Origin of the sequence: Vibrio aquaticus (assembly GCF_003970385.1) — a bacterium.
Taxonomy (GTDB): domain Bacteria; phylum Pseudomonadota; class Gammaproteobacteria; order Enterobacterales; family Vibrionaceae; genus Vibrio; species Vibrio aquaticus.
Genome location: NZ_RXZH01000001.1, coordinates 691,877 through 805,930, shown reverse-complemented (window position 1 = coordinate 805,930; position 114,054 = coordinate 691,877). Strand labels below are relative to the sequence as shown.

110 protein-coding genes and 1 pseudogene (2 of these 111 only partly in view) are annotated in these 114,054 nt (G+C 45.9%); 66 read left to right on the top strand and 45 right to left on the bottom strand.

From position 1 onward, the window contains the following. From EJ063_RS03450 to EJ063_RS03435, 4 genes are all read left to right on the top strand, one after another. Positions 1-291, top strand: the 3' portion of a protein-coding gene (locus tag EJ063_RS03450; protein ID WP_126572604.1) for a hypothetical protein. It extends 447 nt beyond the left edge of the window; the window shows 291 of its 738 coding nt (coding positions 448-738); its start codon lies off the left edge, out of view; it ends in the stop codon at positions 289-291. Between the two features lie 144 nt (positions 292-435). Next, positions 436-807 (top strand): GntR family transcriptional regulator, encoded by a 372-nt coding sequence (locus EJ063_RS03445; protein ID WP_126572603.1) that lies wholly within the window; start codon positions 436-438, stop codon positions 805-807. Beyond that, complete coding sequence (locus tag EJ063_RS03440) at positions 804-1,673, top strand: ABC transporter ATP-binding protein (protein ID WP_126572602.1); 870 nt, start codon at positions 804-806, stop codon at positions 1,671-1,673. The genes EJ063_RS03445 and EJ063_RS03440 overlap by 4 nt, the downstream gene beginning before the upstream one ends. Continuing rightward, on the top strand, positions 1,673-2,500 hold the full coding sequence (locus EJ063_RS03435) for a hypothetical protein (protein WP_126572601.1): 828 nt from the start codon (positions 1,673-1,675) through the stop codon (positions 2,498-2,500). Before EJ063_RS03440 ends, EJ063_RS03435 begins: the two co-directional genes overlap by 1 nt. A gap of 78 nt (positions 2,501-2,578) precedes the next feature. Here EJ063_RS03435 and EJ063_RS03430 read toward each other — a convergent pair whose 3' ends face one another. The 9 genes from EJ063_RS03430 to EJ063_RS03390 all read right to left on the bottom strand — a co-directional run bounded on the left by EJ063_RS03430 (position 2,579) and on the right by EJ063_RS03390 (position 10,545). Continuing rightward, a complete protein-coding gene (locus EJ063_RS03430) occupies positions 2,579-3,757 on the bottom strand; it encodes a MerR family transcriptional regulator (RefSeq protein ID WP_126572600.1) in 1,179 nt (392 codons plus the stop codon). 118 nt (positions 3,758-3,875) lie between these two features. Then, positions 3,876-4,466 (bottom strand): hypothetical protein, encoded by a 591-nt coding sequence (locus EJ063_RS03425; RefSeq protein ID WP_126572599.1) that lies wholly within the window; start codon positions 4,464-4,466, stop codon positions 3,876-3,878. 185 nt (positions 4,467-4,651) lie between these two features. After that, positions 4,652-5,050 carry a DUF6232 family protein gene (locus EJ063_RS03420; protein ID WP_126572598.1) on the bottom strand — a complete coding sequence of 133 codons (399 nt, stop codon included), beginning with the start codon at positions 5,048-5,050 and terminating at the stop codon, positions 4,652-4,654. A 218-nt stretch (positions 5,051-5,268) separates the two neighbouring features. Then, entirely contained in the window at positions 5,269-5,928 is a 660-nt protein-coding gene (locus EJ063_RS03415) for an HAD family hydrolase (RefSeq protein WP_126572597.1), read from the bottom strand. A 1-nt stretch (position 5,929) separates the two neighbouring features. Further along, a complete protein-coding gene (locus tag EJ063_RS03410) occupies positions 5,930-6,949 on the bottom strand; it encodes an ABC transporter ATP-binding protein (RefSeq protein WP_126572596.1) in 1,020 nt (339 codons plus the stop codon). Beyond that, entirely contained in the window at positions 6,946-7,734 is a 789-nt protein-coding gene (locus tag EJ063_RS03405; RefSeq protein ID WP_126572595.1) for an ABC transporter permease, read from the bottom strand. The genes EJ063_RS03410 and EJ063_RS03405 overlap by 4 nt, the downstream gene beginning before the upstream one ends. Positions 7,735-7,738: 4 nt before the next feature. Then, a complete protein-coding gene (locus EJ063_RS03400; protein ID WP_126572594.1) occupies positions 7,739-8,635 on the bottom strand; it encodes an ABC transporter permease in 897 nt (298 codons plus the stop codon). Next, positions 8,632-9,459 (bottom strand): alkaline phosphatase family protein, encoded by an 828-nt coding sequence (locus EJ063_RS03395; protein WP_126572593.1) that lies wholly within the window; start codon positions 9,457-9,459, stop codon positions 8,632-8,634. The genes EJ063_RS03400 and EJ063_RS03395 overlap by 4 nt, the downstream gene beginning before the upstream one ends. Before the next feature lie 12 nt (positions 9,460-9,471). Continuing rightward, complete coding sequence (locus EJ063_RS03390) at positions 9,472-10,545, bottom strand: ABC transporter substrate-binding protein (RefSeq protein WP_126572592.1); 1,074 nt, start codon at positions 10,543-10,545, stop codon at positions 9,472-9,474. A 220-nt stretch (positions 10,546-10,765) separates the two neighbouring features. Between EJ063_RS03390 and EJ063_RS03385 the strand changes: the two genes are divergently transcribed. Beyond that, complete coding sequence (locus tag EJ063_RS03385; RefSeq protein WP_126572591.1) at positions 10,766-11,485, top strand: UTRA domain-containing protein; 720 nt, start codon at positions 10,766-10,768, stop codon at positions 11,483-11,485. Between the two features lie 54 nt (positions 11,486-11,539). Here EJ063_RS03385 and EJ063_RS03380 read toward each other — a convergent pair whose 3' ends face one another. Both EJ063_RS03380 and EJ063_RS03375 read right to left on the bottom strand, forming a co-directional pair. Further along, positions 11,540-12,403, bottom strand: a complete 864-nt coding sequence (locus EJ063_RS03380) for a MurR/RpiR family transcriptional regulator (RefSeq protein ID WP_126572590.1) — start codon at positions 12,401-12,403, stop codon at positions 11,540-11,542. 81 nt (positions 12,404-12,484) lie between these two features. After that, entirely contained in the window at positions 12,485-13,756 is a 1,272-nt protein-coding gene (locus tag EJ063_RS03375; RefSeq protein ID WP_126572589.1) for an amino acid deaminase, read from the bottom strand. A gap of 179 nt (positions 13,757-13,935) precedes the next feature. On the opposite strand from EJ063_RS03375, the gene EJ063_RS03370 reads away from it, so the two are divergent. The 8 genes from EJ063_RS03370 to EJ063_RS03335 all read left to right on the top strand — a co-directional run bounded on the left by EJ063_RS03370 (position 13,936) and on the right by EJ063_RS03335 (position 23,244). Then, positions 13,936-15,369 carry an N-acyl-D-amino-acid deacylase family protein gene (locus EJ063_RS03370; RefSeq protein WP_126572588.1) on the top strand — a complete coding sequence of 478 codons (1,434 nt, stop codon included), beginning with the start codon at positions 13,936-13,938 and terminating at the stop codon, positions 15,367-15,369. Positions 15,370-15,440: 71 nt separating this feature from the next. Next, positions 15,441-15,833, top strand: coding sequence for a RidA family protein (locus tag EJ063_RS03365; RefSeq protein ID WP_126572587.1), 393 nt, complete (start codon positions 15,441-15,443; stop codon positions 15,831-15,833). 213 nt (positions 15,834-16,046) lie between these two features. After that, a complete protein-coding gene (locus tag EJ063_RS03360) occupies positions 16,047-17,567 on the top strand; it encodes a sodium:solute symporter family protein (protein ID WP_126572586.1) in 1,521 nt (506 codons plus the stop codon). Between the two features lie 64 nt (positions 17,568-17,631). Further along, the gene (locus tag EJ063_RS03355) at positions 17,632-18,573 is read left to right on the top strand and encodes a sugar kinase (RefSeq protein WP_126572585.1); all 942 of its coding nucleotides are present in this window, start codon (positions 17,632-17,634) and stop codon (positions 18,571-18,573) included. Positions 18,574-18,597: 24 nt separating this feature from the next. Beyond that, the gene (locus EJ063_RS03350; protein ID WP_126572584.1) at positions 18,598-19,227 is read left to right on the top strand and encodes a bifunctional 4-hydroxy-2-oxoglutarate aldolase/2-dehydro-3-deoxy-phosphogluconate aldolase; all 630 of its coding nucleotides are present in this window, start codon (positions 18,598-18,600) and stop codon (positions 19,225-19,227) included. A 35-nt stretch (positions 19,228-19,262) separates the two neighbouring features. Further along, positions 19,263-21,716: a beta-N-acetylhexosaminidase gene (locus tag EJ063_RS03345; RefSeq protein ID WP_126572583.1), complete on the top strand. Its 2,454-nt coding sequence runs from the start codon at positions 19,263-19,265 to the stop codon at positions 21,714-21,716. 125 nt (positions 21,717-21,841) lie between these two features. Continuing rightward, on the top strand, positions 21,842-22,870 hold the full coding sequence (locus EJ063_RS03340) for a lactonase family protein (RefSeq protein WP_126573105.1): 1,029 nt from the start codon (positions 21,842-21,844) through the stop codon (positions 22,868-22,870). An 11-nt stretch (positions 22,871-22,881) separates the two neighbouring features. Next, complete coding sequence (locus EJ063_RS03335) at positions 22,882-23,244, top strand: RidA family protein (RefSeq protein WP_126572582.1); 363 nt, start codon at positions 22,882-22,884, stop codon at positions 23,242-23,244. Here the strand turns inward: EJ063_RS03335 and EJ063_RS03330 are convergent. After that, positions 23,238-24,116: a LysR family transcriptional regulator gene (locus EJ063_RS03330; protein WP_126573104.1), complete on the bottom strand. Its 879-nt coding sequence runs from the start codon at positions 24,114-24,116 to the stop codon at positions 23,238-23,240. The two genes, EJ063_RS03335 and EJ063_RS03330, sit on opposite strands and share 7 nt — an antisense overlap. A gap of 149 nt (positions 24,117-24,265) precedes the next feature. On the opposite strand from EJ063_RS03330, the gene EJ063_RS03325 reads away from it, so the two are divergent. Further along, entirely contained in the window at positions 24,266-25,255 is a 990-nt protein-coding gene (locus EJ063_RS03325) for a haloalkane dehalogenase (protein WP_126572581.1), read from the top strand. Then, positions 25,252-25,857 (top strand): short chain dehydrogenase, encoded by a 606-nt coding sequence (locus EJ063_RS03320; protein WP_126572580.1) that lies wholly within the window; start codon positions 25,252-25,254, stop codon positions 25,855-25,857. The genes EJ063_RS03325 and EJ063_RS03320 overlap by 4 nt, the downstream gene beginning before the upstream one ends. A gap of 68 nt (positions 25,858-25,925) precedes the next feature. Here EJ063_RS03320 and EJ063_RS03315 read toward each other — a convergent pair whose 3' ends face one another. From EJ063_RS03315 to EJ063_RS03305, 4 genes are all read right to left on the bottom strand, one after another. After that, positions 25,926-27,458 carry a phospholipase D family protein gene (locus EJ063_RS03315; RefSeq protein ID WP_126572579.1) on the bottom strand — a complete coding sequence of 511 codons (1,533 nt, stop codon included), beginning with the start codon at positions 27,456-27,458 and terminating at the stop codon, positions 25,926-25,928. Between the two features lie 160 nt (positions 27,459-27,618). Further along, positions 27,619-27,771, bottom strand: coding sequence for a hypothetical protein (locus tag EJ063_RS20975; RefSeq protein ID WP_167469861.1), 153 nt, complete (start codon positions 27,769-27,771; stop codon positions 27,619-27,621). Positions 27,772-27,930: 159 nt separating this feature from the next. Then, a complete protein-coding gene (locus tag EJ063_RS03310; RefSeq protein WP_126572578.1) occupies positions 27,931-28,149 on the bottom strand; it encodes a hypothetical protein in 219 nt (72 codons plus the stop codon). A gap of 23 nt (positions 28,150-28,172) precedes the next feature. Then, complete coding sequence (locus tag EJ063_RS03305) at positions 28,173-29,564, bottom strand: MATE family efflux transporter (RefSeq protein WP_126572577.1); 1,392 nt, start codon at positions 29,562-29,564, stop codon at positions 28,173-28,175. Between the two features lie 102 nt (positions 29,565-29,666). Here EJ063_RS03305 and EJ063_RS03300 point away from each other — a divergent pair, with 102 nt between their 5' ends. Then, positions 29,667-30,563 (top strand): LysR family transcriptional regulator, encoded by an 897-nt coding sequence (locus EJ063_RS03300; RefSeq protein ID WP_126572576.1) that lies wholly within the window; start codon positions 29,667-29,669, stop codon positions 30,561-30,563. A gap of 35 nt (positions 30,564-30,598) precedes the next feature. Here the strand turns inward: EJ063_RS03300 and EJ063_RS03295 are convergent, their stop codons facing one another. Continuing rightward, positions 30,599-31,258, bottom strand: a complete 660-nt coding sequence (locus EJ063_RS03295) for a DUF1826 domain-containing protein (RefSeq protein WP_126572575.1) — start codon at positions 31,256-31,258, stop codon at positions 30,599-30,601. Between the two features lie 214 nt (positions 31,259-31,472). Next, entirely contained in the window at positions 31,473-32,072 is a 600-nt protein-coding gene (locus EJ063_RS03290) for a class I SAM-dependent methyltransferase (RefSeq protein WP_126572574.1), read from the bottom strand. Positions 32,073-32,291: 219 nt separating this feature from the next. On the opposite strand from EJ063_RS03290, the gene EJ063_RS03285 reads away from it, so the two are divergent. After that, positions 32,292-33,008, top strand: a complete 717-nt coding sequence (locus EJ063_RS03285; protein ID WP_126572573.1) for a GntR family transcriptional regulator — start codon at positions 32,292-32,294, stop codon at positions 33,006-33,008. Positions 33,009-33,044: 36 nt separating this feature from the next. Here EJ063_RS03285 and EJ063_RS03280 read toward each other — a convergent pair whose 3' ends face one another. Continuing rightward, a complete protein-coding gene (locus EJ063_RS03280) occupies positions 33,045-34,244 on the bottom strand; it encodes an enolase C-terminal domain-like protein (protein ID WP_126572572.1) in 1,200 nt (399 codons plus the stop codon). 285 nt (positions 34,245-34,529) lie between these two features. Between EJ063_RS03280 and EJ063_RS03275 the strand changes: the two genes are divergently transcribed. The 5 genes from EJ063_RS03275 to EJ063_RS03255 all read left to right on the top strand — a co-directional run bounded on the left by EJ063_RS03275 (position 34,530) and on the right by EJ063_RS03255 (position 39,672). After that, positions 34,530-35,936, top strand: a complete 1,407-nt coding sequence (locus EJ063_RS03275; RefSeq protein WP_244225148.1) for a PTS transporter subunit EIIC — start codon at positions 34,530-34,532, stop codon at positions 35,934-35,936. 69 nt (positions 35,937-36,005) lie between these two features. Beyond that, a complete protein-coding gene (locus tag EJ063_RS03270; protein WP_126572571.1) occupies positions 36,006-36,962 on the top strand; it encodes a sugar kinase in 957 nt (318 codons plus the stop codon). Between the two features lie 10 nt (positions 36,963-36,972). Next, a complete protein-coding gene (locus tag EJ063_RS03265) occupies positions 36,973-37,602 on the top strand; it encodes a bifunctional 4-hydroxy-2-oxoglutarate aldolase/2-dehydro-3-deoxy-phosphogluconate aldolase (protein WP_126572570.1) in 630 nt (209 codons plus the stop codon). 158 nt (positions 37,603-37,760) lie between these two features. Continuing rightward, entirely contained in the window at positions 37,761-39,314 is a 1,554-nt protein-coding gene (locus EJ063_RS03260; RefSeq protein ID WP_126572569.1) for a glutamate synthase-related protein, read from the top strand. Between the two features lie 172 nt (positions 39,315-39,486). Then, complete coding sequence (locus EJ063_RS03255) at positions 39,487-39,672, top strand: hypothetical protein (protein ID WP_126572568.1); 186 nt, start codon at positions 39,487-39,489, stop codon at positions 39,670-39,672. A gap of 162 nt (positions 39,673-39,834) precedes the next feature. Here EJ063_RS03255 and EJ063_RS03250 read toward each other — a convergent pair whose 3' ends face one another. Next, the gene (locus EJ063_RS03250; protein ID WP_126572567.1) at positions 39,835-42,534 is read right to left on the bottom strand and encodes a hypothetical protein; all 2,700 of its coding nucleotides are present in this window, start codon (positions 42,532-42,534) and stop codon (positions 39,835-39,837) included. A gap of 236 nt (positions 42,535-42,770) precedes the next feature. On the opposite strand from EJ063_RS03250, the gene EJ063_RS03245 reads away from it, so the two are divergent. The 3 genes from EJ063_RS03245 to EJ063_RS03235 all read left to right on the top strand — a co-directional run bounded on the left by EJ063_RS03245 (position 42,771) and on the right by EJ063_RS03235 (position 46,229). Further along, positions 42,771-43,961 carry an MFS transporter gene (locus EJ063_RS03245; protein WP_126572566.1) on the top strand — a complete coding sequence of 397 codons (1,191 nt, stop codon included), beginning with the start codon at positions 42,771-42,773 and terminating at the stop codon, positions 43,959-43,961. Continuing rightward, positions 43,936-44,892 (top strand): HTH-type transcriptional regulator YidZ, encoded by a 957-nt coding sequence (yidZ, locus tag EJ063_RS03240; RefSeq protein WP_126572565.1) that lies wholly within the window; start codon positions 43,936-43,938, stop codon positions 44,890-44,892. The genes EJ063_RS03245 and yidZ overlap by 26 nt, the downstream gene beginning before the upstream one ends. Before the next feature lie 116 nt (positions 44,893-45,008). After that, on the top strand, positions 45,009-46,229 hold the full coding sequence (locus tag EJ063_RS03235; protein ID WP_126572564.1) for a peptidoglycan DD-metalloendopeptidase family protein: 1,221 nt from the start codon (positions 45,009-45,011) through the stop codon (positions 46,227-46,229). Positions 46,230-46,296: 67 nt separating this feature from the next. Here EJ063_RS03235 and EJ063_RS03230 read toward each other — a convergent pair whose 3' ends face one another. Next, positions 46,297-47,028: a substrate-binding periplasmic protein gene (locus EJ063_RS03230; protein ID WP_126572563.1), complete on the bottom strand. Its 732-nt coding sequence runs from the start codon at positions 47,026-47,028 to the stop codon at positions 46,297-46,299. A 123-nt stretch (positions 47,029-47,151) separates the two neighbouring features. Beyond that, the gene (locus EJ063_RS03225) at positions 47,152-47,781 is read right to left on the bottom strand and encodes an HD domain-containing protein (RefSeq protein WP_208640351.1); all 630 of its coding nucleotides are present in this window, start codon (positions 47,779-47,781) and stop codon (positions 47,152-47,154) included. A 187-nt stretch (positions 47,782-47,968) separates the two neighbouring features. Between EJ063_RS03225 and EJ063_RS03220 the strand changes: the two genes are divergently transcribed. From EJ063_RS03220 to trmY, 3 genes are all read left to right on the top strand, one after another. Further along, positions 47,969-48,190: a DUF6500 family protein gene (locus EJ063_RS03220; protein ID WP_126572561.1), complete on the top strand. Its 222-nt coding sequence runs from the start codon at positions 47,969-47,971 to the stop codon at positions 48,188-48,190. Between the two features lie 88 nt (positions 48,191-48,278). Further along, entirely contained in the window at positions 48,279-49,013 is a 735-nt protein-coding gene (locus EJ063_RS03215; RefSeq protein ID WP_126572560.1) for an RNA methyltransferase, read from the top strand. Positions 49,014-49,103: 90 nt separating this feature from the next. After that, the gene (gene trmY, locus EJ063_RS03210) at positions 49,104-49,706 is read left to right on the top strand and encodes a tRNA (pseudouridine(54)-N(1))-methyltransferase TrmY (RefSeq protein WP_126572559.1); all 603 of its coding nucleotides are present in this window, start codon (positions 49,104-49,106) and stop codon (positions 49,704-49,706) included. A 427-nt stretch (positions 49,707-50,133) separates the two neighbouring features. Here trmY and EJ063_RS20970 read toward each other — a convergent pair whose 3' ends face one another. Together EJ063_RS20970 and EJ063_RS03205 are read right to left on the bottom strand one after the other, a co-directional pair. Continuing rightward, on the bottom strand, positions 50,134-50,289 hold the full coding sequence (locus EJ063_RS20970) for a hypothetical protein (protein WP_167469860.1): 156 nt from the start codon (positions 50,287-50,289) through the stop codon (positions 50,134-50,136). Positions 50,290-50,496: 207 nt separating this feature from the next. Next, positions 50,497-50,706 (bottom strand): cold-shock protein, encoded by a 210-nt coding sequence (locus tag EJ063_RS03205; protein WP_126572558.1) that lies wholly within the window; start codon positions 50,704-50,706, stop codon positions 50,497-50,499. Positions 50,707-51,129: 423 nt separating this feature from the next. Here EJ063_RS03205 and EJ063_RS03200 point away from each other — a divergent pair. Then, positions 51,130-51,225: pseudogene (locus EJ063_RS03200) on the top strand (RNA methyltransferase); the annotation flags it as partial. 116 nt (positions 51,226-51,341) lie between these two features. Here EJ063_RS03200 and EJ063_RS03195 read toward each other — a convergent pair. Beyond that, the gene (locus EJ063_RS03195; RefSeq protein ID WP_126572557.1) at positions 51,342-52,262 is read right to left on the bottom strand and encodes an NADP-dependent oxidoreductase; all 921 of its coding nucleotides are present in this window, start codon (positions 52,260-52,262) and stop codon (positions 51,342-51,344) included. 114 nt (positions 52,263-52,376) lie between these two features. Between EJ063_RS03195 and EJ063_RS03190 the strand changes: the two genes are divergently transcribed. Then, positions 52,377-53,270: a LysR family transcriptional regulator gene (locus EJ063_RS03190; protein ID WP_126572556.1), complete on the top strand. Its 894-nt coding sequence runs from the start codon at positions 52,377-52,379 to the stop codon at positions 53,268-53,270. Between the two features lie 236 nt (positions 53,271-53,506). Here the strand turns inward: EJ063_RS03190 and EJ063_RS03185 are convergent, their stop codons facing one another. Next, positions 53,507-54,370: a LysR family transcriptional regulator gene (locus EJ063_RS03185; RefSeq protein ID WP_126572555.1), complete on the bottom strand. Its 864-nt coding sequence runs from the start codon at positions 54,368-54,370 to the stop codon at positions 53,507-53,509. A gap of 165 nt (positions 54,371-54,535) precedes the next feature. On the opposite strand from EJ063_RS03185, the gene EJ063_RS03180 reads away from it, so the two are divergent. Further along, positions 54,536-54,907 (top strand): Cif family virulence factor, encoded by a 372-nt coding sequence (locus EJ063_RS03180; protein ID WP_126572554.1) that lies wholly within the window; start codon positions 54,536-54,538, stop codon positions 54,905-54,907. An 85-nt stretch (positions 54,908-54,992) separates the two neighbouring features. Here the strand turns inward: EJ063_RS03180 and fdxA are convergent, their stop codons facing one another. Next, complete coding sequence (gene fdxA / locus EJ063_RS03175; RefSeq protein WP_126572553.1) at positions 54,993-55,316, bottom strand: ferredoxin FdxA; 324 nt, start codon at positions 55,314-55,316, stop codon at positions 54,993-54,995. A gap of 222 nt (positions 55,317-55,538) precedes the next feature. Here fdxA and EJ063_RS03170 point away from each other — a divergent pair, with 222 nt between their 5' ends. From EJ063_RS03170 to choV, 8 genes are all read left to right on the top strand, one after another. Continuing rightward, positions 55,539-57,155 carry an NAD(P)/FAD-dependent oxidoreductase gene (locus EJ063_RS03170; RefSeq protein ID WP_126572552.1) on the top strand — a complete coding sequence of 539 codons (1,617 nt, stop codon included), beginning with the start codon at positions 55,539-55,541 and terminating at the stop codon, positions 57,153-57,155. A gap of 148 nt (positions 57,156-57,303) precedes the next feature. Continuing rightward, positions 57,304-58,098: an MBL fold metallo-hydrolase gene (locus tag EJ063_RS03165; protein ID WP_126572551.1), complete on the top strand. Its 795-nt coding sequence runs from the start codon at positions 57,304-57,306 to the stop codon at positions 58,096-58,098. A 477-nt stretch (positions 58,099-58,575) separates the two neighbouring features. Further along, positions 58,576-59,172: a transcriptional regulator BetI gene (gene betI, locus EJ063_RS03160; protein WP_126572550.1), complete on the top strand. Its 597-nt coding sequence runs from the start codon at positions 58,576-58,578 to the stop codon at positions 59,170-59,172. A gap of 20 nt (positions 59,173-59,192) precedes the next feature. Further along, positions 59,193-60,653, top strand: coding sequence for a betaine-aldehyde dehydrogenase (gene betB / locus EJ063_RS03155; protein WP_126572549.1), 1,461 nt, complete (start codon positions 59,193-59,195; stop codon positions 60,651-60,653). 20 nt (positions 60,654-60,673) lie between these two features. Continuing rightward, positions 60,674-62,365 (top strand): choline dehydrogenase, encoded by a 1,692-nt coding sequence (betA, locus tag EJ063_RS03150; protein ID WP_126572548.1) that lies wholly within the window; start codon positions 60,674-60,676, stop codon positions 62,363-62,365. A gap of 37 nt (positions 62,366-62,402) precedes the next feature. Then, positions 62,403-63,341 carry a choline ABC transporter substrate-binding protein gene (locus EJ063_RS03145; protein WP_126572547.1) on the top strand — a complete coding sequence of 313 codons (939 nt, stop codon included), beginning with the start codon at positions 62,403-62,405 and terminating at the stop codon, positions 63,339-63,341. 76 nt (positions 63,342-63,417) lie between these two features. Beyond that, positions 63,418-64,260, top strand: a complete 843-nt coding sequence (gene choW, locus EJ063_RS03140; protein WP_126572546.1) for a choline ABC transporter permease subunit — start codon at positions 63,418-63,420, stop codon at positions 64,258-64,260. Between the two features lie 2 nt (positions 64,261-64,262). Then, positions 64,263-65,450: a choline ABC transporter ATP-binding protein gene (choV, locus tag EJ063_RS03135; protein WP_126572545.1), complete on the top strand. Its 1,188-nt coding sequence runs from the start codon at positions 64,263-64,265 to the stop codon at positions 65,448-65,450. A 95-nt stretch (positions 65,451-65,545) separates the two neighbouring features. Here choV and EJ063_RS03130 read toward each other — a convergent pair whose 3' ends face one another. The 4 genes from EJ063_RS03130 to EJ063_RS03115 are packed head-to-tail and all read right to left on the bottom strand — an operon-like array spanning position 65,546 to position 69,269. Continuing rightward, positions 65,546-66,853 carry a TRAP transporter large permease gene (locus EJ063_RS03130; protein WP_126572544.1) on the bottom strand — a complete coding sequence of 436 codons (1,308 nt, stop codon included), beginning with the start codon at positions 66,851-66,853 and terminating at the stop codon, positions 65,546-65,548. After that, positions 66,850-67,383 (bottom strand): TRAP transporter small permease subunit, encoded by a 534-nt coding sequence (locus tag EJ063_RS03125; protein ID WP_126572543.1) that lies wholly within the window; start codon positions 67,381-67,383, stop codon positions 66,850-66,852. The genes EJ063_RS03130 and EJ063_RS03125 overlap by 4 nt, the downstream gene beginning before the upstream one ends. A gap of 2 nt (positions 67,384-67,385) precedes the next feature. Then, entirely contained in the window at positions 67,386-68,447 is a 1,062-nt protein-coding gene (locus EJ063_RS03120; RefSeq protein ID WP_126572542.1) for a C4-dicarboxylate TRAP transporter substrate-binding protein, read from the bottom strand. A 45-nt stretch (positions 68,448-68,492) separates the two neighbouring features. After that, entirely contained in the window at positions 68,493-69,269 is a 777-nt protein-coding gene (locus EJ063_RS03115) for a cyclase family protein (protein WP_126572541.1), read from the bottom strand. 290 nt (positions 69,270-69,559) lie between these two features. Here EJ063_RS03115 and EJ063_RS03110 point away from each other — a divergent pair, with 290 nt between their 5' ends. Both EJ063_RS03110 and EJ063_RS03105 read left to right on the top strand, forming a co-directional pair. Next, positions 69,560-71,233 carry an LruC domain-containing protein gene (locus EJ063_RS03110; protein ID WP_126572540.1) on the top strand — a complete coding sequence of 558 codons (1,674 nt, stop codon included), beginning with the start codon at positions 69,560-69,562 and terminating at the stop codon, positions 71,231-71,233. Between the two features lie 13 nt (positions 71,234-71,246). Beyond that, positions 71,247-71,723 (top strand): hypothetical protein, encoded by a 477-nt coding sequence (locus tag EJ063_RS03105; RefSeq protein ID WP_126572539.1) that lies wholly within the window; start codon positions 71,247-71,249, stop codon positions 71,721-71,723. Between the two features lie 56 nt (positions 71,724-71,779). On the opposite strand, the gene EJ063_RS03100 is transcribed toward EJ063_RS03105, so the two are convergent. Further along, positions 71,780-73,516, bottom strand: coding sequence for an ABC-F family ATP-binding cassette domain-containing protein (locus EJ063_RS03100; RefSeq protein WP_126572538.1), 1,737 nt, complete (start codon positions 73,514-73,516; stop codon positions 71,780-71,782). A gap of 423 nt (positions 73,517-73,939) precedes the next feature. Here EJ063_RS03100 and EJ063_RS03095 point away from each other — a divergent pair, with 423 nt between their 5' ends. Then, positions 73,940-74,515 (top strand): type II secretion system protein, encoded by a 576-nt coding sequence (locus EJ063_RS03095; protein ID WP_126572537.1) that lies wholly within the window; start codon positions 73,940-73,942, stop codon positions 74,513-74,515. Between the two features lie 87 nt (positions 74,516-74,602). On the opposite strand, the gene EJ063_RS03090 is transcribed toward EJ063_RS03095, so the two are convergent. The 3 genes from EJ063_RS03090 to EJ063_RS03080 form a co-directional block, all read right to left on the bottom strand. Continuing rightward, positions 74,603-75,079 carry a GNAT family N-acetyltransferase gene (locus EJ063_RS03090; RefSeq protein WP_208640350.1) on the bottom strand — a complete coding sequence of 159 codons (477 nt, stop codon included), beginning with the start codon at positions 75,077-75,079 and terminating at the stop codon, positions 74,603-74,605. Positions 75,080-75,127: 48 nt separating this feature from the next. Further along, positions 75,128-75,472 carry a rhodanese-like domain-containing protein gene (locus tag EJ063_RS03085; RefSeq protein WP_126572535.1) on the bottom strand — a complete coding sequence of 115 codons (345 nt, stop codon included), beginning with the start codon at positions 75,470-75,472 and terminating at the stop codon, positions 75,128-75,130. Between the two features lie 67 nt (positions 75,473-75,539). Continuing rightward, positions 75,540-76,427, bottom strand: coding sequence for a LysR family transcriptional regulator (locus EJ063_RS03080; RefSeq protein WP_126572534.1), 888 nt, complete (start codon positions 76,425-76,427; stop codon positions 75,540-75,542). A gap of 155 nt (positions 76,428-76,582) precedes the next feature. Here EJ063_RS03080 and EJ063_RS03075 point away from each other — a divergent pair, with 155 nt between their 5' ends. From EJ063_RS03075 to EJ063_RS03050, 6 genes are all read left to right on the top strand, one after another. Beyond that, on the top strand, positions 76,583-76,981 hold the full coding sequence (locus EJ063_RS03075; RefSeq protein WP_126572533.1) for a RidA family protein: 399 nt from the start codon (positions 76,583-76,585) through the stop codon (positions 76,979-76,981). Positions 76,982-77,047: 66 nt separating this feature from the next. After that, entirely contained in the window at positions 77,048-78,508 is a 1,461-nt protein-coding gene (locus EJ063_RS03070; protein ID WP_126572532.1) for an aldehyde dehydrogenase family protein, read from the top strand. A gap of 80 nt (positions 78,509-78,588) precedes the next feature. Next, positions 78,589-79,578 carry a membrane dipeptidase gene (locus EJ063_RS03065; protein ID WP_126572531.1) on the top strand — a complete coding sequence of 330 codons (990 nt, stop codon included), beginning with the start codon at positions 78,589-78,591 and terminating at the stop codon, positions 79,576-79,578. 139 nt (positions 79,579-79,717) lie between these two features. After that, the gene (locus EJ063_RS03060) at positions 79,718-81,325 is read left to right on the top strand and encodes a BCCT family transporter (RefSeq protein ID WP_126572530.1); all 1,608 of its coding nucleotides are present in this window, start codon (positions 79,718-79,720) and stop codon (positions 81,323-81,325) included. Positions 81,326-81,419: 94 nt separating this feature from the next. Beyond that, positions 81,420-83,156: a hypothetical protein gene (locus tag EJ063_RS03055; protein ID WP_126572529.1), complete on the top strand. Its 1,737-nt coding sequence runs from the start codon at positions 81,420-81,422 to the stop codon at positions 83,154-83,156. Beyond that, complete coding sequence (locus EJ063_RS03050) at positions 83,153-83,884, top strand: DUF3726 domain-containing protein (protein WP_126572528.1); 732 nt, start codon at positions 83,153-83,155, stop codon at positions 83,882-83,884. The genes EJ063_RS03055 and EJ063_RS03050 overlap by 4 nt, the downstream gene beginning before the upstream one ends. A 49-nt stretch (positions 83,885-83,933) precedes the next feature. Here the strand turns inward: EJ063_RS03050 and EJ063_RS03045 are convergent, their stop codons facing one another. Continuing rightward, complete coding sequence (locus tag EJ063_RS03045; RefSeq protein ID WP_126572527.1) at positions 83,934-84,545, bottom strand: LysE family translocator; 612 nt, start codon at positions 84,543-84,545, stop codon at positions 83,934-83,936. 102 nt (positions 84,546-84,647) lie between these two features. Between EJ063_RS03045 and EJ063_RS03040 the strand changes: the two genes are divergently transcribed. Together EJ063_RS03040 and EJ063_RS03035 are read left to right on the top strand one after the other, a co-directional pair. Then, positions 84,648-85,514 (top strand): LysR family transcriptional regulator, encoded by an 867-nt coding sequence (locus EJ063_RS03040; RefSeq protein ID WP_126572526.1) that lies wholly within the window; start codon positions 84,648-84,650, stop codon positions 85,512-85,514. A 55-nt stretch (positions 85,515-85,569) separates the two neighbouring features. Next, positions 85,570-86,052 carry a PaaI family thioesterase gene (locus EJ063_RS03035; RefSeq protein WP_126572525.1) on the top strand — a complete coding sequence of 161 codons (483 nt, stop codon included), beginning with the start codon at positions 85,570-85,572 and terminating at the stop codon, positions 86,050-86,052. A 50-nt stretch (positions 86,053-86,102) separates the two neighbouring features. Here the strand turns inward: EJ063_RS03035 and trpS are convergent, their stop codons facing one another. Beyond that, on the bottom strand, positions 86,103-87,125 hold the full coding sequence (gene trpS / locus EJ063_RS03030) for a tryptophan--tRNA ligase (RefSeq protein ID WP_126572524.1): 1,023 nt from the start codon (positions 87,123-87,125) through the stop codon (positions 86,103-86,105). 259 nt (positions 87,126-87,384) lie between these two features. Further along, a complete protein-coding gene (locus EJ063_RS03025; RefSeq protein WP_126572523.1) occupies positions 87,385-88,278 on the bottom strand; it encodes an EamA family transporter in 894 nt (297 codons plus the stop codon). Between the two features lie 96 nt (positions 88,279-88,374). Here EJ063_RS03025 and EJ063_RS03020 point away from each other — a divergent pair, with 96 nt between their 5' ends. Then, positions 88,375-89,760, top strand: a complete 1,386-nt coding sequence (locus EJ063_RS03020) for an aminotransferase-like domain-containing protein (RefSeq protein WP_167469859.1) — start codon at positions 88,375-88,377, stop codon at positions 89,758-89,760. 68 nt (positions 89,761-89,828) lie between these two features. Here EJ063_RS03020 and EJ063_RS03015 read toward each other — a convergent pair whose 3' ends face one another. From EJ063_RS03015 to uraH, 4 genes are all read right to left on the bottom strand, one after another. Further along, on the bottom strand, positions 89,829-90,206 hold the full coding sequence (locus tag EJ063_RS03015) for a hypothetical protein (RefSeq protein ID WP_126572522.1): 378 nt from the start codon (positions 90,204-90,206) through the stop codon (positions 89,829-89,831). A gap of 170 nt (positions 90,207-90,376) precedes the next feature. Continuing rightward, positions 90,377-91,420, bottom strand: coding sequence for a GGDEF domain-containing protein (locus EJ063_RS03010; protein ID WP_126572521.1), 1,044 nt, complete (start codon positions 91,418-91,420; stop codon positions 90,377-90,379). A 256-nt stretch (positions 91,421-91,676) separates the two neighbouring features. Then, complete coding sequence (locus EJ063_RS03005; protein WP_126572520.1) at positions 91,677-93,020, bottom strand: NCS2 family permease; 1,344 nt, start codon at positions 93,018-93,020, stop codon at positions 91,677-91,679. A gap of 138 nt (positions 93,021-93,158) precedes the next feature. Next, a complete protein-coding gene (gene uraH, locus EJ063_RS03000; RefSeq protein WP_126572519.1) occupies positions 93,159-93,512 on the bottom strand; it encodes a hydroxyisourate hydrolase in 354 nt (117 codons plus the stop codon). 346 nt (positions 93,513-93,858) lie between these two features. On the opposite strand from uraH, the gene puuE reads away from it, so the two are divergent. From puuE to EJ063_RS02970, 6 genes are all read left to right on the top strand, one after another. After that, on the top strand, positions 93,859-94,782 hold the full coding sequence (puuE, locus tag EJ063_RS02995) for an allantoinase PuuE (RefSeq protein ID WP_126572518.1): 924 nt from the start codon (positions 93,859-93,861) through the stop codon (positions 94,780-94,782). Position 94,783: 1 nt separating this feature from the next. Further along, positions 94,784-95,299, top strand: a complete 516-nt coding sequence (uraD, locus tag EJ063_RS02990) for a 2-oxo-4-hydroxy-4-carboxy-5-ureidoimidazoline decarboxylase (RefSeq protein WP_126572517.1) — start codon at positions 94,784-94,786, stop codon at positions 95,297-95,299. Positions 95,300-95,530: 231 nt separating this feature from the next. Further along, a complete protein-coding gene (gene alc / locus EJ063_RS02985) occupies positions 95,531-96,517 on the top strand; it encodes an allantoicase (protein ID WP_126572516.1) in 987 nt (328 codons plus the stop codon). 14 nt (positions 96,518-96,531) lie between these two features. Continuing rightward, positions 96,532-97,083, top strand: a complete 552-nt coding sequence (locus EJ063_RS02980) for an ureidoglycolate lyase (RefSeq protein WP_126572515.1) — start codon at positions 96,532-96,534, stop codon at positions 97,081-97,083. Between the two features lie 23 nt (positions 97,084-97,106). Beyond that, positions 97,107-98,387, top strand: coding sequence for a urate hydroxylase PuuD (locus tag EJ063_RS02975; protein WP_126572514.1), 1,281 nt, complete (start codon positions 97,107-97,109; stop codon positions 98,385-98,387). A gap of 141 nt (positions 98,388-98,528) precedes the next feature. After that, entirely contained in the window at positions 98,529-100,448 is a 1,920-nt protein-coding gene (locus EJ063_RS02970) for a methyl-accepting chemotaxis protein (protein WP_126572513.1), read from the top strand. Positions 100,449-100,568: 120 nt separating this feature from the next. On the opposite strand, the gene EJ063_RS02965 is transcribed toward EJ063_RS02970, so the two are convergent. From EJ063_RS02965 to EJ063_RS02955, 3 genes are all read right to left on the bottom strand, one after another. Then, entirely contained in the window at positions 100,569-101,282 is a 714-nt protein-coding gene (locus tag EJ063_RS02965) for an SDR family NAD(P)-dependent oxidoreductase (RefSeq protein WP_126572512.1), read from the bottom strand. A 75-nt stretch (positions 101,283-101,357) separates the two neighbouring features. Continuing rightward, positions 101,358-102,077, bottom strand: a complete 720-nt coding sequence (locus tag EJ063_RS02960; protein ID WP_126572511.1) for an SDR family oxidoreductase — start codon at positions 102,075-102,077, stop codon at positions 101,358-101,360. A gap of 173 nt (positions 102,078-102,250) precedes the next feature. Beyond that, on the bottom strand, positions 102,251-102,724 hold the full coding sequence (locus tag EJ063_RS02955; protein WP_126572510.1) for a GNAT family N-acetyltransferase: 474 nt from the start codon (positions 102,722-102,724) through the stop codon (positions 102,251-102,253). A gap of 535 nt (positions 102,725-103,259) precedes the next feature. On the opposite strand from EJ063_RS02955, the gene EJ063_RS02950 reads away from it, so the two are divergent. The 9 genes from EJ063_RS02950 to EJ063_RS02910 all read left to right on the top strand — a co-directional run. After that, a complete protein-coding gene (locus tag EJ063_RS02950) occupies positions 103,260-104,552 on the top strand; it encodes a carbohydrate porin (protein ID WP_126572509.1) in 1,293 nt (430 codons plus the stop codon). 376 nt (positions 104,553-104,928) lie between these two features. Continuing rightward, positions 104,929-105,924: a LacI family DNA-binding transcriptional regulator gene (locus EJ063_RS02945; protein ID WP_126572508.1), complete on the top strand. Its 996-nt coding sequence runs from the start codon at positions 104,929-104,931 to the stop codon at positions 105,922-105,924. Positions 105,925-105,953: 29 nt separating this feature from the next. Continuing rightward, the gene (locus EJ063_RS02940) at positions 105,954-107,198 is read left to right on the top strand and encodes an extracellular solute-binding protein (RefSeq protein ID WP_126572507.1); all 1,245 of its coding nucleotides are present in this window, start codon (positions 105,954-105,956) and stop codon (positions 107,196-107,198) included. A 62-nt stretch (positions 107,199-107,260) separates the two neighbouring features. Beyond that, positions 107,261-108,250, top strand: coding sequence for a carbohydrate ABC transporter permease (locus EJ063_RS02935; RefSeq protein WP_126572506.1), 990 nt, complete (start codon positions 107,261-107,263; stop codon positions 108,248-108,250). Between the two features lies 1 nt (position 108,251). Next, positions 108,252-109,133, top strand: coding sequence for a carbohydrate ABC transporter permease (locus EJ063_RS02930; RefSeq protein ID WP_126572505.1), 882 nt, complete (start codon positions 108,252-108,254; stop codon positions 109,131-109,133). A 14-nt stretch (positions 109,134-109,147) separates the two neighbouring features. After that, positions 109,148-110,497 carry a GH1 family beta-glucosidase gene (locus tag EJ063_RS02925; protein ID WP_126572504.1) on the top strand — a complete coding sequence of 450 codons (1,350 nt, stop codon included), beginning with the start codon at positions 109,148-109,150 and terminating at the stop codon, positions 110,495-110,497. Beyond that, positions 110,497-111,591 (top strand): ABC transporter ATP-binding protein, encoded by a 1,095-nt coding sequence (locus EJ063_RS02920; protein ID WP_126572503.1) that lies wholly within the window; start codon positions 110,497-110,499, stop codon positions 111,589-111,591. The genes EJ063_RS02925 and EJ063_RS02920 overlap by 1 nt, the downstream gene beginning before the upstream one ends. Positions 111,592-111,733: 142 nt before the next feature. Continuing rightward, entirely contained in the window at positions 111,734-112,750 is a 1,017-nt protein-coding gene (locus EJ063_RS02915) for a LacI family DNA-binding transcriptional regulator (RefSeq protein WP_126572502.1), read from the top strand. A gap of 261 nt (positions 112,751-113,011) precedes the next feature. Continuing rightward, positions 113,012-114,054 carry the 5' portion of a methyl-accepting chemotaxis protein gene (locus tag EJ063_RS02910; protein ID WP_126572501.1) on the top strand. The gene runs 493 nt beyond the window's last position, so 1,043 of the gene's 1,536 nt are visible here — the first part of the coding sequence; the start codon lies at positions 113,012-113,014; its stop codon lies beyond the right edge, outside the window.

Sequence of the window (114,054 nt, the reverse complement as noted above, 5' to 3'; positions counted from 1 at the left end):
TTAGGTCTAACCATTGATGAGTCAGATAGCGGCTATGCCGTACCCGCTTCTTTTGCCTTAGTTGGTATGTATGGCAAAGTGGACATTACCGACTCAATTTGGCTGAATTACAATCCAATGTATACAAGCCAGCTTGGTGGAGACGAGCAATATGAAGACGGCTATGGTTTGGCTCATGAAGCTGCCGTTGGGTATCAAATTACACCACGCCACAATATTCGAGGTTTTTGGAACTGGGGTGATTCTTTTAACGGTACCGATTTTCGAGTTGAAATGAACATTCAGTTTTAGTTCTTAACCAAGCTCCCACATCTAGGGAGCTTTTTTGTTTCCCCCAACCCTGCACCCCGCCATCGAGATAATGGTTGCAATCTGCTCTAATTGCTTTAGTGTTATACCTATGTATAACACTAAAGCTTAATGATTGGGCCTGCCATGACAGAATGGAACGAAACCCAGCCTATCTTTCGTCAACTCGCTGACCGAATAACCGAGCAGATCTTGCAAGGTACTTGGAATGAAGGTGAAGCGCTTCCATCGGTGCGAAACGTTGCCGCAGATCTGAAAATCAATCATCTCACCGTGATGAAAGGGTATCAGCTGTTGGTTGATGAAGGCTTAGTCGAGAAAAAACGTGGCCAAGGTATGTTTGTTGCGATTGGCGCCGTGATGCAATTGAAAAGCCACCAAAGGCAAGATTTTATCGAGCAGCAAATCCCGTCCATTGCCAACAAATTAAAGCAGTTAGATATTCCCCTAGATGAATTTATTACGCAGCTAAAACAGCATGCTGAGGATAAACAATGAGTGTATTAGTCAGAGCGACTCAAGTGTCTAAGCAATACGCTGGCCAAGGGAAAGGTCAGGGTGAGGCGCTAAAAAGAATCAACTTCGAACTCAAAGCCGGTCAGGTACTTGGTTTACTTGGCCACAATGGTGCGGGTAAATCGACCTTAATTAAAAGCTTGCTTGGCGCACATAACTACCAAGGCCAAATCGAAGTCGTGGGTTATGAACCTGTTAGAGATCGTGCGCAAGTGATGGCTCAGCTTTCCTACATCTCTGATGTGAACGTGTTACCTGATTGGATGAAGGTCGAACAGTTGCTGCGTTACACCGAGGGTGTTCACCCAAGCTTTGATATCGGCAAAGCGCGCAGTGTATTAGAGCAAACCGACATCAAGCTAAACAGCAAAATTAAGGCACTATCGAAAGGGATGAAAGTTCAGCTTCATCTCGCCATTGTCATTTCTACTGACAGCAAAGTGTTGATTCTTGATGAGCCAACCTTGGGGCTAGATTTGGTTTACCGAGACACGTTTTATCGTCATCTGTTGGAGTGGTTCCATGACGGTGAGCGAGCGTTAATCATTGCCAGTCATGAAGTCTCTGAAATCGAACATTTGCTGACAGACGTGCTGATCCTTAAGAAAGGTGAAGCGGTTCTGCAGTCTTCGATGAGTGACATTGAAGAGAAGTATGTTGTAGTTGAAACAGAGAACCAACAAACCGAGGCGATGCGTGCTCTTAATCCACTCTCAAGCGAGCAAGCACTAGGTACAACACGTTGGTTAATTGAGGCAGAACAGGCGAAAGATCTGGATAACCTTGACCGAATTTACAATGTAAAACTTGCCGACTTATTCTTAGCGTTACAGAAAGGAGCAGCATAATGAAAGCGCAAATGTCTATGTTGGAAAAAGAGTGGTTAGAACACACAATGGTCACTCGTGTACCGCTGGTCCTGCTGATCTGTGGCTTGGTAATGCTGTTTAGCATTGTAATGAACAGCACCATTCAAACCAATATTACCTATGAACTGACTTACAGTGACGGGTTTGAATCTCGCTTTGAGCTTGGCAAACAGGTCAGCAACGTGGTCTTTTTGTTTGCGGGTCTGATATCGATGTTACTAACGGGTCTGTATTTCCCGAAAACACTGCGTAAAGAGCGCCAAGAAGGAAGCTTGATGTTTTGGCGCAGTATGCCTGTGTCAGACATGACGATTCACGGTGTAAAACTGGCGTTTGGCTTGTTGGCTATCCCAGTGATTTGTTCGATGCTGGTGGTGAGTGCCGATCTGCTGATGTGGGTAATGAATGCCTCATTAGGTGGAAACTTCCCGCTATTTGAAACCGGAGAATCATTCTTTTACATCTTCACGCATTGGTTTGAATTTATTGGTCGCATGTGGCTGGTGGGTTTGGCATTAGCGCCACTGGCGATGGTGTCGCTCGCGATTTCTCAGAAGGTGAACTCACCTTTATTGGTGATGACGGTGGCGCTATTTGTTGCTCAGTTGTTGTCTAGCACTGTGCTTGGCACGTCTTTAGTGGGTGACTTCATCAATGATGTATTTCGCATTCCATTTGAAGTATTGACCATGGAAAACCCATTGGTTGGATTTGCGAATGCCGGGGCGATGAATGTACTGGTTTACGCTCTGATAGGCGCTGCGGGATTATTAGTGAGCTTAAGACTGGCGAAATTTGCTGATTAAGCACAAGAGTCTATAGCCAAGTTAGCTTTACAATAAAATATGATTAAAAAAGCCACCTAACCATTAGGTGGCTTTTGTTTATTTGCGAGCTCGCTTTGCCAATACAAAGAGGTGATAACCAAATTCACTTTCTCGCTCGGTGCAGATGTTGACCTCTCGCTGAATGTCATTTAATGCAACAGAAGAGGGCATGTCTGGCTCAAGTTCAGCCACACGTTGCTTGAGTGGTTGATAATAGTTAGACCAAGCTTGTTCACTTAATGGGAAGTGGTCAATCACCTCATAGCCGGCTTTCTTGATTTGTGTAAGTCGAGTCTGGATGGTTTGAATATCTGGGTACTCTTGCTGCCAGAACTCAACCGAATCATCGCTTGGCTGATCGGTTCGCCAAACCATGTCACTGAACACCAAATGCCCTTGCGATGTGATAAACGGCTTCCACTCTTTCAGCGCTTTCTCGACTCCTAGAATATAGGCACTGCCTTCAGACCAAATGAGATCAAAGCTCTCTTTATCAAAGGGAAGCTGAGACATGTTAGCGCACACGGTTTCAAGACTCTCTGATAAACCTTGTTGCTCAAACCGCTCTGTTAAACGATCCAGTGCCGATTGTTCGTTATCGATGGCGGTGACAGAGGCCTGGCTTTGAGTCACCAACACTTGGGTCGCTAAGCCTTTGCCACAACCAATTTCGAGTATGGTTGACGGCTTTTGGGGAACTAATGAGAGTGCGTGTTGAGTGTCTTCTTCACTTCCCGGGCCCCAACGTTCGAGGGTTTCAAACACCTTCATAAAGTCAGCCATGTAGACATCATGTTCGTTCATATCTTTTGATAACCATTTCAAGCGCAACGCTTCTTTCTCACTGAAACCTTGCTTCATTAACCAGTCTAAATGGGCATCGGGCGCCTGCTTATTAAGATCTTCATGCCAGCCTTTTAGGTCACCTTCACCCAAAATAGCGGCAAGCAAATTTCTAGAGCGTTGCTTCTGTTCGATCTCTTCATCTAATGCTTCAAGACGATTACGTAGCAGCTGTCGATCCACTTTGGCCTCAAGGCACACTTTACACTCTTTCAGCGTCAAGCCACCTGCCAGCAACTGTTTGATCAGTCGCACTCGTTGCACGTCTTTATCGCTATAGACACGATAGCCATTGTCGAGACGGCGACCTGAGATGAGCGCTTGTTTTTCGTAATAGAGAAGCGCTGTTCGTGACAGTCCGACTTTGGCGGCAAGCTCAGAAATTCGATACACAGTAATCAGTCCAATACCTGTTGAGGGTTAGAGACTTTAAACTATAAAGCGATAGTTAGGTCAATACAAAAAAGCGCATATTGTCAGGCCAATATGCGCTTTCGGGATTTTGTATCGCTTAGTGTGAGTGATTGTGCCCGTGGTGATGACCACAACTGCAGGTTGGAGCAGTTACGACACTGTCTAATGAGTAGGTCTGCATCGACTCTTGCAGTGTGTCAGGACTAATCGTGTTAATAAGCTGCATGTTTTCCATGTTGACCGCTTCGACACCACCGAGTTGACGCTGCTGCGTGGTGATGTCGATGAACTGGCAGCTAAGCTCTGGTGACAAAGTAAACTCACGAATGGACGCCAGCAAGTTGGTTGCGGTGTCGATGACCAACATAGAGAGCTTCAGTGTGTTGTCGTCACTTATCTCAAAGTAATCATCAGGAATCGCAGCAGAGTTAAACTGCATTTCAAAAGCTAAATCGTCAAAGCTTGCCACGATTAAACAGCCACCATTATCAGAGGTGATAAGGCCAAACTGAGCATCGCCTTGCGACAATAGAGCTTGTTCTGCATCGCTGATGTTGGCTAAACCGACATAAAGTAGGTTAGGTAAGTCATTGCGAAACAGCTCAAGCATTGCACCATCACCGGCTTGAAACGGATGGTCAGTCAATGTTTGTCCAACTTGGAAATGTGGAGTCTTGTGTTCAGCCATGTTGATTACCTTCTTGTATTCACTGTAAGTGTTAGCTCGACTTGTGAGACTAAGTATAATCTTTGCTTGGAAATAAACTATCCATCACTTATTAAAATAACTATTACGCATTTGTAATAATAAGTGCTTTGTCGCTAGAAACAAAAATGGCCTCACAGTGATGTGGGGCCATGGATTAGTTTTGCTTACAGATATCGCTTGATCACTTCGGCTTGCTGACGAAACAGCTCACCGTCTTTTTGAGCATAAGATTTAGCAACGTTGACCCATTGGACACCCGTTTCATCAATATGTCTGAATTCAACTTGCAGAGCATATCGAGAGCAGCGAAACAGAGAGAAAGCCAAACCCACAATGGTTAAACTGACGGCCAATACTTGCAACCAAGTCGGTGCTGTACGAATGTCAGGGATTGCTAGCCAAACCGCACCTGAAAAGAGAAATACCCAGAAAGCGATTTGGCCCAAATTATCCAACAGTGTGAGGGATTTTACTCTAACGTCGTTAATCTTACTCAGTGGGTAGCTGTCCTTTTTAAAGTGAAGCTGCCCATTCTCAATGCGAATATCGGACTCTTTATACATGTTTGCCTCTTGTACCAGTTAAAACGGTTAAACAGATCGAGCACAAGTGGCGTGTGCAAAAGCGGCTTAATATTCAGTTAGATAGCTTATAAAGCCTTGTTAATTATATAAACATACATTTTGTGAATGTGACCAGCGATCGATATCACAGTTCGTTACTCTTTTGATAAGAGAACGTTTGCGTATCACCGCTGGTACAGAAAGTGTTCAACTCTTAGCTAGTCCCAATCCAAAATGGTCCAGTTTGGTTGATCAGAGACTGCTTTTAAACGTGGGCACGGATTGACTAAATAGGCGTAATCGGCATGCTGACAAAGCGGTAAATCATTAATGGAATCGGTGTAGAAGTGGATCTCTGAGTACTGCTGAGATTGGGCGTCTAACCATTGTTGGAGTCGGGTCACTTTCCCCTCTCGGTAGCTTGCCACGCCAGAGACTTGCGGAGTATAGCGGCCGTCTTTTTCCACCAGGTCGATGCCTAGAGCAGTCGGAATACCGATATGACGACCCACTGCTTCGACTAAGAAGGTCACGCTTGCTGAGATGATCACCATGTCGATGTTATCGCGCTTGAGCTGCTCAATCAGCGGCTTTGACTGACGAAACTGCTTATCTAACACATGCTTGATGACGCACTCTTCGGCCAGCGCTTTTACTTGTGAAATAGGCAAGTCTTTCACTGGTGCAATGGCAAAAGACAAATAGTCTTCCATATCCATCGAACCTTGTGCGTACAGCGCCATCAAACGCTTATCTTCTTCCAGAAAGTTCGGGTCGGTTGCGATGTCTTTTTCTACCAGGAACTGGTTCCAAATCATGGCGCAATCAGCGTTGATGAGCGTCTCATCCATATCAAATACGTATAGCGGCTTTAGCATGTTAGGCACTCACTGGTTGAATTTCGTTAAGGTTAAAGAGTAGCTCTAATTGGCTGCCATTGGCGAGTAATCGCTCTGAAGAACGGTTGAGCAAATCAACGGTTAACTCGCATTCCTCTACATCCACTTGATAGCGAATCACATTGCCAAGCAGTTGGTGGCTTTTGATTGTGGCCGATTGCGGCGCTGAGATGTGCTGACCATATTGTCGGCCTGCTTCTTTGACGTAGATAGACTCAGGGCGAATGGCCACTCGCCACTCGGTATCCATATTAAATAGTTGCTTCGCTTTCGTCGCATCAACCAGATTGTAGTGCCCCATAAAACTTGCCACAAACTCGTTAGCCGGATGAGTGTAAATCTCTTCTGGCGTGCCAGCTTGAACGATTTCCCCTTTGTTCATCAAGAAGATACGATCTGACATGATCATCGCTTCTTCTTGGTCATGGGTAACGAAGATGGTGGTCAGGTTCATCTCTTTTTGGATGTCTCGGATCTGCTGACGAAGGTGCTTACGAATCTTGGCATCGAGTGCCGACAATGGCTCATCAAGCAGCAGGATTTGTGGCTTCACGACCAATGCTCTTGCCAAGGCAACACGTTGACGCTGACCGCCTGAAAGTTGGTGTGGGTAATGTTTTTCTTTGCCTTTTAGGTCAACCAGTTCAATGACTTTTGCTACTTCGCGCTGAATTTCATCTTTGTCTAGCTTCTTCATTTTAAGGCCAAACGCGACATTGCCTTCTACCGTCATATTGGGAAACAGCGCATAGGACTGAAACACCATACCAATACCACGCTCTTGAGGAGTGTGGTGAGCGATTTCTTGGCCGTTGACCCAGATTTCGCCGCCATCAACAGGGTTTAGACCCGCTAGGCTGCGCAGTAAGGTTGATTTACCACAGCCACTTGGCCCAAGAAGCGTAATAAATTCGCCTTGTTCAATGTTGAACTGTATGTCTTCAAAAACGGTGTTGTCACCAAAACGCTTAGTTAGGTTCGTTGCGGTTACGTAGCTCATGATTTTGCTCCTTGGCTAAAACGACTTGCCAGCCAAGTCAGTAGGAAAATGAATAAGAAGTAGGTCATCACCAATGCAGAGGTAAAGTGGCCACTGGTTTGACGCATGTTGTATAGATAGATTTGCAGTGTTTCGTAACGTGTGCCGACTAAGATGTTTGCGAACACGAACTCGCCAAGTAGGAATGAGAAAGAAAGGAACAGTGACGCCATAAGGCCTTTCTTCAAATTCGGTAAAATGATTAATAAGAATGCTTGTGTAGTGCTTGCCCCAAGTAGGTGGGCTGCATCCATCAAATCTTTGAGGTTGATGGCTTCAAAGCTGTTTGAAATTGCTCGGTACATAAATGGCAGGGCAATGGTGAAGTAGGTGCCTATCAATATCCACGGCGTACCAATCAACGCGAACTCACTATCTGCGTAGAGCTGAAGTAAACCGACGGAAGAGACGACTGGCGGCACAGCGAACGGCAATAAGATCAGAATGTTCATCAGCTTGTCGAGTTTCGGGAAGTAGTAAAACACAACAAAAATAGCAGGAAGTATCAGTACAACGCTTAAGACCAGCGCGGCAATACAGATAAACAATGAGCGACCAAACGCCTGTAAGAAACGAGGATCGGTCAACAGCTTTAAGTACCAATCTAGCGTTAGGCCGTCTGGCAGAATGGTAGCGCCCCAACGTGACGAAATCGAATAGATAAACGTGGCTAAGATAGGGATGCACATGATGCCGACAATGGAATAGACCACGGTTTGATGGAATCGAGTATTGATGCTTTGCATGATGTTACTTCCTACCTGCATAGCTTTTTGAAATCAGCCATTGGTTGATGATGGTAATAAAGGCCAGCATTGCCATAAGAATGACTGAAATCGCTGCCGCAAGGTTTGGCTCAAGGAATAGGTCACCAGATACCAGACTCGCAATACGAACGGTAATGACGTTGTAGTTACCGGCGGTAAGCGCATACACACTGGCATAAGCGCCAATCGCATTGGCAATTAGAATGATGAAGGTGCCAAGCAGCGCCGGAGAAAGCACTGGCAGCGCCACTTTTACCCAATACTGGGACGTTGTTGCTCCCAACAGAGATGCTGCTGCTTGCCAGTCATCGCTTAGCGCATCAAACGCTGGGTAGAGCAATAGGACAGCCAGTGGGATCTGGAAGTAGATATAAATCGCCAGTAAGCCCCATTTGCCATACAAGTCGAAGTCGCCAAGTAGTCCGTATTGCTTAAGCAGTAACGTAATTGCCCCGTTTGTGCCGAGAATGATGATGAATGCGAAGGCGAGAGGAACGCCGGAAAAGTTACTGCTCATGTTGGTAAAGGCAATGACGCCATCACGGATTTTTGAGTTGACTCGGCGCAGAGAGGAAACCAACAAAGTAGCGATAGTAAGGCCAAAAACGCTTGACCAAAAAGAGAGCCATAAGCTGTTGCCAAAGGCTTGCATCATGAAAGCAGAGTCGAGCACTTCGACATAGTTCTCGAAAGAAAACTCACCGTCATACACAAAGCTATTGGTGAATACCCAAACCATGGGTGCAAGCTGAAAAAGGTAGAAAAACAGCGTAAAAGGCACCAACCACAAAGCGGGCTTGATGCGTTTTAGCCATGACAGGGTTTTAGGCTGTGCCGAGCTCGACTTAACCGAGTTTGGTGATAGAACAGAACTGCTCATAAGGCTAACAATTCCTGAGTGTATGGTTTGTTATGGTCTAGGTTCAGTAGTTGGCACACAGTGCCGCAAATCTCGGTTTGCTTGACGTGACAATCGTCTAAATGCGTGAATTTGTCGCCGATGACAAACAGTGGCACAGCACGCTCTTCAGGCAGAATCCCACCATGAGACAAGTCGTTGTTCATGCCATGATCACTGGTGACAATGATTTGGTAGCCATCGTTTAGCCACTGCTCAATGTAGTTCGACAAAATGATGTCAGCGTGACGAGCGCAGTTGCGATATTGATAAGAATCCAAGCCATGTTTATGGCCCATATCATCAATGTTCATTGGATGGATGAGCAGAAAATCAGGCTGATGGGTTTGACGTAAATGTTCGGCATCTAGAAACAGCGCTTCATCTGGGTAGTGATCCCAGTGATAGAAACACCCGTGCTGAATATTTAATGTTTTGTCGTTAGTGAAGCGATCTCGTACAGCGTCAAAAGGCGCTCGATTGTAAAGCTCACTGACCCAATGGTAAGCCGCTGCAGCCGTTGTTTTACCTTGACTCTTCGCTAAGCTGAAAATGGATTCATGATGAGATAAACGAGCGATGTCATTATTGACGATGCCGCTGTCTACCGGACGAACACCCGTTAAGATGCACTCATACAAAGGGCGAGACAGTGACGGTAATTCACACTGCACCGAGTGCAGGGTAGCGCGTTTTTTGGGGCTGACATGACGTTGTTCTAATAGACCATTTAGGTAGCCCATACATTGATGAGCTACCTGATGATTCAGTCCATCTAGAACAACAAGGATAACCTTATTGCTCATATTGACCTGCTGTTATTGTTGATGAATAAGAACGCTTTCTTGCCATTGGCGTGGCAATTTACGAGCAGACTTTTCCCAAGCTGAGAAGTCTGTTACTGGGTGTACATTGCTGTACTGGTCGTTGGCAATCAGCTTGTCTTGTACTGATTTTGGTAGGGCTACGTTGGTGCGAATTGGGCGTGCATAACCTTCAGCAAGGTTGATTTGGCCTTGGTCGCTAAAGATGTATTCACGAGCTAGCTTCGCTGCATTCGGGTTTTGTGCGTATTTGTTGATGATGGTGGTGTAACCTGAGATCACCGAACCATCTTGTGGGATGTTGACGCTAAAACGTTCACGGTCAATCTTGTCGCGGTAGTTCAGGGCATTGAAGTCCCACATGATCGCGACTTCCACTTCGCCTTTTTCAAGGTTGGCGATGCTTGGGTCGGTAAACGATAAACGGCCCTGTTTTGCTAGCTCACCAAAGAACTTGATGGCCGGTTTAAGATTTGACTCATCGCCGCCATTGGCAAACGCTGCAGCCAGTACCGCATTGTTGGCTTGAGCAGCCACACCCACGTCACCAACTGTCACCTTGTAGTTGCCTTCAAGCAGGTCAGCCCAAGTCTTTGGCGCATCTTTCACAAGCGAGTTGTTTGAGATGAAAGAGATAGTGCCTGTATAAGCTAATGCCCAATGACCATCTTTATCTTTGGCCCAGTTTGGAATGTCACTCCAAGTGGTTGGCTTGTATGGCTGAGTCACGCCCTTTTTAACCGCAACTCGTGCAAAGGCAAAACCGACATCGCCAATATCTGCTGTCGCGTTCTTCTTCTCTGCTTCGAACTTAGCAATCTCTTGCGCCGAGCTCATGTCGGTGTCTTGATGCTTCAAACCGTAGTTTGATTTCAGATCTTTCCATGTATCTTTCCAGTTTGCCCAACTGTCTGGCATACCCACGCTGTATACCGCACCTTCTTTTTGTGCAGCATTTACGAGAGATTCAAGATCCGCTTGTTTCGCTACCGATGGCATTGATAGTGTTGCAGCAATCATTGCTGCTCCCATTGGTAACGCGGTTGAGCGACTTAGCAAAGTTTTCATTTATCCATCCTTCTGGACTAGGTCAGTAAGTTCGATTGGTATGCTAGGGAAGGAATGTGACGGTTTGGCTTTATAAATTTGACACTTTTGGTGAAGTTTTATGGCATTTCTGTGTCATTTGCTGACTTTGTATTCATTAACGATGTGTCATATTTCTGTTATCTACACGCCGTAGGTTGTGGGGCAAAGAATTAATGGACTAGATCACAGCGGCGACGTAATGACCACTCTTCATGCAGCAACACAGTTAGGGACAATCAAATCAACACTCAGAGGGCAAATTGACTCTGGCATTTTTACTCAGGGGCAGAAACTCCCGTCTGAACGTGAACTCAGTGAGCTGTTTGCCACCACCCGAATTACCATGAAAGATGCGCTGATTTCGCTTGAGACCGAAGGGCTGATCTATCGAGAAAAGCGTCGAGGTTGGTATGTGTCCCCCGATCGGGTTATTTACAATCCGCTATCACGATCGCACTTTCATCAGATGGTTCATGAGCAAGATCGTCTCGCTCACACTCAGTTGGTTAATGCACGCAGAGAGATGGCCTCAGGTGAGTACGCGACAGAGTTACAGGCAGAGAGTATTACTCCGATTTATGTCATTGAGCGTTTACGATACATTGATGGCCGAGCTGTGTTGTTTGTCGAAAATGTACTGAAAGTGTCGCTATTTGACGGTATTTTGTCCGAAGATCTCACACAGTCACTTACCGAGATTTATTATCAGAGATATGGTTATCAAACTCAGCGTTCGCGCTTTGAAGTGCTACCCACCTCAGCACCTGAGCATGTTGCTAAAGCACTAAATGTAGGTGTAGGGCAGCCTGTTCTGAAGATATGCAGAATTAACTACAAGCAAGATGGCGAACTGATGGATTGTGAGTTTGAATACTGGCGACCGGATGCGGTGACCATTCGTATTGATAGTGAGGTTTGAGGAGGAAAATCACAGCGCTTGCGGTCAACAAAGCGCTGTGAAGGGAACTAAATTCTAGTCGCCCAGTGGTTGTCGATCTAAACCGCCCCGGTAAGAGTCGAGTGCCAGTTTTAAGCGGCGCAGCTTATCGCGAGAGCGGCGCTTATGGTTGACGGCCAATGCCATTGAAAGTACATCGACTAACGCCAGCATCGCATAGCGAGAAGCAGACGGCTTATAGATAAAGTCCGTTTCTTGGTGCTCAATCGGCAGGGTTAAATCGGCAATCTTGGAAAGCGGTGTAGATTTAGGGGTAATGGCGATAACTTTCACACCATACTCTTTGGCAAGCTCAGCGGTTTCGACAATCGCAGGGGTATAGCCCGTTGCAGAAAGCATCACGATTACGTCATTGCTGTCAGCCGTCGAGGCGATCATACGTGTCATTAGCCCATCGTTATAAGCAACCACCGCGTAACCTAGACGGAACAAGCGATGTTGGATCTCTTGTGACGCAATGGTCGAGCCGCCGCCCATACCAATTGAAATGATCTGTCTTGCGCCATGCAGCCATTCAACGGCGGTATCCACATCTTGCTCGTTAATTAGGTTGCGGTTGATGTCTAACGACTGTTTGATTGACTCATAAATACCTTGATAGCCACTCTGATCAGGCGGCTCAAGGATAAAGCGTTGGCCAACGGTCAGGGTTTGAGCGAGTTTAATCTTCATATCACGCACGTTCTTACAGCCTACCGCTTTGGCAAAGCGTGTGATGGTCGCTTCACTCACTTCGGCACTTTCTGCTAGTTCGGTAATGCTTGCGTTGGCTGCGCTTTCTATGTCGTCCATGATCAGTTTGGCGACTTTCTTTTCCGCCTCACGTAGCGCACTGAATCGTTCGGTTATTTGCGAGATAATATCGACTTCTAAACTCAAGGTGTTGTCCTATTTTTCTTAGTTGGAGGCCAGTCGTTCGGCCTCCAAAATTTGCTAGCTAGTATACTTAAAAACGCGCTTCTAGAAACGGGTCTCTACCCAATGAGTGACCTGATATTCATCATCACATATTGCGATTGAGCGCCATTTATCAATCGTTAAGCATGGGTGAGAGGTCGAAAAGGCGATCGTATCACCGACATTTAGCTCAGAGCTTGGGTCGATTTCAATAAAGGCGTGTTGATCCATTACCGCTGTGGTAGTGGCACTGCCTACTTCAATCTGTTGGCCGTTACGGTACGCACGTTCAGGGATAGGTAGGCCAGCGTCAAAAGCGACGTCGCGTTTACCTAAACCTGCCACCAATCGGTTCGGCTCTGGTCTAGAAATGATGTGCGCCCAGACTTCGAGTGATGATTGCAGGTCACCGCCCAGAGCGCAGGCTGCGCCTTGGTTTTTCTCAGCGCGAGCCATCACCTTGTTTTGCGCTTCTAGATAGATGCCAGTGTCGTGAATCGCGTAGCAACCCGGGCGAATGATCGCTTCTACATCGTCTAAGTTGGCTAAGCATTCTGATACCACGTCATACCATGCTGAGCCTGCCCCCGTTACGATTGGCTGATCATTAATGAGCTGCTCTTGCTTTAATGTGCGAGCTAAAGACAAGCTGCGAGTCAGGAAGTCTCGTACTAATTGCTCGGCATTGTCACCGTGAATCACCCCTTCATACACTTCAATGCCGCGCAGAGAAAGTTGCGAATGTTGTTGGATCAACTGAGCCAGTTCAATCACTTGAGACTCGGTACGACAACCACAGCGGCCGCCTTCAACACCAAACTCAATCAGCAGGTTAAGACGAACTTGGCGCTCGGCAAAGAAGCTTCCTAGGGCTTGGATGTTAAGTGCAGAATCGACACACACATATAGCTCGACTCCTTGCTGCTCGATAAGTTTAGCCATGATCGCCATGTTTGCTTTACCTACCACCTGATTGGCAATAATGATATGTCTCGCCCCTGCTAAAGCGGCAATTTCTGCCTGAGCTGGCGTCGCAACGGTGATCCCCCAAGCACCATGCTCTAGCTGCTGACGGAAAAAGTCCGGTGTCATAGTGGTTTTCCCGTGAGGGCAGAGCTTAACGTTATGCTGCTCGGCAAAGCGCTGCATCCAATCAAGGTTGTTCTTTAATCGAGTTTGCTGAATGACCGCCGCAGGTAGGCTCACTTCTTCATTGATTAAGCTGAACTTTTCTTGGCTAGAGGTTGAGTAAGGTTGGCTTTTTTCACCACAGCTCGGTGGTGTGATTGGTTCGATTTGGTAGTTAATATCACACTTTTGTTCAAAGTCTTTCATCGCAAGCTCACTTCTAACATGGTTTAAGTTATTGATTTGTAATGTTTGTTGCTATCTAGATTAATTTATATGTTAGAAACTATCAAACATTGCGTGGTATTTTGTGTGTTTTATCACTGAATTTAGTGAGGGAATTATTACTATATAAACCATACAAACGACGGACGAAGAAGGTAACCATGTTGTTCGATACCATTATCAAAAGTGTAGAAGTCTTTGACGGTACCGGCGCCAAGCCATTTGTGGCTGACATTGCGATTCGTCATGATCGAATTGAGCAGATTGGTCAGTTAGAGCAAGCACAAGCGAATCAAGTGATTGATGGCCAAGGTCTTGCGATTGCACCGGGCTTTATTGATGTTCACACCCATGACGATACCAATGTCATTCGTTACCCAGAATGCCTGCCAAAGATCAGCCAAGGTGTAACGACAGTGATCGTTGGCAACTGTGGCATTAGTGCTAGCCCTGCTGTTTTAGCGGGCGATCCGCCAGATCCAATGAATTTGCTTGGTAAACAGGAAGATTTCAAATACCCAACGTTTGCCAGTTACGCAAAAGCGGTAGAAAAGGCTCAACCAGCCGTCAACGTTGCGGCATTGGTAGGACACACGGCACTGCGTAATAACGTGATGGACGATTTACAACGCACTGCGACGGATGAAGAAATTGCTCAAATGCGCGCAACGCTCGATCAAGCAATGGAAGAGGGCGCGCTGGGTTTGAGCTCTGGTCTAGCTTATGCGAGTGCTAAGCAAGCCACAGCCAATGAAGTGATGCGCCTTGCCCAAATACTGGGTGATCATGGTGGCATCTACACCACTCACATGCGCACAGAATTTGAAGAGATACTCTCTGCAATGGAAGAGGCGTTTGAGACGGGGAAATTTGCCAAGGTCCCTGTTGTGATTTCTCACCTCAAATGTGCCGGTGCAGGTAACTGGGGTAGAACCGTTGAAGTGTTGGACTTAATGGACAAAGTCTCTGAGCACCAAGATGTGTCGTGTGATTGTTATCCATACTCTGCGAGCTCATCCACTCTCGACCTTAAGCAAGTGACAGATGAAATCGATATCTTCATCACTTGGTCTGAGTCTCTTCCGCAGCACGCAGGCAAGATGCTTAAGCAGATCGCACAAGAAATGGATCTGCCTTTAATGGAGGCGGCGAAAGCATTGCAACCAGCAGGCGCGGTCTATCACTGCATGGATGAAAACGATGTGAAGCGTGTACTTAAGTACAAGTTGACCATGGTGGGTTCAGATGGGTTGCCGAACGATCCGCACCCGCATCCACGCTTATGGGGCACATTCCCTAAAGTGCTTGGTCATTACAGCCGTCAAGAGAAGCTTTTCTCACTCGCAGAAGCGATTCACAAAATGACGGGCATGTCAGCTAAGCGCTACAACTTGCAAGGCCGAGGTGTAATTCGTGTCGGAGCTTTTGCAGATTTAGTCTTATTTAACCCAAATACCATTAAAGATACCGCGACATTCGAGAACCCTGTTTCTGTAGCACAAGGTATTGAATATGTATTTGTTAATGGTGAGTTGTCTTATTTTGAAGGCAATGTAACTAATCAAAGAAATGGCACATTTATTTATAGAAAATAGATGGTCAAATAAATAAACAAGTATTAATGCAATTATTAGTTAAATTAATTTAGATGTTACTGGAGAATATTATGTCTATTAAACGTTACGGTGTTGAAGGTGGTACAGGTACTGGTGGTCAACATCTTCCGTTTGCTCGTGCAACAGAAGCGGGTGGCTTCCTTTACGTATCGGGTCAGACACCAATGACAGATGGTGAAGTGGTTGAAGGCGGCATTGTTGACCAATCACGCCTAGCGATTCAAAACTGTGTCGACATCATGACAGAAGCAGGCTACACGCTAGCAGACGTAATGCACGTGAAGGTTGTACTAACAGATTCCCGCTACTTCCAATCGTTCAATAAAGTATTTAAAGAGTTCTTCGGCGAGCACCCACCGGCGCGTATTTGTATGGTGTGTGACTTAGTGGTTGATGTGAAGGTAGAAGTGGACGTGACTTGTTACCGAGAAGATCGCCGATAAACCTCACAAATATATAGTATAAAGTGCTGGGGTAATTACAATCCCTGTTAATATCACCTCAGCGCTCTTACCCTACAAAATAAATTAAAAGCAACAGCGCATATAAATAGTGATCTTAATTCAATTTATTAAGAGGGCTACTTGTATCTAGGAATAACAAATTAATCGCTCGTTGCAAATAATTAAATATGGATTTTAATTAAGAGGTGTTCGATGAATAGTACACTGTTCCTCACTGGTTTTGGCGCTTATGTCTTGTTCTTAATCTGGCTTGGCTGGTTCGTTTCTCGTAACCAAAAGTCAGGTGAAGACTTCCTGCTGGGCGGTCGCGGTCTTCCACTGTTTCTTGTTTTAGGTACGACAGTTGCAACCATGGTTGGCACGGGCTCAAGTATGGGTGCGGTTGGCTTTGGTTACGCAAATGGCTGGGCCGGTGCGCTTTACGGCATTGGCGGCGCAATTGGTATCTTACTGCTTGCTCTCTGGTTTGCCCCAGTTCGTAAACTCAACTTCATGACAATGAGTGAAGAGCTCGCTTACTACGTGGGTGCAAACCGCATCGTTAAGAACGTGGTTGGTTTGCTTATCTTCATCGCATCAATCGGTTGGTTGGGTGCGCACATTCTCGGTGGTGGTATGTACCTCGCTTGGATTGCAGACATTGAACTGAGCACGGCAAAAGTGATCATTGCAGCGGCGTTTACCATCTATGTTGTTATCGGCGGTTACACGGCGGTAGTGTGGACAGATACGATTCAAGCCATCATCCTCTTTGCAGGCTTCATCCTAATGGCGGTACTGTCAGTGCAGCACATTGGTGGCCTAGATAACCTTTATGAAGCGATGGACCCTGCAGCGACAAGCTTCCTTGCGATTGAAAAATTGGGTCTGCTTCCGGCTATCTCTTTAGCGGTTGTGATTGGTGTTGGTGTTCTTGCGACGCCATCATTCCGCCAACGTATCTACTCTGGTAAAGATGTTTCAACGATTCGCCGCTCATTTGTTGCATCGGGCATTCTGTACCTGTTCTTCTCAATCATTCCTGCAATCATTGGTATGGCTGCACATGCGATTGACCCAACGCTAGATAATCCGAACTTCTCATTCCCGTACATTGCTGCAACGGTTCTACCAGTCGGTGTTGGTCTGATTGTTCTTATTGCTGGTCTGTCTGCAACGATGTCGAGCGCAAGTTCAGATGCGATTGCCGGTGTATCGATTCTTCTTCGCGATGTTTACGTAATGTTCACTGGTCGCGTGCCAAATAAAGAGTCGATGCTGAACTACTCTCGTCTAGCGTTGATTGTGGTTATCGGTTTTGCTCTTCTGTTCGCTCTGACGTCAAACGACATTATCGGCTACATCACTAAGATGATCTCTACCGTGATGTCAGGCATGTTTGTCTGCGGCATGCTGGGTCGCTTCTGGAAGCGTTACAACTGGCAAGGTGCGCTAGCAACCCTAGCGGGTGCATCGATTGCTTCATTCACAGTAATGCTAAGCGCTGACCTAACGGCGTTCTGGGGCAACCCGGTAATTCCTTCATGCTTGTTTGCGCTAACGCTAGGTGTGGTCGTGAGCCTACTGACTCCTGCAAACCAAGTAACGCCTGAAATGGCACGAGCAATCCTTGATGATGAGCGTGCGCTGATGGAAATGGAACTGTCTGACGAAGGTCAACTAGACGAAGACGCTTCACTACAAAACCGTAAAACGGCACAAAGCGCTTCTTAATCTCACCTCACACTAAACCCGGTGGCTCAGCAATGGGCCACCTTACTCAAATAGGTTAGCCCACATGACACACCCACTTCATATCGCATTCTTCGGCGAGTGCATGATCGAACTAAGCGGCCTTCCTCTTAAAAAGGGCTTTGGTGGCGACACGCTAAACACCGCACTTTACCTTTCTCGTCTTACTCAGAACACCCCCGTTTCGGTGAGTTACGCAACTGGCCTAGGTGAAGATGCACTATCACAGCAGCTGATTGAAGCTTGGCAGCAAGAGGGCATTAACACCACGTTGGTTGAGCAGTTCAGCGATAAGCTACCTGGGCTTTATATGGTCGAAACTGACTCTCAAGGTGAACGCAGCTTTATGTACTGGCGAGACAGTGCAGCGGTGAAAAGCTACTTCTTAAGTGCAGAGCTCAGCAAACTCGAACAAGCGATGAAGCAAGGCAGTGTTGATGCGGTTTATTTAAGTGGTATTAGCTTAGCGATTCTTTCAGACGAGTGTAAATCGCGGCTTATTCAGGCATTAAGCGACTTTTCTCACGCTGGTGGTCAGGTCATCTTTGATAACAATTTCCGCCCACAACTTTGGACAGCCGAGCAAGCTCAGCATTGGTACAGCAAGCTTTTACCATTAGTCGATATCGCGCTAATCACCGAAGACGACGACCAATTGGTTTGGGGCGTGGACGAAAGCGTTGAACAGCGAAGCGCTCGTTTAGGTTGCAAAGAGACGGTTATCAAACGTGGCTGTGAGCCATGCAAAGTCATCTGGCAGCAAGATGGCAACACGCACCATGCGTATGTCAGTGCCGAGCGAGTAACAAATGTCGTCGATACGTGTGCAGCCGGTGACTCATTCGCAGCAGGGTATTTAGCGGCAAGACTCAATGGCCAAAGTGCCCAATATTCAGCAGCGTTGGGCCATCAGTTGGCGTCAACCGTGATTCAATTTTCAGGTGCGATCATTCCGACAGCGGAAATGGTCCACCTCACTCTTTCTTAAAAATTTGATTGGTAATTAATAAAAATGAACAACGAAATGATCAACAAACTAAAACAATTCAAAGTTATCCCTGTTATTCAGATCAACAAGGTAGAACACGCGATTCCACTAGCAAAAGTGTTAGTAGAAAACGGCCTGCCGGTAGCAGAAGTGACGTTCCGCACGGCAGCAGCAGCCGATGCAATTAAAGCGATGAGCGATGCGTATCCAGAGATGTGTGTAGGCGCGGGTACGGTATTAAATGCAGAGCAAGTTGACCAAGCCAAAGCGGCAGGTTCTGAGTTTGTGGTTGCCCCTGGCCTTAACCCAAACACAGTACGTTACTGCCAAGAAGTGGGTATGCCGATTGTTCCGGGTGTAAACAACCCAAGCCAAGTTGAGCAAGCGTTAGAGCTTGGCCTTAACTTCCTAAAATTCTTCCCTGCAGAAGCATCTGGCGGCGTGGCAATGGTGAAATCCCTGCTCGCACCGTATGTGGATGTGAGCTTGATGCCAACCGGTGGCATTGGCAAGGGCAACGTTAATGATTACTTAGCGATTGACCGAGTTGTTTGCTGTGGTGGTACATGGATGGTTGCTCCTAGCCTAATCGAGAACGAGCAGTGGGATGAGATCGCAAAGTTAGTCCGCGAAGCGGTTGAGCATGTGGCGTAGATCCGAACAATAAAAAAAAATTAAGGACAAATAGAATGAAAAAAGCGACGTTAGCCCTACTGATTTCTGGCTTAGTGACGGCACCTGCAACGATGGCAATGGCACCAAACACAGACTTAAACCTTATGCCTTACCCACAAGAAGTGGAATTGGGCTCGGGCTCTGTAAGCATCGACAAAGAGTTTAGTATTTTCATCAAAGGTTACGATTCTGAGCGCGTTCAGTTTAACGCTAAGCGCACCATGGAACGTTTATACCGTCAGACTGGCCTGCCAATGCTCCACTGGCAGGCTGAGTCTGAAAAAGAGGCGACCTTAGTGATCGATATTCGCAAAGGACCGAAAGATGATGTGCAAAATATTGATAGCGATGAGTCTTACCAGCTAGAAGTGGAAGATGGTCAAATTCGCATCTCATCTGATCGCCCGTATGGTGCTTTCCACGGCCTTGAAACCTTCCTACAGCTTGTGACAACCAATGCGTCAGGCTACTCAGTGCCTGTTGTTTCGATTGACGATGAACCTCGCTTTAAATGGCGCGGTGTTTCTTACGATACTTCTCGTCACTTCATTGAGCTCGACGTGATTCTGCGCCAATTGGATGCCATGGCATCGGCGAAAATGAACGTATTCCACTGGCACATTTGGGATGACCAAGGTATCCGCATTCAGCTGGATAACTACACTAAGCTCTGGTCTGAAACCGCTGATGGTGACTACTACACCAAAGATGAAATCCGCTACGTCGTAAATTACGCACGCAACCTTGGTATTCGTGTTATCCCTGAAATCTCACTGCCGGGTCATGCATCAGCCGTTGCACACGCTTACCCTGAACTGATGTCTGGAATGGGCGAGCAGTCTTACCCGCAGCAGCGTGGTTGGGGTGTGTTTGAGCCGCTCATGGACCCGACTAACCCAGAGCTTTACACCATGCTTGCGAGCGTGTTTGATGAAGTGGTTGAGCTGTTCCCAGATGAGTATTTCCACATTGGTGGTGATGAGCCAAATTACAAGCAGTGGAAAGAAAACCCTAAGATCCAACAGTTCATCGCCGACAATAACTTGGATGGCGAACGCGGCCTGCAATCTTACCTCAATACTAAAGTAGAGAAGATGCTGGAAGAGCGTGGCAAGAAGATGTCAGGTTGGGATGAGATCTGGCACAAAGACTTACCAAAATCGATCGTAATCCAAAGCTGGCGTGGGCATGACAGCATCGGCCGTGCCGCTAAAGAAGGTTACCAAGGCGTACTGTCTACCGGTTACTACCTAGACCAGCCGCAGCCAACTAGCTACCACTACCGCAACGATCCAATGCCAAAAGGCATCACGGTGGATGACACGCTGCACAGCGGTGAAAAATTTGAAACTTACGACTGGATGAAACCACGTAACAAGGGCGGCCCGCGTAAAGGTAATATCACCATAATCGAAGCAAAAGATGGCTCTTTCCGTGCATTTACCGACTACAACGGCAAATCTCGTGAAGAAGTACATATCCTAGAATACGTACCTGGGGTTAAATTCCGCGGCCACTTCGATAACTTTATGTCGTACACTGAATTTAACTATGAATTTGCAGGCGGCAAGCTAAAAGAAGGCAGCTATCAGATTGTGGGCAATGTGCGTTGGCCTGCTACCGGCGAATTGGTCGCAAGTAGCGCAACCAAAGGCAGTGTCATTCCAGCACCAAATGGTGGCTACCCAGCGGAGCTTAAAGGTGATGAGAAAGATCTGATCTTAGGGGGAGAAATTACGATTTGGGGTGAGAACCTAGATTCAATGACTGTCGAGCAGCGTCTATGGCCACGCAGCTATGCCATTGCTGAGCGTTTATGGTCCAGCCAAGAGCTTACCGATGAGCGCAGTATGTACCAACGTATGAGTGTGATGGACACATGGTCAGAGATTTCTTTAGGTCTTCGTCACCACGCGGATGCGACGATTATGCTGAAACGTCTGGCAAATGGTGCAGATGTGACGCCGCTACAAACGTTAGCGAAGTACATTGAACCTGCTCAGTACTACGCGCGCCACTGGGAGAAATGGATCTCAACGCCAAACAAAGGCGACCTTTACAACCAGTATGAACGTCTAAACCGCTTTGCTGATGCTTTGCCTGTCGAAAGCTTGGCTGTGTATGAGATGAACGATCTTGTTGAAGCATTCGCAAACGGCGACAAAGACGCATTAGATAAGCTTGCGATGCATTACCAAGTCGTGTCGTTGGCGGCTCAGCAAGCGAAACCAATCTTTGCTAACAACGTGGCGTCGGTTGATACCGTGAAAGTGGCTGAAGCGACGATCAAAGTTGCGGAACTGGCAAACACCTTGGTTGAGATTGCGAAGCAAGGTAAGACGATTCGTAAAGCGGATGCAGCGGAATATCAACGTGTGATCGATGAGAATGCCATCATCCTCGATGAAACCATTGTCGCCATTGTTAAGCCAACTGAGATGCTACTTAATACGCTTACCCATAAGTGAGCGATTAAGTGACTCAGTGCTAGAGTTATAGCAAAAATCATTGCCGCCAGCGTATGCTGGCGGCATTGTGTTTGATGGAAGCTATCGAGAAGTACGAATAGCCAAGATTGTTTATAGGGATAATGATGCAAGCAAGTGAACACTTACTTTTCTATGTCGGTACATACACCGATTCACCAAGTCAAAGCCAAGGCATTGGACAAGTGAGTCTCAATCGAAACACCGGTGAATTAACTCGACGAGAAGACGTCTACCCGCTGCGCAATCCTTCTTATTTGACCCAAACCGCGAGCATGCTTTACAGCTTTTCTGAAGTGGAACAACAACAGGGAGCGCAGCTGGTTTGTCTGCAAGGCCAATCGGCTTTTTCATTGCCAATAGAAGGTGATTACCCATGTCATCTGAATGTGTCTGCTGACGAAAAGCACCTTGCGGTGGCCAATTATGGCTCAGGTAATGTAAGTATTTACTCTCTTGATAGCCAAGGTATCGCAACCAATTTAGTGGCTGATCTGTTTGAAGATGGGCAAGGCCCAAATAAAGACCGCCAGCTTTCGCCGCACGCTCATCAAGCGGTGTTCCTAAAGCAGCAACCCATGTTGGCTTGCGTGGATTTAGGCAGTGACGCCGTCCGTTTCTACGCCATGGATCAAGGTGAATTTACTCTTTCTCAAACCGTATCATTGACGCCTGGATCTGGCCCACGCCATTTAGTGTTCAACCACGCGGAAGATACTGCTTATGTGGTGTGTGAGCTCAGTGAAACCTTAGTGGTACTAACGCAGACAGAAAATGGCTGGCAGCTCGATCAGCAATTGCCACTTTTGCCAAATAGCGAAGTCGGTGAAGCGGCTGCGGCGATTAAGCTCTCTGCGGATGAGCGCTTTGTTTACGTCTCTTGTCGTCATCAAAATCAGATCAGCTGCTTTGATGTGTCTGGTGAAAAAGCCAACTGGTTATTCAGTTCAGAATGTGGCGGTGCATTCCCTCGTGACTTTACCCTTTCATCATGTGGAGAGTGGTTGGTGGTTGCCAATCAGCACTCCAATAACCTAGCCAGTTATCAACGAAACCCAAATGACGGCACGCTAACGCCAACAGGCTTTGAGTGCCAAATCGATAGCCCTGTTTGTTTAGTCGAACAACATAAATAACGAGAATTAAGATGACCATTCATCGAATTAACCCAAGTAAACGTTGGTCTGATGTGACCATTTTTAATGGCATTGCCAACTTTGTCGAAGTCGCAGAAGCAGACACGTCAGCAGACATTAAAGGCCAAGTTCAGCAGATCTTTGACCAAGCCGAGCAGATGCTGGCTTCTGTCGACAGTGATAAAACACGCATTCTGTCAGTCACGATTTTTCTCACTGACTTTGCTAATTTCGATGCGTTAAATGAAGTGTGGGACGAGTGGTTTGAAGAAGGCACTGCGCCAAGCAGAGCTTGTGTTAAAGTCGAACTGGCAGATCCTAACCTGTTAGTTGAAATGGCGTTTGTTGCTGCTGCAGGTGATAAATATCAGTAACGTCTTTTGTTGGTGGACTCATCGAGTTCGTTAAAGAAAGTCCAAATAAGCTCTGCCACTGGCCCCATTGGTTGGTCCTTGCGTCTTGCCACGTAGATCGGAACACCTAGTGTTTCTAGATTCTCTAGTGCGATAAGGTTAGGCGCATTTTCTACCTCATGTCTGGCGAGACGTCCCCAGCCTAATCCACTCTCTATTAGATTTCTCTTGCTCTGATGATCAGATACATACCAATGTAAGGCGTGTTTGACGATGCCTGAATCTGGGCTTGATTTGTATGAAGATTTGACCACAATTTGTGGGTATGGGGCTAGCTCTTCGTGTGTCAAATCACGTTGGTTGGAGAGCGGAAATGAGCGAGAGACATACACCGGAAGTTCAAGCTTATCAATACAACGGTAGTGGATCTGACGGGTGTCTTTTTCCAAGCCCGCATAAATACCAATATCGACCACATCATCTTTCAGCATACGTTCGCCAGACGCGGTTTCAATGTCTAAATGCACAATCGTTTCTGGAAAGGATTCTTTAATTTTGTGCAGCAGAGCCGTGAGCTTGTTGGTGGGGAAAATAGCACTGACAGAAAGGCGGATCTCTTTCTCTACCTCACTATTTAACTGGCGAGCAAACACATCAAACTGACTTGCGGCTTCTAGCAAGTGCTCAATTTGACCGATCAATATTTTCCCATCACGGGTCAATTCAGGGCGGTAAGTATCACGGCTGAAAATCTCAATATCGTAATACTGCTCGACCTGTTTGACGGAATAGGAGACAGCGCTGCGAGCTTTAAACAGCTTCTCACTCGCCTTGCGAAAACTCCCTTCTTGGTGAATCACGTTGATAACGTGCAAATGTTCCAAAGCAATCATGATCAAATAATATGACCATTATGGAGCAAAAGCTATGCTTTTTTCGGTCATGTTATCGTTTTAAAGTAGTCTTATCGAAGCAATCGCAAAGCCAAAACCATTGTGGCAGCAGAAATGGTCAACAATTGTGACCATCAAGGAGACGCACTATGACATCGACTATTTTAACTACCCCAATCTCAGCGTTTGAAAACTTAGTGGATTACCCATTTGAACCCAACTACCTCGAAGTCGATGGTATGAAAATGCACTATGTGGATGAGGGAAAACACCATACACAAACTATCTTTTTGCTCCATGGGCAGCCATCTTGGAGCTACCTGTACCGTCATATGATTCCTCTTCTCGTTAACGCTGGATACCGTGTGATTGCTCCAGACTTAATTGGTTTTGGAAAATCCGATAAACCCCTCTCTTCAGATAGCCATAGCTATGCCAATCATGTTGACTGGATGACTCAATTTGTTCGAAAACTTGGCATCAAACACGCTGCGGCGTTCATGCAAGATTGGGGTGGAATGATTGGTTTGCGTGTCTTAGCTCAAGAGCCAGAGTGGCTGGATCGATTGGTTGTTGCGAATACCGCATTGGCAGAAATGAAAGGGTTAGAAAAATTCTTAGTGCCTAAAGTGCTGAAGGTGATGGCCGCCGCCGCTGGTAAAACGGATCTGGTCAAATTTAAGAATAAGATTAACTACGGCAATTGGGCGGGCTACTTTCGTCACAATCCGCAGCCTGAAATTGGTGAACTCATTCAGAGCTTATCAATTCGCTACCTAAGCCAACAAGAAATGCTGGCGTACGATGCTCCTTTCCCAAGTGAAGAATATTTTGCTGGGCCTAGGAAAATGCCGGAAATAGTGGCCGATGATCTGGATGCCGTGAACCAAGATTGGCAAAGCCTGAAACAGTGGTCGAAACCTGTACTGACCTTATTCAGCGATCAAGACCCGTTTTTAGCTGGTCAGGGCTACGATGAAAAGTTTCAGCAGAATTTCAGTGGAGCGAAAGGACAACCTCATATCACAGTGGCTAACGCTTCCCACTTTTTACAAGAAGACCAATCCACTCAGCTCGCACAGAAAATGCTGATGTGGTTAGAAGAGACGAAATACAAGCAATCAGGAGTAGCAGCATGAAGATTTTAGCCATTGGCGCCAACGGGATTATTGGTCAAGCGGTGACCCGTTTATTTGCACAGCAACATGACGTTATTGAAGTGGGTCATTCAACCGGTGAACTGACCGTGGATATTGAAGATAGCGCTTCTATCCAATCACTGTTTGAACGAGTCGGATCGGTAGATGCGATCATTTGTATGGCGGGAAACGGTGAAATGGGCTCGATTGCCGAGATGCCTAATGAAGGGTATCAGACGGTATTAAGTAATAAGTTAATGGGCCAAGTTAACCTTGTGAGGTTTGGCTTGGAATACCTCAATGACGGAGGTTCAATTACGTTAACCTCTGGCCAAGCTGCGAATCATCCGATGCCGGGTACCGCTGCCATTGCGATGGGCGTGGCTGGTGTGAATGCATTTGTTTCTGTTGCCGCATTAGAGTTAGACAAAGGTAAGCGAATTAATGCGGTGAGCCCCGCGATTGTCAAAGAGACTTTGGAACAATGGGGTGTCGATAGTAGCCATGGAATCGCTGCCAATGATGTTGCGCGGTTTTATCAGCAAAGTATCGATGAAGGAAAAACAGGTCACATTTATGATGCTTTGCCGAGTTTAAATTAAACCCGATAAAAATCAGGCAGAGCACACTAGCTGAGCTCTGCCTGAGTTAGTATTGGCCGTTTAGCTGCCTAGAGGTATTTCTCGATCGGCAGTAACTGCAAAAATGAAGATTGGAAGCGGCGCCATTTGCCTGTATTAGGCTCTTTATCAAAGCTTTGTTCACCTGAATGCCAGTAAACATCGCCATCTTTCAGTTCTAAATACCAGCTGTTGTTCTCACTCATGGCATCGGTAATGTCATCTGCCAACGTTTGGGCGACTTTCGGGCTTTCAATGATGAGTAATGACTCGCTGTTTAGGTAGGTCGAACGCAGGTTAAAGTTGAAAGAGCCAATGGCAGCGATATCATCATCAAACACTGCCGATTTAGAATGCAATCCATAGCCTGTTTCTGGCGCGCACTTTGACGCATCTTTTGTCGATTCTTCACACACATCCGCCTCAGGCATCAGTTCAAACAGTTGAATACCGTGTTCGAGCATATCCTCTCGTCTTCCGGCATAAGCTGAGTGATTGGTGACTAGATCATTCGATGCCATCGAGTTGGTTAACGCTTTGATGTTAACGCCGCTCTCACTCAGCGTTTGCCACTGGTCGAGTTGGCGATCATCAAATACCAAATAGGCCGATTCGAGTAGCACCTGTTTATTGGTTTGACTCGCTAGATTGCCCAGGAACTTGGCGGTGGTTTTAGGCTCATCAAGATTCTTTTCATCTACCGGAGTCGGCCTGTCATAAACGTAGTGAGCCTCAACACTATCCATCTTCTTGATGGTTTGAGTCAGCAGTTGCTCAGCCTCTGTTTTTTGAGCGGGCAAAGCAGGGTAGGCAAGATAGGTCGGCTCAGCGGCTTGCTTTAGTTCGGTTAAGTCGATCTCTTTATCATCACCGAGTAGGTCGACTGGATATGACCAGCGGCTATCCCAATATTGGTCAAACCCCGTTTGTATTTCAGGGACGACCTCTCCCATGGTCAGCACATCTCGGTCACGGAAATTAATCTCGTCAGAGAGGTCGAAATACTCGTCACCGATATTGCGTCCTCCGACAATAGAGAAGGTGCCATCAACCGTGAATGACTTATTGTGCATGCGGCGATTTAAGCGTGAGAAGTCTCCAAGAAATTCAAACCACTTAGTCACGCCACGGCGAGTCAGGATTGGGTTAAAGACTCGGATTTCAACATTGGGGTGCGAGTTAAGCGCAATAAGCAGGGATTCTCGCTCATTGAGGTTAATGTCATCGAGCATGACTCGCACACGCACTCCTCGATCTGCGGCCGCCAATAAACGGCTAGCTAGGTAAGTGCCCGAGCGATCGGAATTCCAAATGTAATATTGAATATCAATGCGTTGCTGAGCGCTTTCAACTAGGGCTAATCGTTGTGCTAGGGCATCCCAGCCTGAGTTTTGGATATAGACCGCACTGTTTAGTCCGTCAGTTTGGCGGCTCCAATAATCGCTACTTAACGTGGTTAGGGCAGTATTGGCTGGCTGAAGCTCTGGCGAGTGGGAATGAATCATCTCTTCAGGAAGCGAACCACACCCCGTCAGAATTGAAATAAGAAGTAGGCTAGAGCTGAGCCGTGAAAACTTAGGCATGCATGGTCATCCTTGAAAGACTGATAGTAGATACTCAATCAGAGCATTCAATAAGTATATCAAAGTCATGACGTTATGGGCTTAGAACAAACAATATGATGCGCTTAAACGCAAAAAAGGTAGCGACAAAGGCTACCTTTTTCATGACTGGGGTCGGCTATTAAGCTTTCTTCAGGTCTCGTGATGGGTAAGTTAGAGACATACCGTCAACAGAAACGCGAACGTAGAAACCGCCACTGCTTAGACCTACAACAACCATCTGACCTAGATCAATGCCTTTAGTTGCTACAACTACATCATCAATTGCAAACATAGTAACACCTTGAAGTTAAATAAGTAGAGTTTGGAAATCTCTCGCCGCGGATTAAAACAGCAATGGTGCAATTGGACTAATCGAGTATTTTGTCGTGATGATTAATTTCTTTGTTTGCCACAAGGCAAGGTTTTACGGCGTTCTAACATGCCGATTACCTTAGCTTTTTTTGTTTTTCTCTTTGTCGGGGTCGTAGCCCAAAGTGCGAATGTGCTGACCATGAATCGTATTCTGCATTGCTCGCCACAGTGCGGCTAAAAAACGCTTATGGGCGGCGTGGTGCCGGATATATTTAACGTGAATGACAAGGTAGATAGCGCAAAAAAGGATCAATGCGACTGTCACGCCATAGGCTTCATACAAGCTCAGAATATTCATAAAAAGACCCTAAAGTGAGTAAGTTAAGATGCGAGAAATTTTATCCAGCGTTTGGACTTAAATCGATATATACAGGCGCCCCATTTAAACAAGGTTTCTAAGAAAAAACTCGCAAACACCCAAGAAGGTGACAAGCCAAAAAACATTGCGCCAAGCGCCGCTAACGGAATACCAAATAGCCATTGTGTCGAGATATCTTGATACAGGCAGAACTTCACATCCCCACCCGCTCTCAACACGCCCACTACCATAGTTGTTGGTAGAGAGCGCAGCACGATACCGAAACACAAGATGAGATAAAACTGATTGGCGAGTTGTCGAGTGTCGCCGTCTAACGCGCCAAATAAGCTGAGCACTGGCTCCCTTAACAGGAATAGAATCAATGCCACCAACAGCGTGACGATAATCGCCAGAACAACAAAGCCCATCGCTTGTTGATACGCTTTATCTGCGTCTTTAGAGCCTAAGTGATTCCCGACAATGACAGCAGAAGCATTGGCAATACCGGTTAGAAAGCTCAGAGAAAAGGCCTCGATCGGAGAAATCACTGAGAGGACGACCAAACCTTGGTCGCCAGTTTGTCCCATTATCGCGGTATAGGTAAAGAGACCGGCAGCCCACAATAAGAAGTTAGTCGTTGTTGGGATTGCCAAAGTCAAAAAATCGCGTATGTGTTTTAGGTTAAAGGCTTGCTGAATAGCACGATAAGTCGGGGCGAGTGCGTGTTGTTTAATTCTGAGATAAGCGATGGTAATCAATACTTCTAATAGGCAACTAATGGTTGTCGCAATGGCCGCGCCTTTTAAGCCAAGTGCCGGTAGTCCAAAGTGACCAAAGATCAGCAGCCAGTTAAGTACCAGATTAAGCACAATGCCAAGGCCACTGAGCCAGGTGCTCACGCTCGCTTGACGGGTTGAACGAAGCCCAGCGGCAATTGCGCCGCTAAATGAAGCAAACAACAAGCTTGCGGCGGTGTAGCTGAGATACTCATGGCCAAGAGTTTGAAGAGGCAACGAAGAGGTCGATAGCGCTATGACCTTGTCACCAGCAAATAAGAACAGCAGCGCTGGAAAAAGGGCAAAAAGGGTTGATATAAACCAACTTAACACCACGGTTCGACGTATCGCATGGTGTTTATTGGCACCAAAGTATTGAGCGATAAGCACTGAGCCTGCCGCCGAAATACCCGACAACAAAATCATGGCGACGAACAAGGCTCGGCTGGCCACACCGGCGGCCGCAATATCGTGCTCAGATAGCTGGCCGATCATCAGCATATCGGTCAGGCCTTTAGAGGCAAAGAGAATCGTTTGTAGTGTGACCGGAATAGCGATAGCTGCGATGGCAGACAGTTGTTCTCTATCAAACGGAAAAAATGAACGAGAGGGTTTGGAAGAAATTGAGCCAGTACGCATATTCATCACTTGTTCGAGCAAATATGTTGCGATTATGAACTCCGAATATAAACATAACAAACCACTTATGATGGGGTTTTACGTTCATGTTGGGAGGATGACATGCATACATTGGATCAGTTATCCGCGTTTGTTGCGGTGTTTGAATGCGGCTCTTATAGTGCTGCGGGTCGGCTCCTCAATAAAGATCGCACTACTATTCGAGAGTTGGTTAAGGCTTATGAAGATATCTTAGGTTATGCCTTGTTTACTATTGAAGGGCGGCAGGCGATTGCGACTGAGGAGGCCAAGAGATTGTATTCACCGGCTCGTCATGTGATTAGGCAGAGTTCACTGCTAGAGCAGCTCAGTTCGGCCCAGCTGGGTCACCCGCTGGCTGAGCTCTCTATTGCTTATGATGGGGATTTTCCAACCCCGTTTATCCAAGACCTCGATAAGCGTATCAATCAGCAATACCCGCATATTCGAATCCATTGGTTGCAAAGGGATAGGGAACAAGCGCTTGATGCCGTGGAAGATGGCACGTTCAATTTTGCTATTTGTCCGGCGCGAATGAACATCCAACCTAAGCAAAAATTGCTCTACAAAAACCTCGGCTATCTGACTTACGATATCTATGTTGGAGCTCAATCTCCTTTGCTAGAGAAAGCGGATTTTTCACTATTGGATGCTCAAGCAGAAACCCAACTGATCTGTGAGCACACCAATAATGCCGGTACTTTTGTTCACGCATACTCAGCCAATACTAAAATTGTCGGCAGTAATACGTTACTTTTAGAATTGTTGCCTCATTTGGGGTGGGCGATCATGCCAAAGCATGTGGCAGAGCCTTATGTGCAAGCCGGTAAAATCACTAAGCTAAAAACGTCGGCTCTTGCGAATAACATCTTGTTGCCATTCAGTATCTATTACCCATACTCAGACAACATTAGTGAGTTCTCACAGCGAATCTTAGGTTTGAGTGAAGAGTTAGCCCAAACCTACTTTGTGCACTCATAAGCGTCACTTATCCACACAAAGGGAAGACTGGCGACTTAGCCAAAATCTAAAGTAAGCAGTAGCCTTGGCTCGTTGTTTGTCGGGTTTGGCGAACGGTGCACTAAGCCTGTTTCTTCGTTACCTTCCCATCTTGTTCCTTTCAGTAACGCGACATCTCCACTTGTGAGCTGTTCAATATCTGACGCATTCTGAAATAGCCCAGATTGTTCGTCTGGTAATCCGTTGCTTCCTCGGCCCAGTTTTGAACGGTCAATCGTGTCGTTAGCCAGCCACTGTGTTGCGATGCCTTGATAGGTTGTGACCAATCTACACGGCACATGATCGACATGGAATCGAGGACACATAGCGCCACTTAAGGTCGCGAGCCGTAACCCAACATGGTCAAGCTCAAACAAGCAGCAAAACATGTCTACCAGTTCAGCCATATTTTCAACCAAGGCTTTTGGCGCTTTGCCGTCCAGAGCAAAATCGAGTGACTCGTAAGCGTTTTCAGGCGACAAGTTCAGAGATTTGCTTAGGCTAGGGTGCTCGTTAAGAAACTGGGTGATTTCATCTTGAGTAGCAGCATCAAACTGGCGTTGCCACACCGCAATGTTGATCTCATCTCGGTAGATATCGGTTAGAACGGTCGGGTCATCACTGATACTAAAACAGTCTTGGTCTGTGATTGCTAATGATTCTGCAAGGGCGGTCATGTGTAACCTCCGGTGTTACGCATATTTTGGGCGGTTTGGATTGTGTGAGATGTTATAACATAACAATTAGAGATTCAAACAACTCTAACTATGAGTAGTGATGGCACATATGGAGGAAGAGCGATCAGGCAGGCCTATGGGTAAAGTGAGGTGTGAGAAGGAGTAAAAAGCCTAGTCGTACAGAGCATCTAGGCTTAAAGTAAAAGGCGCTCAATTACGCTTTTTCAATAATCAAATAAGTATGTACTTCAGGATGTTGGTCAAACTCTAGGTGTTTGATCTTACAGCCAAGCTCGATGAAAAGCGTTAAAAAACCGTTGGTGCCCAAAGAGGAGTAATAGACTTCTGGCCCCATAAAGCTGTTTTTATGATCGCCCTCAGAATCCGTGCCGCCAAACGAGAAAATGAACACACCGCCTTGATTGAGGCTGTTGACGATTTTAGTGATCACGTTGCGCTGCTCAGAAAGTGGAATGTGCCAAATGCTGTCCCAAGCGGTAATGAAATCGTATTTATCCGTTAATGAATACTGGCAAATATCGGCGTGTATAAAGTCCACATCTGGACGTTTCTGTTTCGCTAGCTTGAGCATTTCGCTCGAGATATCTAAACCGGTGACGTCGAATCCTTGCTCATTGAGTATGTCGATAAAACGACAGGTGCAGCCACAGCCAATGTCGAGTGCTTTCCCTTTATTCGTTACAAAGGTAAGTGCTCTTTGATGCGCTTCGATGCCGTTGTTCATATTAAAATCGTCACCTTGCCAAATATGCGTAATTTGGTCGTACGCTTTACCGATCTCGCTTGGCTTCATTGTGTGTTCCCTAATCAATGAGAGTCGTTGTTCTAGCCGTGAAGTTATAGCCACTATATCAGTTTTTAGTGATGGTTTTGCGCTTACAACTTGGTGGGGGAAGATGTGCTCATATCTTGAGTCGAGCACTCGAACTAATCCAACATTTTAGAACTGGCTAATGGAGAAAGTGGCGCAGATACGTTAAATTATAATGAATCGCCAAACACTAAGCGCTCCATGAAAAAGTACCAAGAACTTGTTCAAGATATAATCAGTAAAATTTGCCAAAATATTATTGATGTTAAATTACCTTCAGAAAGAGAATTAGCTGAAAAGTACGATATTTCCCGCTTCTCGGTGAGAAAGGCAATGTCTAAACTTGAAGCAATTGGTATGGTTAAATCTAAAGCAGGCTCGGGATATTATGTAAATACGTCGAGTGTCGACTCGCCATTAATATATAACTCAGTAACTGAGAATAAATTTGGTGAGATTTCTTATAAGAAAATAAAACTGAATAAGCGATTGCCTACAACACATGAAATGCAAGTATTCTCTATTGAAGAAGATGACTATATTTGGAATGTGAAACGCTTAAGGTTAATTCAAGGCAAAGTTACCCAGATTGAAGAGGCGAGGCTACCGGTTAAATTATTCCCAGTGGTGAACGATACCATTATCGAGAGCTCACTTCAGAAACATGCGCTTTCTTTAGGGTTGGAAATCGACAGCTATCTTACAACCTACCAAGCGATCAGTGTTTCAAAGGATGACGCAGACTTGTTGGGATGCAAGCGTTCGAGTTCAGCAATGAACATCACCAACCGTGGCTTTCTCACTTCTGGTGAAGTGTTTGTCGTCAGTGACATCATTGATATCAACTACCAGTGCACTTACCACACCAAGTTTGATCCTGAGAGTTTAAATTACCGAGATCAAAACGACCGCGATTAGCGGTCGTTTTTCTATTAAGAGGGAGTTGGCCTAGCGTTATGGCGTATGAATAGTGCCATCAGGCAGTCGGCTCTGAGTCCACTCATGTGGGCGGTAGGTGACAGGGAAATCTTGTGCCGCTTCTTGGTTCATTTCAACCCCGATTCCCGGCAGCTCTGACGCATATAAATAACCATTGATAGGCTCGGCAGCATTAGGGAATACCGCTTGAGTATTGGCATTGTATTCAACATGTTCTTGAATCGCAGCGTTATGTAAATGGACGTTTAAGTGAGTGTTCACTGCTGCGCCAATCGGCGTCATATCTGGTGGGCAATGCCATGCAATACGAACCCCAAAGCTTTGGCATAGGTGCCCAAGTTTCAATGCCGGAGTAATGCCACCAATCTGAGAGACGTGGCATCGAATGAAGTCGATACGGCGATTAATGATCAACTGTTTCCACTCTTCAGGGTTATTAAATAGCTCCCCCAACGCGAGTGACACACTGGTTTGACTGCGAAGATTATCCAACCACTCAGTTTGGTTTGGCGGCAAAATATCTTCAATAAAATATGGCGTGTATTGTTCTACTCGTTTGGCAAATTGAATCGCTTGATTTGGGAACAGGCGTTCGTGGACATCGTGAAGAATGTGGAATTGATTGCCATACTTTTCGCGCAAGCATTTGAACATCTCAACCGTGTTTTCCATATATTGGTCTTGGTCGTAGTATGACCCTTCGGTTGGGTTATTTGCTGTGTGGATATTCTCTGGTACACCGCCATAAAAACCTAACTGACAGCGAATATGTTTGTAGCCCTGTGCTAGGTATTTTTCTACCTGCTCATACAGCCCTTCCATTGTATCACTTGTTGCATGGGTATAGACCTGAATAGCATCACGAGCTTTACCACCAAATAATTGATGCAGCGGCATATTGGCTAATTTCGCTTTAATATCCCACAGCGCCATATCAACACCTGAAATAGCATTATTGATCACTGGTCCATTACGCCAATAAGCGTTAACCATCATCATTTGCCATAGGTCTTCAATATTATTAGCGTCTTTACCCATTAATAACGGTTTGAGATATTCATCAACCATGGTTTTTACCGCCAATGGTCGTTGCTGGAAAGTCGCACAGCCAAAACCCTTCATCCCTGATTCCGTTTCTACAATAACTGTGATCAGGTTATGTCGGTCAGGTTTGGTAATCACACACTCAATATTTGAAATGATATTTTTATTCACTTTAAAACTAGCTCGGTCAACAGGATTTATTTTATATAAGCGTGAAAAAATGCAGATTTCAAGCGGTAAATTATACTGAAAATTAACTGGTTCGTTCCTGTTTCGAATTAGGATAAAAAAACGAACCAGTTGCTAAAAAACGGGCAAAATTAATTTTTTAGCTGTTTTAATGTGAGTTTTATCACTGTTTTGTCGATTGGATAAAAACGCTCAATCGCTAAGATTACCGCAGTAAATGAGCAGACAAGCACATAGGAATGTATGATGCAATTGACAGAAACTAACATGGCTATCGGCGATAGTGCGCCAGGGAAAGCAGACAGCTTTAGCATGAAATTACAAGAATTGGTTGCTGCCCTTGGCGGTAACGAAAACATCGCAAACATCACTCACTGTATGACTCGACTGCGTTTTAAATTGGTCGATGAGTCAAAAGCGAATAAAGAAAAACTCGAAGCCATTCAAGGCGTGAAAGGTGTGGTTCTCGCACAAGGTCAAACTCAGGTGATCATCGGTGTTGAAGTCGAGAAATGGTACTTAGCGTTATCCGGTGCAAGTGCAGCGCCAGAAGACGCAGAGATTGAACAAGAGAAAGGTAAACTGTTCCAAAACGCAATGCGTGTCGTCGCGGGTATCTTTGGTCCGGTAGTTCCTGCCATTGCCGGTGCCGGTATGTTGATGGGCCTATTATCTGGGCTTATTGCGACTAACGTGATTTCGGAATCTTCCGATACCGTGTTCTTCTACCGCTCTATCTCTGTGGCTGTGTTCTTCTTTTTGCCTATGCTGGTTTCGTTCTCAGCAGCCAAAGTGTTCAAAGTGAATGAGTACATTGCATTGGCGGTGGCGGCGGCAATGATGTCTCCAAAGCTAGTAGAAAAAGCCGCCTTACTGTCTGATGCAGGCAGCAACCCCGAGCTTAACGTGTTTGGAGTAGTGCCGATTGAGCTAATGAACTACGGTGGTGCGATTGTGCCAGCTATTCTTGCGGTTTGGGTGCTATCTAAGATCACCCCGATGGTGGATAAGTTGGTTCTAAGTTCTGCCAAACCTGTCTTTACACCACTGTTAGCCTTTACCGTTACATCCACCGTTGTGCTTTCATTGGTTGCGCCTGCTGGCATGTGGGTGAGTAATGGTGCTGGCTGGGTGGTTAGCTCACTACTTGAAATCTCACCAACGTTGACTGGTTTTGTGTTCGGCTTAACTCGCCCAATTACGATTGTGTTTGGTATTCACCACAGCATGACGCCAATCAGCCTGAACAACTTTGCGCTATACGGAAAAGATCTGCTAATGCCAATCATGTGTCTGGGTAACCTAGCAATTGCAGGTGCGACGATGGCGATTTGGTACAAGCAGCGTAATAGTGTGTCTAAAGAGCAGTCGTCAATGACAGTAGGTTCAGGCGTGACAGCGATTCTAGGCATTACTGAGCCAGCACTGTTCGGTACGCTGACTAAGTACACCAAAGCGTTGTTCATGGCGAGCTTGGCAACCGGTATTATGGGCGCTATCTCAGTCACTATCGATACGCACCTAACAAGTTACATTCTATCGTCAGTATTCAGTCTGCCAGCGTACTTAGCGAGTGGTACACAGAACTTTGTTCAAGCGGTAATGGGCGTGATTGGCGTGTTTACTCTGTCATTTATCCTGACCATGATGTTTGTTCGCTTAGACAACAAATAATCCTTCAATAAAACATCAGGTCTGCTCAGCTTAGGTTGGCAGGCCTGACTTGCTTAAAGAAACAGTGCGATGAAGACAATTGCCATCATTGGGGAATGCATGATTGAACTGAACGGAAAACCGTTTGGGGAGATGCAGCAGACGTTCGGTGGAGACACCTTAAACGCCGCGATTTACTTATGCCGAAGTCAGCGAGACTCAGCCTCTAAGCTGTTGGTGAAGTATGTCACGGTCATGGGCAGTGAGCCTCTTAGCCAAGAGATGACTGCTCGTTGGAAGCAAGAGGGCGTTGATACCAGCTTGGTTCTGACCGATACCAAGCGTTCGCCCGGGCTGTATTTGATTCAGCTCGACGAGCAAGGGGAAAGAACCTTTTTGTATTGGCGAGATCAATCTGCGGCTAAGTATCTCGTTCAGCACCCTGAATTTGCAAAGGTGAAATCAGCTTTAAAAAGCGCAGACATGGTGTTTGTCAGCGGCATCAGCTTGGCGATTTTACCTAAGCAAGACAGAGCGCAGATGCTGGAGTTACTGGCGCAGTTAAGAGAGTCGGGTGTCGAAATCGCTTTCGATAGCAACTATCGACCAGCACTTTGGCCTAATGACAACCATCAAACCGTCCAATCGGCCTATCGCCTTATGTATCAAACTACTGACCTAGCGTTAGTGACGTTTGATGATGAGCAAGCCATTTGGGGAGATGAAACGCCTCTGCAAACTTGCGAACGGCTTACTGCTCTTGGGGCAAAGACGGTCATCGTCAAACTTGGTGCTAACGGGTGTTTAGTCTCGGAATTGGGCGTCAATGAACCCTATAATGTATCAACAACGGTGGTTGAGAATGTGGTCGATACGACGTCTGCTGGTGATTCATTTAATGGCGGTTTTTTAGCTACTTACCTTGAAACTGGTGACATCAAACAAGCTTGCCATAATGGTAATGTGCTGGCTGGTGAAGTCATTCAGCATAAAGGTGCCATCATCTCAAAGGCGCATACAGACGCCGCAAAGAATAAATTCAAATAGGAACAAAACAATGCCTAACTTAAACGAGCAGCTACAAGCGCTGAAAGTTATCCCTGTTATTGCGATTGATAATGCACAAGACATTATTCCATTGGGTAAAGTGTTGGCGGAAAACGGCCTGCCAGCAGCAGAGATTACCTTTCGCTCAGAAGCGGCGGTAGAAGCAATTCGACTCCTGCGTGAAGCGCAACCTGACATGCTGATCGGCGCAGGTACGGTGCTAAATAAAGAGCAGGCGATCGCAGCGAAAGAAGCGGGCGCAACCTTTATTGTGTCACCGGGCTTTAACCCAAATACTGTTAAAGCGTGCCAAGAGATTGGTATTGATATCGTGCCGGGCGTGAACAACCCAAGCACGATTGAAGCGGCATTAGAAATGGGTCTAACCACACTCAAGTTCTTCCCTGCGGAAGCATCAGGTGGCGTAAACATGGTTAAGGCACTGCTGGCGCCATACACAGACGTGAGCTTAATGCCAACGGGTGGAATCAATCCTGCTAATATCAAAGACTACTTGGCAGTACCACGAGTGCTGGCGTGTGGTGGCACATGGATGGTTGATAAAAAGCTGATTGAAGCTGGCCAATGGGATGAGTTGGCTAAGCTCACTCGCGAAGCGGTTGCCCTCGTTTCTGAGTAATAAATTTACCCCCACTGCTCCTTCAAGCGCCTCCATTCTGAATCAGATGGAGGCGTTTTTGTTTTGGGTAGCCGCTCATTTGACAAAAATTGAAATCCCCAACTTTTGTGCCTTTACTTTATCCCATAACTACAAACCCAATAATAATGGATAACGTGATGAGCAAACCTGTCGTAGCAGCAAACAAACCAATCAAAGTCGAACTCACTGCCGGAGAAGAAAATTACTTCTGTACTTGTGGCCGTTCTAGCAATCAACCTTACTGTGATGGCTCTCATGCGGGGACAGGTTTTAAACCCAAAGCCTTCACTGCAGAAGAAAGTGGCGATGCCTATCTATGCCGCTGTAAACATACTCAGAATCCACCATTTTGTGATGGTGCCCATAAGCAGTTTACTGATGCTGATGTGGGTAAAGAGGGGCCAGGGGTTCAAATCCAAACCATTGATGTTGCTCCGGCGGCTAATGCAACCAAAGAAGAACCAACGGTGGAGTTTATTCATCAGTTAGCCCGAGAAGGTCTATCTAAAATGGGCCATCATGGGCCAATGACGTCTATGGGCGTACCAAGGCATTTGCTGCCGCACTGGGATGATATTCAAGTCATGGTGGCGCAAATGGCGACCAAGCCACTGATGGAAGACGTGCCCGTTTCAACTGAACTGATTATTGGACCACAAGCGAAAAAGCCACTTAAACTCAATATCCCGTTGTTTGTCTCTGACATGAGTTTTGGTGCTCTGTCCGAAGAAGCGAAGGTCTCTTTAGCCAAAGGGGCAGAACTGGCTGGGACAGGTATTTGCTCTGGAGAAGGGGGCATGCTGCCTGAAGAGCAAGCGGCAAATTCACGCTATTTCTATGAGCTCGCCAGTGCAGGGTTTGGCTTTGATGAGTCCAAACTTAAAAATGTTCAGGCGTTTCATTTTAAAGGTGGGCAAGGCGCCAAAACCGGTACTGGTGGCCACCTGCCAGGTGCTAAAAACATTGGTAAGATTGCCGAGGTGCGAGGCATTGAAGCGGGTACATCAGCTATTTCTCCGCCGACATTTAAAGACTTACATACCGTTGAAGATTTTAAGAATTTCGCCGATCGGGTTCGAGAGGTTACTGGCGGTATTCCGATTGGTTTTAAGCTCAGTGCCAATCATATTGAAGAAGATATCCAATTTGCGCTGGATGCCAGTGCCGATTACATCATTCTTGATGGTCGAGGCGGCGGCACGGGCGCAGCGCCAGAAATGTTTCGTGACCACATCAGCGTGCCAACCATTCCAGCGCTCGCAAGAGCAAGAGCTTACTTGGATAAGGTAGGAGCCAGTGGCCGAGTCACACTCATCATCACCGGCGGGCTTCGAGTCCCAATGGATTTTGTCAAAGCCATGGCGTTGGGCGCTGATGGCGTGGCGATTTCCAATAGTGCGATGCAGTCGATTGGCTGCGTGGCGGCAAGAATGTGTAACACTAATAATTGCCCAGCTGGGATCGCGACACAAAAAGCAGACTTAAGACAGAGGCTCAATGTTGATAAAGCCTCGACGCAACTAAAGAACTTCTTCGAAGCGTCCACTGAGTTAATGAGCGTGATGGCAAGAGCCTGTGGCCACAACGATTTAAGTCTGTTTAACCCGCATGACCTTGCTACTTGGAACCGTGAAATGGCGCACTTATCAGGGGTTCGCTATGCAGGGGTGTCAGATATAAATCAGCCCTAAAAGAATCAGAGTTGGGTTGGAGTTTTTATTGCTGAATTGACCATCGGTAAGCTATTGAGCCAAAAAGGATATCGTAAAAACTCTGCCTATCTGGGGCTGGTGTTACTAATAAAACTGTAAATTACCTACTAGAATTAACGGGTGCTTGGTACGTTTTTGGTCGGAGGTAAGCATGAATTTTTTTGTTCAATTTGATGAAGAAGGTATGTACCAGAATAACCCGTGGGATATACCGGTTCCTTACACAAAAGGTGAGGTTCGTGCGCTGAATCCTTTGTTAGCTATGATACTTATTGAAAGAAACCAAGCCCATCTCTATGACGACAATAGTGAGCGAAGAGTGAACCTAGAAAGGTAGGTTTGTTGGCGCTAGGTCTTGCTTTCACTCTTTGTGGCAATGTTTCGGATTGAGTCACGATTCTGTCCAGCTGTGTATAAGACAAGTTAGATAAAGGGTCCAGATATGAAGACGCCACTTTTGTGTGAAAGAGTGGCGTGTAGTTTAGTATGTAATGTGTTGTTAATGTTTCAAAGTGTTAGTGTTCGTCATAAAGAAGCCTATTTTTATATAGTCTTCTTCTGCGCCTTCTATATTGGTGTCTGTAGCCATGTACATTCCAAACTCATAGACAGGGAACTCTTCGCTGATTTCAAATCCGTTGACTCGACCATAATAGCCTTGAGAGCCACTCCATGAACGGCTGGTTAACGTTTCTAAGCCTTTTGTATATGATTTGCTGTTGCTGAAACCAAAGTTTCTGTAATTCAGCCCTACCTCTGCTGTCTGGGAGAGGGATTCCCCACTCCCCTGACCTTCTTCTAAATAAGTGGTTACAGTCATACCCACTTCCAAGTATTGGTCAGGTGTTGGAGGCGGAGAATGATACGTGCTTTCTTGTGCATCTGGATATCTCTCATAAACATCGTTTATTCCTGGATACTCTAGAGGTATACCTTTGGGCGCAAATAGATGGTCATAAGAAAACAGCTTTCCTCCCGTTTCATCATTTACTTGATTATATGTTGAAAGGTTTACATAAGAGCTCAATGGCGTTCTAGGGAACATATATCTCGTTGCAGTGCCTATAGCATCCGCCAACTCATTTGGCGCTGAAAGTATTTTGTACTCGTAGCTGTCATATGGAGTTACTTCAAAGTGGAGAAAAGCGTCTCCGGTTGTATTGCCTGCTGTATTCGAGGTGGTTTTCGTCACGGAGAGTTGCTGACTAAAAATCTCACTAACAGTGGAGCTTATTGCATAGCTAAATACTGGGGTCGTTATTCCAGAACTTGTCCCCGCAGAAGATGTTGAAGTCAGGCTATATGACTCGCCCGTTTCAGTGGAATGATAAAATTCTTGATTAGGTTTCATAGACTCGAACAAGTTCGCATAATATGGAACAGGATCCATTGCTTCAATTAGTATAGGCGCTGACACTTTGACCTCGTGTCCGCCTACATACTTAGCATTAATTGATACTTGGTTCGGATCAACCGTATTTAAGCTTGGGTAAGCCGAGTGATAATTGGTTGCGATCTCTACTCTAGAGGTAGGGAAAAATGTAGGTTGTGAAATGTACGCTCTGTTCAAGCCTGATTTATATCCGTAAAAGCCGCCGTTTATATCGACAACATCCTCAAAGGTACTATTGTCCACATCGATCAATTGTACTGTTCGAAGTGAGTATTTATCGTTGTCCCGATTGATTCTTGCCAGTATCAGCTCTTCACCTTCAGATCGGACTAGTTGCGATTCTGATGGCGATGCAGCTAATAAATTGTTTTTAGTTTGGTATTCGCTAAAATCTTCTGCAAAGTTACCAACTCGCCACTCGAGTGTTACATTTGACGCCTCACCTAAGTCCCATCGCCCGACTTTGGATAATTTATTGGCTCTTGATGGATCAAAGACAAAAATCTTACTAGCGTAGGCAATGTAATCTTGTCCTATGCCAAGTAGATCAGCAGCAGCAATGGATGTTTGCGCATAGAAGCTTTCCTCTTTCCACTTACTTTCACTCCAATCAAAGGCAGCGAAAGGCTCTGAAGAGTATGTCGTACTATCTATTTCATTGATATTAATGACATGAGTACCAAGTGTACGTTTAACGTCCACATGAACCCCACCTAAGATTAACTGATCACGATTTTGTCCGTTGATCTTTGCACTGGCTATTGCTTGAGGGCAGAAATATTCAGATAACTCGGTATATGGATTATTGATGAGAGTGTTGTAACCCTCCGTACCGAGTTTAACGATGTGAACTTCGCGCTCGAAGCAATGGTATTCTTTAGCGGGATCCTCTGGAATCCAAGGGTAGGCATATGTACGTTTGAGGAATATTAACTGTTCGCCTGGCTCCGTTCTAAATTCGCCTTTTGCAAGGGATATACTACCGTATTCTTCCTTTGAAAACTCTGGACGGAGTGCATAGGACGCAAGCAGTGTACCACTTGAAGAATCAGTTAGGTTTTCGAGAGTAAACACGTATACCCTGCCGTTATAAGAAGCAGCAAGTAGTTCAGAGTAGCCATCCCCATCAATGTCTAAGAAAGTGGAATCAAGTCTATGTGTCTGCTTAAGCTTTTCGTCACTTGGAATAGGGAAATTACTGCCTGTATCGGTATGTAGTGTGTTGGAAACTTTACCTTGGGGTGTATCAAATGTTAGATGAAGTTTAGCAATGCCACCTGATCTTACTAGCTCTAAGGCCGCACTACCACTCGCAAATAATTTTGACTCTTGTCCATAAAGAAAGGTTGCTCTGTGAATATTTGATCTCAGAATTTCTCCGCCTACAACACTTTTCCCAAAGCTATGGGACTGCTCGGCTGATAAGTCATTTTGATTATCAATGTAACTCGTACTCTCTAAGGGGAGCTGGTTTTCGCTTAGTCCGTATGGGTCTGTTTGGTAAAACAAATAGTCTTGGTTTTCTTCGCTTTTAGGGAAATTTGTAAAGCCTAACTGATCCTGAACGACAGGGGTAATAAATGTTTCCTGTGGCTTATAGTTTGAATTTGGCAAACCATTTACAGGATCAAACGGTCTTTTATCTACTGAATAAATATTGAATCCGAGCTGATGAAGTGCCTCTGTGTACTCATCATTGTCAATGGGTACTTCCGCAAGGCTTGTACTGGCATACGTTGAAAAACTGGATGCAGTAAGTGCGACGCTAATTACTGAAAGTGGAAATAGAAACCTACGTATAATCATTTATGGTACTCCGTTTTGAAACGACTGTTTGGATAATATGCATTAACGTTCACTGTGTAAAATATTATTAATCTAGTTGCATTTCTGTCAGTAAGAAAATGTACCAGAAAGCTAGGTTCGTTTGCTTAAGTGCCACTATGTCGTAATTGGAAATACCTGTTGTCATAATGGCAACAGGTCAAATCTAGGTCGTTGACATATTATCTTCGCAAACGATAACAGTGTGCGAGGACAACATGTCACGATTTCTTTTATGCAGCTTTGCCTTTGTGCTGCTCTACCCAACAGCGATAGATCTTTATTTGGTCGCGTTGCCTCAGATCGCCAAAGATTTAGCGGCCAGTGAGTCACAGCTTCATATCGCATTTTCAATTTATCTAGCGGGCATGGCGACTACCATGGTGTTTGTTGGCCGAATCGCTGATCGTCTGGGTCGAAAGCCCGTTGCCATTGCTGGTGCGGTTATCTTTTCTATTGCGTCGATGTTGGCAGGGTCTGCCGAAACCAGTGACAGCTTCTTGGTGATGCGATTTTTCCAAGGAGTCGGGGCGTCATGTTGTTACGTAGTGGCCTTTGCCATATTGCGTGACACTTTAGATGACCAAAAGCGAGCCAAAGTCTTGTCGATGTTGAACGGCATTACCTGCATGATCCCTGTGTTGGCGCCGGTGATTGGGCATCTGATCATGCTTAAGTTCCCTTGGCCGGTGCTGTTCACTGCAATGGCCGCAATGGGACTGGCGGTAGGATTTATTGCTACGGTTATTTTGAAAGAAACTTTACCGACTCAAAACAATGATCAGGAAATTCATCAAGCGCATGCCCAAGAATCACTATTCAATCGTTTCTTTATTTCACGAGTGTTGTTTACCTCACTGGGTGTGACCGCGATTCTTTCTTATGTAAACACGTCACCCATGATTGTGATGGGTACACTGAATTACTCTCGTGGTGAATATTCTACAGCGATGGCTCTACTTGCCATGGTGGGTATGTCGACCTCGTTCTCGGCACCAATTTTATTGCGCTACTTTAAACAAAATACTCTGATGATGGCTTCGCAGATCATTACGCTAATGTCGGCTATCGCTATTCTCGCGGCTCACTTGAATGGCGATAGCTCGACTCTCTATATGATTGGTTTTGTTCTGGTCAGTATGGGCTTTTCAATGGGTTTCGGTGTGGCGATGAGTCAGGCATTAAGTTTGTTCTCACGCAAAGCAGGGCTAGCAAGCTCAATGTTGGGGATCGCACAGGTGTCATGCTCGGCGTTCTATATCTGGCTGATGGCACTACTCGGTTTCTCAGCGGTGATGATGCTGTTTATTGCACTGGCTATGGGTAGCGTTATCGGGCTCTCTCTAATAGTATTAGTGCCAAATCAGCACATTAGTGAATGCCATGAAGAAATCTCTTGCCCGTCTTGACCTCAATTTGTTGTTCACTCTGCAATTGCTGCTGCAAGAGCAGAGTGTCACCAAAGCTGCGAAGAAGCTCAATGTGACGCCATCGACCGTGAGTAAATCGTTGGCAAAGCTTCGAGACTGGTTTGACGACCCTCTGTTTGTGAACACGCCGCAGGGGTTAAAGCCAACGACACTGGCAACCAGTATGGAAGAGAGTTTGTCGGATTGGACTCAAATTGGTACTCAGCTTATTTCTCGCCGTGGTGACGAAGCACCAACTGGGGTTCGTTTTAACCTTGGGGTTGAGTCGCCGCTGTCGTTGATTATGGTTGATGAGCTGACTCAACGCATTCACAATACTTACCCTGACTCGAAAGTGAAATTCTATAACTGGGACTATGATTCGATTGATGCCATCACTCGTGGCGAAGTTGACATTGGTTTCACTGGACGAGAAAGTCACCCACGCTCAAAAGAGTCTTTAGATCTCCTGCCTTATTTCATTAACTTTGAGGTGTTGTTCTCTGACTTACCGCTCGTCTACCTGCGCAAGGATCATCCTGCCCTTGAGCAAGAGTGGAATTTAGACACCTTCCTTAGTTATTCCCACATCAACGTGATTTGGGAGAAAAGCGAAGAGTGGGCGCTTGATGATATTCTGATTGAACAAGGTCTGACTCGCGATGTAAGGCTCACTATGGCAACCTTCGAACAAGCCTTGTTTGTTGCGGAGAAGCCCGGTCATGAGATGCTGACGACGGCCCCTAAATATTGTCAAAGCTATTGCCAACAGCTTCACCCAGACCTTGTTGCATTGCCGATTCCGATTGGTGAAGAGCATCAGCATAAATTGGTGATCCCATTCACCATGATTTGGCATAAACGCAACAATCAGAACCCTAAGATCACCTGGCTAAGAGAGACGCTTAAGAGCCTGTACGGTGAACAATAACTGGCTTAGTCCGGCAAAGACGTCAGTGCCTTTAAGTCAATTTTCAGCTAAATAGTACAAATTGCCATTTATGTTATGTTATAACGTATCGGTTGTTTATAAGTTTAGCTGATTTGATGAAATATTTTAGAATAGTATTATCTGCCATTGCAGGGGTTGCGCTTTCTGCTGCGTTCTTCCTACCAACCTCCGATGAGCAGACTCCACCACCAAAAATTGTCGTCACGCCTGCCCCTGAAGCGCCGCTGAAAGACTCTGTCATACGCGTGCACTATTTCGTCAAAGTTGGCGATACGCTAAGTGATATCTTTTCTTCATGGAACATACCCTACACTACGCTGCATAAGGTGCTTGCTGCAGATCTAGAACACTTGCAGCTTGATACGATTAAGCCTGGTGATCAGCTTGAGTTCATCGTGGATAGCCACACTCGTCAGCTACGCTCATTGACTTACCATATCAGTTTGGTTGAGCAAGCTACCTATCGTAGAACGGATGACGGGGAGTTTGTTTATGATTTTCAAGAACTGCCGGGTGAGTGGCGTGAAGAATTGTACAGTGGGACGATCAATGGCAGTTTTTCACTTTCTGCTCACAAGATGGGCCTGTCATCAAGGCAGATTGCTGAAATCACACGGGTGTTGAAGGATAAGATTAATTTCTCTCGTACGCTTCGAGCCGGTGACCAGTTCGATGTAATGATCAATAAGCAGTACCTTGGTGACCACCCAACAGGAAACAGTGAGATTCAAGCGATTTCATTTAAGCTTGCGAAAGGTGATGTCTCTGCGTTTTTAGCCAATGACGGACGTTTCTATGACCGAGAGGGTAACAGCTTAGAGCGCGCCTTTAACCGTTATCCGATAGATGTTCAATACCGCCGGATTACCTCACCGTTTAACCCAAAACGTAAGCACCCAGTGACAGGGCGAATTTCGCCACATAACGGTACGGACTTCGCCACGCCTGTAGGTGCACCCATTTATTCAACCGGTGATGGCAAAGTTGTCGCGGTGAGAGACCACCCCTATGCTGGTAAATATGTCGTTATTGAGCACAACAGTGTCTATACCACGCGTTATTTGCATCTGAGTAAGTCTCTGGTGAAGCGAGGCCAGCAGGTTAAACGTGGACAGAAAATAGCACTGTCAGGTGCAACCGGGCGCTTAACTGGGCCACACCTGCACTTTGAAGTGCGAGTCAGGAACAGAGCTGTCGATCCAATGAAGGCCAATCTGCCGTTGGCAACATCAATATCGAAGAAAGACAAACCCGCATTTATCGCCCGTATTGCCGAGTTTGAGGCTAAGGTGAATAGCGATATTTCTCAAGGCTAAAAAAATGGTGAGGTGTAATAACCTCGCCATTTTTAGAATCACTTGGCTTTATTGCTATTGGTGTTTTTTATTGGTATTGCTCAATTAACTCGGCTATCCGACCGGACTGTTGAAGTGCTTTAAGGCCGGCGTTAAAAGCAGAGAGTATCTCTTCCCGTTTAGGGTGCTCTCGGCTGATCGCAATATGTAATGGGTTTACCGCTAAAGGTTGGGCAACAAGCTCAAAATCATTGATGTCCATCTGATTGGTTTTGACATACCAACGGAAAAAGATTTTATCAGCGATCAAAGCATCGATTCTATTGGCTTTCAGCTTTCGGACGTTGGTGGCTAAACTGTCAGACTCCATTCGGTCGAAGTTTTCAGCTTGTAAGAAAGTGTCGTCGTACGCATACCCCCTCAACACTCCAATTCTCTTATCAGTCAGGCTAGGCAGCCCCGAATAGTCGAAGCGATTGCCTTTTAAGGTAACGAAAACCAATGAGTTGGTCAGGTAAGGATCGCTGAAGGAAAGAAAAACTAATCGCTCGCTGCTTTTCCAGACGGTGAGGGCAATATCAAAACGTTGCGTCATGACTTCGCGAAGTGCTCGACTCCACGGTTTGATTGTATTCTTGATTTGATAACCTTGGTCTGCGAAGGCTTCTGAAATGATGTCGTGAGCAAGCCCATTTTTGCTGTCAGAATCGATGATGTAGGGCGGCCATTCATCTTGTATCGTCCAGACGACATTCACTGGCATTTGAGCATGGGCAGGCAAAACTAATAAGGTGAATAAAATAAGAGCTCGGGTAAACATACATTGCTCCTCGCTGAGTCATTTAAATAAGTGTAGTCACTTGTGACGAGTAGCTTGGGAACATTTATTTACTCAGCTGTGAGCATGTGTGGAGCTATGGTTAATGGTTAGGATATCAGCGAATTAGTCTATCTCTTGCTTCAACTGTTGAAGAAATGCCTCCATATAGGCCGTTCTTTTGCGTGCTTCTTTCTTTGCAGATTCAGTATTCATCATTGTTTCGAGCTTAAACAGCTTGTTGTAGAAGTGGTCGACGGTGTAGTTCTTATCATCCAGCTCTCGGTCGGTACAAAACGGGTCATCAACTTGATAAAGGCTAGCACCAAACCCAGCGCTAACTTGCAAGCAACGTGCAATGCCGATAGCCCCAAGCGCATCTAATCTATCGGCGTCTTGGATAATCTTCGCTTCGAGCGTGGTTGGCGTTATGTTGGCACTGTAGCTATGGGCGCATATTGCGTGGTGAATATCGTCAATGTACTCGCTTGGGTAACCAATGCTTTGCAAAAATGCAGTGGCTTTGTCTGCCGCAATGGTGGAGCTTTTCGCTCTGTCTGGGTGATTCTTGGCAAAGGTAAAGCAGTCATGTAAGTAAGCGGCAGGCAGTACAACGGCTAGGCGAGCGTTTTCTTGCTGGCATAACTCACGTGCCGTATTTACTACTCTCTTTACGTGGCTAAGGTCGTGGGCAGGGTCTTGCACCATCTCTTGGCTGATAAACTCAAACAGTCGTGGTTCAAAGCGCTGAATCATATCCAACTATTCGCTCCTAAAATTGCTAGATAGGCATACTAGCATGCATGGCTTAGTCAATGGGATAGTGCCGTATCGCATTGTTTTCATTGTGTCTCAATGTTAGCAATCTAAGTAATTCACGGTTGTGAGCTTTCGTTAACTTCAGTAGGGTAAGCCTCTAAATTTATGAACGGAAAGGGATACAATGCGCCGCTCACTACAAGAAAAAGTTATTTCAGTATGCCAAAAGAAGATTGCTCAAAAGGGTGAGGGAGTGGGCGTTTCTTTCTATGCATTTTTTGCCAACAAGAATGATGATCCAGAATTATTAATGGAAGCCGCTACGTGGTGGATTCAGACTCATAAGCTTGATCATTTCGAGAAAGCGACAAAAATCATTGAACTGGTGCAATCAGAATCTGAGTAATCTTGTCTAGCCTCTTTAGCTCACCAAGGCTTTACTCTATAATTGCCGCGCTTTTATTTGGGTTAAGCCCTCTTACCTTGGACAGATTATGATTTCAAAAAACCAACTTAAATTACTTCGAGCTCTTGGCCAAAAGAAACAGCGTAAAGCGCATGGTTTGTTTTTGGTGCAAGGAGAAAAGAACGTACTTGAGTTGGCGAATAGCGCTCTGACGGTTAAGCAGATCTTTGCAACGGCTGATTTTCTGGCTGAGAATCGCAGCGAACTGAGCGGTTTTGAGTGCATCGAGGCTTCGCTTGATGACCTAACCAAAGCGAGCACGCTAGTTAGCAATAATGCCACGATTGCTGTGGTTGAAATTCCAAGTGTAGAAACACCAAAAGCACAAGGCTTGATGATTGCATTAGATGGTGTGTCTGACCCAGGCAACTTAGGTACGATTATTCGAGTTGCTGATTGGTACGGCATCAAACACATTGTGGCAAGCACTGACTGTGCTGACCCATACAACCCGAAAACCATCAGTGCGACGATGGGCAGTTTTGGTCGTGTGACGGTAAGTCAGCTTGACCTGCCAAGCTACCTAGAGCAATCAAACCTTCCTGTTTACGGTGCGTTCTTAGAAGGTGAAAGCGTACATAAAACGGAATTTGCTGCCGAGGGTATTTTACTGATGGGTAGTGAGTCTCACGGCATTCGTGAACATGCAGCGAAGTTCGTGACTGATAAAATCACGATTCCAGCTTTCGGTGGCGCAGAGTCACTGAACGTGGCAATGGCGACAGGTATCATCTTAGATAACTTGCGCCGTCAGCACAGTTAAGAATAAATTTAGAACATCTTTAAGCTTTCGACTCTTTGTAAGTGGATGAGTCGGGGCACCCTTTGTTACTTTTTAAATGAATGGTTATTTATGAATAAAGCCTTTGTCATCCGTGCTCGCGCTGCATCCACTGATCATAACACTTTCGTCGCTGGCGTCGGTGGTGACGCTCATTCCGAAATTCTTGCTCACGTCTTGATGAACGCGATCTTTACCGCGCAATCTCATCGCGATGATGTAACGGTCTATCTAGTTATTGAAAGTACTGCAGATTTCTCACGTACCCTACGTTTTGATTCTAGCCAACTTCGTAATATTGGTGGCTTTCATGAGTCGGCTCTGATCGCTTTGATTGCCAAAGGGTTACAACACTCGGTTGGCATGAAGAAAGAAGAGCAGCGCGATGTGTCTGAAGGGTTAAGTGTTGAAACAGTGAGTTTTGAAAAATTGGTTCAGCGCTTGGCAGAAGATTACACGCTCTACTTACTTGATAAGAAAGGGACGGATATTCGTGACGAACCGTTCAGCGGCCCGGCTTGTTTTATCCTAACTGACCACATTCCTATGCCTAAAAAGAGTTGGAACAGTCTCAAGCGTTTAGGTACGCAGAAGGTGAGTCTTGGCCCTCAAATGCTGTTTGCATCTCAATGTATCGTACTTATCCATAATGAGTTTGATCGACGCGGATTCTGAGCGATTTAGTTAATCAAACCAAACGTGATAGTAAAGCGCAGTGATGGCCAATCACTGCGTTTTTTTATTTTGAGCAGATGGAGTTTTTTATTGAGTTGGTTCCACAACTGATAGACTTTACCGGTCGACAAACTGCAGCGATACCTTAACCAGTCAAAAGTAACGCGAGCTCTCTGTCATTCCATAGACTGACGAAGGAAGGAGTAGGGAATCTCTCTAAGTTTTTCGAGTTGCCTTTAAAACGCAGGGCTCTTTCATTGCGTGAGGTGATTCTGAATTGTTTGTGCCCAAAGTTTGCTAGGGTATTAAAAAGAGGTCGATGACCCAGCTCCTTACAAACTATATATTCAATTTGACAAAAAATATTTTCTAGTACTTGATTCACACTTTTTTAACTTGAACCAGATCTTCTTTCTTACATTGTTTTTCAAAATAACTCCTCCAAAACAACACCAGCTTGGCCATTGGCAACTCTTTGGAGAAGACTATTCACCTTCACTCTTTCAGTGATTGAAGTTTGTTTATTTTGAATAGTTTTACTTTTATTAAATCTATTCTCGTTATTAACTATTTGATTAGACATATTATGCCCCTTATAAAAATTAGAATTAAGGTGCACTGAACATAGGTATTATTTTTAGGATAGAGAATTAAGGGAGGTTACAGAGAGAAACTTGCTAGGGATGACGCTGAAAAACTTTCTTTATATTTTATCTTGAAACAACTATTTGTCAGAGCAACTGCCTTACCACACGAATAATGATAAGGAAGTTAAAATTCAACTGTAAGACTAAAGTGCCGTTACATTTTCAGCTTGAAGGCCTTTTGGTCCTTTACCTATGGTAAAGGAAACCTTTTCTCCTTCAACAAGCTTCTTAAACCCATCACCTAAAATGCTTCGGAAATGAACAAATAAATCATCGCCATTTTCTTGAGAAATGAAACCGAAACCTTTAGTTTCGTTAAACCACTTTACTGTACCAATTGCTTGATTAGACATATTATGCCCCTTATGAAATTAAAATTAAGGTGCACTGAACATAGGTATTATTTTGGAGATAGGGAATTAAGGGAGATACAGAGAGAAACTTGCTAAGGATGACACTGGAAAACTTACTTTATATTTTTATCTTTAAACAACTCTTTGTCAGAGCGATAGCAACTATACAGGTTTGAATAATTAAAGATAGGTTTATTTTCATTTATTTTTCTAATGATGAATGGCGTAGATCCTGTATACGCGATGTGAGTTGGTTTGTACCTATTAAGGTTCTGTCCAAATAAAATTCAGCAGTAGGCTTCAAGAGATCCCCAACTCACTCGTTCCTCGTTCTTGAGGATGACGGTATCAAAAGGGCTGACGTATTACGCCATCCCTTCAAAATTTTGTGCTTTTGATATTTTTCTAATATGCCAACTTATCAGGTACACCATTCCAGCTTTCGGTGGCACAGAGTCATTGAACGTAGCAATGGCGACAGGCATTATTCTGGATAACCTACGCGGTCAGCACAGCTAAAGACCAACCTCAGAACACAATGAAGCGCAGTGATGGCCAATCACTGCGCTTTTTCTTTTGTGCTTCCATACATAAGAGAAATGAGGTAATCGTCTAAGGATTATGTGGCATAAGAATTAGAAAGTGGCGACCAGTTTCCCTCGCACTCGGCCTTGTTTACTCTCATCGTAAGCTTCAGCAATGTCCTCGAAATGATATTGACCACTGATAGTCACTTTAAGCTGATCTTCATCAATTAAGTCGGTAATGTGACGCAAATGCTCTGCATTGTATTGAACGAAAACAAACTCTGTTTCGATGCCTTTTCTCTCTGCGGCTTGTATGATTTCCGGCGGAATCCACGAAATACTCACCAGTTTTCCCTTTGGTTTTAGCACTTCAATCGCTTCGAGCTGAAACTCCCCTGATTGAGACTCAAGAACCAAATCAACGGGGTTGTCTTTTAGGACATCGACAATGTTGCTTGTCCTGTAATCAATCACTTCATCTGCACCGAGATCAAGTACGTAATCTCTATTTTTTTCCGAGGTGGTGGCAATTACATAAGCCCCCATGATTTTGGCCAATTGAATCGCGATTGAACCAACCCCACCGGCGCCCGCTTGAATTAGAACACGCTGATGGCGACGAATGTTTCCTGCTGTGAATAAGGCTTGCCAGCTCGTTAAGCTAACCATAGGGACAGAGGCCGCTTTTACAATATCTAAGGTTTTCGGCGCAAGTGAAAGCAGTGAACGCTTGATGGTGCAGTATTCCGATAGCGCACCCTCTTGGCCGATGGCTTTCATGCCGTAAACTTTATCTCCTGCAAGGTAGCCTTTGCCTGCATGAACCACTTCACCTGCTACATCCCAGCCAAGGGTGAGAGGTAAAGGTTGATTAATCAACTGGTCAAGTTGCCCTGACGCAATCTTCCAATCGACAGGGTTGATGCCGACCGCCGCAACTTTAATCAGAATCTCATCGTGCTCTGGTTCTGGAACGGCGATATCTCGAATTTCTACTCGTCCTGTTTCATTAAGTTGAACAGCTTTCATGATGTCTCTCCATTTACGAATCGAGAGTCATGGTATTTATTCCTATTCGGTTGATAAACATACCTTGTTGGTTAACAGTTTTTCCATATTGGAACAAATAAAGCGACGGCAAGCATGGATAAGCTCAACGCAATGCGGATATTCATTCGGGTGACCGAAACGGGAAATTTTTCAAAAACAGCCGATGAGCTAAACACCACACCTTCTTATGTGAGCAAGCAGATTTCGGCACTGGAGAAATCCCTCGGTACTCGTTTATTGCAAAGAACCACGCGTGTTCTGACGTTGACAGAGTCGGGCCAATCATTTCTTAAACATTGCCGAAAAATAGTCACTCAATTGTCGATCGCAGAAAGTGAAATCGCCGAGCTGAGAGGAACACCTTCAGGGTTACTGCGAGTGAGTATGCCGAGTGTTTTGGGCGATCGAGACAGCGCTAATCTATGTGCAGGTTTTTTAAAACAGTATCCTGAGATTGAGCTCGATATTTCGGTTGAAGATCGCTTTGTTGATATGGTCGAAGAAGGCTTCGATGTTTGTATTCGGGCCAGTGCAGAATTTCCGGACTCTACGCTCATCTATAAACGAATAGGTGATTTGGGGATTCACTTGATGGCTTCTCCGGAGTATTTAGCTGAGTATGGCCACCCCAAAACAGCGGCTGAGCTGACTAATCATCAGTTAATTTCTCATCGTAATGCACGAACAAGTACCTTCACATTTGAAAAGCAAGGTAGGGCTGAGCAGGTGACGTTTAATCGTAGGGTTAAAGTGAATAGCACGGCGATCGTTCGTCATATTGTCGAGCAAGGAACGGGAATGGGCTTTCTGCCTAAGCCTTCGCAAACAGGAATGCTTGAGAAAAATAGGTTGGTGTCGTTATTGCCAAATTATCAAGAGGGTAAGATTACCATCAGTCTTGTGTACCCAGAGCGAACTTATACACCCCTAAAAGTATATAAGTTTATCGAGTTCTTTGAGCAGTGGTTTAAGCGCTACAACTATTGAGTTTAGGTGATTAGTCAATCGGTAGCGGCCACTTCTTTTCGCATGACCATAATAGCTGTGATGACTGACCAGAGCGAACTTTCGATTGACCCTTGTTCGGAATTTTCTGCCGGCGTAGGCATAGAGCTGTGGGTAATTGGAGGCAAATTATTAGTCATAAGTTATTCGCTACTCTACAAAGGGCATAGGTGTGTCTCTTTAAGACCTTCAACTCGTTCAAGTCTTCAGTGTTAGCTTTACACCGTCATTTCCCTTAGCTTTTCCTCAATGGCATTAATCGCCAATTGCACCGATTTTGGCGTTGGGCCGGTGTAAGGGTGCAACGCATAAGCGCTATTTTTCTCAAGCTCATATTGTGGTTGATAGCGTTCAATATTGGGGTTCTTCATCGCAATAAACTCTGGAATTAACCCTATTCCTAACCCTTGCTCCACCATTAAAGCGACTTGGTTAATGCTGTTCGCTTGATGATGGGCAGTAAACTCCCAAGTGAGCCTTTCCTTAGTAACACAGTGAGTGACCGTGTGTTTAATGATATTTCCTTGCCACTGATTGGCGATATAACGGTTCTCTGCGGGTGTTGTTTGAGTCGAGCTCGCTTGGCACAGCCAGTCTTTGAACTCGCCAATTTTTTTCTGTTTGTAGTTACTGTCTGGTGAGCTCCCGACTCGAATTGCCAAATCAATATCATTTTGCATCAGCGCCAGTTTATGGTCATCGGCGATGAGTTTGAGTGAGACTTTTGGGAACGGCTGAAATGCTTTTGATAGTGCGGGAATGAGTAAATGTTCCATCAGTGCATTGGGGGCGGTGATGGCGAGAGTCCCAGATGGTTCAGACGAAAAGCGTCGGATGTCGTCCCATGCTAAAGAGACAATATCGTTCATGGAGACGCAGTGCGCATAGAACTTTTCCCCCGCAGGAGTAAGCGACTGTTGCCTAGTTGTTCGTTTGAGCAATACCAGTTCTAGACTGCTTTCTAGTTGCTTGAGATGAGTGCTTAAAACCGACTTAGACAGTTCCAGTTTTTCTGCGGCCTTGGTGATAGAGCCTGCCTCTACGATCGTTTTAAAGATCAGCATCTGTTTATGTTTATTCATATTGTTCGTTTTTCTGGAACTATGTTTTCTAATTATATTGTTTTTCAGGTTAATTAATGAGCCTATATTGAGTTCATTCGAAAGACGACCCAAAGGTTTCTGACTTATCACACACAAGTGAAACCGTGGATTGGGTATGACCAGACAGCAGAGAAGGTAAGGAAAATGAACGATTCAGTATTAGTCGCATGCCAAGCGGGCATTGAAGCTTGGAAAGTCGCGTTTAACAGCCAAAATGCAAAAGGTTGTGCAGAGCAATACGCCGAAGGCACAACCATGGTGGCGAAACCATTTGGTACGTTTGAAGGCCGCGAACAAATCCAAGCGTTTTGGCAGAACATTATGGACCAAGGTTTTTATGAGGTTGCTTACCAAGAAACAACTTGGGAGAAAGTAGACGAGAAAAGCTACATTTTGGCGTCGAAATGGACGATGAACAAAGCGTTCGGTATGGTTCATAAAGAAGTTTGGACGATGCAAGACGATGGCAAAGCACGCCTAACTTACGATGAATTTGAAGTGTTGGGCGAAAGGTAGTCTTTAGGTACCGCAAGAACGAAAAGAGGGCTGACAATCACTGTCAGCTCTCTTTGTGTATCTAGTTTGTGCAGAAATGTGCTAATTACTTTTCTAACATGCCCAATTTATCAGGCACGCCATTCCACTTCTCTGCTTCATCCATTGCTGGCTTCACTTCAGTTTGTACTGGCCATAGCTCGGCAAGTTCTGCGTTCAAAGAAATGTAGACCGTTTGATCGTCTGGCACTTCGTCTTCTTGGAAGATCGCGTGGGCATCACATTCATCAACACACAGACCACAATCAATACATTCGATTGGGTTGATGACCATAAAGTTTGGACCTTCATGAAACGCATCTGCCGGGCATACAGCGACACAGTCAGTGTATTTACATTGGATACAGTTATCAGTTACGACAAACGCCATGATGAATGCTCTTAAGTTTAAGGCCAGTTGACCGAGTGAATTTGAAGATAGGGGATAATACTCATCCCAAGCTAAAATTCAATATGCTAAATCGGGAATGTTATTTCCTAACTATGATTTAGTATGACAGACAAACCAATTTCTCGTAAAATGCGCGCCATTGTGAGCTGACCGTTCGTCAAACGGTTTTGGCTAAGACACCTATCGATACGAGACATCAACATGATACGTTTAAATGAAATCAAGCTTCCTCTTGATCATGAGGAAGAGGCGCTGACTGCTGCCATCACCAAGAAACTTGGCATCTCTGAAGACCAAGTCATCTCTTACAATGTATTTAGACGTGGCTACGATGCTCGTAAAAAAGCCAACATCCTACTTATCTACACGCTTGATGTGATTGTCGAGAATGAAGCTGCGCTTTTAGAGCAATTCGTTAGCGACCCGCATGTAAAAGAAACTCCTGATATGGAGTACAAGTTCGTTGCGAAAGCGCCAGAGAATATTACTGAGCGTCCAGTGGTTATTGGCTTTGGTCCATGTGGTCTATTTGCCGCGCTGATCCTTGCTCAAGCGGGCTTTAAACCAATCGTGGTTGAGCGTGGTAAAGAAGTGCGTGAACGTACTAAAGATACGTTTGGCTTCTGGCGTAAGCGTACACTGAACACAGAATCAAACGTACAGTTTGGTGAAGGTGGTGCAGGTACATTCTCTGACGGTAAGCTATACAGCCAAATTAAAGATCCAAACTTCTACGGCCGTAAGGTGACGACTGAGTTCGTTGCAGCAGGCGCACCAGAAGAGATCATGTACGTAAGTAAGCCGCACATCGGTACTTTCAAACTGGTTACGATGATCGAGAAAATGCGTGCGAAAATCATCGAACTGGGTGGTGAAATCCGCTTTAGCACTCGTGTTGACGATATCCACATGGATGGCGACCAAATCACAGGTCTAACGCTATCAAATGGCGAAGAGATTAAATCTCGCTATGTTGTTCTCGCTGTTGGTCACAGTGCACGTGATACGTTTGAAATGCTGCACGAACGTGGCGTTTACATGGAAGCAAAACCATTCTCGGTTGGTTTCCGTATCGAACACAAGCAGTCAATGATCGACGAAGCCCGCTTTGGTAAAAACGCAGGAAACCCAATTCTTGGCGCGGCAGACTACAAATTGGTTCACCACTGTAAAAATGGCCGCACTGTATACAGCTTCTGTATGTGTCCTGGTGGTACTGTTGTTGCGGCAACGTCTGAAGAAGGCCGTGTAGTAACGAACGGTATGAGCCAATACTCTCGTTCAGAGCGTAACGCAAACAGCGCTATCGTTGTCGGCATCGACCCAGAGCGTGATTACCCAGGTGACCCATTAGCAGGTATCCGTTTCCAGCGTGAGCTTGAGTCAGGTGCTTATGTTCTTGGTGGTGAAAACTACGATGCGCCAGCGCAGAAGATTGGTGACTTCTTAAAAGGTTGCGATCCTAGTGAGATTGGTGATGTTCAGCCGTCGTTTACTCCTGGTATTCACCTCACCGATATTTCGAAAGCGCTACCGGATTTTGCAATCGAAGCGATTCGTGAAGCGATTCCAGCGTTCGATAAGAAGATCAAAGGCTTTGCATCGGATGATGGTCTACTGACAGGCGTAGAGACTCGTACATCGTCTCCGGTATGTATCAAGCGTGGTAAAGACTTCCAGAGCATTAACCTAAAAGGCTTCTTCCCAGCGGGTGAGGGCGCAGGTTACGCAGGCGGTATCTTGTCGGCGGGTATTGACGGTATCAAGGTGGCAGAAGCGTTATCGAAAGCGATGGTTGAAGACGCAGAAAATGCTTAACCGCTAACATCATGATTTGAAAGGCTCCGCTGCTTGGCATCGGGGCCTTTTTTATTTTCTACCCTTCAAAGAGGAGCCGAGCGACTACACTGAATATTGTTGAGTGCTTTGTAAATAGTAAAAGGAAACGTCTTCCTGAGGGGGCAAAATGGCATCTCAGAATATTCAACACTTCTTCCATCCTATCTCTGGGACAATTAGCTACGTGGTGGCTGATGATGATACTAAGGAAGCGATCATTATCGACCCAGTCGCCGATTACGACCCTGAATCCGACAAGATCAGTTATGAGTCGGCTCAAGATCTCATTGCTCACGTTGAAGCAAAGTCGCTTCATATTGTGGCTATCCTAGAGACTCACATTCACGCCGATCACTTATCGGGCTCTTTTTACCTCAGTAAGTATTTTAATGCCCCTATCTCGGTATCTGAGGGGGTGAAAGAGGTCTACGCGCAATGGAAAGGCGATCTGTGCCTAAGTGAGCTTTACCACTTTGAACACTTCTTGTTAGAGAGCGATGAAATGGACTTTGGGAACTCCCATTTGGAAGTGATGAGCACCCCAGGTCATACCCCTTCAGACCTCACTTTTAAGATTGGTGATGCGCTGTTTGTCGGCGATTCGCTGTTTTATCACGGTACTGGGCGGGCGGATTTTCCCGGTGGTAGTGCAGAAAAAATGTTTGAATCGATCCGTAAACTGTATGAGCTAAAAGATAATACTGAGGTCTATCTGTGCCATAACTATCCCGACAAAGTGGAAAACCTCCATTATAAAACCACCATTGGTGATGAAAAACACGACAATACCATGCTGGATGAGCAGACAACACGTGCGCAGTTTGTCGAAATTAGAGAGGGGAGAGACGGCCAATTACCGCCTCCGAAACTGCTTCAACCTGCCTTAGAGTTTAATCTAACGGCGTCTCATTCTTCTCATTAAACATCGCTGAAACACTCCTGTCGCCCTGATTTACTATTGCTAAGCAGGGCGATTTTTCGATCCTGACTGATCGCAGCTTGTTATGTCGACAGTTGTGTATTGAGGTGTGTTGTCGGCTGATTTTTTAGCTGGTGGAATGTTTCAAACTTAAAAATGTTTCGCCTACTAAATATTTATTTACAGATGATTTTTTGGTGTCGTCAAGGAAGGGTTACTTGGTGAGGGTTTAGCTTGATTATGTTGTGGCGATTTTCATTAAGCATTTGATTTTAATGTTTAATTTTTGTTTTTGTGAGGTTTTTCTTGGTTATGTTTGTTTGGTTTTACCGAGTCAGCAGCCTAACTTGAATTATTAGTACTAGCAGGTGTTATGACGTTTCTAGATCGGTTTTTTAGATAAATAATTTGAGATCGAAAGGGTTTTGAGGCATTTTATATTTAATTGAACGTTCAATAAAAAAAGAAAAGGGATACAAAATGCCGAAAGTTGGCATGCCAGAAATACGGAAACCTCAGCTTGTTAAAGCGACGATGGCGGTGATTGATCGTGTAGGTTTGCATGGCGCAAGTATTGCGCTGATCAGCAAAGAAGCCGGTGTTTCAACGGGGATCATTAATCACTATTTTGGTGGCAAACATGGTCTGCTCGAAGAGACGATGCGAGAGATCTTACGTCAGCACTCGGCTACTATCATGGCAAAGCTTGCTGAACTGCCAAAAGAGGCGCATCAGCAGCGTATCCTTGCGATTGTTGATGGCAACTTTGTTGGCTTTCAGGCTGAAAACCAAGTGGCTAAGACATGGTTGGCGTTTTGGTCATATTCTATGCATGACGATAAGTTGAAACGTCTTCAGCACGTCAACGAGAAGCGCCTGCTATCCCACCTTAAAATTGAACTTAAAGCGCTGCTGAACGCTCACCAAGCCGACGTTGTTGCGCATGGTATTGCGGCTTTGATTGATGGTATCTGGCTACGTGGAACGCTCAACCCACAAGGCATTGATGCAGACAAAGCACGGGAGATCATCAACGATTATCTCGACAAGCAACTTACATTCTACTCCCTAAAATAACTTCAAAGTCAGATCTTCAAATGGATATGAAAACACTATTTATCGATGGAAAAGCACAGCAGGCCACGTCTGGTGAAAGCTTTGTTACATATAACCCAGCTAATGGCGAACCTCTGGCAACGATTGGATTAGCGAGTCAGCAAGATCTCGAACAAGCCATCGAGTCTGCAAAAAAAGGTTTTGCGGTGTGGTCGTCAATGAGCCCAACTGAGCGCAGCCGTATTTTACTTAAGGCAGTCGCGCTGCTTCGTGAGCGTAACGATGAGCTGGCTGAGCTTGAAGTGGTAGACACCGGTAAGCCGCTGCAAGAAGCGATGGAAGTGGATATTGCCACTGGCGCAGATGTTATCGAATACTTTGCCGGTTTAGTACCCGCGATGCAGGGTGAGCAGCAGCCACTCAGTGAAAGCCAGTTTTTCTATACTCGCCGTGAGCCTTTGGGTATTTGTGCTGGCATCGGCGCGTGGAACTATCCCATTCAAATTGCGATGTGGAAATCAGCGCCAGCCCTAGCGGCCGGTAATGCGATGATTTTCAAGCCATCAGAAGAAACGCCGCTGAGTGCGCTAAAACTAGCGGAAATCTTCACCGAAGCTGGATTGCCAGATGGCGTGTTCAACGTTGTTCAAGGCGATCACCGTGTAGGGCAAATGCTGACTGCGCACCCACATATTGCCAAGGTGTCATTTACGGGGGAATCAGGTACAGGCAAACAAGTGATGGCCGACAGCGCGAAAACACTTAAACAAGTGACGATGGAGCTGGGTGGTAAGTCACCAATGATTGTGTTTGAAGACGCTAAGCTCGATGACGCTGTTTCAGCGGCAATGGTGGCAAACTTCTATACCCAAGGTGAAGTGTGTACCAATGGCACACGAGTGTTTGTTCATGAATCGATTTATCCGCAGTTTATTGAGCAGCTAAAAATTCGCACTGAAAAGCTGATCGTTGGTAACCCAATGGATATGGCTACCCAGATTGGCGCGCTGATTTCTAAAGACCATTTGAGCAAGGTACTTCAAGCGATTGAGAGTGCAAAGCAGAGTGGCGCAACGTTACTGACTGGTGGCTATCAAGTGACGGACAATGGTCTTGAGACTGGCAACTTTGTGGCCCCGACCGTGTTTGTCGATTGTGATGACAGTATGCCGCATGTGCAGCAAGAGATTTTTGGCCCAGTTATGTCGGTGCTGACTTTCAATGATGAAGACGACGTCATTAAGCGAGCTAACGATACCGATTATGGCCTAGCAGCAGGTGTATTCACTCAAAACTTATCTCGTGCTCATCGCGTTATTCATCAAATGCAAGCGGGCATCTGTTGGGTAAATACGTGGGGTGATTCTCCTGCAGAAATGCCTGTCGGTGGCTATAAGCATTCTGGTATTGGTCGCGAAAATGGCCCAGAAACCCTGAAACACTATACCCAGACTAAGAGTGTCTTAATTGAGCTAGGCGATTACGCCAGCCCTTACACCTAACCAAATCACGGAGAGATTAAATGATGGAACGCTACGATTATATTATCGTCGGCGCGGGTTCGGCCGGCTGTGTGTTGGCGGATCGGTTAAGCGAAAGTGGTCAGCACAAGGTGTTACTGCTTGAAGCAGGTGGCACGGATAAGAGTATTTTTATCCAAATGCCGACTGCGCTTTCTTACCCGATGAACAGCGAAAAGTACGCTTGGCAATTTGAGACCGTGAATGAACAAGGCCTTGATGGCCGTCAGCTTCACTGTCCACGTGGAAAGGTCTTAGGTGGCAGCTCATCGATCAACGGCATGGTCTATGTTCGTGGTCATGCTTGTGATTTTGATGAGTGGGAAGAGCAGGGTGCTAAGGGTTGGGGTTATCAATCTTGTCTGCCTTATTTCCGCAAAGCTGAAAGTTGGATTGGTGGCGAAGACGACTACCGCGGTGGCTCAGGACCTGTCGGGACTTGCGGTGGTAACGACATGCAGCGTAATCCTCTTTACCAAGCCTTCATTGATGCCGGAAAAGATGCCGGTTATCCAGAAACGTCTGACTACAACGGCTATCAGCAAGAAGGTTTTGGCCCAATGCATATGACGGTCGATGGCGGTGTGCGAGCTTCTACCTCTAACGCCTACTTAAGACGTGCATTGAAACGTTCTAATCTCACCCTTATCAAAGGCGTGGTTGCTCGAAAAGTTATTCTAGAAAACAAACACGCTATTGGCGTTGAGTTTGAAAAATCAGGCATTGTAAAACAAGCCTTTGCCAGCAAAGAAGTGATTTCAAGTGCGGGTTCAGTTGGCTCTGTTCAATTGCTACAACTGTCTGGCATTGGCCCTAAAACTGTCTTGGAACAAGCCGGTGTTGAAGTGGCTCATGATTTACCTGGCGTTGGGGCAAACCTACAAGATCACCTCGAAGTCTACTTCCAATACCACTGCACGCAGCCGATCACTCTTAACAGCAAATTAGGTTTGATCAGCAAAGGGTTGATCGGAACGGAGTGGATTCTGACTCGTAAAGGGTTAGGGGCGACCAACCATTTTGAGTCGTGCGCATTCATTCGTTCGCGCGAAGGGTTGAAGTGGCCAAATATCCAATATCACTTCTTGCCAGCAGCGATGCGTTACGACGGTCAAGCAGCCTTTGATGGCCATGGTTTTCAGGTTCACGTTGGCCCGAACAAGCCCGAGAGCCGAGGTTCAATCGCCATTACATCTGCTGATCCTCATGCGAAACCAAGAATCGAATTTAACTACATATCGACCGAGCAAGATAAGCAAGATTGGCGCGATTGTATCCGCTTAACCCGTGAAATCTTGATGCAACCTTCGATGGATAACTATCGAGGTGAAGAAATTCAGCCGGGTAAAGAGATCACCAGTGATGAAGCTATCGATCAGTGGGTGAAGGAAAACGTTGAAAGCGCCTATCACCCATCATGCAGCTGCAAAATGGGCGCAGATGATGACCCAATGGCGGTGCTGGATGAGACGTGTCGTGTTCGAGGTATTCAAGGTTTGCGTGTGGTGGATTCGTCCATCTTCCCTACGATTCCAAATGGTAACTTGAATGCGCCAACCATCATGGTGGCCGAACGTGCAGCCGACATGATTTTAGGTAAACCGATGCTTGAGCCTGCGAATCAGCCAGTTTGGATTGCTCCTGATTGGCAGCAAAAACAACGAATTAATGCTCCAGCTAGAGAGCTAGATTAATCCCCCTTAAGTCAGTAACCATTACAAGGAAAACACCATGTCTATGATGACAAAAACACTCTCGACCATCGCTCTTAGTAGTTTAGCGATGAACGCTTATGCCAACCAATGTGAAACGGTACGTTTTGCTGATGTTGGTTGGACAGACATTACGGCAACCACAGCTGTGACCTCTGAGTTACTTAAAGGGTTAGGCTACAGCACCAAAACAGATCTGCTTTCTGTTCCTGTCACGTACTCATCAATGGCGAACGGTGATATCGATATCTTCCTTGGCAACTGGATGCCAACCATGGAGGGAGATATCGCTAAATACCGTGAAGCTGGCACCGTTGAAACGGTTCGTGCCAACTTAGAGGGTGCGAAATACACGTTAGCTGTACCTAAGTATGTTTACGATGCAGGTGTTAAGAGCTTTGCTGACCTAGCGAAGAACGCAAATAAATTCAAAGACCGTATCTATGGTATTGAACCGGGCAATGATGGTAACCGTCTGATCCAATCTATGATTGACAGTGATGCTTTCGGCTTGAAAGAGTTCAGCCTTGTAGAATCAAGCGAAGCGGGCATGGTGTCTCAGGTATCACGTGCTGTACGTCGCAATCAATGGATTGTCTACCTAGGCTGGGCACCGCACCCGATGAACAGCAATATTGAGATGGCTTACCTAGACGGCGGTGATGACTTTTTTGGCCCGAACTACGGCGGTGCAAATGTTTACACCAACGTACGTAAAGACTATCTAAATGAGTGTCAAAACGTAGGCAACTTGCTTAAAAACCTAGAGTTTAGTCTAGAGATGGAAAACGAGCTGATGGAAGCGATTCTTAACCAGAACGTGAAACCTGCGAAAGCGGCTCAGCAATGGCTAAAAGCGAATCCACAGCAAGTTGAAGCGTGGCTAGACGGAGTGAAAACTCTGAAAGGCGAAGAGGCTCAAGGCGCTGTAAGCAACTACATCAACTCTAAAGCTTAACGCGCAATATCTAGGGTGGGCATGAGGCCTACCCTTTCTCACACGCTAAAATAATCATTACCACAAAGGCTGTATTGTGAATTTTATTACTGACAACAAAATCCCACTGGGTCAATGGATGGAAGCAGGCGTTGATTGGTTAACGTTTAACGCTGCGGGCCTATTTGATGCGATTGCCATCTTTCTAGAGACAATCATACTTTTTGTTGTCGATATTTTTAAGTGGATGCCCCCTGCCATGCCGATCGTGATGACGGCGGCCATTGCATGGTACTTACACCGTAGCATCCCGCTTGTTTTATTTGTTATTGGTGCACTGCTCACCATTTTAAATCTTGGCTACTGGCAAGAAATGCTAGAAACCTTTGTTCTGGTTTTCGCAGCGACAACGATTTCTGTATTAATTGGCGTACCTCTGGGCATCATGGCGGCGCATCGCCCTTGGTTATACACCATCATGAGGCCGATTCTGGATTTGATGCAAACCGTGCCGACGTTTGTCTACTTGATCCCAACCTTAGTTCTATTTGGTCTGGGCATTGTGCCAGGGTTAATCTCGACCATTATTTTTGCTATCGCGGCGCCAATTCGACTGACCTATCTTGGCATTACTAAAGTGCCAGAAGAGTTAGTTGAAGCAGGTAAAGCCTTTGGTGCAACGCGTATGAAGTTGTTGTTTAAAGTCGAGCTACCAGCAGCAATGCCGAGCATTATGGCCGGAGTCACTCAGTGCATTATGCTGTCACTGTCGATGGTGGTGATTGCGGCTCTTGTCGGTGCAGATGGCTTAGGGAAACCGGTTGTTCGCGCTTTGAATACGGTGAATATCTCACAAGGTTTTGAAGCGGGTCTAGCGATTGTTCTTGTAGCGATCATCCTCGATCGTCTGTGTAAATCACCAAATCAAAAGGAAGCTTAACGATGGATGCGATTACGATTAAAAACCTTGATGTGGTGTTTGGTGATAAACCTAAGTTGGCACTAGACCTGTTAGATAGCGGTAAAACTCGCCAAGAAATCATTGATGAAACCGGGCAAGTCGTTGGGGTTGACGATGTTTCTCTTACTGTCAAAGAGGGCGAGATTTGTGTACTGATGGGGCTATCGGGTTCCGGTAAATCGAGCTTACTTAGGGCGGTAAATGGTCTTAATGACATCTCTCGTGGTTCATTGGAACTGAAAGATGGGGATGTTCACGTCGATCTCGCTGATTGTGACGATGAAACGTTGCGCCGCCTACGTACTCATCGTGTGTCTATGGTGTTTCAGAAGTTCGCTTTAATGCCTTGGTTGACGGTATTGGATAACGTGGCATTTGGCCTAGAACTCCAAGGTGTCGGCAAATCTGAGCGTCGTAAAAAAGCTCGTGAACAGCTTGATATGGTCGGCCTTTCTGAATGGGAAGATAAGTTCCCTCACGAGCTTTCTGGCGGTATGCAGCAGCGTGTTGGTTTGGCTAGAGCCTTTGCTATGGATACGGATATTTTGTTAATGGATGAGCCGTTCTCTGCGCTTGACCCTTTAATTCGAGCGCAGCTTCAAGATGAGCTCATCATGCTACAAGAAAAGCTTAACAAGACTATTTTGTTCGTTAGCCATGATTTAGATGAAGCTCTAAAAATCGGCAACAACATTGCCATTATGGAATCTGGACGACTGATTCAACATGGCAAGCCAGAGGAGATCATCTTAACTCCTGAGAACGATTATGTGCGTGACTTTGTTGCTCATACTAACCCGTTAAACGTGCTCAAAGGGCGCTCACTAATGCAGCCAGTTGATGAGCTAAAACAAGAGCAAAATCGACTGCAAGTGTGCTCCGCTCAGCCAGTTTGGGTTGACCAATCGAGTAATGAGTTGTCACTTGTGAAGGGCGATGATTTAACCTTGATCGAATGGGATAGCGAAAGCGGCGACATCGAGCAGGTCAATCAAGGGTCGATTGTGGTCACTAGCCCTGATATCGGAATGCGTGAAGCCATCGAGCTGAAAAAGCGCAGCGGTCAACCTATCTTGCTGGTTGAGAATGGTGAGTTAGTTGGCGTTCTCAACGACAGCGAGTTTTATGATGCGCTACTGGGTAACTATAACACGCAGCAAGCGGCGTAAAAGAGCATTAAGTCAGGTTCTCCGTGATTAAGGGGGAGTGACATATTTTAACGTGCTGATAGACATAGCATCAGCACGTTCACTTTATCGTCACCCTAAAGCAGCATAGTGGTTAAATTCGGAAACGCTATGATGATGCCTAAAGTGATAAGCATGATCAAAGCAAAAGGGGCTGCGCCCGCGAATATGTCAGAGGTGCTAACTGAGCTATCATTGAGTGTCGATTTGATTACGTAAACTGACAAGCCAAAAGGTGGCGTGAGAAGTCCAATTTCTACTGCGAGCACAGTGACGATTCCAAACCAAATGAGGTTCACGTCAAGCTCAATCACTATCGGTAAGATAAGTGGAAGTAGGACCAACATAATGGACGACGAATCAAGCAGAGTCCCCATTAAAATGACTGCAGCCACATAGGCTAAAATGACGCCCCAAAACCCGATGTCAGCTTGACCTATCCATTCGCCGAACTCTGCGGGTAATCCCGACATAGACAGCATCCTTGAATACATTTGCGCTGCAATGATTAGGAAACCAATACTGGCGGTGATTAAACCGGTCTCATTGAGGACTGATAAGCAAACTTTCCAACTTAGCGCTTTTTTTATCAAGCCCACAATAAAAGCACCTAAACAGCCAATAGCTCCTGCTTCTATTGGCGTAAACAAACCGAGATATAACCCTCCTAAAACCACTACAATTAAGCCCAATATTGGAACAATCTTGGCTAGCAACACGCGTAACCCTATGTCACTTTGAGTCTCAATTGATATCGGTTGCCCTGCAAACCTAGGGAACATCACGGTGATAACCACTACCCCAAAGCAAAACAATATGGCTAGAAGCAAACCTGGTACTACTCCCGCTAAAAATAAATCACCCACGGATTGGTCGGCTAGGAATCCATAGAGAATGAGTAAAAGGCTAGGTGGGATAAGCATGCCCAAAACGGAAGAACCAGCGACGATGCCTGTTGCAAAGGATTTGCTGTAACCGTGCTTAGTTAACTCGGGGACCGCGATCTTTGTAAATATGGAAGCGGAAGCAATGGAAATTCCGGTAATGGCAGCAAATAGAGTGTTTGCGCCAATTGCCCCGACGCCTAATCCACCTTTTACACGCTTAAAGAGCAAGTTAGCGACATCGAAAGCGTCTCTTCCGATTCCTGAGGCCGCGATGAGTAACCCCATCAAGACAAACAAAGGTATTACGCCAAAATGATACGTGGAGATCGAGTCATAGGCAGAGATTGCCAGTAACTTCCCTGCTAACGTCGGGGTGCCTTTAATTGCCCAAACGCCAATGTATGAACAAAGCATCAGTGCTATGGATACGTAAAAACCGCTGTAGACTAAAACGACCATTGCTAAAAGAGTAGCAACGCCAATTTCTAACGGACTCATGTTCTTTCCCCTCTTATGCTTAATCTCAGTTCGTGGGCATTAAGCAGGGCACTCAACATAAATTGTAAGAGCAACATGAAACATCCGATTAAGATGATGAGTTTTATCGGCCAAACTGGAGCGGTAAAGTCGCCAATTGATCCGATAAAGCTGTTTCTATCCCAAGCTTTGATAAAAAATGGGTAGCTGGCTGAAAGTAAACAGCCAGCCATAAAACAGGCCACAAGGTTGAATAGGATGTTGATAGCTAAGCTTGCTTGAGGATAATGAGAGCCTAGTTTGTTCAATAGTGCATCGGAACGAGTCAACTTTCCCTGTTGAACGGCGTATGCCACTTGAAGGAATACAATGGCAACAATTGACATACTGACCATTTCTGGCACACCTGATAGTGGTGTGCCAAATAGGTTTCGTCCCATGACATCAGTGTTGATCACAACGGCCATAAAGATAATTAAGATTGAACCAGTTAGGTTCAATGTTTGTGTGGTTCTGTTGACGATAAGGGATACTTTCTCTAAAGGCTGCACAGCTATTCTTGATCCCAGTTTCGTGCAGGCTGCACGCCGTTTTCTCGCATGGTATCTAAATAGGTTTTCAAAACTTGGGTACCGGCTTTTCCTTGCTGATCAAGGTGAGCTGCCCATTTTAGTGCGACGTTATCCATCCCGTTGACCCAGCTTTGTTGAAATTGCGAGTTTATGGTGGATACAACTGCACCATTTTCAACCATTAGGTTCATTGAACTTTCAATCGCTTGCGTAAGATCTTGGTGATAAGCGATTCGTTGAGCGTTAGCTGCACTCTTTAGTGCTAATTGAACTTCTTTCGGTTGGGAGTCAAACCAGTCTTTGTTGGCGACGATGCTTCCTGCATATTGAGCCCCAAATCCTACCTTAGATATATATGGGGCGACTTCGTACAGTTTGCTTGGAACCGCAGCGGTAGCAAAGACAATCACACCATCATATACCCCGGCTTTTAATTCGTTGTAGTACCGAGTTAAATCCCCTGAAACAGCGATCGCACCTGTTCCTTCTAGCCAGTTAACTGCTGGGCCTGGAGCGGCAATTTTTTTGCTTGCTAGGTCATCCATTGAGGCTAAAGGAAAGCGGGTCATCAGCAGGTATTCGTCGATCCCCGTTGCTCCACCTAAATACTCTACCCCGTTACTGTGCCACTCATTGATCATATCTTTGTTTGAGTGATTCAGGCTATCGATAAGGCTAGAAATTTCAGTGACGTCGTTAGAAACAAAAGGAGTGAAATAAGTGACGTTTTGTAGCGGTAGTTTCGAAGACTCAAACAGTGTAGAGACATAACCGACTTCGGCTAACCCTTCCTCTGTTGCTTCTAATACGCTGCCAACTTTGGCTAATGAGCCGCCATAATGTTGGGACCAAGTGAACGTGTACTGTGTTCCATCAAGCTCATTGTTTGCTGCAGGTATGAATGTATTTTCTAGGTGTTTTACCCAACGAAAGACAGGGGGATGTCCCGCAACGATGGTGGCGTTAATGCTGTCTGCGAATACGATGCCTATTGAACTGAACGAGGCGGCGGTTATTGCAAATAACTGAATGACTTTTTTCATACTGACAAGTTACTCTTAGGTATTAAAATTCTGAATAGTTGAAGGTTAATCTTCTATAATTGCCACAGCTCGTGTCCAACCTGCTGAGGCCCCTCGGATTTTGACTGGGAAGCAAGAAACCATAAAACCGCTATCTGGCAGTGATTCAAGGTTGTGCAGTTTTTCTAGGTGGCAATATTCCATCTCTCGACCGGCTTTATGGCCTTCCCAAATGATCGAAGCATCCTGAATTTCTTGGTATTTCTGAGCCGTATGACTAAACGGGGCGTCCCAGCTCCATGCGTCTGTACCTGTTAATTTCACCCCATGGCTCAATAGAAACAGTGTGGCGTCTAATCCCATGCCACAGCCACTCGATACGTAATCGTCATGGCCATAGCGTTCACCTGCTCGTGTATTCACTAACACAATATCCAGTGGTTCTAGGGTGTGATTAATACGCTTAAGCTCGTTGATGACATCTTGTTTAGTGACGACGTATCCGTCGGGACAGTGGCGGAAGTCTAGTTTTACGCCTCGTTGAAAGCACCACTCTAACGGCACTTCATCGATCGTGATTGCTCGTTCTCCTCGGTTCATTGTGGAATGAAAGTGATAAGGAGCGTCAAGGTGGGTTCCGTTGTGGGTATTGAGTTCCACTTTCTCCATTGCCCAGGCTTCACCATCCGGTAGGTCTTGCTTTTTCAAGCCAGGAAAGAACGGTTCGATTTGAGAAAACGTTTCATGGTGGTTGAAATAGTTGATTTTTGGCTGATAGCCAATGGGATCGGAGATGACGTCGTTCTCCAGAAAAATAGATAAGTCGATGATGCGCCTAGCCATATTTACCTCTCTAATGGAATTGTGGACGGTAAAGTAACATGTGCACACAGTTTAATAAATAGGCAGTTTAATAAGATACAAGAGATGATTGTTATCCACCTGAGTGATACTTGTGCTAAGTAGGCTTATTTCCTTTTCTTTTATTTCTAATCACTTTGCCTATCAGCTTCATTCTCAAAATGATAATGACATAAATGTGATTGTAAGTGACTGTTTTTGATGGGTACTAATTAGGCATCATATTTGCGTTACCCCTTACAACCAAGGATTCAGTTGACGAGGGGAATAACATGAAGGCAGCGAAACTTATAGCGCTAACCAGTTGTTGCGTATCGATAACGGGCTACGCACTTACGACTAGTGATCTATCGTTTGAATCAGGCAGTGCCAACTCCAACTACACCTACAAGGGTCAGCCGTTAGAGACAACCTCGATTGCAGACCAGTTACCCCAAGACACTCTCACCAATGTCTATTCAATGCTTCCAGAAGGCACGTATGTGAATACCGCATTTATTGCCGAAGATCGCTACTCCAATATCGATATTGATGATGAACTTGGTGGCGCTGATTATGCGACTGCCTCGGTGACCTTTCTCAACGAAGGTGCAGGGTATCGCAACACCCTTGGGTATTTCGTTTATGACACCAATAGTCCTCCTGCCAGCAAAGATGACATCGACACTCACATGGTTATCTTCCCAAATGCGTCGAAGGCTCCCGATGGTGATATGCAAGAGGGTGACACCATCGACCTGGACGTTCAGCTGACGGCAGGGCAAACGCTGGCATTTTTCGTTATTCCAAATGGTTGGAGTGCCAGTACATACAACAACATCGCCTACCTTGGTCCTTGGAACACACCTTTCTATAGTCTTTCTAGTTTGAACCCGGAAACCACTGCGACTTATCGCAGGCATAATGTCGCTTTTTTGGACATCCAGAATGAGTTCTTAGTACTCGGCTTTGAAGATATTAAACGCCCTAGCGGTGACAACGATTTTAACGACTTGATCTTCACCGTGGACATTTCGCCTTTTTCGGCCGTAGATGGTGTCAATACTGACGGTACTACTGACTCGAAATATGAAGTATTGGTGCAAGAAAACGACCCAGAAGTCACGGTTACTTCGGTTTACCCAAGTTCCGATACCTATGCCACAATGGCGTTCGAAGATCGTTGGCCGTTGGTGGGGGATTATGACTTCAATGATGTTGTGTGGCGCTACCGAGTGACGGAGCTTTTAAATGGTCAGCGTGAACTCAAAACCATTACGGTCGATTACACACTGCAAGCCATGGGAGCGGGTTACTCAAATGGCTTTGCTGTGAAACTACCGAATGTGGATTCATCCAACGTCGCTTCTGTTACAGTGACCAAAAATGGTCAGGCCGTTGAACACACGGCATTACAATCTGGTAGCGAAACTGTGTTAGTGGTGTCGGAAAATTTACGTGCCGAGTTGGATGCTCTCGGAGTGTTATCAGCAAGCTGCACTTTCTATCGTACTCAAAGCAACTGCCTAGATGAGCAAGCGTCAGACATTCTTAGTTACCAACTGGTGGTGGAACTGACAACGCCCGTCGCCCGAGACCAAGTGGGTTATCCGCCTTATGACTCGTTTATCTTTGCGGCGAAAGGGACTTATCACGGCAGTTTTGTTCTGACTTTCCCGGGCATGAGTTGGCAAACTCACTTCAAGGCATTCTCAGGTACAGGGGATATGAACAATGCCCTGTTCAATCTTCATGATGATGCGACAGGTGGAGCTAAGTATTTCCTGACCAACAACAATATGCCATGGGCTATCAATATTCGAGATGAGTGGGAGCACCCAACCGAGAACACCGATATCAGCCACGCTTATACAAGCTTTGCAACTTGGGTGACGAGCAGTGGTGAAACAGACACCAATTGGTATAACACGCCAGCGAATGGCAAAGTCATTTCAGCAACACAATAGTAAGGAGCCAAACATGAATATTTCAAAAAAACTTCTTTCCATCATGTCGGCCTCCACGTTTATTTTGGCTTGTGGAGGCGGCGGTGGTGGCGATAGTAGCGGTGGCTCAGGTTCTTCTGCCACTCCAGCGCCAGCCCAAACGGCATCGACAGAGCTTATTGATACTCAAGATATTGTGGCGCAGAGTGATTTTTCATTCTGTATTGGCGATAAAATTACGCTATCGATGAATTACCAAGGTACAGCTGACGGCGCTTTGCATCTCTATACTAAAGCAGCGTTTACCACCGAAGATGGCGTTGAGATTGCTGACCCTACGTCTCGGATAACCACCATTTATCCAACTCAAACTAATCAGGTCGAGTTAGAGGTGAATGGTAACTGGAGCAAACTCTATGCACAGTGGGTGCCGATGAGCGCCAGTGAACCGGAGCAGAATTGGGTTATTTCATTGAATCAGTCCAACAAAAACTACCATCTCGATTTTTGATACTGAACGGTTCTAAGTAGAGCTAAAAAAGCCGGAGGAAGTCTCCGGCTTTATCGTTACAGCTGCGCAGTGATTTCCTCTATCTCTTGCTGCCATTCTCTTTGCATAGCGGGCTTTTGATGTTTAGGTTTTCGTCCTAAATCCGCTTCCAGCAAGCTTTCTAATTCCAAAAGTCTTTCCAGTATTTGCTCTTCAGACTGGTCATCGGAGCCCGCTACGGCTTCTATTGCTACAGCATCGTTTGCATGATGAGATATGGCAGATTTGGGCGAAGTGTCAGTCAAACGTTGATAAACTTCTTCTGCAGTTAAATACTCCGTTAGCGAGCCGTTTTCGATAAACCAAAAGCGGTTACAGCTTTGTTCAATAAGACTTCGGTCATGGCTTACCAATAGCGCAGCACCTTCGAAGTTTTGTAGCGTTTCAATCAGCTCTTCTTTGCCTTCCATATCCAAATGGTTGGTTGGCTCATCAATAAACAGCATGTGATAGCGAGCTAGAGTGAGACCAACAAACAGCAGTCTTGCTCTCTCTCCGCCACTTAGACTTTCTACCCTCTGATCGTGCCTAGGATATTCGAAACCTGCGCCAATCAATGAACGTTTGGCTTGTTCACTGCTGATGCTGGCAAACGACTGCAGCGCGTCAGTAATTGACTGATTGTCGTCGAGTTGCTGTAAGGATTGATCGTAATAACCGAGTCGACAGCGATCATGGAAAGTTACACTGTCTAGCTCTGTACTGACACCTGCTTGAACAGCATCATATTGACGATAAAGTAGGTTTAGTATGGTTGATTTGCCACAGCCATTGCTGCCCAATACGGCAATTCTGTCGCCACTCTTTACTCGCATTGCCGCCATATCAAACAAGTGATAATCACTATTTGGTGGCATCACAGAGAAAGGTATCACTTCAAGTAAGCGGTTTGCAGGCAGAGATTCACCGTGAAGCTGTAAAGTCCATGGTGTGCCTTCGGTCAGCTCGGTCTGTTCTTCCTCTAAGCGTTCTTTTCTGGCGAACATGGTTTTGGCTTTGCGGGCAAGATCTTCGTTGTCGTAGACTTTGCCCCAAGTTGCTAAACGCTTGGCGCTTTTCTCGATACGATCAATCTCTTTTTGCTCACTGGCATGGCGCAGTTGGTCGGTTTCATCTTTCTCTGCGAGTGCTTGTCTCGCTTGAGAGCAAGGGAGAGAGAAGTGATGAAGCGACCGATCACGCATAACCCAAGTGGTGTTGGTCACTCTATCTAACAAGGTTTGATCGTGTGACACCAAAACGAACGAGCCTTTCCAGTTCGAAAGGAATTGCTCAAGCCAAAGCAGCGATGGCAAGTCCAAGTGGTTACTTGGTTCATCCAAAAGCAGTAAATCTGGCTGGTGGATGATCGCACGTGCAAGTAACAGCCGCATTTGCTGACCGCCACTGCAGTTATCTACTGGCATTTGTTGCTCGGCAGTCGAAAAACCGAGTTCATCCAATAAGAGTTCTGCTCTCCAAATCTCGTCTTCCGATAATGAATCGGCTAAAGCATCCAAAACGGAATGGGTACTGAGTGACGCAGGTAAATGCTGCTCAACATAACGCATTAAGCAAGAACTGGCTTTGGCAACGGTGCCTTGGCTAGGTTCAAACTGACCGCTAAGCAGTTTGAGTAGGGAGCTCTTACCACAGCCGTTATGGCCGATAAGACCGATTTTGTCGCCACGATGGATCGCAAACGTCAGGTCTTTAAAGATAGGTATTGCAGTGTGAGAAAGGGTTAATGATTGTGCAGTTAAAAAAGTACTCATAATGTTCTCAAGAATTTTGGGCGTGAAAAGCCGTTGTCATAGCTGACAATAATTCTTCGAGCTTGAGGGAAAGTACTCGGGTGACGTGTTTCGTCGAAAGGTAATTATTCGCTCAAGTCGAGATTATCGCAGCGCGAAATCTGAAACTCTTGAGCGGACTTTCATGCCATAAAAGCGTGGGTTGATTGAACACCACAAAGACATAATTCCTCCTTGAATTGATTGTAAAGTGTGAACACTTTGGGTTGATGAATGGCAAAGAGTCTATCTCGGAACGCTTTTAAGTACATAGGTTAGGGATGAAAAGTGTCATGAAGATCGCAAATTATGTGCGCATTTGTGGGATTATGTGTCGATATTCATTTTGAAAACGATGAGAAAGCCGTTAATGTGCTCGCCCATGACAATGAGTGAGAGACTGATATGAAACGTTTTATTCAACTGCTGGCCGTCTTGGCCTCTGTAGTAATCGTAATGGGATGCTCATCTCCAGACCAGGATGAGTTAGCGAATGAGCAGCAGCAGGTCGTAGAAGAGCTGCAATCCATGCTGAATGCTGCAGTTCAGTACCAGAAAGATACAGGTCAGCCACTGCCTATCACGTCAGATACCGATGTGGCATTTGGCTATTTAGCCATCGATGATTTGATTGAAGACCCAGGGATTGAGGGGTGGCAAGGGCCGTATTTACCTTACAATAATGACTGGTTTGGCTTCGAACAGTATGTCTCGCACCCTGACTATATCGCCGCTCAACTTCTTGCTAAAGAAGAGGTGGAATGGAGTAAAGGCAGCACCCCTGAAGGATGCAGCGAAACCTCTTCGTCATGCAGAATGTCAGCGTGTATTTGGAGTGTCCCTGAGGCGGTAGCAAAGGGAATCAATGAGCAGTTGGACGGTGTGATAAATGACAGCGAAGTGGACAAAACAGGTATGGTTCGCTTTGAAGGCGGATTGGTGTGGATTGTGTGCATGGTTGGTGACGATTATTCACTTTAGCGGGCAAAGCTATTCAGAGGAGATGCCAAGTAACGCCTCGGCATCTCTCAATCGACTTATTTCAAGCAGTTCTTATTCAAGCTAACTCTAAACTGATGAATCGGTCGGGATGACAACATTACGAGCGACCATCAATACTTCATCCGCCGAGTATAGATTGGATATGGTGGTTTCAACTTCAGCCCCTATTGTGCTCTTATAAAGTTCTTGGGCGTAATTGTCTGCCCTTGTGGTTACCAATATGTGCTTTAAAGTCGAACCTTTAACAGCAAGTTGCTCTGTTACAAGAGGTAAAGACTCTACAATCAGGCGTCGACCAATCCCCATCCCTTGTTTGTTAGGCATGACTGCGAGCTGCTCTAATTCCAATACGGCTTCTGGCCTAAAGCCACTTTTTTGCATCCAAATAATGTAACCGACAATCTCACTTTCGATCTCAGCTACGTAAATTAAGTAACGTGGGAAGGCGTTGAAATTACACTCTAACCATTCTTTTGAGTGCTTTTGTCTTACAAATGCAGATTGATGGACTAAGGCCGCTTGGGCTAAATCATGGTCCGTCATCAAACGAATAATCATATAAATTTCCTATCTAAACTGAGAAAGCTAGCTCTATTTAGATTGCTGAATTTCGACTAAGCCACCGGCATTGTGCAAGTTAGTAAACCCTTGTTGAGTCAGGTATTGAAAGGCCTTTCCTGAACGATTACCGCTGCGACAGTAGAGAACAATTTGAGCGTCTTTATCGATGTTAGCAAAATGCTTGTCTAGCTCAGACAGTGGGTAGTTTTTAGCATTGTCTAAATGGCCATCGGCAAATTCTTGCGGTGTTCTAACATCGACAATCAGTGCGCCTTGTTCAATCCATTCCCAACCAATCTCTGCTCGTTCTGTTGCGAAAACCGGCGAGGCTAGAAGTGCTGCTGAGGTGAAGAATGCTACTAACCACTTTTTCATTATTCATGTCCTTATTGATATGCTGATTCAAGCATAACGGTTTAGCGATCGTTTACCGAGATAAGATTCACATTGCTTTGTCGTAGTTGAGATACTCGATGCATAAATCATGAAACGCTTGAGCTTGAGGCGATATGGTGCGATCGCTCAAGGTGAAAATACCAATCTGTCTTTCTAAAGGTGGGTCGATCAGCGGTATCCAAACCAAGCGAGTTTCATTGGTCGGAAAGGCAAGCTTAGGTAAAGTGGTTACGCCAATCCCGAGCTCCAATACCGAAAACAGTGAGGTAATGTTCTCGACTGAATAAAGCGCTTGCTCACTGAGCGCTCTAGCGGGTGTGGGATCGAGGAGGGTACAAGTGCCATTGCGAATAAATGGCTGTTCAAGCAATGTTTGCCACTCTATGCCTTCTGGATGCTCGGCAATTGGGTTATCTTTCAGGCAAACCACACCAATGGGGTCTGAGAGAAGCGAGGTGAAGTTTATCCCGCCTTCATCGAGGTGAGAGGGGTTACCGAGCGCTAAATCCACTTCACCAGAAAGTAGCCTCTCTTCCACCCCCGCGGCGTTATCATCAATAAGGCTCACTTCTACATTGGGGAATTGTTCACTGAATGCGCCCAGTACACTAGGGATGAGTTTGGCCGCCACCGAAGGCACGCTCGCAATTCGTACACGCCCCTGTTGCCCAGCGGCGGCAGCTCTTAAGTCGTTATCGAGAGCACTATAGATATTCAGAAACTGGATTATTTTCGGTAAACATATCTCACCAAATGGAGTCAGCTTTGCTTTGTTACCTGCTTCAAATAGCGGTTGTCCGAGGATCTTTTCCAGCTCTTTGATTGAAGTTGATAATGCAGCCTGAGAGCGATTCGCCCGGTGTGAGGCTGCTCGAAAACCGCCTTCTTCTACCACCATCACAAAATGCATTAATTGTTGAAGCTTGATACTCATCTGACCACCATTCCAATCCCTTTGTTTCTCTGATGTTATTTAGAGTGATAAAAAAAACTTATCAAATGTAAAAAATTTACCGTTAGATTTATCAAGTGTCAATGTGCATGATTTAACCATCTTGAAACAAAGTCGTTACAAAGGTTGAAAGGCACGTGAATACTCCAACAAAAAAACACCCAGTAAAAACCGCTCTATTTGCTTCAAAAGCACCGCTTGAATGGGCAGTTGTCAGTAATGGCACTTTGTACACGGCGCAAATCCCAATTGATGATACAGGTGCTGTTGTTGAAGGTGGAATTGAAGCGCAAACACGCCAAACCTTTAACAACCTAGTCCACACCTTGGAGTGTGCGGGTGAGTCTCTTGATTCAGTGCTGCAAGTGCTGATTTATGTCACCGACCGCGAATATCTAAAAACGGTTAATGAAGTGTATGCCGAGTACTTTGAAGCGCCATACCCAAACCGCGCCGCTATGGTCGTCGCGGGTCTAGCGCGTGAGGAAATGTTGGTCGAGTTTGTGGTTTATGCCTCAGCAAGCCAACCAGAGTAATAACAACTAACAATAAGAATCGAAGCTGATTGATGTTGTCAGTCAGAACTGAACAAGGAAAGAGCAATGACTTTTATAAATAACGTTCAAGCAGAAAAGGCCCTTTACATTGGTGGTGAGTGGCAAGCGGGTGTCGATACCATCGCGAACATCAACCCATCGGATATCAGCGAAAATCTGGGTAATTTTGCTCAAGCAAGCCAGTCACAGGTAGAGCAAGCAATTCAAGCCGCTAAGCAAGCACAACCCGAGTGGGAAAAGACTCCAATCGAGCGCAAGCAAGCGGTACTGCAAGCGATTGGTGATGAGCTGATTGCCCGCTGTGATGAGCTTGGCACGCTGCTGTCGCGTGAAGAAGGTAAGCCTTTTGCTGAAGGTCGCGGTGAGATTTATCGTGCGGGTCAGTTCTTTCAATACTTTGCAGCAGAAGTACTACGTCAAATTGGTGATAACGCAGCGTCTGTCCGTCCAGGAGTCTCCGTTGAAGTGACTCGCGAAGCTGTTGGCGTTATCGCCATTATCTCTCCTTGGAATTTCCCGACAGCAACCGCTGCCTGGAAAATCGCACCTGCACTAGCGTTTGGTAACAGCGTGGTGTGGAAACCAGCCAACTTAACCCCAGCAAGTGCGGTTGCGCTGACTGAGATCATTCACCGCCAAGGCCTGCCTGCGGGTACGTTCAACCTTGTGCTGGGTAGTGGCTCTCAAGTTGGTAATACTCTAATCAATTCAAAACAGGTCAATGGCGTGAGCTTTACTGGCTCTGTCGATACCGGTCGTAAAGTGGCGGCGGCTACAGCGCCAAACTTTGTCCGTTGCCAACTCGAAATGGGCAGTAAGAACGCGCTAGTAGTTGCCGATGATGCGGATATCCAAATTGCGGTTGAAGCGACCATTGCGGGTTCGTTTTCTGGTGCAGGTCAAAAATGTACCGCTTCTTCTCGTTTAGTGGTTATGGATGGTATTCATGATGCGTACGTTGAAGCACTGATCAAACGTATGAGCGAACTGAAAGTGGGTCATGCACTGGAAGAGGGTATCTTCATGGGGCCAGTGGTTGACGGTAATCAGCTCGATGCCAACTTTGCATGGATTGAGAAAGCTCGTCAAAGCGGCGCCGAATTGGCCTTTGGTGGCGAGCGTTTGAACCTTGAGCATGACGGTTACTACATGTCGCCAACTCTGTTCCTGAATACGCAAAATAGCTGGGAAGTGAACCAAGAAGAAGTCTTTGCGCCGATGGCGAGTGTGATTCGAGTCGCTGATCTCGATGAAGCGATTAGCGTGGTTAATGATACTCGCTTTGGCCTAACGGGCGGGATCATCACCCAAAGCCTGCGCAACAGTGCGATCTTCAAACAGCAAGCTCAGACAGGTTGTGTGATGGTCAACCTACCAACCGCAGGGACTGACTACCACGTTCCATTTGGTGGGCGTAAAGAATCTAGCTTTGGTCCACGTGAGCAAGGTCAGTATGCGAAAGAGTTCTATACCGTGGTGAAAACTGCTTACCAACGTCCTTACTAACAGGATGAGGGAGCAGAGCCGTTCTGCTCCCGACTCGATAAGAAGTGATTAAAGGGACAGGGAAAGATTAAGGAGTGGTTATGTACCAAGAACGGATTGTGATCGATGGGCTGCAGTACTGCAATTGGGATCGTGAATATTTTCAAACCTTGAAAGCGAGTGGAATCACCGCAGTTCACGCAACGATTGTCTATCACGAAAACGCGCGTGAAACACTGACTCGATTTGCCGAGTGGAACTTACGCTTTGAACAAAATGCCGACCTGATTATGCCAATCTATTCGATGGCTGATGTCGAGACGGCTAAAGCGCAGGGCAAAGTAGGCGTCTTCTTTGGCGCGCAAAACTGTTCTCCGATTGATGATGAAATTGGCCTAATTGAAGTTATGCGACGCCAAGGCCTGTTGATTATGCAGCTGACTTACAACAACCAGAGCTTACTGGCGACGGGCTGTTACGAGCAAAACGACTCAGGTGTGACTCGGTTTGGCAAGCAAGCGATCGAAGAGATGAACCGCGTCGGCATGATCATCGATATGTCCCACAGCGCCGAGCGCTCAACACTTGAAGCGATTGATCTCTCTTCTCGTCCTATTTGTATCAGTCATGCCAACCCTACGTTTGCTCATGATGCGCTGCGTAATAAATCTAATACTGTCATTCAGGCACTCACCCAGCGTGGTGGTTTGATTGGCTTTAGCTTGTACCCATTCCATCTGCCCAATGGTAGCCAATGTAGCCTTGATGATTTTTGCCAAATGGTGGCGAAAACCGCAGACCTATTCGGGGTTGAACATCTTGGTATTGGTAGTGACCTATGCCTTAACCAACCACAACAAGTGTTGGAATGGATGCGCAATGGCCGCTGGTCGAAAGCGATGGATTACGGCGAAGGCTCAGCAAGCAATTCTGGTTGGCCTGACGCTTTGCCATGGTTCAGTGGCAGCAAGGGGATGGAAAATATCTACAACGGGTTAATTCGCCATGGGTTCAGTGAACCTGAGGCGGGACAAATACTGGGTGGAAACTGGTTTAACTTCCTTCAAGAAGGTCTGGAGCCCATTTCATAACAGTGCATTAAGTCAAAACAATGCATGACGTAACGCCCTAAACATGGAAAAGCCTACTCATAAAAAAACTACAAGGTAGGTGTTAATTCAACTTTGCTGCGAGTTGTCGGCTGCTGCAAAACAGTTCTGGAGTCAGAGTATGTCTGATCTAACCAATAGCATGAAAGCGACCACGATGAATGTGTCGTCGGGTCAATCGAAAGCAACACAACAATCATCCAACACCAGTGTTGAAAACTCACCGGATAAGTTGGGATTAAGTAATCCTGCACTTTGGTATAGCGGCGGCTTTATCGCGCTATTTGTTGCCTTAGCGCTCTACGATGGTGAGCTACTCTCTTCTATCGTTAATGCTGGCTTTGGTTGGTCGGTGGAGGTCTTCGGGCCTTACTGGCAAATCCTACTTCTTCTCACTTTTCTTATTGGTCTTGGATTAGCGGCAGGGCGAACAGGCAAAGTGATTTTAGGTGGCACAACTCAGCCTGAAATGGATGCATTCCGTTGGATGGCAATCATCTTCTGTACGCTACTGGCTGGTGGCGGGGTGTTCTGGGCGGCAGCAGAGCCGATTGCTCATTACGTTAGCCCTCCACCTCTGTATGGCGCGCAAGACAACCCGCAACAAGGGGCGGTCAACGCACTGTCACAATCCTTTATGCACTGGGGTTTCCTAGCTTGGGCGATTGTCGGCAGTTTAACTTCGATTGTTGTGATGCATCTTCATTATGACAAGGGCTTACCACTAAAACCGCGTATTCTTCTTTATCCAGTATTGGGCGAAAGAGCGCTCAAAGGCCATACCGGCGCACTGATTGATGCGTGTTGTATTATCGCGGTTGCGGCGGGCACCATTGGTCCGATTGGCTTCTTAGGCTTGCAGGTTAGCTACGCGTTAAACGCTTTGTTTGATATTCCCGATGGCTTTACTACTCAGCTGATTATCATCCTATTTGCGATTGCTCTTTACACACTTTCGGCGCTGAGTGGCTTAAACCGCGGCATGCAAATGCTAAGTCGCTACAACGTGATCCTAGCTATCGCTCTGATGATTTATATCCTGCTATTTGGTCCAACTGACTTTATCTTCAATGGCTACATTCAAGGTGTCGGCAGCATGCTAGATAACTTCATTCCAATGGCGACTTATCGCGGTGATGAAGGTTGGTTGAGCTGGTGGACCGTATTCTTCTGGGGTTGGTTCTTAGGCTATGGGCCAATGATGGCTATTTTTATTGCCCGTATCTCTCGCGGCCGCAGCATTCGCCAAATCATCTCTACTATTAGCATTGTTGCGCCGTTAACTACCTGTTTCTGGTTCACCATTGTCGGTGGTTCTGGTCTTGCATTTGAAATTGCTGAACCGGGCAGTGTGAGTAAAGCCTTTGAAGGGTTTAATTTGCCAGGCGCGCTATTGGCGGTTACTCAGCAGTTGCCTCTACCGATGCTGGTTTCGATTTTATTCTTGATTCTCACCACGATTTTCATTGTGACCACAGGTGACTCGATGACTTACACCATCAGTGTGGTGATCAGTGGTGAAACAGAGCCGAATGCAATTGTTCGTACCTTCTGGGGTGTGGCGATGGGTATCACGGCGCTAATCCTTATCTCATTAGGCTCAGGTGGAATCTCAGCCTTGCAATCTTTTATTGTGATAACTGCCGTTCCTGTGTCGCTGATTTTGCTGCCGTCACTTTGGAATGCGCCGCAAATCGCAATCAAGATGGCTAAAGAGCAAGGTCTTTAAACAAATCCAATAACGATGAGCTTGTGCAGGACACTCCCCTACACCTGCACAAGCTCCAATTATTCTTACAATAAAAAAATAGGTGGTGAGCAAAATGGATGCACATCGTTCTACTTACACTGAAAACCCGCTACGTGATGCAGCCATCGTGATGACGCCTGACAGGCTAGGTGCAATGCACCAAAACCGAATCAGCTTTGTGCGCGGTTTGATTCGTAAAATGGCTCAGCAAGAGTGGCAAGTCACTAAGCATGACTGGCACCTGTGTCCACGTGGTTTTGGCCATGTTATCTATAAACTGGCGACACCAAACTATGTCTATCATTTAGTGGTATTTTGTGACGAGATCGCTGACGAAGAGCGCAATGATCGCGTTATTGCTGAAAAATGGGATGTGACCTTTGCCTTAGTAAAGGGCGATGTTGACGTTACGTTACTCGAACAGTTAAGAGCGAATGTGCCGCTACAAGAAGCGGGCCGTAATCCAAATAATGTGTTGGTTTTAGCTCGTGCTAATAAGAGTGTTCGCGTGTTTGAGCACATTGTCAGTGCGTTGGCGAGCGGTGAGCAACCAGAGCCTAAAGAGCTGGCTGAAGTAGGCTATATCCTCCGTACCACCGCGGTTTACGGAAACGGTAAATTTGGCATCGCTGATTTTAAGTTGCTGGAAGATAACCCAGACTTTAACCAGTCATTTAGCGCTCAAATGTGCGCGGTCTATATACTGCGTGAGTTCAGTTTGGACTGGGTACATTACTTAGCCGAGCAACAAGGTGGTGATAAAGCGCTTATGTTGCACAAAGGCTTGCAGCGTTACCTCGGGGTGGGCAATGCGACAGGTTTAGGTATGGCACCTTATCTTATTAATCACCCTTGCATCGTCGATCAGTGGATGACATCAAGAGAGCGTGCAGTGGCTGAAGTGTTAGCCATGCCTTGTGATATGCAGTTTGAGCAACCTCTGAATGCGTTGTTGGTCAAAGCACTGCGTCACTTAGAGCAGGTCATTACCATCAATGAACATCAAGACCATTTGAATCAACAAGCATTTAGCGATATTGAGCTGTTGATTGAACGTTTGCCGCAAGTGATGACTTGTGAGTCAAACTGGAGCGCAGTTCTCAAGCAAGCAGAGACCATGAGTTTGGAAGCCCAAGAAATCCTGACTTCATGCTTGCTTGAGCTTTATCCGACGCTGGTGGATAAGTACGAAAATCAAATGAACACCAGCGAAACGCTTGCGATCCCTAGTGGCAAGAAGGTTGAAGAGTTGGTTAGCTTGATGAAGCAAAAATATCAGTGGGCAGTAGAAGCCGATTACTCGCTAAGCGAGAACAACTACTGGTTCTGGTATCGCTCACAAGATAAAGAAGAGCCAAGGCTTGGTGTACGCGGTGAAGAAATCGGTGAAGAGCGAGAGCTACCATTGGATATTGGCCGACAAGCGAATCGTTTGTACTTAGCATTGACTCAATGCCCGCAAGAGATGAGTGTGGCGGAGTTCTTACTCCAGCATCCTCAATATCGCGCGATTACTCGCCGTGTTTGGACGCTAGGTTGCAGAGAAATGGGTGACATCCAAATGAATGTGTTGCGCCAAGATGCGCTGCCCATGCACCTGCTACGCTGCAAACTGGCGGTGTTTGGTGCAACCAAGTTTGATCCTAGATCTGACCGTTGGGTGCGAGTGACTTTCTTCCAAGGTGCTCCGCTACTCGAAGAGATTAACGACCCTAACTACTGCGATACGTGGATTTTCCCAATTATGCCGAGCGCACAAGAAGTGGCTCAAAGTGATAATCAGACAATCAATGGAGGGATTGCATCATGATCGTGTCTCACAATGAACTGGTTGCAGCGGTCAACAAAGCCTTCTTGGGTATGCGTCGCCACTGTGGTGAAGCGGATGTGATAGCCAATATGGTCGCTGATCTTCAGATGGTAGGGCTCAATGGAGTTAGGCATTTTAACAATGCCAGCCAGTTTCTTAGCCTAGATTCAGATTGTGCGGTTTCGATTCAGAATCACAAGCCGGGTCGTTTTGAGGTTGATTTTCATGGCGGTAGTGTTGCTTGTCATCTACCAGCTGTGTTGGACTTTGCCCTAGAGAATATGGTCGAATCCAAAGCGGTCACTATTACGCTTAAGCAGTGTCACAACCGCTGGTTAGCATACAGTGAACTGGTGCGATTGGCGGCGAAAGGCATAGCCTGCCGCGCGCAGTGGGTGAATGGGACAAGTCCGAAGCGCGCCTTGTACGTGCTTAACCGTGGCTGCGTGGCGCCAGAGGTTTTCTTCTCTGACCAATTAGCAAGCGATCATAGCGATTTCCATTCCATGACCATCGAACTTGCGACACAAGACTTTGATGTTGCCGAGAGCTCGGAAGGCTATGCGATTCACATTGACAGTGCAGAGCTAAGCCGAGCACAAAAGAGCTCTTGGGAAGAGGGAATCTTCGTTGAGGACAGTGAGTGGGAAATGCTGAAGCAAACTGCGACCGTGTTCTTAGTTGAAAACAGTGCTCGCTCAATCCAGGGGGCGGGTGAGTTGGTTTAACTGCATTTAATTGTTTGAAGAGGCTGCCTTGTGCAGCCTCTTTTTTTAGCTAGTTTTTTAAACCCAACATGGCTCCAAACAGTAGCAGCCCTGCGCCGCACACTTGATTGATTCGATGCTTGGCTCGTTGCAGATAGGCTTGCAGTTTCGGTGACGTAAACAATATTGCGACTAAAGAAAACCAAATGCCATGCAGCACAATCATATACCCGCCATAGACAATCGCAGGCCAGTTATTATCAGCATCAGGTGACATCACTTGGCTGAAAATACTTAAGAAAAATAACATGGTTTTTGGATTGAGTGCGTTGCATAGAAAGCCTTGCGAAAAGTAGCGCCAACTAGGGCTGTGCTGCTTGTGAGATACGAGGATCTCTTGAGTATCGCGTTTAGCAAAAATGCCCTTGAGTCCTAGGTAAATTAAGTAGGCTGCCCCCGCATAGCGCACCAAGTTAAATAACCATTGGTTTTGTGAAATTAGGTAACTGATACCAAGCAAGGAGTAGGCGATGTGAACACAAATCGCCAAGCTGATGCCAATCGCTGTCGCTATGCCCGCTTTTCGGCCGCTATTTAAGCTGTTTTTTAATACCAGTACAAAGTCTGCTCCTGGGCTAATAACGATCAATATACCAAGGACAGCTAGGCTCATTAACTCCATTTTGTTTCCTAATCTATTCATTCAATGTGCCGCTATTGTAGGAAGGATTTTGCTTTCCTATAATCGAAATGAATTCTAATTAACTGTGAGAAAAATTCACAAATGAGGCATCTAAAATCCTTTCATGTTTTTCATGTTGCGGCGCAATCATCGAGTTATAGCGAGGCGGCGCAGCAGCTCAATATTACTCATGGAGCGGTAAGCAAACAGATCAAGGTTTTAGAGGCTTATCTCAATCAAACTTTGTTTGTGAAGCATGGCCGGAATGTCTGTTTGACTAAAGAAGGTGAGTTATTAAAAGCCTATACAGAACAAGCGTTCCACGCTCTGGAAACCGGCGTGGCCAAGCTGGCGCAGCAAAAGCAGAACTGTTTAGAGGTATCCTGCGAGCCTACGTTAACCATGCGTTGGTTGATGCCGAGACTGGCGACTTTTAACGATACATTTTCTGCCGATGTGCGATTATCGACCGCGGGTGGCTCGGTGACGCTCGGCAGTTCAGGTCTGTCGATGGCGATTCGGCGCGATGATTTTGAGGTTGAGCATAACTATCTGCAAACACCATTGGTGGAAGAGTGGGTTGGGCCTGTGATGTCCCCGGAATACTGGCAACAGATTAAACAAGACTTTAGCGCGGTTAAATTGCTTCACAGTCAAACTCGGCCAAAAGCGTGGTCGTTATGGGGAAAAGCCAGCGGCTTTGGCAACTTGCTTAGTCATGAACAGCAATCTTTTGCTCACTTCTATTTTGCTTTGCAAGCCTCTGTTGATGGCTTAGGTGCAACGATTGGTTCTTACCCACTGGTCGTTGATGATTTAGAGCGAGGTAATCTGATTGCCCCATTTGGCTTTATTCAATCAGGCCACCGATATATGGTGCTCACAGAGCCAAGCAGTGTCAGCAGTTTGGAGTCCAACTTCATTGAATGGCTTGCTGAACAAATGAAAAATTGTATTCCAAAGCAATAACATACCGGCATTTGCAGTCTATAGTCAGTAGAGAACTCTGATTAAAGGTGGCGGTATGCAGCAACAGATAGCGATTCAAGATCAGATCCCCAATAACCATTGTTATGGTTGCGGGAGTGAAAATGAACTCGGTTTACAAATCAAAAGCTATTGGCAATCTGAATCACAGGCGAGTTGTATGTTTGAGCCCTCTCATCACCACTGTGCAGGACCAACTCACTTCCTAAATGGTGGGATCATTTCGACCATCATCGACTGTCATTGTGTTTGTATGGCGATTGCCAAAGGCTATCAGATGCGGGGGAAAGAGGTGGGCTGTGGTGAGCCAGTATGGTTTGCGACAGGAGGGCTCAATGTATCGTTCTTAAAGCCCGTCGCGATTGACTCGCCTGTTACCTTGAATGCCGTGATTGTTGATGCGTCTAAAAAAAAGATCGTACTCGAATGCGAACTCATCTCCAAAGGTGAAGTGTGCTGCCGAGCAGAAGTTATTGCGGTGAAAGTACCGAATTCATGGTTTGCGCCAAATAACGGGTGAGGTTCGAGCCAATATAGAACTGTGCCACTTGGCCCGAAGCTCTTTTCATTTCAAAGAATGTTTAATCCGAATACGCCTTTTACGTCATATAGAACTTGAGCCGTTTTCTCGCGTGAAACGTGACTGCCTGTCGCCAGTATGTCAATCAGCTGAGCCTTGTCGTTTAGATACATTGCACGTCTTTCACGAATAGGACGCAGCATCTCTTGCAAACACTCTTCAAGGATCTTCTTGGTGCTGCCATCGCCTAACCCACCTCGTTGATACTGTTCTTTTAACTCCGCGACATAGCTTAAGTTTGGATGAAAAGCATCAAGGTAGGTGAACACAACATTGTCCTTAACACGGCCGGGATCTTCAACTCGAAGGTGGTTTGGATCGGTATACATTGACTTCACAGCTGCGCTGATTTCTTTCTCTGTTGCTCCGAGGTTAATGGCATTACCCATGGTTTTAGACATCTTGTTTTTGCCATCGGTACTCGGTAATCGAGAGGCGTTACTCAGTAGTGGTTTGCACTCTTTTAGCACTTCCTTCCCACCTAAGGCATTAACCTTACGAACAATTTCATTGGTTTGTTCAAGCATCGGGAGTTGGTCATCTCCGACCGGAATCAGCGTAGCGTTAAATGCCGTGATGTCTGCCGCTTGAGAAATTGGATAGGTTAAAAAGCCTGCCGGGAGTGAACGCTCAAACCCTTTACTTTGAATTTCGCTTTTAACGGTCGGGTTTCGTTCTAATCGAGCGATGGTGACTAAGTTGCTGTAGTACATGGTTAGCTCAGCCAAGGCTGGCAATTGAGATTGTAAACAAATGGTCGTTTGTGATGGGTCGATACCGACTGCCAAATAGTCTGCGACCACATTGAGAATATTAGATGAGACTTTGTTGGGGTTATGTGCGTTGTCAGTGAGCCCTTGCATGTCGGCAACTAGAATTGTTTGATCATGGGTAGATTGCAGCTCAACCCGCTGTTTTAGTGATCCAACATAATGGCCGAGATGGAGTGGGCCAGTTGCTCGGTCACCAGTGAGAATAATCTCTTTGTTAACGGTGTTTTGTTGTGTGTTCATTGTGATATCTCCAAGAAAAATAGATCGCTGCTGGAGATACAAAAAGAGATGACAATCTTAGCTACCTTCCAGCAGCATAAGAATGTAAAGATTCCGTGCCGCTCTAGTTAGAGCGCCACCAAGAGAAGAATGAGGTAGATCGTGACATATCGTTCATTCTTTCAATCTAACAAGACGGTTTATTAAATACAACCACTAGCAATGAGTGTCTGTAAATTCGTCGGTGACTCTTGGCAGCATCGGCACGTATGAGGCAGGGCTAACTTTGAGTCACTGGTTTAGCGTTGATAGAGCTCAGTGGTTTAGCAGGTTTGACGATTAAGCCAATACCAACCAAAAACAGCGCACAAGCAACGATTTGAGCTACGCTGAGCACTTCGTCATACATGAAGTAGCCCGATATCAGCGCGAATACAGGAACCAGTAAAGTCAGTGGTGCTGTTGTGCTGAGTGGGTAGCGGATCAGCAGTCGGTTCCATACCCAGTAACCAAATAGCGTCGTTGGGTACGCTTGAAAAACAACGGCGATGGTTGTGCTTGTGTCCCAAACGTCAAAGGCATGGGTTACGATGCTTGGACCGTGCAGGCTGATCGCAAACAGTACCAACGGAATTGGTGCAAACAGCATCCCCCAAACATTAAAGGCAAAAGCTTGAGTGGTTTTGGATGCTTTCACGATCATCCCCATGATTGTCCAACACGTTGCGGCAATCATAATGAAAGCGAGGCCTTGAGGTGTGATGTTGCCATTGGTAGCGGACACCAAAATCAGGAGCGCTGCCAAAGCCGTGATGGCACCTGTGACCTTACGTTTTGATGCCATCTCTTTGTGAATGAAAACGCCTACCGCCATGCTGATTAAGGCATTGGATGAAAGCAAAACTGATGACATACCTGAAGAAAGACCAGCCGTAATTGACCAAGAAGCCATGCCCCAAATACCCACGCCAAAAACGATGCCGTAGCTAATGAGGTAGCGCCAATCCACGTTTGGTCTGCGAATAAAAAAGATCGCTGGTAATACCGCGAGTGAAAATCTGGCTGCTGTTGCTAATAGTGGATGAACCTCGGTGATGCCCATCTTAATCATTGAGAAGTTGAACCCCCAGATGGCCATCACTAGCACCGCTAAAAATAAATCGTTTCGTATCATAACTGTACTCCCTTGTTGTTGAAAAATAGTATTACTCGAGTACAGTTGTCGGTACAGATACAATTTTCTACTAAAAAAGAAGTACAGTTTTCGCTTATGAGTATGTACAGAACGATGGCGAGCCAATTTGTTCGTGAAATTGAGTCGGGCAAGTTGCCACAAGGTAGTCGTATGCCCTCACTTAGGCAGCTTTCAAAACAGCAGTCGGTGAGCATGTCTACGGCAGTCAGCTGTTACCAAGAACTGGAATCACAAGGATGGATTCATGCTCGCCCTCAAGCGGGGTATTACGTGTCGGCTCGTAAAGGCCAACATCGAACGCCGCAAATCGTACAATTTATCAGTAAGGTGTCGAGCATTGATAAAAGCTTTGCGATTCATTCTGAATACAATGGGCCGCTTGGGGTTTCTAGCACGGACATTGATGAACAAGCGTTAAGTGAATTAGAGCGCAGCTTTCGCCGAGCCAGTAAGCGTTTAGGCAATAGCCGACTTAATCAATATCCCAATACTCAAGGTGAGCCGTCTTTACGAGATGCGTTGAGTGTCCACTTTGCTAAGCTAGGGCTGCACATTAACCCTGCTGAGTTGGTCATTACTTCTGGTTGCATGCCAGCGATTAAATCTGCATTAGAATCGTGTACTCAAGTAGGGGATGCGATTGCAATTAGCTCGCCCTGTTTTAGCGGTATTTTGGATTTATTGGGCCAAATGGGACGCAAGATTGTGGAGATCCCATCACTGGAAGACGGCATCGACTTGGCTCAACTTGAAACCCACCTCAAGCAAGGCAGTGTCAAAGCAGGCATCTTTTGTACCTCTCACATGAATCCGCAAGGGATCACCATGTCAGCACAGCAAAAGCAGACGCTGGCTGAGCTGGCCAATCAGTACCAAGTACCGATGATCGAAGATGATGTTTATTTGGAGCTCTCTTATGCTGAACATACCCCACTGCCTGCTAAGTATTATGACCAAGGTGGTTACATTTTATGGTGTGGTTCTGTGTCGAAAAGCCTGTCACCAAGTTACCGTTTAGGTTGGTGTTTACCTGGGCGCTATATTGAACGTTATCGTCAGCAACACACTGCTTCAAGTTTTGGGGTGTCACTGCCAACTCAGCTCGGTATTGCTGACTTTATCGAATCAGGGCATTACGCCAAGCAGCTAAAACGTCGCCGCAATAAATTGCTTAATTTGAGGCAGGCTTATCTTGGTTTTCTTACTGAGCGTTTGCCGGAGAAGGTCAACATCAGTAACCCTCAAGGGGGAATGGTGCTTTGGTTGCAAGTGCCCGATCTGGATTCAGAAAAATTCGAGTCCTTAGTGGCAAAGAATCATATTGATATCCGTCTCGGAAGGCTATTCAGCACCCTCGCGCTTTACAATGATTGTTTGCGAGTCAATATGGGCTTTGAGCTAACCGATGAGGTCAAAGTTGAGTTAGTGAAGCTGGTGGAGGCGATCAAGCAAGCGAGCTAACTGTGAGAATCAAAAAAGCCGAATGCTGTTTGAGGCAACATTCGGCTTTTTAGTAAGCAGTATTTCGATTAAGAGATATCGTAGCCAGCCGCGAGAAGTAGCCCACGTTCGTGTTTGATTAGGTTGGCTCTGTCTTCAACCAGTTCATGCAGCGCTTGGCGAGGTTTACCTGCCAGTGCATGATAGTCTTCAAAAGATTCTACAGATTGAATTTGTGCGAACATTTCACTGATCACATTGCGAGCTTCGCATGGCGTCTCTTGAGCTTTAAAATACTCGACAGCCAGAGCGGCATCTTTTATTTCAGCGATAAGTTCAATTGGACTGTTTTGTTGGGCGATTGATAAATAGTTATCTAAGACTCGCTTTGCAAACAGTAACTCGTTAAGAGGGATATCTCGGCCACTTTCTACGAGTGCTTGGCTTAAAATAGTATTTGAGCTCATGTTAAATCCTTAATTACATCCGACAATCTTTTAAGGCAGTCTAAAATAATCAGGCTTTAAAGAACACCACCTTTGTTAACAATCTTTTAGTCATCACTCTACTATCACTAGGCTGACTCTATTTTAGCTCCTGACAGCGGCTTCGATTGGGTCTTTAAACGTAATTTTTGCTAAGACTCAACCGCCAATCGATAGCAATTCTTTCCTGAGTGCTTCGCTTGGTACAGTGCCTCGTCGGCTTTGCGGAAAGAATCCGCCTTAACTGATTCGTTATGAACTGAAACTCCGCAGCTGATGGTGACGGGTCGGTTAATGCCAAAGTCATGAGTGGCTAAGGATGCGTGGATCGCTTTTAGGCTCACTTCAACGACATCGTAATCAGGCGTTTGATATATGATTAAGAACTCTTCGCCACCCCATCGGCCCACTTTACCATTCGTTCCAACCTTCGATTCTAATATACGAGCAGTTTGGGTCAGCACTTGATCGCCCACCTCGTGGCCATAGTCATCGTTGATTTTCTTAAAGTCATCAATGTCGATGATGGCTATCCATTGCACCTCTTGCGGCTCAGCTAATATCGCCTCCATGTGGCGTCGGTTATAGAGTTGAGTCAGCATATCGGTGTGAGATAAGGCTTGCAGCTTACGGTTTGACTCTTTTAATAACGCTAATGTTTTTCGGCGCCCGGAATCATAAAAATACGCAATGGCGAACAGAAACAGATAGACGATGGACAGGTGAATAAAGCTAATCGTATCGAATGGAATCGGCGGCCAGTTATGCATATCAATCAGACAGACATAAGCAATGACAGCGAAGTTGAGCAAACTGAACAGTGCGCCAACTCGATAGCCAAGGACGAATATTGCGACCACTGGCGTTAAAAATGAAAACGCTAAGGCAAATTCACTGTGCCCCGAGCCAACAATAAACAACAAGCTGACGGCCGTCATGACAGAGACCATAATGGTTGCCGCAACTTTGACATTACGACTTTGCCACAACCAATAGTAAGCAAAACAGCAGAGTACGAGTCCAACGGCTTCGATGGATGCGAGCAACAGATTTGGAATGAAAATGGTGTTGTAGTAGACAAATAGAGTCAATACGGCCGATAACACCGTCAATGAAGCGAAGACAAATGCGTTCTCTCTAAATTCTTCTTGAGTTCGACTTAACCCAAGCCACTTTTCTAATCCGTTAGTTAGCACAACAATCTACAGGTCCTTGTATCAATTGCGGCCAATATACCTGACGAGCTATGCAGCGTCACCCATAATACGAAAATCATCTGAATGTAGGAGTTGATATATAAATTGGTTAGGTTTTGTGTGTATTTTATTTGGCTAAGATTGGAAGGGGAAAAATGGACAATTGACTTCTACAAACTACGTACGGTCTCGAATTGTGGGTGTATAAAGCTAGCCTGAATGATGGTTCAGGCTAGCTTTCTTCGGGTTGGAGCGTTTAGATGTAGATGAGTTTAGCCACAAAGATAACCGTCAGAATGTACATCGAAATTGATACATCTTTTGTCTTGCCGGTTGCGACTTTAAGTACTGTGTAAGTGATAAAGCCTAGTGCGATACCATTTGCGATTGAGAAGGTCAGTGGCATCATCAGCGCCGTAATTGCTGCTGGTGCACCATTGGTGAAATCTTTCCAATCAACATGCTGCATACTGCTCATCATCACAAACGCTACGTAGATCAGAGCACCTGCCGTAGCATACGCTGGAATCATGCCTGCCAGTGGTGATAGGAATATAGCGGCTAAGAACAGCACTGAAACCACGATAGCTGATAGGCCTGTACGAGCACCGGCTGCAACACCGGCTGCACTCTCTACGTAACTGGTTACTGGTGGACAACCGACACACGCACCAGCGACACTTGAGATAGAATCGGCTTTTAACGCCTTGCTAAGCCCTTCGATCTTGCCTGTTTCTTTATTGACTAAATGAGCACGTTCAGCGACACCCATTAGCGTACCTGCGGTATCAAACATGTTGACGAACAGGAAGGCTAAGATCACGCTGACCATCGAGATGTTAAATGCACCTGCGATGTCCATTGCCATAAAGGTAGGAGCAATACTTGGCGGAGCCGCAAAGAAGCCGTTGTATTGAACAAGGCCAAGCATCATACCGACAACGGTGACACTTAAAATGCCAATTAGAACCGCACCAAACACTTTGCGTTCGCTGAGCACTGCGATGATAAGGAATGCGATAGCAGCAAGCATAGCGTCAGGTTTGGTGAAGTCACCAAGTGAGACTAGTGTTGCTGGGTTTTCGACGACGATACCGGCTGTTTTGAGGCCAATAAGACCCAGAAACAGACCGACACCTGCAGTCATTGAGTAGCGTAAGCTGACCGGAATACTTTCAATAATCCATTGGCGGACTTTGTAGAAACTCATCCCGACGAAGAGGATACCTGATAGGAATACCGCACCTAACGCCACTTCCCAGCTGTAACCCATTTCACTTACAACCGTAAACGAGAAGAAAGCGTTGAGGCCCATGCCTGGTGCTAGACCGACCGGCCAGTTTGCAAACAAGCCCATCAATAAACAACCAATGGCCGCGCCAATACAGGTTGCAACAAACACAGCACCGGCGTCCATTCCCGATGCGGCCATGATTTGAGGGTTAACAAAAATGATGTATGCCATGGTGGCAAAAGTGGTGATCCCCCCGATCATCTCATTTTTTACGCTGGTTCCATGTGCTTTCAGTTTAAAGAAACGTTCAAGAAAGCCGCCCGATTGACTCTCTTCGTTCAGCACTTCTGCTTTGCTTTCGTTCATGTCAGCAAGTCCTTTTGTGTTGGTGATTCGTGAATTGAATACCGCACTCTGGTGAAGGTGCCGCCCGGGACGGCCCTTTCCAGATTTCAATTATTGTGATTAAAACTATGAGTTTGACGTTGTTAGTAATAAAACCGGTTAGCTACCACGATAAGTAGAGAAGCTGTATGGAGAGACCAATAGAGGTACGTGATAATGTGCGTCTTTTTCTCCCAGCCCAAACCGGATGACAACATCATCAAGGAAAGGCACTTCTCCTAGATCAACGTCTTTATTCTTGTAGTAATCGGCAACGTAAAATACCAATTGGTATTTGCCGATGACAAACTCTTCGCCTTCTAGCACGGGTGCATCGGTTCGGCCATCGAAGTTGGTGGTAACCGTTTTGATTTTGGTTTGGCTATCGCCATCAATGCGATAAAGGTCAATTTGAATACTCTCGCCGGGAACACCGTTCATTGTATCCAATACGTGTGTTGTTAATTTGCCCATATTACTGCCGCGCTCCTTGCGCTCTCGTTAGCTCGTGTAAAATAAATTGTATACAAAGTGGTTCACTTTCACTTTCTGATAAGTATATATGTACACAAAATATTCAGATAGTAAAGCCCGTTGTTACAAGAATGTTATTAAAGCAAGGGGCCAAAAATCTGAAATGTGATGTGAGATTGAATGAGGTACGTCAGTAATATTGGTCTAAGTTATTGAAATAAAAGTGATTGTTAACGTTAATTAACTTTAACAACAAAATCTTTACATTGAGATAATTTATTGTATACAATGGATGTGTGAAATAAAAAAGACAGCCATGAATTGTCTTGATTTAAGGAGAGCCTGAATGGATAAGGATTATTCACGAGATCTAATTGGTTATGGGGCGAATCCTCCTCATCCCAAATGGCCTGGTGGAGCTCGTATCGCTGTGTCGTTTGTATTGAACTATGAAGAAGGCGGAGAACGTTGCCTTTTACACGGGGATGATGAGTCCGAAGCCTTTCTATCTGAGATTCCAGCTGCGCAGCCGATTAAAGGTGAGCGTCACATCAGTATGGAATCCATCTATGAATACGGTAGCCGCGCAGGTGTGTGGCGAGTTCTAAAACTGTTTGATGAATATGAAATCCCTCTAACGGTGTTTGCTGTCGCGATGGCAATTGAACGTCACCCAGACGTTGCACAAGCGATGACTCAAGCGGGTCATGAGATCTGTAGTCATGGTTATCGCTGGATTGATTACCAATACATGGATGAGTCACAAGAGCGTGATCACATGATGAAAGCGATTGAGATCATCAAACAGGTAACAGGCGAACGACCTTTAGGTTGGTACACAGGTCGTACTGGCCCGAACACTCGTCGAATTGTTGCTGAAGAAGGTGGCTTTCTTTACGACTCGGATGCCTACGATGATGACCTGCCTTATTGGCACACCGAAACAGGTCAGCCACAACTGGTCATCCCTTACACCTTGGACGTTAATGACATGCGTTTTGCCACGGTGCAAGGTTTTAACTCCGGTGAGCAGTTCTATCAATACCTTAAAGATACTTTCGATACGCTTTATGCTGAAGGTGAAACTGCACCAAAAATGATGTCAGTCGGTTTGCATTGTCGCCTCATTGGCCGTCCGGGGCGTATCGCCTCACTGAAACGTTTTTTAGATTACGTAAAACAGCACGATGATGTTTGGCTATGTCGCCGTGTTGATATTGCTCGTCATTGGCACGAGAACCACCCATACACACCACAAGAGGAGAAGTAATATGACTGAATTTCGTTTTTGCAAACCATCACAGATGGCACGTTCGGAATTTGTCTCTCATTTTGGTGATGTGTATGAGCATAGCCCATGGGTCGCAGAATCAGTCTACGATCAAGGGCTTAGCGACCAAGATAATTTTGTTTCGAATTTGCATCTAAAAATGGCAGAAGCACTGCTTGATGCGGATAAAACAAAGCAACTTGCACTTATTAATGCTCACCCAGATTTAGCAGGGCGAGCAGCAATCAACGGTGAACTCACAGAGGCATCAACCGCTGAACAAGCTGGCGCTGGTATTGACCAATGCAGCTCTGAAGAGTTTACAAAATTCACTACGTACAACGACAGTTACAAACAACGCTTCAACTTTCCCTTCATCATGGCAGTGAAAGGGGCCAATCGTTACCAAATTCTTGAGTCGTTCGAGAAGCGATTAGGCAATGATAGTGACACTGAGTTTGCTACTGCGATTCAGGAAATCAACAAGATTGCCCTGTTTCGCCTGCGAGATATGTAAGTCACGGAGAGGTCGACTATCTCGTTTTAACATCTAGTAGATGTTGATATCCAAAATAGTTGGAGTTGTAGCTAGGCGACAAGTCAATTCATCCCTATGAGCATAGGGGCTCTATGAGATTAGGGTGAATTGACGCAGGCAACAACGCTACAGCTTCAAATATGAAGGATATGGTGCTCGATAAGAGCTTACTCATTAACCTATTTTTGAATAATTGGAAGGATAAAGGAAATGTCCTTAGACTTTGAACAATACATTAATCTTGCTGACGATAAACTAGGCGCAGAAGCAATCTACGCTACTGACGATTTCTTTGCTGATAAAAGCCGTCTACTGCGCCGTGAAGCGCCAGAGTGGAAAGACGATGTTTATGATGACAACGGCAAGTGGATGGATGGCTGGGAAAGTCGCCGTAAGCGTGGCGAAGGTTACGATTACTGTGTCATTCGCCTTGGCTTAGCAGGCACGATTGCTGGCGTCGATATCGACACTTCTTTCTTTACGGGTAACTTCCCACCGTCAGCGTCAATTGATGCATGTTATTCACCAGACGGTGACCCAACGGATGCGACAGAGTGGCAAGAAATCCTGCCATCAATGAGCCTTCAAGGTGATCATCATCATCTAGAAGAAATTGCTAGCGAAGACGTGTTCACTCACTTACGTCTAAATATCTACCCAGATGGTGGCGTGGCACGTCTACGTGTTTACGGTCGACCAAGTGTGGATTGGGATCGCGTAGACCCGCAACAGCAAGTTGACCTAGCCGCTGTTGAAAATGGTGGTCGCGCACTGGCATGTAGTGATGAGCACTACGGCAACAAATCAAACATCCTTGGCCCTGGCCGTGGTGAGAACATGGGTGATGGTTGGGAAACCGCACGTCGCCGTACACCAGGTAATGACTGGGTGATTGTTGCGCTTGGTAATGCAGGTAACGTTGATCGCGTAGTCGTTGATACCGCGCACTTTAAAGGTAACTTCCCAGACAGCTGTTCAATTCAGGCTGCTTATGTGAAAGGTGGGACAGACGATCAAGTCGCAACGCAAAGCCTGTTCTGGCGCGAACTGCTACCGGCTCAGAAACTGAAAGCTCACGATATTCACGAGTTTACCTCAGAGGTCAATGACCTAGGTGCAATCACGCACGTTCGCCTGAATATTTTCCCTGATGGTGGTATTAGCCGTCTGCGTTTGTTTGGCACTAAAGCGAAATAAGCGAGGGAATGATTATGAGCAATGGAATTCTCCGTTTAGAAATCGAACCGTTAACCAAACAAGCCTTTGCCGAGTTTGGTGATGTGATTGAAGTGGAAAACAGTGACTACTTCATGATCAACAATGGTTCGACTCGTCGTTACCACAAACTGGCTAACACGGATGTGCAAGATCAAGGTGGTGAAGCCATCATCAGCATCTTTCAAGCAACGCCGCTTAGCTACCCGTTAACGATTTCAATGCTAGAGCGTCACCCTTTGGGATCGCAAGCGTTTGTTCCGTTGCTTGGTCAACCGTATCTTATTGTTGTTGCTCCAAAAGGAGATAACCCATCACTGGATCAGTGCCGTGCTTTTTGGAGTAATGGCCGCCAAGGTGTCAACTACCATAAAGGGGTGTGGCACCACCCGGTTCTGGCACTGAAGGACCAAGATCAGTTTTTGATCGTTGATCGAGGTGGTGAAGGGCATAACTGTGATGAAGTCTTCTTTGAAGCCGATTTGGTTTCACTACACTTAGAAGATATTCCGGCGAGTAACAGACAGGAAGTAATGCTCTCAGAGTAGAGTGCTGTAAGAAGGAATTTATTATGGATCCACATATCACGGAGTGGTTGAACTTAGCGATTCGCTGGGCTCACATGATAGTTGGCATCGCATGGATTGGTGCTTCGTTTTACTTTGTTTGGCTAGAAAACAACTTGAATCGCGTCAATCCAAAAACGGGCCTATCGGGCGATCTTTGGGCGATTCACGGTGGTGGTATTTATCACCTAGAGAAGTACAAACTCGCACCGCCAGAAATGCCAGAACACCTACATTGGTTTAAATGGGAAGCGTACTTTACGTGGATCACCGGTGTGCTCCTACTGGGTGTGGTTTACTACCTCAACGCTGAGATCTACTTGATTGCGCCTGGCTCAGGCATGGCACCGAGCACAGCGATTGCGATTGGTATTGGTGCCTTGGTAGCAGGCTGGTTTATCTACGATCTACTGTGTGACTCGCCATTAGGTAAGACGCCAATGCTATTAGGTGCGGTGCTATTCGTACTGCTAGTGGGCGCAACCTACGGTCTTTCTCAAGTGTTCAGTGGCCGTGGTGCATATATTCACGTTGGTGCAATTATTGGTACCATCATGGTCGGTAACGTATTCCGAGTGATCATGCCTGCGCAGCGTAACTTGGTCAGTGCGATTGAAGAAGGTCGTGAACCTGATCCAGCGCTACCAGCGAAAGGGTTGCTACGCTCTCGTCACAACAACTATCTGACGCTACCCGTGCTGTTCATTATGATCAGTAACCATTTCCCAAGCACCTACGGCTCTAATTACAACTGGGCAATTCTTGCTGGCCTTGCGATCTTTAGTATCTTGGTTCGCCACTACTTTAATACTCGACATGGTAGCCAGAAATTTGCTTGGACGATTCCAGTAGCCGCGTTGGGTATGGTTACGTTGGCCTTTGTGACTTCGCCGTATGCAAACAGACCAGCAGCCCCAGTTGCGAAAGCGCCAGTCGCGGTTGAAACGTCTACTGCGAAATCGACAGAGGCGGTTTCTACGGACAACGTTCAAGCGGCGAATTCCTCTGAGCAACCAGCTGACGGTGGAGTGAACTTTGCAATCATTAATCAGGTGATTCAGGAGCGCTGCTCAGTGTGCCATTCAGCAACGCCAACTCATGATGCATTTGCTGCGGCACCAGCTGGAGTGATCTTGGATACGCCTCAGGAAATCCAAGCTGCCAGCCCACGTATTGCGCAGACTGTGACGACCAAATACATGCCGTTAGGCAACATGACTCAAATGACCGAAGACGAGCGTACGCTTATTGGAGCGTGGGTTGCACAAGGTGCTATGATTAACTAAAGGCCGAAATAACTTCACTTACTGGTGTAGATTGCCAGTAAGCGAAATATATGCAATGTGGTATTTCCCGTCATTTATCTCATGTGAGATCCCCCGGCCCCTGTTCCGGGGTTTTTTATGCCTCAAAAGGAGTTTGAAGCTATGCGAACTGCGTTAAGTATTCGACATAAAACGATGTTGGCAACGGTAAGTGCCGTGATTTTAGTGATTGCCGTCTTGATCAGTATTACGGTCAGTCAAGGGCAAAAAATCATTCTGGACAAAACCTACTCACAACAAATGCCCGCCGCATTGGGTGAGATAAGTAACCTAATCAAACTGGAGTTGGAAAAGCCATTGGTGGTGTCTGAAGTGATGTCGCAAATGGCATTGCTAAAAGAGTTCACAGAGCAAGACAGCCAACAAGTGATTGACCAACTCAGTACCATTAAACGGGAGTTCAACGCATTAACCGCCTTTTATGTCACAACCATCAATGATACCTATTATGTGCCTAACGGCGTGCTAAAAACCATGTCAAAGAGCTCATCAGACGATGCTTGGTTTTATGGTTTTCTTAGGAGTAATAAGTCTGTCGAGCTCTCGGTCGATGTCGATGAAGCGACGGGGATTGCCACCGTGTTTGTAAACCAAGTGGTGATGAAAAATGGACAAAGAATTGGGGTGACGGGTATTGGTTTGTCTCTCGAAAGTTTGGGGCAAACGGTGTCTGACTTTTCGTTAGGCGAATCGGGTGAGCTGATGCTTGTGGATCGCCAAGGTGTGGTCAAAGTCCATTCAGACACCGCGTTAGTGGGCAAGTCTTTAAGCGCGGTGGGGATGGGGTCTATTGCAACTCAATTAAACGGATTATCCGGTGACGCCTCTGATATCTATGAAGCTGAGTTCAAACAAGGCCCAATGGTAGTGGGTTTGATGTCGCTATCGCAATTGGGCTGGATTTTAGTGTCTGTGCAAGAAACCACGGAAGTGCTCAGTGAAATTAATCACTTTATTGAGACCATGGCTTGGGTTGGTGTGTCGGTGGCGGTGCTGTTCATAGCGGCGAGTGCCTACATGACTAATACTTTACTCAAACCTCTTTCGACCACGGCGGATTTGTTGCTTGAAATCGGTGGCGGAGGCGGTGATTTAACCCAGCGACTTGATGAAAGCAGGAAAGATGAAGTCGGCAGCATTGCCAAAGGTTACAACCAGTTTGTTAGCTATATGGGTAGTGTACTTCAAGAGATTGAGGCTTCAAGGCAACAGCTGGTGGGTAACATTGAGTATATTGATCAACAAGCCGAAGAGATGAAGCAACAGATTCGAGGTCAAGAGCAAAACATTCATCAAGTAGCGACGGCCATCCATGAGATGAGTGCGAGCTCGGAAGAGATTGCCAACAACGCCAACAACACGTCAGATAATGTGCAGCAGACGACCTTGGAAGTGAAAAAAGGGCTCGATTCAGTCAGCGATACTTTCAGCCATACCGAAGCGATGAATCAGCAGCTTGATCAAAGTAATCAAAGTATCGAGCAACTGTCGGATGATATTAAGGCGATTGATACGGTACTGGACGTGATCAGTGGGGTGTCAGAGCAAACTAATTTATTGGCGCTCAACGCAGCGATAGAAGCGGCAAGAGCAGGCGATCAAGGCCGAGGTTTTGCTGTGGTAGCGGATGAAGTTCGAACCTTGGCGTCTCGCACCAGCGATTCAGCCAGTGAGATTCGCACCATCATCGAAAACCTACAGAGTTTGAGCAATACCGTGGTGAACGAAGTCGGACAAAGCCATAAGATAGGCCAAAGTTGCTTAACCGCCGCGCAATCATCAGAACAGCACTTAGCTTCGATTAATCGCATTGTGGAAGATATCCATCAGCTCAGCGCACAAACCGCCACCGCGACCGGAGAGCAATCTCAGGTGATCAATGAAATTGCCCCACACATTGAAAGCATTGCCGATGTCGCTCGCAGTAACACCGATATGGTGACTCAGACTTCTCAGCGCTGTATCAGCCTAAAAGAAAACGCCGACTCTCTGAGTCAGTTAGTCGCGAAGTTTAAATTTTAGTTAAGCGCTTATTATTCACAAAGGACTGCTCAAAATGGCAGTCCTTTTTGTTTTAGAGAGTGCTGTTGTAGAAAGTGCTGCTTTAAAGTGAGCCGCTTTCTTAAATGAACAGTAATCCAATCAATCTTGATAGATCATTCTCTTTGTCATTCCACCATCAATAGAGATATTCGCGCCATTGATAAAATCATTGTCAGAGTGCGTCAAAAATAGGCAGGCATTAACGATGTCTTGTGGTTTGCCAACACGTCCTGATGGGTGCTGAGCATGGTCTTCTTTTCGCAGAGCGTCATAATCCGACGTTTCAATCCAACCTGGACTTATTGTGTTGATGGTAATCGGTGTATGGCTGAGGGAATTGACCAGAGAGTGAGTTAAAGAGACCAAACCACCTTTTGATGCGCCATAAGCATCCCAACCGAACTCATTTTGTTGCCAGCGTGTCGAAGAGATATTAATAATTCGCCCAAAAGACTCGCCTTGGTTTGCACGCACAAATTCTCGTGAGCAAGTGAAGGCGCCATTTAAGTTAACATCAATGACTTTGGCAAACTCTGAAGTTGAAACCTCTAAAATAGAGCGACTACTTGTGGTGATCGCGCCATTGTTGATCAAGATATGGATTGCACCATACTGCTGCGTGACGGCTTGAAAAGCGTTGATGACCTGTTGCTCATCACTCAAGTCTACGGTGATGTGCTGCCAGTCATTGTGGCTAGGTTGAATATCCAAAGAAACAACTCGTGCCCCCTGTTCATGGTAGGCTTTTGCAACGCTTGCTCCGATTCCGTTGCTGGCTCCGGTAACAATAACGACTTTATCTTGATAGGTCATAGCTAAATATCCATATGAAGGGTAACAAAAGCCCCGCAGTGCAGGGCTAATGGATAAGTTTAATTAGGTCGGTGATTATGGCTGTTGGCGAGTAGCAGCAACAACAATCTCACGAATGCACACACCTTGAGGTTGTTGGTAAGCAAATTCAACAGTACGAGCGATGTCATCTGCAACAAGTACGCCTTCCATGCTCTCTTTCCAATCTTCGTAACCCGCTTTGATTTCATCAGAAGTTGTGTGAGATAGAAGCTCAGTTTCAACGGCACCTGGTGCAATAGTCGTTACACGAACGTTTGATTCTGCCACTTCTTCACGAACGTTCTCAGAGATAGCATGAACAGCAAATTTAGTACCACAGTAAGCCGCGTGGTTCGGGAATGTTTTACGACCTGCAACTGAGCTTACGTTGATGATAGTGCCAGATTGACGTGCTTTCATTGGTGCTAGCACTGCTTGCATGCCGTTCATTAGGCCAATCACGTTGACATCAAACATCGTTTTCCACTCAGATGCATCTTGATCAGCGAGTTCGCTTAGTAACATCATGCCCGCGTTGTTAACGATACAATCTGTTTCACCGTATACCGCTTCAGCCTTCGCAATTGCTGCTTCAAAAGACGCTTTGTCTGTTACGTCGACCTTTTCACACATTGTGTTCGGTAGGTCTAGCGCTTCAAGACGCTCAACACGACGAGCAAGAAGAAGCAGTGGGTGGCCTGCAGCACTCATACGACGAGCGATAGCTTCACCAATACCAGAACTTGCACCTGTAATAACAACTAACTTTTTCATTTTGACTCTCCAAATCTTGAATTAAGAAGCAACGGGCTTATTTAGCGTAGTTCGTTGCGATGGGTGTATATTAAGAAAATCGTATTAGTTGATATATAGCAATTTAATCAAATTAGTGTTGCTGTTATGCAACAATCGAAGTTCTGGCTTGGGAGTAATGCCTATGCTTAATTTTACATATCGGTATCGTGGCCAAAACGCTGTCTTGTCACCGTGCCCCACTTATGGTCTTGATAAATATCTTCGACAAATTGATTAGCGGTGTAATCGCTTACCACATCTCGCCAAAAATGAATGGCATGGTCAGCACCAGCCACTTGTTTTATTTCCCATGAGCCACGTAAATGCTCAAACAACTGCGATATAAATTTCTTACCGACTTTGTTCTTGCGAAAGCAAGGCAGCACGTAGAAATCACAAATCTCATACTCATTGTCTGATTTCTCTTCGATGGCTGTTAGAGCGGCTGGAACCCCTTCCAAATACAGAAGGTACCCAGTGACATTGCCTTCTAACTTCGGATAGATCTCGAACAGGCCATCTTGGTTTGGCTTGTCGTCAATGATTTTTGAAAACTCAGCGGCATAGCCCTGGTAAAGATTTGCGTAAACATGAAGGTTATTAGTATCAACTTTTACAATGTTCATTCGTTGCTTCTCCTGCGGGGTGTCAGGTCATGCTGTAACTACGCAATTCACAAGAGTGATGGTCATTAAGCAGGGCCGTTTCGATGGCGGTATAGTAGAGAAACAGGGCGAGTTGATATAGAGCCTTTTTATTAAATGACTATTGCACAATGGTAATAATCACTGGGCGTTTTAGTCAGCTCGAAACTCATTTAAATAGGTGATTGGTCGTGTAAGCAATTTACTGTTTTTGAAATCTTTCACAACGATGAAAACTTTCAAAAATGGCAGAGAGTTATCTCTAAACTTCCGGCTAGGTGCCGTGATCTCTATTTAGAAATTCCATGAAATGAAAGCGATTTCAATCCATCGCGGGGTTGCATCCCAAGCTCGATTTTTCTTTTATTTTCAGTAATGAGTAGCTGTGCAAACATACTCTTTGTTGTTTCATGACGGTTTCATCTCTCCTGGGTTGTGAGGCAATGAAGTCTTTTCAGTCGTTTCATTTTTTAAGATTCCCTACAGAACAAAAACATCCGATAAATAGGGAAATATCATGGCTAAATTTAAACTATTGCCTATCACTTTAGCAGTGGCCTCTTCGCTTGCAGCCGCTTCTGTCCTTGCCGACAACACCGATATCGCTGAGTTAGAGCAGCGTATCCAAGAACTGGAGTCCAAACTGGTTGAGATCGACTATACCGATGACCAACAACCCGCAGTGTTAACCACAGAAACAGAAGTACCTTCAGGTATTATCTTCTCTGGTTACGCACGTTATGGTGCGCATTACTCATCTGGCGATAACCGTTACGTAGAGGTGGGCAGCTCTGGCCGTTCACTGGGCCGTTTGGGTAACGAAGCTAACGGCGGTGAAGTACAGTTAGCGAAGATATTCCAAGCAGATAATGGCGCTAAATGGGACCTAGTGTTTATGGTCGATGACTGGAGTAACGATCAGTGGGGATCATCGGGTGGCGTGAACCTAAAAAAAATGTATGCCGGTGTGACCAATATTTTTGAAAGCCAACCTGAACTCTATATGTGGGCAGGCCGAGACTTCCATCAACGTCCGCAACAAGGTTTGAACGATTACTTCTGGATGTCACATGATGGTCAAGGTGGTGGTTTCAACAACCTAAACCTAGGTGGCGTAAAACTGGATATGGGCTTTGTGGGCGCCGTGGATAGCGAAGATGGCGCATTGGGTAACGATTCTGGCCGTTACGCGATTACCTCTAAATTGCACGGTATTGATTTGGGTCTTGGTAATCTTGACCTGTACGCCAACTACGGCTTTGCCTCTGATGAAGCGAACTCGGGCACCGATCCAAACGTCAGTGATGAAACAGCATGGCAAGTGGGTGCAGTAATGGGGCTAGGCGCTTCAAACAAGTTGGTCATGAAATTCGCCGACGGTGCGGATAATTCCGTATTTGAGCTGAAAGGGGATGACTATAAAGTCACTTACGTCAGCTTAGAAGGTGGTTACACAGCGTTAGAACAATTCATCATCGATTACTTGGTATCTTACAAAAACTTCTCTGGCACAGATACCGATGAGAAGAACGAGTATGCCGGTATCGTTCGTCCGCAATACCAATGGGATGATGTGCATTCTACTTGGCTAGAAGCGGGTTATGCGATGGAAGACTTTGACGACGGCAGTGAAAAGAACGGCTGGAAAGTAACGTTATCGCAAAACGTATCCTTAGGTGGTCTACCTTGGAGCCGTCCAATGCTACGTTTCTACACCACAGTGGGTGATGTGGAAACGAAAGGCCCAAGCACAACAACGGTAACTGCCGATACGGTCTCTGTGGGTGCAATGTTCGAAGCTTGGTGGTAATCCATCCTTTTAAATACTGTCCACTTTTCTGTTAGCGAGACGGCAGCAACCTCGTTAGCAGTCTATGATTAACTTCAATCATTTGAGCCGCATTTATGCGGCTCTTTTTTGTTTCAGAAACCTATCAATTCGCTTCCTCTATCGGCTCAGTAAATAGCTCGCGTTGGTCATCTATCAATCACTCCATGAAACAGTTTCATGGAATGATTTCAAACTGCACTGTGCTTCATTGTTTCGCAAATCAGGCCAAATAAGGCTCGGTTGAGTGTGATTGCACTCACGCAACTCACTAAGCAAATCATCAATACTAGCTCCATGAAAGCGGTTTCTGGTTAAGAAAGCGGTTTTGAATACAGGCAGTAGTCGAGGTGTATAAGTGGCCACAATTAAAGATGTTTCTGAATACGCAGGTGTCTCTCAAGCGACCGTATCACGAGTGATCAACGGTACCAGCCGAGTCAGCCATGATAAGAAGCTCAAAGTGGAAAAAGCGATACAAGTTCTCGGCTATCGCCCAAATGCAATTGCACAAGCACTGGCTTCTAGCCGTACCGGAAGTATTGGCATCATCGTGCCTGAGCTGGGTGGCCCTTTTTACTCTGGGATTCTGCACAACATCGAAAACAGGTTACGTCGACTAGGCTATCACGTGGTGGTGACAGCCGGTTCTAACACAGAACAAGGGCAGCGAGAGTCGGTTGAGTTTCTTCTTGGTCGCCGAGTAGATGCGATGATTTTGCACACTCAGCACCTTACTGATGATTACTTAACGGACCTTGAAGCGAAAGGTGTAGCGTTAGTGCTGGTCAATCGATTTGTCCCAGAACTTGCGCAGAACTGCATTGAAATAGACAACGAGTTTGGTGGCCAGTTAGCAACTGAACACTTGTTGCGAATGGGGCATCGTAACATCGCATGTATCACCGGCCCTCTGGATAAATCTGATGCACGGGGGCGTCTGCAAGGTTATCGCAAAGCATTAGAAGCGGCCGATATCTTGTTCGACGAAGCATTGATTTCAGAGGCCGGTTTTACCGAGGAGTCGGGTGTGAGTGCGATGCGTAAATTGCTTAACCGCGATTGTTCATTCACCGCTGTTTTTGCCTGTAACGATCACATGGCATTCGGAGCGTTTGAAGTGCTGAAACAAGAGGGCATTAGCGTGCCTGAACAGGTTTCATTGATGGGGTTCGATGACATTTTGTTCGCACGCTACATATCGCCACCGTTAAGCACAGTGAATTTCCCCATTGAACAAATGAGTGCTGAAGCCGTTCAACTGGTTATTCAAATACTCAATAAAAACAAGCGAGACGTGAGCTTCAAACTGTCACCGACTTTGGTGCCACGAAGCTCTGTGAAACAACTCTAAATCCTACAAAATCATTTAAGGACAATAAGATGAAATTAAAAACATTGACGCTTGCTACTGTGACGGCGCTTGGAGTCGCATCAACAGTCAACGCTGCTGATTCTGAGATTCGCTTTGATGGTTTCCCTGATTTTGACAGCAGCTTGAAAGTGCTGCTTCCTGACTTTGAAAAAGAGACAGGCATTAAGGTTGATTACCTGATGAATAACCACGGGGACCACCATACGAAGCTGACCACCAACTTAGCAACGGGTTCAGGCGCAGGTGACGTCATTGTTGTTGATGTAGAGAAAATTGGTCCGTTTGTGGCGTCTGGCGGTTTGGTCAACCTGTCTGAAAACTACGGCGCAGACAAATACGCAGAGAGCTTTGCACCTTACGCTTGGGCGCAAGGTAAAGGCGCGGATGGTGATGTTTACGGCATGCCTGTCGACCTAGGTCCAGGTGTAATGTACTACCGCACAGACGTGTTTGAGAAAGCAGGTATCGACTTAAATGAAGCTATCAAAGATTGGGATTCATACATCAAAGCGGGTGAAGAGCTGAAGAAGAAAGATGTTTACCTGATTGCTTCAGCAGCGGATGTAGCGCAAGCGATCATCTTCACGACAGTACCTGAAGGCGAAGGTCTGTACTTCGATAAAGACGGCAACCCAGTGGTCACTTCAGAGCGTTTTGTTCACGCATTTGAAGTGGCAAAAGAGATTCGTGAAAAAGGCTTAGACGCGCGCATCTTAGCGTGGTCAAACGAATGGTATGAAGGTTTCCGTAACGGCACGTTTGCTACTCAGCTTTCTGGCGCATGGCTACTTGGTCACCTAAACAACTGGATTGCACCAGAAACAGCGGGTAGCTGGGGCGTGTCTCACCTACCTGATGGCATTTACGGCAGCTGGGGTGGCTCATTCCTATCTATCCCAACCCAATCTAAACATCAAGATGAAGCGTGGAAGCTGATCGAATACATGACAACCAAGCGTGATATTCAGCTTAAACACTTTGAAACCATCGCTGCATTCCCTGCGAACACAACCACTTATGACGATGAGCTGTTCCAAGAAGAAGTGGCATTCCTTGGTGGTCAAAAGGCCCGTTTACTGTTTGCTGACGTAGCGAAAAACATCAAGCCAGTTGCACCAGCGAAAGGTGACCACGTGGCACGTTCTATTATTTTAGAGAACGCGCTAATGGAAGTACTGGATGAAGGCAAAGACATCGAAACTGCGCTGAAAGAAGCAGAGCGAATGATCAAGCGCCGTACTCGTAATCTTTAATTAGTTCGTTATTTGGTAAGGGAGGAAGGCGAGTTTCGCCTTCCTAACTAGAGGTCGTTACTATGAATCATGCAGCGAGCAAGGTTATGGACACATCCGAGAGCAAAAGCCTTTTTTCTCGCCTGAGTTTGAAAGCGCTTACACCGTATGGATTCCTACTTCCGTTTCTGATTATTTTTTCTGTATTTGGGATTTTCCCGTTACTGTTTTCAATCTTCCTGTCGTTTCACGAGTGGAACCCAGTCGAAGGTTTAGGTGCGATGGATTATGTGGGGTTAGAGAACTACCACATTGCACTGACTGACCCGTGGCTGTGGCGTTCACTGAAAAACACCCTATGGCTAGCGATTACATCGGGCGTCGCTCAACACTTGGTTGCGTTGCCTGTCGCTTACATTTTGGTGTCAATGAGTGACCGCTTCCGCCATTGGCTGACATCGGCTTACTTCTTGCCGTTTATCACTTCGACGGTCGCAGCATCACTGATCTTCTTCAATATGTACTCGCCGAACTCAGGCATCATCAACCAGACCTTAATCGCGCTGGCAGATAGCACCTTGTTTGGTTGGGCGTTTGGCTGGGTGAATGACTTTCAGCCAATCCGCTGGCTAGATGATGCGACTATGGTCAAGCCATCTATCGCCATCATGGTGTTCTGGAAATACACCGGTTTTAACATCGTGCTTTACACCACCGGTTTGATGACTATTCCTAAAGACATTCTTGAAGCTGCACGTATGGATGGCGCGAACGCTTGGCGCCGTTTCTGGAGCATCTCACTGCCAATGATTCGTCCGTTTATCTTCTTCGCAGTGACCATGACCATCATCGGTAACTTACAGCTGTTTGAAGAACCGTTCGTTCTGACTCGCGGTACTGGTGGTACAGGCCAATCAGGTCTAACGATCTCAATGTACCTCTACAAAGTGGGTTGGGAGTGGTTAGAAATGGGCACAGCATCGGCTATCTCTTGGCTGCTATTTATGCTGATTGCAGGCTGTACTGCGGTGCAATTCTTCTTCTTCGGTAAAAAAGGTTTGGGGGAGCAATAAGATGACCACTCAACACGTAATGTCTCCTCGCTGGCGTCCAAGTGATCGCAGTATCGAAATCTTTACCAAGTTAATGATGGCGTTGCTGGCAGTTGTGCTGATTATTTCGGCCATCATGACGGTGTTCCCGTTCCTTTGGTCAGCGCTGCTGTCTACTCGCGACCGTACGGAAATCTTTGGTACTGGCATCAGCTTTGCCATCGGTGACAGCTTAGCAATCAACTACGCCAAATTGCTTGAGATCATGCCGTTTTGGCAAGCGATGTTTAACTCCATCTACATTGCTTTTCTCGGTACAACCATCTCGCTGCTGTTCTGTAGCATGGGTGGCTACGCCTTTGCAGTATACAAGTTCAAGGGCAAAACATTCCTGTTCGGCATGTTAGTTGGTTCGATGATGATCCCGCCGGTGCTGAGTCTGATCCCTTACTTCATGATCGTGAAGTTCCTAGGCTTGCTCGATAACCATCTCGCAGTTTGGCTACCGTTCACCACGACGCCGTTTGGTATTTTCTTAATGCGTCAGCATGTGGTGGCTTCGATTCCTAAAGAGCTACTGGAAGCGGCAAAACTGGATGGTGCAGGTGAGTTCAGAACCTACTGGAGTGTGGTGCTTCCGCTGATGAAACCCGCTCTAGCAACGCTTGCTATCGTTCAATTCGTCTTCTTCTGGAACATGTTTATGCAGCCGTTAGTGGTGCTAACAACCCCAGACAACTATGTGATTACTCAGGCACTGCGTAGCGTGCAAGGCATACCAAATACTCCATGGGGAGCGGTAATGCTAGGTACGACTATCTCGATTCTTCCGCTGGTAATGACTTACTTATTCGCTTCAAAACAAATGATTAGTGGCCTGACGTCAGGCGCAGTAAAAGGCTAAAAGGTTTAATAACAATGAATAAATTCCAACTTCCTACAGACTCAAAATTACGTAGCCCAGAATTCTTATTTGGCGTTGCCACTTCTTCTTACCAAATTGAAGGTGGTGCACAGCTTGGCGGTCGTACTCCTTCTATTTGGGATACCTTCTGTAACAAGCCAGGTGCGGTGGACAACATGGACAACGGCGACGTTGCTTGTGACCACTTCCACCTTTGGAAGCAAGACATCGAAATGATCAAAGGCTTGGGCGTGGATGCTTACCGTCTGTCGATGGCGTGGCCTCGCATCGTTCCACAGGATGGTCAGGTTAACGAAGAGGGGCTTAAGTTCTACGAGCAAATCATTGATGAGTGCCACGCTCAAGGCTTGAAAGTGTTTGTGACGCTGTATCACTGGGACTTGCCACAATACCTTGAAGATAAAGGCGGCTGGTTAAATCGTGAAACCGCTTACAAGTTTGAAGAGTACGCTAAGGCCGTGAGTGCTTACTTTGGCGACAAGATTGATTCTTATGCAACGCTTAACGAACCGTTCTGTTCGTCTTACCTTGGTTACCGTTGGGGTATGCACGCACCAGGTATTAAAGGTGAGCGTGAGGGCTTCTTGTCAGCGCACCACTTAATGCTGGCACATGGTTTGGCGATTCCACACATGCGTAAAAACGCACCGAATGCCATGCATGGCTGCGTATTCAACGCGACACCGGCTTACCCATTGACGGATGCAGACATTGGCGCTGCTGAGTACAGCGATGCAGAGGGCTTCCACTGGTTTATGGACCCGGTGTTAAAAGGTGAATACCCGCAGCTGGTTCTAGAGCGTCAAGCGCACAATATGCCAATGATCCTTGAAGGTGATTTAGACATTATTCGCACAGACTTAGACTTCATTGGCGTGAACTTCTACACCCGCTGTGTGGTTCGCTTTGATGAAAATGGTGATATCAAAGATGTGCCTCAGCCAGAGAATGAGCATACTTTCATTGGTTGGGAAATCTATCCGCAAGCACTGACTGATCTACTACTTCGCTTACATGACCGTTATGACAACCTGCCGCCACTGTACATTACTGAAAATGGCGCAGCCGGTGAAGATGACTGCATCAACGGTGAAGTGAACGACACCCAGCGTGTTAACTACTTCCAAACGCATTTAGAAGCGGTAGATAAAGCAATTAAAGCAGGCGTAGACGTACAAGGTTACTTTGCGTGGAGCTTAATGGATAACTTTGAGTGGGCGTATGGTTACAAACAGCGCTTCGGTATTGTTCACGTGGACTACGAAACCCAGCAGCGCACTCTGAAACAAAGCGCAATCGCATATCGCAACATGCTGCTAGAGCGTCGAGAGGAGAACCAGTAATGGCAAAAGTTGAGTTTAAAAACATCAAAAAATCCTACGATGATGTGGAAGTGGTTAAACACTTCGACTTTACGGTCAACGATGGTGAGTTCGTGGTTTTTCTTGGCCCATCAGGCTGCGGTAAATCGACGACGCTGCGCATGCTAGCGGGCCTAGAGAGCATCACTTCAGGCGAGATTTTCGTTGGCGATAAGCTGATGAACAAAATCGATGCCAAAGACCGTGATTTGGCGATGGTGTTCCAAAGCTATGCCCTTTACCCGCACATGACGGTGTATGAGAACATCGCCTTTGCGCTCAAACTAAAAGGCATGCCAAAAGATCAAATCGATATTGAGGTGCGCAAAGCAGCCAAAATGCTAGAGCTTGATCCTCTGCTTGCTCGTAAACCGAAAGAGCTTTCAGGTGGTCAGCGCCAGCGTGTGGCAATGGGCCGAGCGATGGTGCGCACTCCAAAAGTGTTCCTGTTTGATGAGCCTCTATCGAACCTTGATGCAAAACTGCGTGGCACGATGCGTGAAGAGATCAAACAGCTGCACAGAGAGCTTCAAACCACTACGATTTATGTTACGCACGACCAAATCGAAGCGATGACCCTTGCTGACCGCATTGTGATTCTCAAAGATGGTTATGTGGCGCAAGTAGGGACGCCAACAGAGGTGTTCCAACAACCAGCGAACAAGTTTGTTGCTCAGTTCATTGGTAATCCATCAATGAACATGCTCGATGCACAGTTGGTGGGCGAAGAAGGTAACTGGCACGTTGAGCTAGGCGACACTCGCATTCCACTGCCAGAGCGTTTCCATGCTCATGCATCTAAGAACTTAGCGCTGCACTTTGGTGTACGCCCGACAGACATTCATTTACGTGCTGAGCAAGTGGATCATGATCGAGTGCTGCCGTTCCCAGTAAAAATCAAAGACAAGGAGCTACTGGGTGCAAGCATCTTGCTGAAAACCGAGATTGCAGGCCAATCTTTGATGGTTGAGACGCAGGCCGCTGAAGTGGATGTGAACGAGCTGACGCTTTACTTGGATCTGGATGCGATTCATCTGTTCGATGCCATGAGCGAGAAATCGCTGGCGACGTTTTAATCGATAACACTCACCCCCAAGGCAAGTCAGTGAATTTAGCCACTGGCTTGCCTCTTTAGCTCTCAGTTTCAATCAACGTCGGTTGAGCTCCATAAGAGGAGTTTCTATAGTCGATGTTTCGCTTGTTTAATTGGCAGTTCCTATGACGACCAGAAAGAAAAAAAAAACTTCCATCTATGATGTCGCCAAGCTCGCCGGTGTTTCACCCAGTACGGTTTCTCGCTTTCTAAATCGCACCACTTATGTGTCTGATGAAAAAACCAACAACATAGAGAAAGCGATCAAAACTCTGGGTTACAAACCCAACTACACCATGAATCAGGGCACCAATACTCGTTCGATGACCATCGGCGTATTGGTGCAAAACCCAGAGAGTCCACACACCAGCCGTATTCTTAATGATATGGAGAAAGTGTTCAGTGCGCAGGGCTACTCATTGGTGATCGCGACGGGACACTGGAAAAACAAACTCGAATCTCATGCGCTTGAATACCTCGCTAAGAGTAATGTCGATGGCGTGATCATTGTGACGGGCAGCCTTACCGAGCAACAGATTCTCGATTATTCCAAGCAGATTCCTGTCGTGGCGGTCGGCTATGACGTGATTGGTGACCGAGTGCGCTGCATAAACATCGACAACGTGCTCGGAGGTTATATGGCAACGCTGCATTTGCTGCAACAAGGCCACTTAAACATCGCTCATATTAAAGGGTTACTTAACCAGCCGGATGCAGTGGCACGCTTTGTTGGCTATAAAAATGCGCTGCAAGAAGCAGGGATTAAAGTCCAACCTAAGCTTATCAAACAAGGTGATTTTAGTAGCGAATGCGGCTATGAGTTAACCAAAGAGTTGATCGAGTCGAAAAGCCATTTTAGTGCTATATTTGCCGCCAATGATCAAACGGCTTATGGAGCCATTAAGGCGTTGCATGACCACGGTTATCGCGTACCTGAAGATGTCTCTGTGGTTGGTTTTGATGACTTGCCAACGTCTTTCTATTTCACGCCTGCATTAACCACCATGCGCCAACCCGTAGAAGAGGTTGGGGCAGTGTGCGCGGAATCAATTCTTAATCTTCTAAGTGGCGAAAGACATGATGTTCGCCTGCCACCAATTGAGCTGATTGTCAGGCAGTCGACCAAGTCGATTTATCGGTAGTGGTTTTATTGAATGATTTAACACATGAGGGTCTAACTGGGTAAGCTAGACCTTTTTCTTTCTTAAAGCTTACAAATAGTTAGTCCCTTATTCGTAAAAAACAGACTAAGAACTAACTCGTGAGTTTTAACGTTGATATCTCTTTACAGCCTCGCTAGCTCCTCATGATGTGATGAATGTCTCATTAATCGTCTTATTTGATTATTGTTTAATCAATTACTACTTTTTTATTATCCATATGAATAATTCAAGGGATCAGTTTTGAAAAGGTTAAAGGTCGTATTTCTCGTGCAGGTGATCATTGCTTTGACCCTTGTTTTACTTGTTTCGGCATTCATCAAATATCAGAGCTTCAAAGGAAACTTGCTCGTAGAACTACAACATTCGGTAGAAAATACCACTCAACGAATGGGGATTAGCTTACCCAAAGCGGTATGGGACTTCGATTTGGAGTCAGCCAAGGTGTCCATTTCAGCGGAGTTAAAACTGGCGGAAATATCGGCCATCCAGTTGATAGATAATGATGGTCAGGATTTGTTATTTCTCACTCATAAACTGGATGGGGAGGATTACTTAGCGGTAGATGTTCAAAATAAATCTCTGTTTAAGCGAGAAAACAGTTTGTCGTCTGATCTCACCTTTATTGAGTATGGGGAAGAGAACCCTGTGGGTAAAGTGACGGTGTATTTCGATACTCATGCGCTCGACACAAAACTGGCTGACTCGTTACGAACCAGTATTATTGAGCTGATTGTTTTAGATGTCATCTTGTCCATCGTGATCATTGCAGCACTGTCTATATTTGTGCTCCGTCCATTGTCAGAGCTGACAGACGTCATTAAAGATCTTGCGTCAGGCGATGGGGATCTCACCAATAAGTTAGCGCCTGCTAAATACCAAGAATTTTCAGCCATTACTGATGGTATCAACAGCTTTACCGAATCTTTACGCCTTATTGTCCAAGACGTAAACCGCTCATCTGAAGCCCTAGGCGAAAAAGCGCAAGCCAATGGTGCAACAGCCAGAGTCAACGCAGAAAAACTGGACATGCAAAAGCATCAGCTGACCACTGTAGCGGCAGCAGCAACTGAGCTAAACCATTCGGTGTCTACTGTCGCTGACACGGCTTCAGAAACCGCTCAGCAAGCACAGGACGCTACCGCCCTTGCGTCTAATGTGAACGATGCCATTGAGCATTCTGCCAATGACATCGTGAATATGCGTGAAGAAATGAATCATGTGAATGCAGAGATGCACATTTTGATTGATGAAGGCGGAAAAATTACCACGGTGCTTAATGTCAT

What these genes read in the sequence shown, in the direction of transcription:
- EJ063_RS03335 (WP_126572582.1), top strand. Translation starts at nt 22,882, where the DNA reads ATGACCATTCATCGAATTAACCCAAGTAAACGTTGGTCTGATGTGACC.
- EJ063_RS02915 (WP_126572502.1), top strand. Translation starts at nt 111,734, where the DNA reads ATGACGACCAGAAAGAAAAAAAAAACTTCCATCTATGATGTCGCCAAG.
- EJ063_RS03025 (WP_126572523.1), bottom strand. Translation starts at nt 88,278, where the DNA reads ATGATACGAAACGATTTATTTTTAGCGGTGCTAGTGATGGCCATCTGG.
- trpS (WP_126572524.1), bottom strand. Translation starts at nt 87,125, where the DNA reads ATGAACACACAACAAAACACCGTTAACAAAGAGATTATTCTCACTGGT.
- EJ063_RS02925 (WP_126572504.1), top strand. Translation starts at nt 109,148, where the DNA reads ATGAATAAATTCCAACTTCCTACAGACTCAAAATTACGTAGCCCAGAA.
- EJ063_RS03300 (WP_126572576.1), top strand. Translation starts at nt 29,667, where the DNA reads ATGCATACATTGGATCAGTTATCCGCGTTTGTTGCGGTGTTTGAATGC.
- EJ063_RS03415 (WP_126572597.1), bottom strand. Translation starts at nt 5,928, where the DNA reads ATGCTAAAGCCGCTATACGTATTTGATATGGATGAGACGCTCATCAAC.
- EJ063_RS03340 (WP_126573105.1), top strand. Translation starts at nt 21,842, where the DNA reads ATGCAAGCAAGTGAACACTTACTTTTCTATGTCGGTACATACACCGAT.
- betA (WP_126572548.1), top strand. Translation starts at nt 60,674, where the DNA reads ATGATGGAACGCTACGATTATATTATCGTCGGCGCGGGTTCGGCCGGC.
- uraD (WP_126572517.1), top strand. Translation starts at nt 94,784, where the DNA reads ATGACTGAATTTCGTTTTTGCAAACCATCACAGATGGCACGTTCGGAA.
- EJ063_RS03165 (WP_126572551.1), top strand. Translation starts at nt 57,304, where the DNA reads ATGGCATCTCAGAATATTCAACACTTCTTCCATCCTATCTCTGGGACA.
- EJ063_RS03310 (WP_126572578.1), bottom strand. Translation starts at nt 28,149, where the DNA reads ATGAATATTCTGAGCTTGTATGAAGCCTATGGCGTGACAGTCGCATTG.
- EJ063_RS02935 (WP_126572506.1), top strand. Translation starts at nt 107,261, where the DNA reads ATGAATCATGCAGCGAGCAAGGTTATGGACACATCCGAGAGCAAAAGC.
- EJ063_RS03120 (WP_126572542.1), bottom strand. Translation starts at nt 68,447, where the DNA reads ATGAAAAAAGTCATTCAGTTATTTGCAATAACCGCCGCCTCGTTCAGT.
- EJ063_RS20975 (WP_167469861.1), bottom strand. Translation starts at nt 27,771, where the DNA reads ATGTTTGCAATTGATGATGTAGTTGTAGCAACTAAAGGCATTGATCTA.
- EJ063_RS03215 (WP_126572560.1), top strand. Translation starts at nt 48,279, where the DNA reads ATGATTTCAAAAAACCAACTTAAATTACTTCGAGCTCTTGGCCAAAAG.
- EJ063_RS03255 (WP_126572568.1), top strand. Translation starts at nt 39,487, where the DNA reads ATGAATTTTTTTGTTCAATTTGATGAAGAAGGTATGTACCAGAATAAC.
- EJ063_RS03080 (WP_126572534.1), bottom strand. Translation starts at nt 76,427, where the DNA reads ATGAGTATCAAGCTTCAACAATTAATGCATTTTGTGATGGTGGTAGAA.
- EJ063_RS03230 (WP_126572563.1), bottom strand. Translation starts at nt 47,028, where the DNA reads ATGTTTACCCGAGCTCTTATTTTATTCACCTTATTAGTTTTGCCTGCC.
- EJ063_RS03445 (WP_126572603.1), top strand. Translation starts at nt 436, where the DNA reads ATGACAGAATGGAACGAAACCCAGCCTATCTTTCGTCAACTCGCTGAC.
- EJ063_RS03390 (WP_126572592.1), bottom strand. Translation starts at nt 10,545, where the DNA reads ATGAAAACTTTGCTAAGTCGCTCAACCGCGTTACCAATGGGAGCAGCA.
- EJ063_RS03185 (WP_126572555.1), bottom strand. Translation starts at nt 54,370, where the DNA reads ATGAATAAACATAAACAGATGCTGATCTTTAAAACGATCGTAGAGGCA.
- EJ063_RS03245 (WP_126572566.1), top strand. Translation starts at nt 42,771, where the DNA reads ATGTCACGATTTCTTTTATGCAGCTTTGCCTTTGTGCTGCTCTACCCA.
- EJ063_RS03040 (WP_126572526.1), top strand. Translation starts at nt 84,648, where the DNA reads ATGAGGCATCTAAAATCCTTTCATGTTTTTCATGTTGCGGCGCAATCA.
- EJ063_RS03360 (WP_126572586.1), top strand. Translation starts at nt 16,047, where the DNA reads ATGAATAGTACACTGTTCCTCACTGGTTTTGGCGCTTATGTCTTGTTC.
- alc (WP_126572516.1), top strand. Translation starts at nt 95,531, where the DNA reads ATGTCCTTAGACTTTGAACAATACATTAATCTTGCTGACGATAAACTA.
- EJ063_RS03405 (WP_126572595.1), bottom strand. Translation starts at nt 7,734, where the DNA reads ATGCAAAGCATCAATACTCGATTCCATCAAACCGTGGTCTATTCCATT.
- EJ063_RS02975 (WP_126572514.1), top strand. Translation starts at nt 97,107, where the DNA reads ATGGATCCACATATCACGGAGTGGTTGAACTTAGCGATTCGCTGGGCT.
- EJ063_RS03060 (WP_126572530.1), top strand. Translation starts at nt 79,718, where the DNA reads ATGTCTGATCTAACCAATAGCATGAAAGCGACCACGATGAATGTGTCG.
- EJ063_RS03350 (WP_126572584.1), top strand. Translation starts at nt 18,598, where the DNA reads ATGAACAACGAAATGATCAACAAACTAAAACAATTCAAAGTTATCCCT.
- EJ063_RS03325 (WP_126572581.1), top strand. Translation starts at nt 24,266, where the DNA reads ATGACATCGACTATTTTAACTACCCCAATCTCAGCGTTTGAAAACTTA.
- EJ063_RS03205 (WP_126572558.1), bottom strand. Translation starts at nt 50,706, where the DNA reads ATGTCTAATCAAGCAATTGGTACAGTAAAGTGGTTTAACGAAACTAAA.
- EJ063_RS02980 (WP_126572515.1), top strand. Translation starts at nt 96,532, where the DNA reads ATGAGCAATGGAATTCTCCGTTTAGAAATCGAACCGTTAACCAAACAA.
- EJ063_RS03035 (WP_126572525.1), top strand. Translation starts at nt 85,570, where the DNA reads ATGCAGCAACAGATAGCGATTCAAGATCAGATCCCCAATAACCATTGT.
- EJ063_RS02965 (WP_126572512.1), bottom strand. Translation starts at nt 101,282, where the DNA reads ATGACCTATCAAGATAAAGTCGTTATTGTTACCGGAGCCAGCAACGGA.
- EJ063_RS03095 (WP_126572537.1), top strand. Translation starts at nt 73,940, where the DNA reads ATGAAACGTTTTATTCAACTGCTGGCCGTCTTGGCCTCTGTAGTAATC.
- EJ063_RS03170 (WP_126572552.1), top strand. Translation starts at nt 55,539, where the DNA reads ATGATACGTTTAAATGAAATCAAGCTTCCTCTTGATCATGAGGAAGAG.
- EJ063_RS02950 (WP_126572509.1), top strand. Translation starts at nt 103,260, where the DNA reads ATGGCTAAATTTAAACTATTGCCTATCACTTTAGCAGTGGCCTCTTCG.
- EJ063_RS02920 (WP_126572503.1), top strand. Translation starts at nt 110,497, where the DNA reads ATGGCAAAAGTTGAGTTTAAAAACATCAAAAAATCCTACGATGATGTG.
- EJ063_RS03130 (WP_126572544.1), bottom strand. Translation starts at nt 66,853, where the DNA reads ATGAGTCCGTTAGAAATTGGCGTTGCTACTCTTTTAGCAATGGTCGTT.
- EJ063_RS03400 (WP_126572594.1), bottom strand. Translation starts at nt 8,635, where the DNA reads ATGAGCAGTTCTGTTCTATCACCAAACTCGGTTAAGTCGAGCTCGGCA.
- EJ063_RS03420 (WP_126572598.1), bottom strand. Translation starts at nt 5,050, where the DNA reads ATGTATAAAGAGTCCGATATTCGCATTGAGAATGGGCAGCTTCACTTT.
- EJ063_RS03275 (WP_244225148.1), top strand. Translation starts at nt 34,530, where the DNA reads ATGGCTATCGGCGATAGTGCGCCAGGGAAAGCAGACAGCTTTAGCATG.
- EJ063_RS03235 (WP_126572564.1), top strand. Translation starts at nt 45,009, where the DNA reads ATGAAATATTTTAGAATAGTATTATCTGCCATTGCAGGGGTTGCGCTT.
- EJ063_RS03190 (WP_126572556.1), top strand. Translation starts at nt 52,377, where the DNA reads ATGGATAAGCTCAACGCAATGCGGATATTCATTCGGGTGACCGAAACG.
- EJ063_RS03370 (WP_126572588.1), top strand. Translation starts at nt 13,936, where the DNA reads ATGTTGTTCGATACCATTATCAAAAGTGTAGAAGTCTTTGACGGTACC.
- EJ063_RS03330 (WP_126573104.1), bottom strand. Translation starts at nt 24,116, where the DNA reads ATGATTGCTTTGGAACATTTGCACGTTATCAACGTGATTCACCAAGAA.
- EJ063_RS03385 (WP_126572591.1), top strand. Translation starts at nt 10,766, where the DNA reads ATGACCACTCTTCATGCAGCAACACAGTTAGGGACAATCAAATCAACA.
- EJ063_RS03395 (WP_126572593.1), bottom strand. Translation starts at nt 9,459, where the DNA reads ATGAGCAATAAGGTTATCCTTGTTGTTCTAGATGGACTGAATCATCAG.
- EJ063_RS03145 (WP_126572547.1), top strand. Translation starts at nt 62,403, where the DNA reads ATGTCTATGATGACAAAAACACTCTCGACCATCGCTCTTAGTAGTTTA.
- EJ063_RS03265 (WP_126572570.1), top strand. Translation starts at nt 36,973, where the DNA reads ATGCCTAACTTAAACGAGCAGCTACAAGCGCTGAAAGTTATCCCTGTT.
- EJ063_RS03345 (WP_126572583.1), top strand. Translation starts at nt 19,263, where the DNA reads ATGAAAAAAGCGACGTTAGCCCTACTGATTTCTGGCTTAGTGACGGCA.
- EJ063_RS03440 (WP_126572602.1), top strand. Translation starts at nt 804, where the DNA reads ATGAGTGTATTAGTCAGAGCGACTCAAGTGTCTAAGCAATACGCTGGC.
- EJ063_RS03015 (WP_126572522.1), bottom strand. Translation starts at nt 90,206, where the DNA reads ATGAGCTCAAATACTATTTTAAGCCAAGCACTCGTAGAAAGTGGCCGA.
- EJ063_RS03410 (WP_126572596.1), bottom strand. Translation starts at nt 6,949, where the DNA reads ATGAGCTACGTAACCGCAACGAACCTAACTAAGCGTTTTGGTGACAAC.
- EJ063_RS03295 (WP_126572575.1), bottom strand. Translation starts at nt 31,258, where the DNA reads ATGACCGCCCTTGCAGAATCATTAGCAATCACAGACCAAGACTGTTTT.
- EJ063_RS03285 (WP_126572573.1), top strand. Translation starts at nt 32,292, where the DNA reads ATGAAAAAGTACCAAGAACTTGTTCAAGATATAATCAGTAAAATTTGC.
- puuE (WP_126572518.1), top strand. Translation starts at nt 93,859, where the DNA reads ATGGATAAGGATTATTCACGAGATCTAATTGGTTATGGGGCGAATCCT.
- EJ063_RS03195 (WP_126572557.1), bottom strand. Translation starts at nt 52,262, where the DNA reads ATGAAAGCTGTTCAACTTAATGAAACAGGACGAGTAGAAATTCGAGAT.
- EJ063_RS03365 (WP_126572587.1), top strand. Translation starts at nt 15,441, where the DNA reads ATGTCTATTAAACGTTACGGTGTTGAAGGTGGTACAGGTACTGGTGGT.
- EJ063_RS03050 (WP_126572528.1), top strand. Translation starts at nt 83,153, where the DNA reads ATGATCGTGTCTCACAATGAACTGGTTGCAGCGGTCAACAAAGCCTTC.
- trmY (WP_126572559.1), top strand. Translation starts at nt 49,104, where the DNA reads ATGAATAAAGCCTTTGTCATCCGTGCTCGCGCTGCATCCACTGATCAT.
- EJ063_RS03020 (WP_167469859.1), top strand. Translation starts at nt 88,375, where the DNA reads ATGAGTATGTACAGAACGATGGCGAGCCAATTTGTTCGTGAAATTGAG.
- EJ063_RS03425 (WP_126572599.1), bottom strand. Translation starts at nt 4,466, where the DNA reads ATGGCTGAACACAAGACTCCACATTTCCAAGTTGGACAAACATTGACT.
- EJ063_RS03320 (WP_126572580.1), top strand. Translation starts at nt 25,252, where the DNA reads ATGAAGATTTTAGCCATTGGCGCCAACGGGATTATTGGTCAAGCGGTG.
- choV (WP_126572545.1), top strand. Translation starts at nt 64,263, where the DNA reads ATGGATGCGATTACGATTAAAAACCTTGATGTGGTGTTTGGTGATAAA.
- EJ063_RS03100 (WP_126572538.1), bottom strand. Translation starts at nt 73,516, where the DNA reads ATGAGTACTTTTTTAACTGCACAATCATTAACCCTTTCTCACACTGCA.
- EJ063_RS03270 (WP_126572571.1), top strand. Translation starts at nt 36,006, where the DNA reads ATGAAGACAATTGCCATCATTGGGGAATGCATGATTGAACTGAACGGA.
- EJ063_RS03250 (WP_126572567.1), bottom strand. Translation starts at nt 42,534, where the DNA reads ATGATTATACGTAGGTTTCTATTTCCACTTTCAGTAATTAGCGTCGCA.
- EJ063_RS03110 (WP_126572540.1), top strand. Translation starts at nt 69,560, where the DNA reads ATGAAGGCAGCGAAACTTATAGCGCTAACCAGTTGTTGCGTATCGATA.
- EJ063_RS03435 (WP_126572601.1), top strand. Translation starts at nt 1,673, where the DNA reads ATGAAAGCGCAAATGTCTATGTTGGAAAAAGAGTGGTTAGAACACACA.
- EJ063_RS03290 (WP_126572574.1), bottom strand. Translation starts at nt 32,072, where the DNA reads ATGAAGCCAAGCGAGATCGGTAAAGCGTACGACCAAATTACGCATATT.
- EJ063_RS03115 (WP_126572541.1), bottom strand. Translation starts at nt 69,269, where the DNA reads ATGGCTAGGCGCATCATCGACTTATCTATTTTTCTGGAGAACGACGTC.
- uraH (WP_126572519.1), bottom strand. Translation starts at nt 93,512, where the DNA reads ATGGGCAAATTAACAACACACGTATTGGATACAATGAACGGTGTTCCC.
- EJ063_RS20970 (WP_167469860.1), bottom strand. Translation starts at nt 50,289, where the DNA reads ATGTCTAATCAAATAGTTAATAACGAGAATAGATTTAATAAAAGTAAA.
- betI (WP_126572550.1), top strand. Translation starts at nt 58,576, where the DNA reads ATGCCGAAAGTTGGCATGCCAGAAATACGGAAACCTCAGCTTGTTAAA.
- EJ063_RS03085 (WP_126572535.1), bottom strand. Translation starts at nt 75,472, where the DNA reads ATGAAAAAGTGGTTAGTAGCATTCTTCACCTCAGCAGCACTTCTAGCC.
- fdxA (WP_126572553.1), bottom strand. Translation starts at nt 55,316, where the DNA reads ATGGCGTTTGTCGTAACTGATAACTGTATCCAATGTAAATACACTGAC.
- EJ063_RS02955 (WP_126572510.1), bottom strand. Translation starts at nt 102,724, where the DNA reads ATGAACATTGTAAAAGTTGATACTAATAACCTTCATGTTTACGCAAAT.
- EJ063_RS03055 (WP_126572529.1), top strand. Translation starts at nt 81,420, where the DNA reads ATGGATGCACATCGTTCTACTTACACTGAAAACCCGCTACGTGATGCA.
- EJ063_RS02940 (WP_126572507.1), top strand. Translation starts at nt 105,954, where the DNA reads ATGAAATTAAAAACATTGACGCTTGCTACTGTGACGGCGCTTGGAGTC.
- EJ063_RS03355 (WP_126572585.1), top strand. Translation starts at nt 17,632, where the DNA reads ATGACACACCCACTTCATATCGCATTCTTCGGCGAGTGCATGATCGAA.
- EJ063_RS03005 (WP_126572520.1), bottom strand. Translation starts at nt 93,020, where the DNA reads ATGAACGAAAGCAAAGCAGAAGTGCTGAACGAAGAGAGTCAATCGGGC.
- EJ063_RS02960 (WP_126572511.1), bottom strand. Translation starts at nt 102,077, where the DNA reads ATGAAAAAGTTAGTTGTTATTACAGGTGCAAGTTCTGGTATTGGTGAA.
- EJ063_RS03045 (WP_126572527.1), bottom strand. Translation starts at nt 84,545, where the DNA reads ATGGAGTTAATGAGCCTAGCTGTCCTTGGTATATTGATCGTTATTAGC.
- EJ063_RS03375 (WP_126572589.1), bottom strand. Translation starts at nt 13,756, where the DNA reads ATGAAAGACTTTGAACAAAAGTGTGATATTAACTACCAAATCGAACCA.
- EJ063_RS03070 (WP_126572532.1), top strand. Translation starts at nt 77,048, where the DNA reads ATGACTTTTATAAATAACGTTCAAGCAGAAAAGGCCCTTTACATTGGT.
- EJ063_RS03225 (WP_208640351.1), bottom strand. Translation starts at nt 47,781, where the DNA reads ATGATTCAGCGCTTTGAACCACGACTGTTTGAGTTTATCAGCCAAGAG.
- EJ063_RS03090 (WP_208640350.1), bottom strand. Translation starts at nt 75,079, where the DNA reads ATGACGGACCATGATTTAGCCCAAGCGGCCTTAGTCCATCAATCTGCA.
- betB (WP_126572549.1), top strand. Translation starts at nt 59,193, where the DNA reads ATGGATATGAAAACACTATTTATCGATGGAAAAGCACAGCAGGCCACG.
- EJ063_RS03305 (WP_126572577.1), bottom strand. Translation starts at nt 29,564, where the DNA reads ATGCGTACTGGCTCAATTTCTTCCAAACCCTCTCGTTCATTTTTTCCG.
- EJ063_RS03220 (WP_126572561.1), top strand. Translation starts at nt 47,969, where the DNA reads ATGCGCCGCTCACTACAAGAAAAAGTTATTTCAGTATGCCAAAAGAAG.
- EJ063_RS03105 (WP_126572539.1), top strand. Translation starts at nt 71,247, where the DNA reads ATGAATATTTCAAAAAAACTTCTTTCCATCATGTCGGCCTCCACGTTT.
- EJ063_RS02930 (WP_126572505.1), top strand. Translation starts at nt 108,252, where the DNA reads ATGACCACTCAACACGTAATGTCTCCTCGCTGGCGTCCAAGTGATCGC.
- EJ063_RS03180 (WP_126572554.1), top strand. Translation starts at nt 54,536, where the DNA reads ATGAACGATTCAGTATTAGTCGCATGCCAAGCGGGCATTGAAGCTTGG.
- EJ063_RS03065 (WP_126572531.1), top strand. Translation starts at nt 78,589, where the DNA reads ATGTACCAAGAACGGATTGTGATCGATGGGCTGCAGTACTGCAATTGG.
- EJ063_RS02970 (WP_126572513.1), top strand. Translation starts at nt 98,529, where the DNA reads ATGCGAACTGCGTTAAGTATTCGACATAAAACGATGTTGGCAACGGTA.
- EJ063_RS03315 (WP_126572579.1), bottom strand. Translation starts at nt 27,458, where the DNA reads ATGCCTAAGTTTTCACGGCTCAGCTCTAGCCTACTTCTTATTTCAATT.
- yidZ (WP_126572565.1), top strand. Translation starts at nt 43,936, where the DNA reads ATGAAGAAATCTCTTGCCCGTCTTGACCTCAATTTGTTGTTCACTCTG.
- EJ063_RS03260 (WP_126572569.1), top strand. Translation starts at nt 37,761, where the DNA reads ATGAGCAAACCTGTCGTAGCAGCAAACAAACCAATCAAAGTCGAACTC.